Source organism: Celeribacter baekdonensis B30, from assembly GCF_000299875.1.
Classification (GTDB): Bacteria; Pseudomonadota; Alphaproteobacteria; order Rhodobacterales; family Rhodobacteraceae; genus Celeribacter; species Celeribacter baekdonensis_A.
Map to the genome: position 1 here is coordinate 575,249 of NZ_AMRK01000001.1, position 112,862 is coordinate 688,110.

113 protein-coding genes, 1 tRNA gene, 2 pseudogenes and 1 other annotated feature (2 of these 117 running past the window's edge) are annotated in these 112,862 nt (G+C 58.1%); of the genes and pseudogenes, 58 read left to right on the plus strand and 58 right to left on the minus strand.

Annotation, left to right across the window (positions count from 1 at the left end):
* On the minus strand, positions 1-211 hold the 5' portion of the coding sequence (locus B30_RS22100; protein ID WP_152003467.1) for a hypothetical protein. 119 nt of this gene lie to the left of the window's left edge; the window shows 211 of its 330 coding nt (coding positions 1-211); it begins with the start codon at positions 209-211; its stop codon lies beyond the left edge, outside the window.
* 279 nt (positions 212-490) lie between these two features.
* Here B30_RS22100 and tnpB point away from each other — a divergent pair, with 279 nt between their 5' ends.
* Entirely contained in the window at positions 491-664 is a 174-nt protein-coding gene (gene tnpB / locus B30_RS02730; protein WP_009570474.1) for an IS66 family insertion sequence element accessory protein TnpB, read from the plus strand.
* Between the two features lie 54 nt (positions 665-718).
* A pseudogene (locus tag B30_RS21635) lies at positions 719-907 on the plus strand (IS66 family transposase); the annotation flags it as partial.
* A 66-nt stretch (positions 908-973) separates the two neighbouring features.
* Here B30_RS21635 and B30_RS02735 read toward each other — a convergent pair.
* The 8 genes from B30_RS02735 to B30_RS02775 all read right to left on the minus strand — a co-directional run bounded on the left by B30_RS02735 (position 974) and on the right by B30_RS02775 (position 12,141).
* Positions 974-1,744 (minus strand): SDR family oxidoreductase, encoded by a 771-nt coding sequence (locus B30_RS02735; protein WP_009570475.1) that lies wholly within the window; start codon positions 1,742-1,744, stop codon positions 974-976.
* A gap of 193 nt (positions 1,745-1,937) precedes the next feature.
* On the minus strand, positions 1,938-4,334 hold the full coding sequence (gene ppsA / locus B30_RS02740) for a phosphoenolpyruvate synthase (protein WP_009570476.1): 2,397 nt from the start codon (positions 4,332-4,334) through the stop codon (positions 1,938-1,940).
* Positions 4,335-5,181: 847 nt separating this feature from the next.
* Positions 5,182-6,165, minus strand: coding sequence for a zinc-dependent alcohol dehydrogenase family protein (locus tag B30_RS02750; RefSeq protein WP_009570478.1), 984 nt, complete (start codon positions 6,163-6,165; stop codon positions 5,182-5,184).
* Positions 6,166-6,388: 223 nt separating this feature from the next.
* On the minus strand, positions 6,389-6,634 hold the full coding sequence (locus tag B30_RS02755) for an acyl carrier protein (protein WP_009570479.1): 246 nt from the start codon (positions 6,632-6,634) through the stop codon (positions 6,389-6,391).
* Positions 6,631-7,818, minus strand: coding sequence for a dihydrolipoamide acetyltransferase family protein (locus B30_RS02760; protein WP_009570480.1), 1,188 nt, complete (start codon positions 7,816-7,818; stop codon positions 6,631-6,633). The genes B30_RS02755 and B30_RS02760 overlap by 4 nt, the downstream gene beginning before the upstream one ends.
* A complete protein-coding gene (gene pdhA, locus B30_RS21640) occupies positions 7,818-9,815 on the minus strand; it encodes a pyruvate dehydrogenase (acetyl-transferring) E1 component subunit alpha (protein ID WP_081583654.1) in 1,998 nt (665 codons plus the stop codon). Before pdhA ends, B30_RS02760 begins: the two co-directional genes overlap by 1 nt.
* Positions 9,812-11,512 carry an acetate--CoA ligase gene (gene acsA / locus B30_RS02770; protein WP_009570482.1) on the minus strand — a complete coding sequence of 567 codons (1,701 nt, stop codon included), beginning with the start codon at positions 11,510-11,512 and terminating at the stop codon, positions 9,812-9,814. The genes pdhA and acsA overlap by 4 nt, the downstream gene beginning before the upstream one ends.
* An 80-nt stretch (positions 11,513-11,592) precedes the next feature.
* Positions 11,593-12,141, minus strand: a complete 549-nt coding sequence (locus tag B30_RS02775; RefSeq protein WP_009570483.1) for a flavodoxin domain-containing protein — start codon at positions 12,139-12,141, stop codon at positions 11,593-11,595.
* Positions 12,142-12,487: 346 nt separating this feature from the next.
* Here B30_RS02775 and B30_RS02780 point away from each other — a divergent pair, with 346 nt between their 5' ends.
* The 4 genes from B30_RS02780 to B30_RS02795 all read left to right on the plus strand — a co-directional run bounded on the left by B30_RS02780 (position 12,488) and on the right by B30_RS02795 (position 19,104).
* Complete coding sequence (locus B30_RS02780; protein ID WP_040401741.1) at positions 12,488-15,145, plus strand: cation-translocating P-type ATPase; 2,658 nt, start codon at positions 12,488-12,490, stop codon at positions 15,143-15,145.
* A gap of 804 nt (positions 15,146-15,949) precedes the next feature.
* Positions 15,950-17,194 carry an efflux RND transporter periplasmic adaptor subunit gene (locus B30_RS02785; RefSeq protein ID WP_009570486.1) on the plus strand — a complete coding sequence of 415 codons (1,245 nt, stop codon included), beginning with the start codon at positions 15,950-15,952 and terminating at the stop codon, positions 17,192-17,194.
* Entirely contained in the window at positions 17,187-17,891 is a 705-nt protein-coding gene (locus B30_RS02790) for an ABC transporter ATP-binding protein (RefSeq protein ID WP_009570487.1), read from the plus strand. The genes B30_RS02785 and B30_RS02790 overlap by 8 nt, the downstream gene beginning before the upstream one ends.
* Positions 17,848-19,104, plus strand: a complete 1,257-nt coding sequence (locus tag B30_RS02795; protein WP_226946392.1) for an ABC transporter permease — start codon at positions 17,848-17,850, stop codon at positions 19,102-19,104. Before B30_RS02790 ends, B30_RS02795 begins: the two co-directional genes overlap by 44 nt.
* 868 nt (positions 19,105-19,972) lie before the next feature.
* Here the strand turns inward: B30_RS02795 and B30_RS02800 are convergent.
* The 3 genes from B30_RS02800 to B30_RS02810 all read right to left on the minus strand — a co-directional run bounded on the left by B30_RS02800 (position 19,973) and on the right by B30_RS02810 (position 25,264).
* Positions 19,973-22,021 carry a DEAD/DEAH box helicase gene (locus B30_RS02800; protein ID WP_040401842.1) on the minus strand — a complete coding sequence of 683 codons (2,049 nt, stop codon included), beginning with the start codon at positions 22,019-22,021 and terminating at the stop codon, positions 19,973-19,975.
* A gap of 234 nt (positions 22,022-22,255) precedes the next feature.
* On the minus strand, positions 22,256-24,091 hold the full coding sequence (ilvD, locus tag B30_RS02805) for a dihydroxy-acid dehydratase (protein ID WP_009570490.1): 1,836 nt from the start codon (positions 24,089-24,091) through the stop codon (positions 22,256-22,258).
* Positions 24,092-24,205: 114 nt separating this feature from the next.
* Positions 24,206-25,264, minus strand: coding sequence for a LacI family DNA-binding transcriptional regulator (locus B30_RS02810; protein WP_009570491.1), 1,059 nt, complete (start codon positions 25,262-25,264; stop codon positions 24,206-24,208).
* Between the two features lie 363 nt (positions 25,265-25,627).
* Between B30_RS02810 and B30_RS02815 the strand changes: the two genes are divergently transcribed.
* Positions 25,628-25,704 (plus strand) — tRNA-Arg (locus B30_RS02815).
* A 584-nt stretch (positions 25,705-26,288) separates the two neighbouring features.
* Here the strand turns inward: B30_RS02815 and B30_RS21995 are convergent.
* Positions 26,289-26,435: pseudogene (locus tag B30_RS21995) on the minus strand (IS3 family transposase); the annotation flags it as partial.
* 503 nt (positions 26,436-26,938) lie between these two features.
* On the opposite strand from B30_RS21995, the gene B30_RS02825 reads away from it, so the two are divergent.
* From B30_RS02825 to B30_RS02885, 12 genes are all read left to right on the plus strand, one after another.
* The gene (locus tag B30_RS02825) at positions 26,939-27,613 is read left to right on the plus strand and encodes a helix-turn-helix domain-containing protein (RefSeq protein WP_152003496.1); all 675 of its coding nucleotides are present in this window, start codon (positions 26,939-26,941) and stop codon (positions 27,611-27,613) included.
* Positions 27,614-28,311: 698 nt separating this feature from the next.
* On the plus strand, positions 28,312-29,487 hold the full coding sequence (locus B30_RS02835) for a substrate-binding domain-containing protein (protein WP_009570495.1): 1,176 nt from the start codon (positions 28,312-28,314) through the stop codon (positions 29,485-29,487).
* A gap of 76 nt (positions 29,488-29,563) precedes the next feature.
* Positions 29,564-30,328, plus strand: a complete 765-nt coding sequence (locus B30_RS02840) for an ABC transporter ATP-binding protein (protein WP_009570496.1) — start codon at positions 29,564-29,566, stop codon at positions 30,326-30,328.
* Complete coding sequence (locus tag B30_RS02845) at positions 30,321-31,043, plus strand: ABC transporter ATP-binding protein (RefSeq protein ID WP_009570497.1); 723 nt, start codon at positions 30,321-30,323, stop codon at positions 31,041-31,043. The genes B30_RS02840 and B30_RS02845 overlap by 8 nt, the downstream gene beginning before the upstream one ends.
* A gap of 1 nt (position 31,044) precedes the next feature.
* Positions 31,045-32,076: a branched-chain amino acid ABC transporter permease gene (locus B30_RS02850; RefSeq protein ID WP_009570498.1), complete on the plus strand. Its 1,032-nt coding sequence runs from the start codon at positions 31,045-31,047 to the stop codon at positions 32,074-32,076.
* A 1-nt stretch (position 32,077) separates the two neighbouring features.
* Entirely contained in the window at positions 32,078-33,136 is a 1,059-nt protein-coding gene (locus B30_RS02855; RefSeq protein ID WP_009570499.1) for a branched-chain amino acid ABC transporter permease, read from the plus strand.
* Positions 33,133-33,921 (plus strand): alpha/beta fold hydrolase, encoded by a 789-nt coding sequence (locus B30_RS02860; protein WP_269771036.1) that lies wholly within the window; start codon positions 33,133-33,135, stop codon positions 33,919-33,921. The genes B30_RS02855 and B30_RS02860 overlap by 4 nt, the downstream gene beginning before the upstream one ends.
* Complete coding sequence (locus tag B30_RS02865; RefSeq protein WP_009570501.1) at positions 33,918-34,514, plus strand: TetR/AcrR family transcriptional regulator; 597 nt, start codon at positions 33,918-33,920, stop codon at positions 34,512-34,514. Before B30_RS02860 ends, B30_RS02865 begins: the two co-directional genes overlap by 4 nt.
* Complete coding sequence (locus B30_RS02870; protein ID WP_009570502.1) at positions 34,511-35,278, plus strand: enoyl-CoA hydratase/isomerase family protein; 768 nt, start codon at positions 34,511-34,513, stop codon at positions 35,276-35,278. Before B30_RS02865 ends, B30_RS02870 begins: the two co-directional genes overlap by 4 nt.
* A gap of 5 nt (positions 35,279-35,283) precedes the next feature.
* Positions 35,284-36,774 carry an AMP-binding protein gene (locus tag B30_RS02875; protein WP_009570503.1) on the plus strand — a complete coding sequence of 497 codons (1,491 nt, stop codon included), beginning with the start codon at positions 35,284-35,286 and terminating at the stop codon, positions 36,772-36,774.
* Complete coding sequence (locus tag B30_RS02880) at positions 36,767-37,123, plus strand: MaoC family dehydratase (protein ID WP_009570504.1); 357 nt, start codon at positions 36,767-36,769, stop codon at positions 37,121-37,123. Before B30_RS02875 ends, B30_RS02880 begins: the two co-directional genes overlap by 8 nt.
* Entirely contained in the window at positions 37,090-37,482 is a 393-nt protein-coding gene (locus B30_RS02885; RefSeq protein ID WP_226946397.1) for a phosphate acetyltransferase, read from the plus strand. The genes B30_RS02880 and B30_RS02885 overlap by 34 nt, the downstream gene beginning before the upstream one ends.
* A 291-nt stretch (positions 37,483-37,773) precedes the next feature.
* On the opposite strand, the gene B30_RS02890 is transcribed toward B30_RS02885, so the two are convergent.
* Both B30_RS02890 and B30_RS02895 read right to left on the minus strand, forming a co-directional pair.
* Entirely contained in the window at positions 37,774-39,108 is a 1,335-nt protein-coding gene (locus B30_RS02890; RefSeq protein WP_009570506.1) for a TrkH family potassium uptake protein, read from the minus strand.
* Positions 39,109-39,111: 3 nt separating this feature from the next.
* Positions 39,112-39,876, minus strand: a complete 765-nt coding sequence (locus B30_RS02895) for a potassium channel family protein (protein WP_009570507.1) — start codon at positions 39,874-39,876, stop codon at positions 39,112-39,114.
* Positions 39,877-40,084: 208 nt separating this feature from the next.
* Positions 40,085-40,142: a sequence feature (sul1 is cis-regulatory element that is thought to sense ions involved in sulfur or methionine metabolism; They are found in Alphaproteobacteria), on the plus strand.
* 66 nt (positions 40,143-40,208) lie between these two features.
* Here B30_RS02895 and B30_RS02900 point away from each other — a divergent pair.
* The gene (locus B30_RS02900) at positions 40,209-41,699 is read left to right on the plus strand and encodes a SulP family inorganic anion transporter (RefSeq protein WP_009570508.1); all 1,491 of its coding nucleotides are present in this window, start codon (positions 40,209-40,211) and stop codon (positions 41,697-41,699) included.
* Between the two features lie 14 nt (positions 41,700-41,713).
* Positions 41,714-42,571, plus strand: coding sequence for a universal stress protein (locus B30_RS02905; RefSeq protein ID WP_009570509.1), 858 nt, complete (start codon positions 41,714-41,716; stop codon positions 42,569-42,571).
* 62 nt (positions 42,572-42,633) lie between these two features.
* Here the strand turns inward: B30_RS02905 and B30_RS02910 are convergent, their stop codons facing one another.
* The 3 genes from B30_RS02910 to B30_RS02920 form a co-directional block, all read right to left on the minus strand.
* The gene (locus B30_RS02910) at positions 42,634-44,127 is read right to left on the minus strand and encodes a multicopper oxidase family protein (protein ID WP_009570510.1); all 1,494 of its coding nucleotides are present in this window, start codon (positions 44,125-44,127) and stop codon (positions 42,634-42,636) included.
* A gap of 79 nt (positions 44,128-44,206) precedes the next feature.
* Entirely contained in the window at positions 44,207-44,605 is a 399-nt protein-coding gene (locus tag B30_RS02915; RefSeq protein WP_009570511.1) for a hypothetical protein, read from the minus strand.
* A 39-nt stretch (positions 44,606-44,644) separates the two neighbouring features.
* Positions 44,645-45,310, minus strand: a complete 666-nt coding sequence (locus tag B30_RS02920; protein ID WP_009570512.1) for an ArsR/SmtB family transcription factor — start codon at positions 45,308-45,310, stop codon at positions 44,645-44,647.
* A 95-nt stretch (positions 45,311-45,405) separates the two neighbouring features.
* Here B30_RS02920 and B30_RS02925 point away from each other — a divergent pair, with 95 nt between their 5' ends.
* From B30_RS02925 to B30_RS02935, 3 genes are all read left to right on the plus strand, one after another.
* The gene (locus B30_RS02925; protein ID WP_009570513.1) at positions 45,406-46,257 is read left to right on the plus strand and encodes a sterol desaturase family protein; all 852 of its coding nucleotides are present in this window, start codon (positions 45,406-45,408) and stop codon (positions 46,255-46,257) included.
* Positions 46,254-46,526 carry a hypothetical protein gene (locus B30_RS22310; RefSeq protein WP_009570514.1) on the plus strand — a complete coding sequence of 91 codons (273 nt, stop codon included), beginning with the start codon at positions 46,254-46,256 and terminating at the stop codon, positions 46,524-46,526. Before B30_RS02925 ends, B30_RS22310 begins: the two co-directional genes overlap by 4 nt.
* Before the next feature lie 258 nt (positions 46,527-46,784).
* Complete coding sequence (locus B30_RS02935; RefSeq protein ID WP_198430588.1) at positions 46,785-47,105, plus strand: rhodanese-like domain-containing protein; 321 nt, start codon at positions 46,785-46,787, stop codon at positions 47,103-47,105.
* 4 nt (positions 47,106-47,109) lie between these two features.
* Here B30_RS02935 and B30_RS02940 read toward each other — a convergent pair whose 3' ends face one another.
* Positions 47,110-47,430, minus strand: coding sequence for a YnfA family protein (locus B30_RS02940; protein ID WP_009570516.1), 321 nt, complete (start codon positions 47,428-47,430; stop codon positions 47,110-47,112).
* Positions 47,427-47,963 carry a Crp/Fnr family transcriptional regulator gene (locus B30_RS21655; RefSeq protein ID WP_157789778.1) on the minus strand — a complete coding sequence of 179 codons (537 nt, stop codon included), beginning with the start codon at positions 47,961-47,963 and terminating at the stop codon, positions 47,427-47,429. Before B30_RS21655 ends, B30_RS02940 begins: the two co-directional genes overlap by 4 nt.
* A 68-nt stretch (positions 47,964-48,031) precedes the next feature.
* Between B30_RS21655 and B30_RS02950 the strand changes: the two genes are divergently transcribed.
* Positions 48,032-48,586, plus strand: a complete 555-nt coding sequence (locus B30_RS02950; RefSeq protein ID WP_009570518.1) for a hypothetical protein — start codon at positions 48,032-48,034, stop codon at positions 48,584-48,586.
* Between the two features lie 58 nt (positions 48,587-48,644).
* Here B30_RS02950 and B30_RS02955 read toward each other — a convergent pair whose 3' ends face one another.
* The 6 genes from B30_RS02955 to fliF form a co-directional block, all read right to left on the minus strand.
* Positions 48,645-49,964, minus strand: a complete 1,320-nt coding sequence (locus B30_RS02955) for an MFS transporter (protein ID WP_009570519.1) — start codon at positions 49,962-49,964, stop codon at positions 48,645-48,647.
* Positions 49,965-49,973: 9 nt separating this feature from the next.
* A complete protein-coding gene (locus B30_RS02960; protein WP_040401744.1) occupies positions 49,974-50,231 on the minus strand; it encodes a metal-sensing transcriptional repressor in 258 nt (85 codons plus the stop codon).
* Positions 50,232-50,615: 384 nt separating this feature from the next.
* Positions 50,616-51,350 (minus strand): flagellar type III secretion system pore protein FliP, encoded by a 735-nt coding sequence (fliP, locus tag B30_RS02965; protein WP_009570521.1) that lies wholly within the window; start codon positions 51,348-51,350, stop codon positions 50,616-50,618.
* A 5-nt stretch (positions 51,351-51,355) separates the two neighbouring features.
* Positions 51,356-51,634, minus strand: a complete 279-nt coding sequence (locus B30_RS02970; protein ID WP_009570522.1) for a FliM/FliN family flagellar motor switch protein — start codon at positions 51,632-51,634, stop codon at positions 51,356-51,358.
* Positions 51,627-52,262, minus strand: coding sequence for a FliH/SctL family protein (locus B30_RS02975; RefSeq protein ID WP_009570523.1), 636 nt, complete (start codon positions 52,260-52,262; stop codon positions 51,627-51,629). The genes B30_RS02970 and B30_RS02975 overlap by 8 nt, the downstream gene beginning before the upstream one ends.
* The gene (fliF, locus tag B30_RS02980) at positions 52,262-53,905 is read right to left on the minus strand and encodes a flagellar basal-body MS-ring/collar protein FliF (RefSeq protein ID WP_009570524.1); all 1,644 of its coding nucleotides are present in this window, start codon (positions 53,903-53,905) and stop codon (positions 52,262-52,264) included. The genes B30_RS02975 and fliF overlap by 1 nt, the downstream gene beginning before the upstream one ends.
* Positions 53,906-54,032: 127 nt before the next feature.
* On the opposite strand from fliF, the gene B30_RS02985 reads away from it, so the two are divergent.
* The 9 genes from B30_RS02985 (at position 54,033) to B30_RS03025 (ending at position 63,505) form a co-directional block, all read left to right on the plus strand.
* Positions 54,033-54,533, plus strand: coding sequence for a flagellar basal body-associated FliL family protein (locus B30_RS02985; RefSeq protein WP_009570525.1), 501 nt, complete (start codon positions 54,033-54,035; stop codon positions 54,531-54,533).
* Between the two features lie 10 nt (positions 54,534-54,543).
* The gene (locus B30_RS02990; RefSeq protein ID WP_009570526.1) at positions 54,544-54,951 is read left to right on the plus strand and encodes a hypothetical protein; all 408 of its coding nucleotides are present in this window, start codon (positions 54,544-54,546) and stop codon (positions 54,949-54,951) included.
* Positions 54,948-55,577: a MotE family protein gene (locus tag B30_RS02995; RefSeq protein ID WP_009570527.1), complete on the plus strand. Its 630-nt coding sequence runs from the start codon at positions 54,948-54,950 to the stop codon at positions 55,575-55,577. Before B30_RS02990 ends, B30_RS02995 begins: the two co-directional genes overlap by 4 nt.
* A gap of 76 nt (positions 55,578-55,653) precedes the next feature.
* On the plus strand, positions 55,654-56,523 hold the full coding sequence (gene motA / locus B30_RS03000; RefSeq protein ID WP_009570528.1) for a flagellar motor stator protein MotA: 870 nt from the start codon (positions 55,654-55,656) through the stop codon (positions 56,521-56,523).
* Positions 56,520-58,943 (plus strand): hypothetical protein, encoded by a 2,424-nt coding sequence (locus B30_RS03005; protein WP_009570529.1) that lies wholly within the window; start codon positions 56,520-56,522, stop codon positions 58,941-58,943. The genes motA and B30_RS03005 overlap by 4 nt, the downstream gene beginning before the upstream one ends.
* A gap of 236 nt (positions 58,944-59,179) precedes the next feature.
* Positions 59,180-61,270, plus strand: coding sequence for a flagellar biosynthesis protein FlhA (gene flhA, locus B30_RS03010; protein WP_009570530.1), 2,091 nt, complete (start codon positions 59,180-59,182; stop codon positions 61,268-61,270).
* Positions 61,267-62,043 carry a flagellar biosynthetic protein FliR gene (locus tag B30_RS03015; protein ID WP_009570531.1) on the plus strand — a complete coding sequence of 259 codons (777 nt, stop codon included), beginning with the start codon at positions 61,267-61,269 and terminating at the stop codon, positions 62,041-62,043. Before flhA ends, B30_RS03015 begins: the two co-directional genes overlap by 4 nt.
* Positions 62,043-63,137: an EscU/YscU/HrcU family type III secretion system export apparatus switch protein gene (locus tag B30_RS03020; protein ID WP_009570532.1), complete on the plus strand. Its 1,095-nt coding sequence runs from the start codon at positions 62,043-62,045 to the stop codon at positions 63,135-63,137. The genes B30_RS03015 and B30_RS03020 overlap by 1 nt, the downstream gene beginning before the upstream one ends.
* Entirely contained in the window at positions 63,137-63,505 is a 369-nt protein-coding gene (locus tag B30_RS03025; RefSeq protein WP_152003511.1) for a hypothetical protein, read from the plus strand. Before B30_RS03020 ends, B30_RS03025 begins: the two co-directional genes overlap by 1 nt.
* A gap of 15 nt (positions 63,506-63,520) precedes the next feature.
* On the opposite strand, the gene B30_RS03030 is transcribed toward B30_RS03025, so the two are convergent.
* From B30_RS03030 to B30_RS03070, 9 genes are read right to left on the minus strand one after another with little or no spacing between them, the layout of a single operon-like run.
* Entirely contained in the window at positions 63,521-64,030 is a 510-nt protein-coding gene (locus B30_RS03030) for a flagellar basal body-associated FliL family protein (protein ID WP_009570534.1), read from the minus strand.
* Positions 64,031-64,041: 11 nt separating this feature from the next.
* Positions 64,042-64,761 (minus strand): flagellar basal body L-ring protein FlgH, encoded by a 720-nt coding sequence (gene flgH, locus B30_RS03035; protein ID WP_040401848.1) that lies wholly within the window; start codon positions 64,759-64,761, stop codon positions 64,042-64,044.
* A gap of 19 nt (positions 64,762-64,780) precedes the next feature.
* Complete coding sequence (gene flgA / locus B30_RS03040; protein ID WP_009570536.1) at positions 64,781-65,218, minus strand: flagellar basal body P-ring formation chaperone FlgA; 438 nt, start codon at positions 65,216-65,218, stop codon at positions 64,781-64,783.
* A complete protein-coding gene (gene flgG, locus B30_RS03045) occupies positions 65,215-66,000 on the minus strand; it encodes a flagellar basal-body rod protein FlgG (RefSeq protein WP_009570537.1) in 786 nt (261 codons plus the stop codon). The genes flgA and flgG overlap by 4 nt, the downstream gene beginning before the upstream one ends.
* Positions 66,001-66,014: 14 nt before the next feature.
* Positions 66,015-66,731 (minus strand): flagellar hook-basal body complex protein, encoded by a 717-nt coding sequence (locus B30_RS03050; protein WP_040401745.1) that lies wholly within the window; start codon positions 66,729-66,731, stop codon positions 66,015-66,017.
* The gene (gene fliQ, locus B30_RS03055; protein WP_009570539.1) at positions 66,731-66,997 is read right to left on the minus strand and encodes a flagellar biosynthesis protein FliQ; all 267 of its coding nucleotides are present in this window, start codon (positions 66,995-66,997) and stop codon (positions 66,731-66,733) included. The genes B30_RS03050 and fliQ overlap by 1 nt, the downstream gene beginning before the upstream one ends.
* 3 nt (positions 66,998-67,000) lie before the next feature.
* A complete protein-coding gene (gene fliE, locus B30_RS03060) occupies positions 67,001-67,297 on the minus strand; it encodes a flagellar hook-basal body complex protein FliE (protein WP_009570540.1) in 297 nt (98 codons plus the stop codon).
* A gap of 29 nt (positions 67,298-67,326) precedes the next feature.
* On the minus strand, positions 67,327-67,719 hold the full coding sequence (gene flgC / locus B30_RS03065; protein ID WP_009570541.1) for a flagellar basal body rod protein FlgC: 393 nt from the start codon (positions 67,717-67,719) through the stop codon (positions 67,327-67,329).
* Between the two features lie 12 nt (positions 67,720-67,731).
* Entirely contained in the window at positions 67,732-68,124 is a 393-nt protein-coding gene (locus B30_RS03070) for a FlgB family protein (RefSeq protein ID WP_009570542.1), read from the minus strand.
* 80 nt (positions 68,125-68,204) lie between these two features.
* On the opposite strand from B30_RS03070, the gene B30_RS03075 reads away from it, so the two are divergent.
* Positions 68,205-69,533 carry a FliI/YscN family ATPase gene (locus B30_RS03075; protein ID WP_009570543.1) on the plus strand — a complete coding sequence of 443 codons (1,329 nt, stop codon included), beginning with the start codon at positions 68,205-68,207 and terminating at the stop codon, positions 69,531-69,533.
* Here the strand turns inward: B30_RS03075 and B30_RS03080 are convergent.
* On the minus strand, positions 69,530-70,228 hold the full coding sequence (locus B30_RS03080; protein WP_009570544.1) for a winged helix-turn-helix domain-containing protein: 699 nt from the start codon (positions 70,226-70,228) through the stop codon (positions 69,530-69,532). The genes B30_RS03075 and B30_RS03080 overlap by 4 nt on opposite strands.
* Positions 70,200-70,490, minus strand: a complete 291-nt coding sequence (locus tag B30_RS03085) for a hypothetical protein (protein WP_009570545.1) — start codon at positions 70,488-70,490, stop codon at positions 70,200-70,202. The genes B30_RS03080 and B30_RS03085 overlap by 29 nt, the downstream gene beginning before the upstream one ends.
* A 198-nt stretch (positions 70,491-70,688) precedes the next feature.
* Here B30_RS03085 and B30_RS03090 point away from each other — a divergent pair, with 198 nt between their 5' ends.
* From B30_RS03090 to B30_RS03100, 3 genes are all read left to right on the plus strand, one after another.
* A complete protein-coding gene (locus B30_RS03090; protein ID WP_009570546.1) occupies positions 70,689-71,201 on the plus strand; it encodes a hypothetical protein in 513 nt (170 codons plus the stop codon).
* A 121-nt stretch (positions 71,202-71,322) separates the two neighbouring features.
* Complete coding sequence (locus B30_RS03095; protein ID WP_009570547.1) at positions 71,323-71,952, plus strand: ribonuclease HII; 630 nt, start codon at positions 71,323-71,325, stop codon at positions 71,950-71,952.
* Between the two features lie 119 nt (positions 71,953-72,071).
* Entirely contained in the window at positions 72,072-73,172 is a 1,101-nt protein-coding gene (locus B30_RS03100) for a site-specific DNA-methyltransferase (protein WP_009570548.1), read from the plus strand.
* Positions 73,173-73,272: 100 nt separating this feature from the next.
* Here B30_RS03100 and B30_RS03105 read toward each other — a convergent pair whose 3' ends face one another.
* Both B30_RS03105 and mutY read right to left on the minus strand, forming a co-directional pair.
* Positions 73,273-74,412: an alkane 1-monooxygenase gene (locus B30_RS03105; RefSeq protein ID WP_009570549.1), complete on the minus strand. Its 1,140-nt coding sequence runs from the start codon at positions 74,410-74,412 to the stop codon at positions 73,273-73,275.
* Positions 74,413-74,415: 3 nt separating this feature from the next.
* A complete protein-coding gene (mutY, locus tag B30_RS03110; protein ID WP_009570550.1) occupies positions 74,416-75,498 on the minus strand; it encodes an A/G-specific adenine glycosylase in 1,083 nt (360 codons plus the stop codon).
* 165 nt (positions 75,499-75,663) lie between these two features.
* Between mutY and B30_RS03115 the strand changes: the two genes are divergently transcribed.
* Positions 75,664-76,137 carry a DUF721 domain-containing protein gene (locus B30_RS03115; RefSeq protein ID WP_009570551.1) on the plus strand — a complete coding sequence of 158 codons (474 nt, stop codon included), beginning with the start codon at positions 75,664-75,666 and terminating at the stop codon, positions 76,135-76,137.
* The gene (locus tag B30_RS03120; RefSeq protein ID WP_009570552.1) at positions 76,134-76,805 is read left to right on the plus strand and encodes a DsbA family protein; all 672 of its coding nucleotides are present in this window, start codon (positions 76,134-76,136) and stop codon (positions 76,803-76,805) included. The genes B30_RS03115 and B30_RS03120 overlap by 4 nt, the downstream gene beginning before the upstream one ends.
* A gap of 4 nt (positions 76,806-76,809) precedes the next feature.
* On the opposite strand, the gene lpxK is transcribed toward B30_RS03120, so the two are convergent.
* From lpxK to B30_RS03135, 3 genes are read right to left on the minus strand one after another with little or no spacing between them, the layout of a single operon-like run.
* Positions 76,810-77,802: a tetraacyldisaccharide 4'-kinase gene (gene lpxK / locus B30_RS03125; RefSeq protein WP_009570553.1), complete on the minus strand. Its 993-nt coding sequence runs from the start codon at positions 77,800-77,802 to the stop codon at positions 76,810-76,812.
* The gene (locus tag B30_RS03130) at positions 77,799-79,085 is read right to left on the minus strand and encodes a 3-deoxy-D-manno-octulosonic acid transferase (RefSeq protein ID WP_009570554.1); all 1,287 of its coding nucleotides are present in this window, start codon (positions 79,083-79,085) and stop codon (positions 77,799-77,801) included. The genes lpxK and B30_RS03130 overlap by 4 nt, the downstream gene beginning before the upstream one ends.
* Before the next feature lie 12 nt (positions 79,086-79,097).
* Complete coding sequence (locus tag B30_RS03135; protein ID WP_009570555.1) at positions 79,098-79,343, minus strand: DUF4170 domain-containing protein; 246 nt, start codon at positions 79,341-79,343, stop codon at positions 79,098-79,100.
* 158 nt (positions 79,344-79,501) lie between these two features.
* Here B30_RS03135 and B30_RS03140 point away from each other — a divergent pair, with 158 nt between their 5' ends.
* Both B30_RS03140 and B30_RS03145 read left to right on the plus strand, forming a co-directional pair.
* Positions 79,502-80,308, plus strand: coding sequence for an HAD-IIB family hydrolase (locus tag B30_RS03140; protein ID WP_009570556.1), 807 nt, complete (start codon positions 79,502-79,504; stop codon positions 80,306-80,308).
* A 3-nt stretch (positions 80,309-80,311) separates the two neighbouring features.
* On the plus strand, positions 80,312-81,532 hold the full coding sequence (locus B30_RS03145; protein WP_009570557.1) for a glycosyl transferase: 1,221 nt from the start codon (positions 80,312-80,314) through the stop codon (positions 81,530-81,532).
* Positions 81,533-81,594: 62 nt separating this feature from the next.
* On the opposite strand, the gene B30_RS03150 is transcribed toward B30_RS03145, so the two are convergent.
* The 3 genes from B30_RS03150 to B30_RS03160 all read right to left on the minus strand — a co-directional run bounded on the left by B30_RS03150 (position 81,595) and on the right by B30_RS03160 (position 85,360).
* A complete protein-coding gene (locus B30_RS03150; RefSeq protein WP_009570558.1) occupies positions 81,595-82,374 on the minus strand; it encodes an inositol monophosphatase family protein in 780 nt (259 codons plus the stop codon).
* A complete protein-coding gene (locus tag B30_RS03155; protein WP_009570559.1) occupies positions 82,361-83,707 on the minus strand; it encodes a TldD/PmbA family protein in 1,347 nt (448 codons plus the stop codon). Before B30_RS03155 ends, B30_RS03150 begins: the two co-directional genes overlap by 14 nt.
* A 120-nt stretch (positions 83,708-83,827) precedes the next feature.
* The gene (locus B30_RS03160) at positions 83,828-85,360 is read right to left on the minus strand and encodes a hypothetical protein (protein WP_009570560.1); all 1,533 of its coding nucleotides are present in this window, start codon (positions 85,358-85,360) and stop codon (positions 83,828-83,830) included.
* Positions 85,361-85,472: 112 nt separating this feature from the next.
* Between B30_RS03160 and B30_RS03165 the strand changes: the two genes are divergently transcribed.
* From B30_RS03165 to B30_RS03175, 3 genes are read left to right on the plus strand one after another with little or no spacing between them, the layout of a single operon-like run.
* The gene (locus B30_RS03165) at positions 85,473-86,228 is read left to right on the plus strand and encodes an SDR family oxidoreductase (RefSeq protein ID WP_009570561.1); all 756 of its coding nucleotides are present in this window, start codon (positions 85,473-85,475) and stop codon (positions 86,226-86,228) included.
* Positions 86,225-86,839 (plus strand): enoyl-CoA hydratase/isomerase family protein, encoded by a 615-nt coding sequence (locus tag B30_RS03170; RefSeq protein WP_009570562.1) that lies wholly within the window; start codon positions 86,225-86,227, stop codon positions 86,837-86,839. Before B30_RS03165 ends, B30_RS03170 begins: the two co-directional genes overlap by 4 nt.
* Positions 86,836-88,011: a TIGR03862 family flavoprotein gene (locus B30_RS03175; protein WP_009570563.1), complete on the plus strand. Its 1,176-nt coding sequence runs from the start codon at positions 86,836-86,838 to the stop codon at positions 88,009-88,011. The genes B30_RS03170 and B30_RS03175 overlap by 4 nt, the downstream gene beginning before the upstream one ends.
* On the opposite strand, the gene B30_RS03180 is transcribed toward B30_RS03175, so the two are convergent.
* The 6 genes from B30_RS03180 to B30_RS03205 all read right to left on the minus strand — a co-directional run bounded on the left by B30_RS03180 (position 87,995) and on the right by B30_RS03205 (position 95,191).
* A complete protein-coding gene (locus tag B30_RS03180; protein ID WP_009570564.1) occupies positions 87,995-88,993 on the minus strand; it encodes an LLM class flavin-dependent oxidoreductase in 999 nt (332 codons plus the stop codon). The two genes, B30_RS03175 and B30_RS03180, sit on opposite strands and share 17 nt — an antisense overlap.
* A gap of 71 nt (positions 88,994-89,064) precedes the next feature.
* Positions 89,065-90,090, minus strand: a complete 1,026-nt coding sequence (gene holA / locus B30_RS03185) for a DNA polymerase III subunit delta (RefSeq protein ID WP_009570566.1) — start codon at positions 90,088-90,090, stop codon at positions 89,065-89,067.
* The gene (lptE, locus tag B30_RS03190) at positions 90,087-90,584 is read right to left on the minus strand and encodes an LPS assembly lipoprotein LptE (RefSeq protein ID WP_009570568.1); all 498 of its coding nucleotides are present in this window, start codon (positions 90,582-90,584) and stop codon (positions 90,087-90,089) included. The genes holA and lptE overlap by 4 nt, the downstream gene beginning before the upstream one ends.
* Entirely contained in the window at positions 90,571-93,132 is a 2,562-nt protein-coding gene (leuS, locus tag B30_RS03195; RefSeq protein ID WP_009570570.1) for a leucine--tRNA ligase, read from the minus strand. The genes lptE and leuS overlap by 14 nt, the downstream gene beginning before the upstream one ends.
* A gap of 133 nt (positions 93,133-93,265) precedes the next feature.
* Positions 93,266-93,835 (minus strand): DUF3576 domain-containing protein, encoded by a 570-nt coding sequence (locus B30_RS03200; protein ID WP_009570572.1) that lies wholly within the window; start codon positions 93,833-93,835, stop codon positions 93,266-93,268.
* Between the two features lie 141 nt (positions 93,836-93,976).
* Entirely contained in the window at positions 93,977-95,191 is a 1,215-nt protein-coding gene (locus B30_RS03205; protein WP_009570573.1) for a porin, read from the minus strand.
* Between the two features lie 219 nt (positions 95,192-95,410).
* On the opposite strand from B30_RS03205, the gene B30_RS03210 reads away from it, so the two are divergent.
* A complete protein-coding gene (locus B30_RS03210) occupies positions 95,411-96,067 on the plus strand; it encodes a YggS family pyridoxal phosphate-dependent enzyme (protein WP_009570574.1) in 657 nt (218 codons plus the stop codon).
* A gap of 33 nt (positions 96,068-96,100) precedes the next feature.
* Here B30_RS03210 and B30_RS03215 read toward each other — a convergent pair whose 3' ends face one another.
* On the minus strand, positions 96,101-96,595 hold the full coding sequence (locus tag B30_RS03215) for a L,D-transpeptidase family protein (protein ID WP_009570575.1): 495 nt from the start codon (positions 96,593-96,595) through the stop codon (positions 96,101-96,103).
* A complete protein-coding gene (gene ribA / locus B30_RS03220) occupies positions 96,592-97,680 on the minus strand; it encodes a GTP cyclohydrolase II (protein WP_009570576.1) in 1,089 nt (362 codons plus the stop codon). The genes B30_RS03215 and ribA overlap by 4 nt, the downstream gene beginning before the upstream one ends.
* 169 nt (positions 97,681-97,849) lie before the next feature.
* On the opposite strand from ribA, the gene B30_RS03225 reads away from it, so the two are divergent.
* From B30_RS03225 to B30_RS03245, 5 genes are all read left to right on the plus strand, one after another.
* Positions 97,850-98,536 carry a response regulator transcription factor gene (locus B30_RS03225; protein ID WP_009570577.1) on the plus strand — a complete coding sequence of 229 codons (687 nt, stop codon included), beginning with the start codon at positions 97,850-97,852 and terminating at the stop codon, positions 98,534-98,536.
* A 175-nt stretch (positions 98,537-98,711) separates the two neighbouring features.
* Complete coding sequence (locus B30_RS03230) at positions 98,712-99,500, plus strand: exodeoxyribonuclease III (RefSeq protein WP_009570578.1); 789 nt, start codon at positions 98,712-98,714, stop codon at positions 99,498-99,500.
* 53 nt (positions 99,501-99,553) lie between these two features.
* Positions 99,554-100,471, plus strand: coding sequence for a thioredoxin (gene trxA / locus B30_RS03235; protein WP_009570579.1), 918 nt, complete (start codon positions 99,554-99,556; stop codon positions 100,469-100,471).
* Positions 100,472-100,497: 26 nt separating this feature from the next.
* The gene (locus B30_RS03240; RefSeq protein ID WP_009570580.1) at positions 100,498-101,133 is read left to right on the plus strand and encodes an LON peptidase substrate-binding domain-containing protein; all 636 of its coding nucleotides are present in this window, start codon (positions 100,498-100,500) and stop codon (positions 101,131-101,133) included.
* Entirely contained in the window at positions 101,133-101,333 is a 201-nt protein-coding gene (locus B30_RS03245; RefSeq protein WP_009570581.1) for a Trm112 family protein, read from the plus strand. Before B30_RS03240 ends, B30_RS03245 begins: the two co-directional genes overlap by 1 nt.
* Before the next feature lie 9 nt (positions 101,334-101,342).
* On the opposite strand, the gene B30_RS03250 is transcribed toward B30_RS03245, so the two are convergent.
* Positions 101,343-102,578 carry an FAD-dependent monooxygenase gene (locus B30_RS03250; protein WP_040401854.1) on the minus strand — a complete coding sequence of 412 codons (1,236 nt, stop codon included), beginning with the start codon at positions 102,576-102,578 and terminating at the stop codon, positions 101,343-101,345.
* A gap of 110 nt (positions 102,579-102,688) precedes the next feature.
* On the opposite strand from B30_RS03250, the gene B30_RS03255 reads away from it, so the two are divergent.
* From B30_RS03255 to B30_RS03270, 4 genes are all read left to right on the plus strand, one after another.
* Positions 102,689-104,017: an amidase gene (locus B30_RS03255; protein ID WP_009570583.1), complete on the plus strand. Its 1,329-nt coding sequence runs from the start codon at positions 102,689-102,691 to the stop codon at positions 104,015-104,017.
* A 127-nt stretch (positions 104,018-104,144) separates the two neighbouring features.
* Positions 104,145-105,326, plus strand: coding sequence for an aminotransferase class I/II-fold pyridoxal phosphate-dependent enzyme (locus B30_RS03260; RefSeq protein ID WP_009570584.1), 1,182 nt, complete (start codon positions 104,145-104,147; stop codon positions 105,324-105,326).
* Positions 105,327-105,336: 10 nt separating this feature from the next.
* A complete protein-coding gene (locus B30_RS03265; RefSeq protein WP_009570585.1) occupies positions 105,337-108,297 on the plus strand; it encodes a DNA translocase FtsK in 2,961 nt (986 codons plus the stop codon).
* An 81-nt stretch (positions 108,298-108,378) separates the two neighbouring features.
* Positions 108,379-108,993, plus strand: a complete 615-nt coding sequence (locus B30_RS03270; RefSeq protein ID WP_009570586.1) for a LolA family protein — start codon at positions 108,379-108,381, stop codon at positions 108,991-108,993.
* 4 nt (positions 108,994-108,997) lie between these two features.
* On the opposite strand, the gene B30_RS03275 is transcribed toward B30_RS03270, so the two are convergent.
* A complete protein-coding gene (locus B30_RS03275; RefSeq protein WP_009570587.1) occupies positions 108,998-109,582 on the minus strand; it encodes a transglycosylase SLT domain-containing protein in 585 nt (194 codons plus the stop codon).
* A gap of 106 nt (positions 109,583-109,688) precedes the next feature.
* Positions 109,689-110,570, minus strand: a complete 882-nt coding sequence (locus tag B30_RS03280) for an AEC family transporter (RefSeq protein ID WP_009570588.1) — start codon at positions 110,568-110,570, stop codon at positions 109,689-109,691.
* Positions 110,571-110,655: 85 nt separating this feature from the next.
* Here B30_RS03280 and hspQ point away from each other — a divergent pair, with 85 nt between their 5' ends.
* Positions 110,656-110,982 (plus strand): heat shock protein HspQ, encoded by a 327-nt coding sequence (gene hspQ, locus B30_RS03285; protein WP_009570589.1) that lies wholly within the window; start codon positions 110,656-110,658, stop codon positions 110,980-110,982.
* Between the two features lie 24 nt (positions 110,983-111,006).
* Here the strand turns inward: hspQ and B30_RS03290 are convergent, their stop codons facing one another.
* Positions 111,007-111,429 carry an ATP-binding protein gene (locus B30_RS03290; RefSeq protein WP_157789779.1) on the minus strand — a complete coding sequence of 141 codons (423 nt, stop codon included), beginning with the start codon at positions 111,427-111,429 and terminating at the stop codon, positions 111,007-111,009.
* A 58-nt stretch (positions 111,430-111,487) separates the two neighbouring features.
* Positions 111,488-111,832, minus strand: a complete 345-nt coding sequence (locus B30_RS03295) for an STAS domain-containing protein (protein WP_009570591.1) — start codon at positions 111,830-111,832, stop codon at positions 111,488-111,490.
* A gap of 90 nt (positions 111,833-111,922) precedes the next feature.
* On the opposite strand from B30_RS03295, the gene B30_RS03300 reads away from it, so the two are divergent.
* The gene (locus B30_RS03300; protein WP_009570592.1) at positions 111,923-112,375 is read left to right on the plus strand and encodes a GAF domain-containing protein; all 453 of its coding nucleotides are present in this window, start codon (positions 111,923-111,925) and stop codon (positions 112,373-112,375) included.
* Between the two features lie 18 nt (positions 112,376-112,393).
* On the plus strand, positions 112,394-112,862 hold the 5' portion of the coding sequence (locus tag B30_RS03305) for an RluA family pseudouridine synthase (RefSeq protein ID WP_009570593.1). 179 nt of this gene lie beyond the right edge of the window; the window shows 469 of its 648 coding nt (coding positions 1-469); its start codon is at positions 112,394-112,396; its stop codon lies off the right edge, out of view.

A 112,862-nucleotide genomic window follows, 5' to 3' on the forward strand; every position in this document is an offset into this window, starting at 1 on the left:
CCAACCAGCGGCACCTGAAATTTACCGCGACATGTTGCCGGTAACCCAAAGCGACGCGAGCCTTGCCCTGAACGGTGATGGTCCGGTCGTCGATTGGGTTCTGCGGATGTGGCGTTTCCCGGCGGAATACGAACTGGAGCGCGTTGCGGAACGTGGCGCCCTCGATGATCGCCTCGCCACCGCATTCGGGGAGGCGAGTGCGGACTATCACGCAGCGGCACCCGTGTGTAGCGCTCAGGCCACAGTCTCATTGCGGATATTCTGGCGGAGTTGGGCCGTGTCTTTGCGAAGTTCCTCGGTGCAGCGGGAACCGCCCGGGTCGCGGAATGGACCTGTGCCACCGATTTTCGCAGGCAGGGATGCGGGGTGCCTGACCCACAAGCGTTAGCGCTTCGCCGATCACCTCCTGCCGAGATGAGACAGGATTGGACGGCTCTTTGGATGGCGTCGTCTTCCGCCCGCGGTCAGGGAACGACGAGGACAAGCCGACATGGATGGTCCGTGCGATCCGGGTGGCGGCGCGATGATCTCACTGGCGGGTGGACTGCGCGTATATGCGGCCACACGCCCGACGGATTTCCGGAAGGATATCGACAGGCTGGCGCTGCTGGTGCAGGAGACGATGGGCGTCGATCCGTTCAGCGGCGCGGCTTTCGTGTTCTGAGCCAAGCGGGCAGACAGGGTCAAGGTTCTGGTCTGGGACCAGACCGGCATCCCGCTGGCGCTGGACACCAACCCGGTCGAGAACCAGATTAGAAAAATCGCTCTTACGCGAAAGAATGCCCGCTTTGCCGGGCACGACGCCGGAGCCGAGAACTGGGCGCTGTTCGACGGACATCCAAAAAGCCGCATCGACGACCTCATGCCCAGCCTCTGCGCACCCGTGGTGTCAAACCTCGCCACCTAGGGCACCGGCTGAGCGTATACTCACAAGCAGGGCAGGGTGCTTTGTATGTCGCCGGGATGCGATATGCTATTGAGCTACAAATCCACCATCGACGGGTACATTGGCACCGCTCATGAAACCGGCACGGTCCGAACACAGCCAGACGATCAGTTCCGCAACTTCCTCGGGCGTGCCGATCCGCCCGATCGGATGCAGGGGGTCCATCATCTCCCGCGTGGACTGTGCGCCGCCTGTGCTCTGCTCAGCAAGCGAGTCGAGCATGCGGGTGTCAATTCCTCCGGGGCAAACCGAGTTCACCCGTATCCCCAGTTTCCCATATTCAAGTGCTGCGTTCTTTGTCAGGCCGTTCACCGCATGTTTCGATGCGGTATAGGGTGAAAGCCCGGGGAAACCGACGAGACCGGCGACCGAGGCCAAGTTGACGATGGCGCCGCCTCTGTTCCTTAGCATCTGCCGGATCTCGGCTCGAAGACAGAGAAACGTGCCGCGCAGGTTGACACCCAATATCGCGTCGAAGTTCTCAGTTGTCTGATCCGCCAGCGGAGCGATCTTCCCTTCGATACCGGCATTGTTGCATGCGCAGTCGAGGCGTCCGTAGGACCTGACCGTTTCATCAATCAGTCTTTCGACGTCTTCGGGTCTGGAAACGTCCGCCCTGACGAACACGGCATCGCGGCCATGATTCTTGATCAGCGATACGGTTTCTTCGCCTCCCGGCTGATCTATGTCGGACACCACGACCTTGGCACCCTCCTCGGCAAATTTCTGTGCCGTTGCACGACCGATCCCAGCTGCCGCGCCGGTGACTAATGCAACTTTTCCTAAAACCATGGCCATCGGACCCTCCACTCTTGCTTTGGTGACATATTGCGCCGAGGTCGTCGCCTCGCATTGACTTCCGTCAACGACCTATTGACCGAAAGGCATGCCGTCTCCGAATTGGAATGGAGTATGACAGCCGGGGCCGCTGCGCGACTTGGAGCGGGTTTTCCATCCAGTCCCTGAAATGGAGGCGGCCTTCAGAGTACTATCAAGCCTGACCCTCGCTGAGGTCATCCTTCTCGGCCTGTGCCACATTGCGTTTGACGTTCAAAAAGCTGTCCGGCGTCACGGAGATCGTGTCGATCCCGGCGCTTACCAGCAGGCGTGCGAAATCCGGATCATTGCTGGGCGCCTGACCACAGAGCCCGATCTTCCGTCCGGCCTCGTGTGCGCGCAGAATGGCGGTCTCGATCATCCAGAGCACCGCCGGGTCGCGCTCGCGGAACACATCGGCCAGCGCTTCGCTATCGCGATCGACGCCCAGCGTGAGTTGGGTCAGATCATTTGATCCGATGGAAAAGCCGTCAAACCGCTCGGAGAATTCCTTGGCCCTGATCACGTTCGATGGAATCTCGGTCATCACATAGACTTCGAGACCATTCTCTCCGCGTCGGAGGCCATTCGCGTCCATTACCTCCAGCACCTTGTCCGCCTCTTCGGGGGAGCGACAGAAGGGCACCATAGCGATGACATTGGTAAAGCCCATCTCGTCCCTCAGCCGCTTCAGTGCGGCGCATTCCAGCGCGAAGGCATCGCGGTAGAAAGCCGAATAGTAGCGCGCTGCGCCTCTGAGGCCGATCATCGGGTTTTCTTCCGATGGTTCAAAGTGACGGCCGCCGAGAAGGTCGGCGTACTCATTCGACTTGAAATCACTCAGTCGGACAATCACCGGTTTCGGATACCAGACGGAGGCAATCCGCGCCAGACCCATAGCCAGCCGCTGTGTGAAATAGGTGGGTCCGTCCTGGTATCCCTTTATCAGTTCGGTAATGGCGCGAAGCTCCGTCGCGTCCTTCACCTGGTCAGGGTTTAGCAGGGCCAGCGGATGTACCTTGATTTCGTTGCTGATCAGGAATTCCATCCGTGCCAATCCGACGCCGTCCACCGGGAGCCGCCACCAACGGACTGCGGCCGAAGGGTTGGCGATATTCAGCATCACGCCGGTTCGTGTCTGAGGCACGTCGTCAAGTGAGATGTCGCTGACCTCGATGTGTCCCAGCCCATCATAGACCGCTCCGGTTTCACCTTCGGCGCAGGAGACGGTAACGTCCTGACCTTCGTGCAAGATATGGGTTGCGCTACCAGTGCCGATGACTGCCGGAAGTCCCAGTTCTCGGCTGACGATGGCAGCGTGCGATGTTCGTCCGCCGTGGTCGGTGACGACGGCGGCGGCACGTTTCATGATCGGCACCCAGTCGGGGTCGGTGGTCGAGGTGACGAGCACCGAGCCATCGACGAAGCGGTCGATCTCATGCGCTGAGCGGATCAGGCAAACCCGGCCCGCAGCCGCTGCATTCCCGACACTCAGGCCCTGTACCATCAGCTTGCCTGACGGTGTGACGTTGAATGACTGGAACACTGCCCCAGACTTGCGTGACTGTACAGTTTCAGGGCGCGCCTGAACGATGAACAACTCACCGGTCTTGCCGTCTTTTGCCCATTCCATGTCCATGGCGACGCCGTAATGCGCCTCGATGGTCTTCGCATATCGGGCCAGTTCCACGGCCTCTTCATCGCTCAATGTGAAGCGCTCGCGTTCAGCCACCGAGGTCGGCACGTTGCGCGTCGCCGCTTCACCAGCCTGGCCATAGATCATCTTGATCTCTTTCGTGCCCAGTGTCTTGGAAACGATTGGCAGCCGGCCGGTATCGTCCAGGAAGGGTTTGAAGACCTGAAATTCGTCTGGGTTCACCGCGCCTTGCACAACGTTCTCCCCCAACCCCCACGCACCGTTTATCAGCACGAAACGGTCACACCCGCTCTCTGTGTCTATCGAAAACATGACGCCTGAGCTGCCGATGTCAGAGCGGACCATGAGCTGAATGCCAACCGATAAGGCGACGTCCGTCCGACCGAATCCCAGAATTTGACGGTAGCTAATTGCCCGGTCGGTATAGAGCGACGCATAGCATCGGCGGCATGCATCGAGCAGCGCCGCCTCTCCGGTGATGTTGAGAAAGGTCTCTTGCTGCCCAGCGAAACTCGCATCTGGCAAGTCCTCGGCCGTGGCGGAAGATCGGACGGCAATCGATGGCTCTTTTTGGCCACTGCGTTTCGCGAGGTCTCGATAGGCGGCGCATATCGCTTCCGCTGTTTCCCTAGGCCATTCGCCGGCGGTTATTGCGGTCCGAATGGCCGCACCGGCCTCGTGCAGCGTCGTGCGTCCGGCATCAAGCGCATCAATCCGCTCGGTGATGAGTTGTTTCAGACCGTTGGCCGCGATGAAGCCGCGATAAGCTTCGGCTGTCGTGGCAAAGCCGTCTGGCACGCGAATGTTCTTGGCGGTGAGGGTTGAAATCATCTCGCCCAACGAGGCATTCTTGCCGCCCACGACTGCGACATCGCCACGCCGCAGGTCTTCGTACCAGATCAGATATTTGTCCAAATCCCGTTCTCCTCAGTCAGTCTTGCAACAAACTGTGACACGCGGGCCGCGCCGTCATTGATGGCGGTCAATGCGCACGAGATCAGGAGCATGGCATCTTCTCGCACGGCGATGCGAAACTGTGGAAAGGGCCCCCTGCAAACAGAAAATTGCGGGCTGTGGCGGTGTGGATTGAGGCGATGAAGGATGCAGAGGTATGCCCGGTCGAGAAACGGCTACACTTCGTAGACTGCATGGTGCCGGGCGGGAGCATGTGTCGCGGGACAGCGACGACTGTATCGGGGTAGGCAAGGTGGCTTGCCTTTCATCCGCTCTTCTGGTGGCGACCCAGCGCGTTGTCGATTATCAGGCGCACCAATGACACAGTCTATTCTCACTGGCCAGTTTATCATGAGATTTAGCGGATCAGGATGCTCAAATGAGCCGCATCGGATATTGGGTTCCGATCCGATAGCTTGAGCAATCAAGAGATTTGTTGATCGTCACACAACACCAGTGATCCTAACAATTCTCCAATCGGCATTGGGGCAACAAGGCTTTGGTTTCGCAGGGGCCGCAAAACGTGGCCGCTTCGGGGCCAACTGTAGCGGCAGCACCTGCAATGCCCCATTTGAGGTCCTGTTCAGCCCATCGCCACGAGAAAGCGAGAGACAGGGTAAAGGCACCTGCTAAAGCATCGCCTGCACCGATTTTGCGGTGCAGGGGGACTTTTGGGGCGTGGCAGAAAAATCCCTGATGTCCGGCAACCATCAGTGACTCCTCTGCGCCGTGACCTGTCACAAAAATCCTCGCAGCCCCGGCCGCGCGAGCTGTTCGGTATACGCCAGATTGTCGGAAATCGGCCGCATCAGGGAACCAGAACGGCGGCCCCGGTGAAGCGCCCGGAGCGAAGGTCATCCAGCGCAAGATTGGCCTGTTCAAGGCGATAGATCGTGGTTTCGGTCTCTATGCCGGCCTCAATGGCCAGCGGCAGGAACTCCTCGCCATCGCTGCGCGTCAGGTTTGCAACCGAACGGATGACCCGTTCATGCCAAAGATCGGCGTAGGGAAAGGTAGGAATGTCGCTCATGTGGATGCCGCCCGACACGACACAGCCGCCCTTGCGCACCGCCTTCAGCGCCTTCGGAACAAGCGCGCCGACTGGCGCAAAAATCAATGCGGCGTCCAGTGGTTCGGGCGGGCTGTCGTCGGACGACCCTGCCCAGACCGCGCCCAGACGACGGGCGAAGGCCTGCGCCGACTGGTCGCCGGGCCGGGTGAAGGCATAAACCATTTTGCCCTGCCAGACGCAGAGCTGGCACAGGATATGCGCCGCCGCCCCGAACCCATAAAACCCGATACGCTCGGCGGAACCGGCGAGTTTCAACGTGCGGTACCCGATCAGCCCCGCGCAAAGCAGCGGTGCCAGTCGCACCGGGTCCGCATCGTCGGGCAGAGGAAAGACATATCCGGCGTCGACCACACAGAGTTCGGCATATCCACCGTTTCGGTCGTAGCCAGTGAATTCAGGTGCGTCGCAGAGGTTCTCGCGATGTGCGCGGCAATGCGGACATGTCCCGCATGTGCGGCCAAGCCAAGGCACCCCGGCCCGCTGGCCCAGTGTCAGACCGTCGACACCCGCGCCAAGCGCGTCGACGCGCCCGACGATCTCGTGTCCCAGTATCAGTGGGAGGTTGGGATGGGAGAGCTCGCCATCGAGAATATGCAAATCGGTGCGGCAGACGCCGCAGGCTTCCACCTTGAGCCGCACTTCGCCCGGTCCCGGGGCGGGGTCCGGCAGATCGCGGAAGACCAGCGGGGCGTTCTGTTTTTCCAAGACCATCGCGCGCATGGGTGTCTTTCCCTAGGTTGGCGGCTCACATGGCCGCATCAGTCATGGGTCCCTCTCAAGAGGGCTGAGGTGATGAGAGATCACGCGGAGAATGTGTTAGCGTAAGTGGTCGGGTCGTTCCTTTGGGGTCTTGAAGCCGCCATTCGACTGTCCCGGTGAAAGATCCGCCCCGCATTGACGACGATCAAATTGCGACACAATCCGGGTAAGCCTTTGGCGTCGATCACGTCACACGGGCGGTCAGATAAGACACCGCAAGCGCCAATGTGGCGATCTGCGGATAATCCGTTTCCGGGATGTCGACATTCAGCCTCCGATGCAGCGCGGTCACCAGGTTCAGGACATCCATAGAGTCGAGTTCAAGATCGTCCTGCAGGTGATCGTCCTCGCCCAAGGTGTCCGGGTCGATGTCGGGGGCGATGTCGAGCAGCTCTTCGATGAAAGCGGTGCGAATGTCTTCCTTGGTCATAGTGTCTCCGGCGAAGCGATATGAGATTGGAACTCCGCGATGAAACGCGCGGCCTGTCGGCCGTCGCTCACGCGGTGATCGACGGACAGGGTCAGGGTGACAACTGTTCGTGGCTCGACCGCGCCCTCCACGATCCAGGGGCGCAGCTTGGGCGCCCCCAGACCGACCAGCGCGACCTGCGGCGGAAAAATCACGCCGGCCATCGCCTCTGCTCCGACTGCACCGAGGCTGGAGATCGTGATCGTACCTTCGGTCACTTCCGAGGATCGGAGCCTCCCGGCCCGCGCGCGGAAGACCAGGTCACGCATGCCTGACATCGTCTCGTCGACGGACATCGCGCCCGCATCGATCAGCGCCGGCGCGACCAGGCCGCCCCCCCGCAAGGCCACAGCGACCCCGATATTCACCCGGTCGGTCGGGCGCAGGGCGCCATCGACAAACTGGCCGTTCACCGATGGCACCTTGGCGGCAGCCAGCGCCGTGGCCCGCACGAACAGCGCGCCCAGAAGCAGCCGGTCCGAGGGCGGCCGATCGGCGTTTCGGGCTTCCACCCACTCGAGCGCGGGTTGTACGTCGATGGTCTCTGACAGGTAGAAATGCGGGATCGTCTGCTTGGATCGCGCCATCGCAGCAGCGATGGCCTTGCGCATTTCCAGCATCGGAGAGGCGGTCTGTACTATCGCCGCGGACGGCTTTCGTACCTCCAGATCCTTCAGCAGGACAGCACCCGCCGGTCCACTTCCTGTGACCGTCGCCAGGTCGATGCCAAGTTCACTGGCCCGGGCACGCGCGGCGGGCGAGGCAGCGGTGGCACCGTGGGGCAGTGGGGTCGCAACCGCTGGATCGGGTGCGACTTCGGGGGTGTCGGCAAGGGCTTGGGCGGGCACAGCTTCGGGCTTGGTGTCAGCAGCCGGCGCTTCGGGTTCCTTTGGTTCTGGCGCAACCTCGCCGGGACCAAGGATCAGCGCCAGAGGCGCGCCCACGGGCAGGGTCGCACCCAGGTCGGCCTGCAATTCCAGCACTCTGCCGTCTCCGAAACATTCGATTTCGATGGCGCCCTTCTGGGTCTCGACCACTGCGAGCACATCGCCTCGATGCACCTCGTCACCCGGTTTCACCAGCCACTCGACAAGTGTGCCCGCCTCCATGTCGGCCCCGAGCGATGGCATGGTGAAGATACCCATCAGGCCCGCCCCATCATGGCCTTTGCGGCCGCGACGATACCGGGCACTTGCGGGATCGCGGCGTCTTCCAGGTGTTTGGGATAGGGGATCGGGACTTCTGCCGAACAGACGCGTTCCACCGGCCCATCGAGCGACCAGAAGGCTTGTTCCATGATCCGGGCCGAGACCTCGGCGGCCAATGATCCGCTGCGCCAACCCTCGTCCACGATCAGCGCGCGGTGCGTCCTGGCAACGGAGGTCATAATCGTCGCGTCATCCAGCGGGCGAAGGCTGCGCAGGTCGATCACATCGGCCTCGATGCCGTCACCCGCCAGATCCTCCGCCGCCTGCAACGTCTTGAACAGCGACCCGCCATAGGTGATGAGGGTCAGATCGCGCCCCTTACGCCGCAACGCGGCTTTCGAGATGTCGACCGCACCGGCGTTGCTGTCGATCTTGCCCGTCATGTTGTAGAGCATGACGTTCTCGAAGATCAGCACAGGGTCAGGGTCCTGAAGTGCTGTCCAGAGCATGCCGCGCGCGTCCTCCAGCGTGGCGGGGGCCAGAACCTTCAGCCCCGGAATATGGGCATACCATCCCTCCAGGCTGTGCGAATGCTGCGCCGCGAGCTGTTTGCCCGCCCCGGTTGCCATACGGATCACCAGCGGGACGCCGAATTGCCCGCCCGACATGTGCCGGATCGTCGCCGCAGTGTTCATGATCTGGTCGAGGGCCAACAGCGAGAAATTGACGGTCATCAGTTCGACGATCGGCCTCATCCCGGCTGCCGCCGCGCCGATGCCCGCGCCCGTGAACCCGCTTTCCGATAGCGGCGTGTCGCGGATGCGCTCCTCTCCGAATTCCGCCATCAAGCCTTTCGAGACCGCATAGCAGCCGCCATAGGCCCCCACATCCTCGCCCATCAGGAAGACCCTGTCGTCACGGATCATCGCGTCGCGAATCGCCTGCTTCACCGCCTCGCGGTAGGTGATTTCCACAAGCTCGCCCGAGGGCTTCGTTGGCTCCGGGGGGGCGGGCGCGGGGCCAAGCACATGCTGCGACAGCCGTTCGACCGGCTCCCATGTTCCGTCCTCGGCAAAAGCCACGGCGCTGGCGATCTCGGCATCGACGTCCGTTTCGATCTGGGTCACGTCTTTCTCGTGGATCAGGTGGTTCTCCAGCAGCCAGCCCTGAAAGCGGACGATCGGGCCGTGCTTGCGCCACTCCTCGATCTCGGCTTTATCACGGTAGAGCTGCGCGTCGAACATGGAATGCGCACGGAACCGGTAGGTCTTGCACTCGAGGAAAATCGGTTTGCCGGTCTCGCGGATCTTGCCGATCGCCTTGCGCGCGGCCGCCTCCACCGCGACGACATCCATGCCATCGATCTGGCGCGCCTCCAGCCCGTAGGAGGCTGCCTTCTCATGGATATCGGTTTCTGCCTCGGTCCGGGCCAGCGCCGAACCCATCGCATAGCCGTTGTTCTCGCAGACGAAAAGAACCGGCAGGGACCAGAGTGCAGCCAGGTTCATCGCCTCGTGAAATTCGCCTTCCGCAACGGCGCCCTCGCCAAAGAAACAGGTCGTCACCTTGTCCGCACCCTGCATCCTGTCCGCCAGCGCGAGGCCCGTCGCCAGCGGCAGGCCGCCGCCCACAATCGCGTTGCCGCCGTAGAAATTGGTGTCGGTATCGAAAACATGCATCGAACCACCGCGCCCGCCCGAGCAGCCTTCGGCCTTGCCATACATCTCGGCCATGATTTTTGTCATGGGCACACCGCGTACCAGCGCGTGCCCGTGCTCGCGATAGGTGGCGACAACCCGGTCCCGCGGTCCGAGAACCGGGATGACCCCGGCGGAAATTGCCTCTTCCCCGTCATAGAGATGCAGGAAGCCGCGGATTTTCTCTTGGGTGTAGAGTTCGGCACACTTGTCCTCGAAACGGCGGACACGGATCATGTCGCGGAGCAGCGCAAGAACATGGTTTCGGTCAAGTTTGGGTTTGTCGGGCGCTCTCATTTCTCATCGGTCTCCAGAGTGGAAATGTCACCTTCCGGCAGGCCCAGTTCCCGCGCCTTGAGCAGCCGCCGCATGATCTTGCCAGAACGGGTCTTGGGCAGGTTTTCGCGGAACACCACCACGCGCGGAGAAACGGCCGGGCCAAGCCTTTTGCGAGCATGGCCGCGCAATGCGCGCTCCAGCGCCACGTCGGCCGTGAAACCTGGGTTCAGCGTGACATAGGCCTTCACGATCTCGCCTGCGGTTTCGTCCGGCAGGCCGATAACACCTGCTTCGGCCACCGCCGGGTGCTCGATCAACACGCTTTCCACCTCGAAGGGCCCAACCAGGTGACCGGAGGTCTTGATCAGGTCGTCGGCCCGTCCGACGAACCAGAAATACCCGTCCTCGTCCCGCGTGGCAAGGTCGCCCGACAGATACCAGCCGTCCACGAAGCACTTGTCGTAGCGCGCCTGTTCGTTCAGGTAGGCCCGCATCATCGACGGCCAGCCGGGCCGGAGCGCCAGTTCGCCGATTTCGCCGGTGCCGAGTTCCTTTAGCGTATTACCCTCGCGTTCGACGATGCCGGCCTCGATCCCCGGCATCGGCTTGCCCATCGAGCCGGGCTTGACCGTCATACCGGGCAGGTTGGCGATCATGATCCCGCCGGTCTCGGTCTGCCACCAATTGTCGTGAAACGACTGGCCGAACACGTTTTCCGACCAGACGACCGCCTCGGGGTTCAACGGCTCTCCCACGCTGGCGAGGAACCTCAGCGAGGAAAAGTCATACGGCTTTGCCACATCAGCGCCAGAGCGCATCATCATCCGGATCGCAGTTGGTGCGGAATACCAGACTTCGATCTTTTCCCGCTCGATCGTGCTATACCAGCGCTCCAGGTCGAATTCCGCCTCGTCCACGATCATCTTCACCCTCTGAACCAGCGGCGCGATGATCCCGTAGGACGTGCCGGTGACCCAGCCGGGATCGGCGGTGCACCAATAGGTCGTCTCAGGCGTCAGATCCAGTGCGCACTGCCCTGAGAAGGCGTGGTAGAGTACCGCCTCGTGGACATGGACCGCGCCTTTCGGCCGCCCCGTCGTGCCGGACGTGAAATGGATCAGCGCCGGATCCTCGGGCCGGGTCGGGGCGGTATCGAAATCGGGCGATGCAGTGGCCATCACAGGACCGAGAGCGACGCAGCCCTCATCGGCATCCTCATCAATGACACCGATGACAAGGACCAGCTTTAGCGTCCCGATCTCGTCGCGCCAGGCCGCGATCTTGCGCTTGTAGAGGTCCGGCGTTGTGACCAGCACCTTCGCGGCGCCGATCTCCATCCGGGTGCGGATGGGGTCCGGCCCGAAGGCGGAGAAGAGCGGTGTGAAAACCATGCCCGCCTTCAGCGTACCGAGCGCGGCTATGTAGAGCTCGGGAACACGACCCAGCAGCGCGAAGACGCTGTCGCCAGACGCAAGCCCATGGGCGGCAAGGACGTTGGCGAAACGCGAGGATTGTCGGGCCATGTCGGCATAGCTCAGTTCTTGCCGATCTCCGCCTTTGCCGAGCCAGAGCATTGCAGTCTCATCCCCGTGCCCGTGCATCACATGCCGGTCCACCGCCTCATAGGCGATGTTCAGCATCCCGCCGGGCATGTCGAGCATCGCACGGGCTTCGGCCCAAGGGTCCGCATCATAGTCGATTGCGCGGTTGGTCATCAACGAAAGCTCCTCCTCATTGACCAGACTTGGGTGGGGGCGGGCGAGGCCGCATTGACGGCGATCAATGCTTCGCGGTGTCAATCCCCGTCGTCGGTCGCGAAGGACGCAGGCCAATCGGCCAGAACCGCTTTGAGCGCTGCCCAGTCGGTATATTCGATATCAGCGGAAAGATCCGCCGACGGATCCTTGATCGCAAGGATGCGGCGCATCACGAAACGGCGGAAAACATCGTATTCAGAGGGCTTGTAGGCCCCCGCCAACTGTTCGACCCGATCGGGGGTCCAGCCTGTGGCCGAGGTGAAATCGGCAAGAATCTTCTCCAGGCCCTGCCAGTCTTCGGCTTCGTGGCCTGCGGCGGCAAGCGAGACAGAGAGGAACAGGCTGGGCAAGGCAGACAGAGCGGCGGCACGATTGGCGCAGAACTCCGTCAGTGCTTTCTGATAGCGACCACCATGAACCGATGCAGCCAGTAACACCGCATCGAAGCGTGTCAGGTCGATGTCATCGGCATCGGCGAGCGGCAGGAGTTCGGCCATATGGCCTGCATCGACGAGCCAATCTGCTGCGACGCGGCAGATTTTGCGGGTTTGACCATCGGTCGAGGCATAGGCGACAAGAAGTTTCATAGTCCGACGCTAGACCGTTCCCGTTGCGTCGGCATTGACGGCTGTCAATCGGGTCGGAGACCGGTGTTGCGAGCGATCAATGCGTTATGTGGCCGCCACATTAGCATCCAAAGAGCAAATCCTTGCACGCCACCTGATACGTCTCGATCTGCCGGTTTCCGTCAATCGGTACTTGCGGTTTGTCGAAGTCACGGCACCATTCATTGATGGCTGTCAACGCCGGGCTGGTCGTAATTCAGAAAATGATCAGTAGGAGAAGCTGCTGGGAAATGCGGGAGAACCCACTTTGTCGAGAAAGGACCAGAGATTTGGGCTGCGAACGATCAAGACTCCGGGGTTGGACCAGATGGGACAGCCGGTGAACCCGACGCTCTCCGATCCGCCGCATGCGCTCTCGTCACGCAAGGTTGCTCAATTGCTGGCTGTGTCGCCAGAAACAGGGCTGTCTCATGGCGAGGCTATGCAACGGCTCAGGTCTCACGGTCCGAATCGCCTGCACCGCCAGAAGCCAAGAAGTGCGATGGTGATCCTTTTTCACCAGTTTCGGAGCGTGATCGTCTGGTTGCTTGCAGCGGCCGCAGTTATCTCGCTGATCATTGGTGACATTGCAGAGGGCGGTGCCATAGTCATTGTGCTCTTGCTCAACGGCGCGATCGGTTTTGTCACCGAGCTGCGGGCTGCCCGTTCGATGGAAGCATTGTTCCGCATCGCCGAGGTCCGTACCCGTGTTCGCCGGGGCGGTCGCGTCCAGATGATCGACGCACGCGAGATGGTCCCCGGCGATGTTGTGGTTCTCGAAGGCGGCGACGTGGTGACAGCGGACCTGCGTCTGAACGAGGCGTCTTCCCTTCAGGCCGACGAATCCATTCTGACCGGCGAGGCGGCTCCGGTGGCCAAATCCCCGGAACCTGTTGCCGAGGATGCGATCCTGGCCGAACGAACATCTATGGTTTTCAAGGGCACCGCGATAACGAGAGGGGCCGGTGAGGCTATCGTCACCGCAACGGGCATGGCCACCGAACTGGGGCGAATCAGCCAACTGGCCGAAGCGGCGAAAGCAGACTCCTCGCCGTTGGAGGTTCGGCTGGAACGGCTGGGTCGTACCCTGATCTGGTTGACCTTGATCCTTGCTTCGGGCACTGCCCTGACGGGTATCCTGCGCGGACAGGAATTGGCCATCATGATACAGACCGCGGTCGCCTTGGCCGTGGCGGCGATCCCGGAAGGATTGCCGGTGGTTGCGACCATGTCACTGGCGCGCGGCATGTGGCGAATGGCCCGTCGCAATGCACTCATTCGCCGCCTGTCGGCTGTCGAAACGCTGGGGGCGACGACCTTAATTCTGACGGACAAGACCGGCACACTCACGGAAAATCGAATGTCCGTCGTCCGTTTTGTGCTGGAGCATGGCGAATTCGAACCCGATTCAAGCGATCCGTCTGTGGAACTCGCGTTGCGAGCCGGCGCGGCCTGCACAACTGCGGAGTTGGGGCAGGGGAATCAGAAGGGGACGGGTGATCCAATGGAACTCGCGCTGCTTGAAGCCGCTGACCGTGTTGGTGTGGCGCTTCCGGAAAGGCGGCTCGAACAGCACGCTTTTGATCCGGAGCAGCGCATGATGGCGACCGTCCATGCCGACTTCGATGGGGCCTTCTATGCGGTCAAGGGTGCCCCCGAGGCGGTTATCAACGCCTGTAGTCAAGTCCTCGACCGCGACGGGCCGCATGCACTTTCCGACGCGGCGAAGTTGGATTGGATTCGCCGCAACGCACGGGTGGCAGGCGAAGGATTGCGCACGCTTGGACTGGCGATGAAGAGCGAGGGCACCGCAGGAGCAGAGCCTTATGAGGGGCTGACACTGATCGGGCTGGTCTGTTTGGCTGATCCGCTTCGCGACGATATTCCGCCAGCCATCGCCGCGTGCCGCGCGGCCGGGGTCCGGGTCGTCATGATCACCGGCGACCATGCCGCCACAGCAGCGCGGATCGCATCCGATGCCGGGATTGGAAATGACGGTACGACAGTGATCGAGGGGCGCGAACTGGCGGGCCTCGATCTGGACCACACGGGGGAGGAGACACAAGGGAGATTGCGCGCGGCAGACGTTTTCGCCCGCGTCGCGCCCGAAACGAAACTGACGCTCGTCTCTTTCCATCAGCAGGACGGGCAGATCGTCGCGATGACAGGCGATGGCGTCAACGACGCCCCGGCGCTGAAACAGGCGGACATCGGGGTGGCAATGGGGCTGCGCGGCACGCAGGTGGCCCGAGAGGCCGCAGACATGGTGTTGAAAGACGACGATTTTGCCACGATTGTCGAGGCAGTTCGCCAAGGCAGGGTTATTTTCGGGAATATTCGCAAGTTCATCGTCTACTTGATGTCGTGCAACCTTTGCGAGGTGCTGGTCGTGACGCTGGCGGTGGGCGCCGACCTGCCCGCGCCGCTCCTGCCGCTGCAGATTCTCTATCTTAACCTTATCACGGATGTTTTCCCCGCCTTCGCATTGGGGTTGGGGCAAGGCGATGGGCGCGAGATGCACCGCCCGCCGAGGCACCCGTCCGAACCCATCATTGGCCGAACCGAGTGGCTGCGGATATCAGGTCTGGGCGCGGCGCAAACCATCGCGACGCTGGCGGCTTTCGTGCTGGCGCTGTTTCAGATGAATCTTTCGGTAGACCAGGCGGTGACTGTAGCTTTCCTTACACTGGCACTCGGGCAACTCTGGAACGTCTTTAACACCCGTGCCTCCGGCACACAGTTGATTGCCAACGACGTGACACGGAACCCATTCGTCTGGGGTGCGCTGGCGCTCTGTCTGGTCCTGATCGGCGCCGCGCTTTGGGTGCCGGGACTATCGGCAGTGCTGAACCTGGTCGCGCCCGGCAAGGACGGCTTGGTATTGGCGGCGAGCGCAAGCCTGATCCCGCTCTTTCTGGGACAGGCAGCATTGGCGATTACCGTTGTCTTCCGTCAATGGTTTGCTGATCAGGCAGTGGCACGATAGCTTTACATCCGGCGCAACCAAATCGGAGGCAAACCCTAGTTTGGGTAAGATTCTGACTGATTGCGCCCTGCTGGCGCAATGGAAACGGTGCGTGCTTTGGGGTCATTGCTGGTCCGGCAGAAGAAGACCCCAAGAGGCTGCAATATACATCTCCATCACAGCGGATGCGGCCAACTCTCAACCGTCTTTCAGCAACGGCCAACTCAAAACCACAAGCGCTTGCAGCCGCCGAAATCCTTGGTGGATTACCCCGGCAGGTTAATCCAACGCTTCGTAGTTCTGGCACTTTGAGGAACTGTTTCAACGCGCAACCGTATTTCAGCAACGAGGAATACCGCGTGAGGAGAGGAATGTCATTTTGCTCGGCACCCTTGGCAGTCTTGCTGCCGGCCCTGATGACTGTTGGCAGGATCATTCTTGGTGCCATGGCCATCTGGCTTCTGGACGAGCGGGTCCCTCACCAGCACTTCATCAAGCGCCTTGAGGGCCCAGCATGGGACACGCTTCGGAAGATCTGGTTGTTTGAAATTGCGATCACCTTGCACAACATTCCTGAGGGACTGGCGGTCGCGCCGGCGCTTCGTTCTGAATGCCCTGCTTTCGCGGTCGGTGCGATGATCTATGTGAACAGCGATGAAATCATACCGGGACCGCGCCGTCACGGACATCAAGATCGCCGGTTGGCGGGTATGTGCCTGTTGGAATCATTGCGCGGCACATGGTCATTGGCCGCCGTCAATGACCGATCGTCTTCATGTTTGGTATGTTGCTTTCATCAGCAGAAGACGGGGCACACGGGGCACCATGACAGACACACCGGATCAGATTGCCCGGACACTCGCGCAGACAACAGGGACGTGGCGCCCTTTGCTTCGGGTAGCCCTCGTCGTTGCCGGGATAGCTTTTGCAGTTCTGGGCTGGATGGTATTTCAGGGCATTGGAACGGGGCGGGGCGACAGCTACGTCACGACACCCGTCGTGCGTGCCGACTTTAAAGTGACCGTCACGGCAACGGGAACCGTCGAACCGACCAACCTCGTGGACGTCTCCAGTGAGCTTTCCGGTACGATTGAATCAGTTTACGTCGATTTCAACGACACCGTCGAGGTCGGCACCGTGCTTGCGGCATTGGACACGCGCAAGCTGAAGGCACAACTGGCGATTGCCCAGGCGGCATCGGATGCTGCCAGCGCCAGGGTTGTCGTCGCTCAGGCGGCATTGGACAAGGCGCGAGGCGACTACGATATCGCAAGGACACTGGAAAATCGCGGAGTGACCTCGCATCAGGCGTTCTCCGCCCAGAATGCCATGTTGCGTCAGGCAGAGGCAGAGTTGCAATCGGCTGAGGCCGATCAGGCACTTGCACTGGCGACGCTGGATCTTCACCGCGCGGATCTCGAAAATGCATGCATCTGTTCGCCGATCCAGGGCGTCGTTCTGCAACGTGCCATCGATCCAGGTCAGATCGTTGCCGCTTCGCTTACGGCTCCCGTTCTGTTTTCCATCGCCGAAGATCTGCGAGAGATGGAACTGCAGGTCGACATCGACGAGGCAGATATAGGTCGTGTTGCCGTGGGGAATGCGGCGACGTTCACCGTGGATGCCTATGAGGACAAGACGTTTCCGGCCACGATCTCGCAAATCCGCTTTGCGGCGGAAGTCGTCAGCAGCGTTGTCACCTACAAGGCCGTGCTCGACGTCGCCAATTCGGACATGCTGCTACGGCCCGGCATGACGGCGACTGCAGAAATCATAGTGGCAGAAGTTGCGAATGCGCTTGTCGTGCCGAACGGTGCGCTGCGCTATGCTCCCAGACAGACCGCAAATGCCCCGAGAGATGACGGTGGCAGCGGCCTGCTTGGCATGCTGATCCCCAGAACGCCCGAAACGCCGGCGGCAAGCTCCGGCAGGGCTGTCTGGATGCTTCGGGACAACCAACCGGTGCAGGTTGCGGTCCGGCCGGGGGATACGGACGGAGAGATAACCGAAATCCTTGAAGGGGTCCTGATCGAGGGCGACCTTGTTATCACGGGTGATACGAATGGATGACATCCCAGTCATAGAACTCAAGAAGATTTCGCGGATTTACGGCAAGGGCGATATCGCCGTCCGTGCACTCGACGGGGTAGACCTGCGGGTCGATGCTGGAGAGTTCATCGCGATCATGGGGCCAAGCGGGTCAGGCAAGTCGACGGCCATGAACGTGATAGGGTGCCTCGATTCCCCAACGTCGGGGCGTTACCGCTTTATGGGATACGAAGTTGCGGGTCTCTCCCGGGATCAGCGTGCCCTGCTCCGGCGTCACTATCTGGGTTTCATCTTTCAGGGGTACAACCTCCTCCCGCGGGCGTCGGCCCTGCACAACGTTGAATTGCCGCTGATCTATATGGGTCAGGCGCGCGCCGTCCGTCGGAAGGCAGCTCTGGACGCCCTACGAAAAGTCGGGCTGGAAGCGCGGGCGCATCACCAGCCGAATGAGCTGTCAGGCGGGCAACAGCAACGTGTTGCCATCGCAAGGGCCCTTGTGGGGAACCCGAAAGTCATTTTGGCAGACGAGCCGACGGGGAACCTCGACACAAAAAGCTCGGTCGAGATCATGGACATGTTGCGCGGGCTCAATCGCGACTCTGGCTTGACAATCGTCATGGTCACGCACGAACAAGACATGGCCAACTACGCGGACCGCTTGATCTGGATGGTGGATGGCCGCATCGACCGTGACGAACGCAAAGTGCGGGCGGCTTGAGATGCTTGGGGAAACCATCCGGCTTGCCATACAGGCGATCTTCAGAAACGCGCTGCGCTCCTTCCTGACAGTGCTCGGCATCGTCATCGGCGTCGGAAGCGTGATTGCCATGGTAACGGTCGGCCAGGGGTCGACGCAGCAGGTCGCCGCTGATGTTCAGAAACTGGGCACGAATATTGTGATCGTCGTTCCCGGTCAGGACGCGTTGCGCAGCGGTCCTAACAGCACGACCGCGTCGATGTTCACGCTTCGGATCAATGACATTCTGCAACAGCGAATTCCGGATGTCGTGCTCTCTGCGCCGATCAGCCAGACCCGAGAGCGGGTCATCTTCGGTACGGAAAACCGATTGACGGACATTGTCGGAACGGACAACCGCTACTTCCAGGCCGCGCGTTGGGATCTGGCAGCAGGGCGGCTCTTCGAACCCGGAGAGATCGCCTCGGGGCGCGCGGTCTGCGTGATCGGCAAAACCGTACACGAAAAGCTTTTCGGCAGCGGTGACCCTGTCGGCGCAAAAATACGGATCGGCGCACTGTCCTGCCGGATCATCGGACTTTTGCAATCCAAGGGCGCGTCCACATTCGGAAGCGACCAGGATGATTTCGTGATCATGCCGCTTGCCACATTTCAGCGCCGGATCGCGGGAAACACAGATGTACAAAGCTTGTATGTGTCGATCCGCGACGGTGCTTCGGTCGAGGGTGCGATGGTTGAAATCACCGACGTAATGCGCGAGTTGCGCCGTATCCGAACCGGCGAGGATGACGATTTCGAAGTGCTCGACATGAAACAATTCGCAACGATGTTGACTGGGATTACGGATATCCTGACCGGGTTACTTTCGGCTGTCGCGGCCGTCAGCCTTCTTGTCGGCGGAATAGGGATAATGAACATCATGCTGGTTTCCGTGACCGAACGCACCCGAGAGATCGGCATACGTCTCGCCATAGGAGCGCGCTCCCATGATGTGCTGATGCAGTTTCTTGTCGAGGCCATCCTGTTGTCACTCATGGGTGGCGTGATTGGAATCGTCGGCGGCCTGCTTCTTGCAGCCGCAGGCACGACCTGGTTGTCAGTGCCGTTTTCGCCAAGCTTAGGAATTGTTCTTGCGTCCTTTGCGTTCGCCGCCTTGATCGGGATCGTGTTCGGCTATTTCCCGGCGCGCCGTGCCGCACGCATGGACCCGATAGAAGCACTACGGCATGAGTGAAGCTCTGGCGGATACAGAGGCAAATCTGCAATTCTCTTCAACCCTTCGCGCCGCCTCCGAAGAGTTGCAACGCGTGCATTAATGTCGAGCGTCCCAACCTTGCCATGCCGGATCATTTCTCGCATCAAGCCGCCCGGGTTGCGGACAGGATATGTGGGATGATCTCGCCCAGCATCGACCAGAAGAAAGCAGAGCGCCGATCCGTGATCGCCAAGGGTGCCCTGTCCCTCAAACCAGACTGACGAATGGATATCGAGCATCGGCAATAACCGTCAGGCGGCCTCGACGATGTCGCGGTCTCTGAGGGGCCGGTTATGTTGTCGGCAGGTGTCAAGCATCATGCGCAGTCCGTCACCTGCAATGTCGTAAAGGTTCTCAGACATCAAAGTGGGTGACGCGAGGCCGGGAGGTAACGGCAGCGGCTCACTCTCTGCAAACGATATGCCGCGTGCTGAATTCACGTCAGCGGCATTTACGCATGGCTTAGAGAACCGTTAGGCCAGCGTGCGCTGAACGATGCGCGGCAGACAGAGTTGATCCGGCAGGCCTGAACCGACAGTGGTACAGTCTATGGCTATCGCAAGCTGACCGATATTATCTAAGTCAAGACCCACGAGGGCTGGCCGTATCTATCGGTCGCGATCGATCTGTTCTACAAACCGAAACGCAAGCACACCAACACGGTAGGCTCTCACCCGTTGACGATGAAATCAAACAACAGAGAATGGACGAGGCAGGCGTCTGGGATACTAGGGGCACCACATACCACCCTTATTTGATGAATTTGCTCCATAATGCCGTTTCGCCCGCCAAGCATGGCCTCTGTGATGTTCTCATCCCCGCTATGAGAGCTCCAAAATTTGCCTAGTTAACTTTTCTGCCGTTTCGGCGTGGCAAACCCGCCACCCTGCACAGCTTTCCCCTTGCCCGGTTTCGCGCCAGCCGTTTTGGGTTTACCTCCCGGCTTGCCAGTCTTAGCGGCATATTTGGCTGCGGGTTTGCCACCATAGGTTTTTCCAGATGTATCCCCCGCGCCCTTAGCCCGCTTGGGGGCTGCGCTCGGTTTTCCGGTCGGTTTCGGAGCGCGCTCCGTGCGGGGTTTGGCCGCCTGATGCGCTTCGTCCAATTCGCGGCGTGTCTTCGGAATGCCCGCATTCTTATGACGCGGCTTTTTGAACTCCCGAGGCGCATCGGAACCATAGGCGCCCTCTTTGCGTGGAGCGTCAAAATCCTTGCGGGGGGGGGTGTCGTAGTCACGACGCGGAGCAGTGTCCACATCCCGACGAGGCGGCTTCGCATCCGAACGCGGGCCGGAGTTGCTGCGCGGCGCGGTGGCGGAAAATGTCGGCGGGCCCGCGAGTTGACGGGCAACGACGCCTTCTTCAAGTTCACCACTGCCACCGAGAGTTGATAAAAATCCTGCGAGGCTGCTCTCTTTGATCTCGACAAAGCTTTCAGATTGCTGAATGCGGATCGCGCCAATGTCGTCTTTCGTCAGGTTGCCAGAGCGACACAACAGCGGCAAAAGCCAGCGCGGCTCGGCGCGATCATCGCGGCCAACCGAAACGGAAAACCAGACACTCGGACCAAACGGTTTGCGCTCGCGCGGATCAGGGCGCGCATCTGGCGGTGTCAGGTCCTCAGGCGCGGATTGACGCGCGCGGAACAGGCGCAAATAAGCGGCTGCAATCTGCTCTGGCGAATGCAACTCCAAGAGCTTGGCGGCAAAGGCGCTATGCTCCTCGGTCATCTCCTCAGACCAAACCGGATCCGCCAAAAGCCGCTCTTCGTCGCGCTGGTTGATGTCATCGGCGGACGGCGGCGTGGTCCAGTCGGCCTGAATTTTCGCAAATTTCAAAAGCTGTTCGGCTTTGCGGATCGAGCGTGGCGGAATGATCAGCGCAGAAATGCCCTTGCGACCGGCGCGACCTGTCCGGCCAGAACGGTGCAATAGCCCCTCGGCGTTGGTCGGCAAATCGGCATGAATCACCAAATCCAGACCCGGCAAGTCAATGCCGCGGGCCGCAACATCGGTGGCAACACAGACTTTCGCCCGCCCGTCCCGCATCGCCTGCAACGCATGGGTGCGCTCATTCTGGCTCAATTCGCCAGACAAGGTCACAACCGAAAAGCCACGGTTGGCAAGCCGCGCAGTCAGGTGATTGACGGCAACGCGGGTGTTGGCGAACACAATCGCGTTTTGCGCATCGTGAAAGCGCAGAAGGTTAAAAATCGCGTTTTCCGAGTCGCTTTGCGCCACACGCAGGGCTTGATAGCTGATGTCGGCGTGTTGGGTCGTGTTCGATTGGGTGCTGACGCGCACGGCATCGCGTTGAAATTGTTTCGCCAATTTGGCGATCATCGGCGGAACGGTGGCCGAGAACAACAGAGTGCGGCGGTCTGCAGGCGCTTCGCCCAACATGAATTCAAGATCTTCGCGGAAACCAAGATCAAGCATTTCATCGGCTTCGTCCAAAACGATGGCGCGCAGGCCCGTCATGTCCAAAGAGCCGCGTTGAATGTGATCGCGCAGACGGCCCGGCGTGCCGACGACGATATGGGCGCCACGTTCCAATTTGCGACGCTCATCGCGCATGTCCATGCCGCCCACACAAGACGCCATCCGCGCCCCGGCTTTGGCATAGAGCCATTCAAGTTCGCGCATGACCTGAAAGGCCAATTCGCGGGTCGGAGCCACAACCAATGCAAGCGGGGATGAGGCGGGTTCAAGGCGGTCACTGTCGCCCATCAGAGTGTGCGCAATCGCTAGGCCAAAGCCAACGGTTTTGCCCGAACCGGTCTGTGCAGACACCAAAAGGTCGGCGTCTTGAAGTTCGGGGGCGTTCACAGCCTCCTGGACCGCAGTCAGCGTGTCATAGCCGCGTTCCGCGAGTGCATCGGAAAGTGTTTTGATCATGTAATAAGGTCTATCCGTGAGGGGGTCATCGCGGCACATGCCGCTATCCTGCGTCTTTGACTACAGAAGTCGGCACCATTACCGACAGTTTGCCCGGATGTATACAGCCATTCCGGCGAAAAATCTCTAAAATAAGGGGAGCGGATGTGTTCAAGGCCTGTGCGGACCTCACATCTCGGCGTAAAAACGCCGCCCCAAAGGACGGCGTTTTCACATCTGATCGTTCGGCTTGGCTTACTCGGGCAAAATCCGAACGCCACCTTTGTCAGCCGCAGAGGCAAACAGGGCATAGGCTTTGAGCGCGGTGGAGACAGCACGCGGGCGCACCTCGGCAGGGCCCCAAGGCAGCGGGCCTTTGGCAACGCGACGCTTTTCGATCTCATCAGCGTCGACTTTCAACTCAATCGTGCGGTTCGGGATGTCGATCTCGATCACATCACCGGTTTCGACCAGACCGATCAAGCCGCCCTCTTCGGCTTCCGGGCTGACGTGGCCGATGGACAGGCCAGAGGTGCCGCCCGAGAAACGACCATCGGTCAACAAAGCGCATTTTTTGCCCAGACCTTTGGATTTCAAATAGGACGTCGGGTAGAGCATTTCCTGCATCCCCGGACCACCGCGCGGGCCTTCGTAGCGGATCACAACGATGTCACCAGCCTCAACCTGGCGGGTCAGAATGGCGTTGACCGAGTCGTCCTGGGAATCAAACACGCGGGCTTTGCCGGTGAATTTGAGGATGGAGTCATCGACCCCTGCCGTTTTCACGATACAGCCCCGTTCGGCGATATTGCCGAACAAAACGGCCAAGCCACCGTCTTTGGAAAACGCATGTTCGACGGAGCGGATCACGCCGTTTTCGCGGTCGGTGTCGAGTTCTTTGTAGCGGTTCTCAGTAGAAAACGCCTGTGTCGTGCGCACACCACCCGGCGCCGCCTTGAACAGGCTTTCGGCTTCGGGATTGTTGGCAACAGAAATGTCCCATTTGGCAATGGCCGCGGCCATCGTGTCGGAATGCACGGTGCGCGCATCGCCATGCAGCAAGCCGCCACGGTACATCTGACCGAGGATGGAGAAGATGCCGCCAGCGCGATGGACGTCTTCCATATGCACGTTCGGCACGGAGGGCGCGACTTTGCACAGCACCGGCACCTTGCGGGACAAGCGGTCAATGTCGTCCATCGTGAAGTTCACGCCGCCCTCATAGGCGATGGCCAACAGGTGTAGAACGGTGTTGGTCGATCCGCCCATGGCGATGTCGAGGGACATGGCGTTTTCAAAGGCTTCAAAGGTCGCGATGTCACGCGGTAGCAGGCCCGGAACCTCGTCCTCGTAATGCTTTTTGGTGATCTCAACGATCTTGCGACCGGCTTCCAAAAAGAGGTGTTTGCGATCCGCATGTGTCGCCAAAGTCGACCCGTTGCCCGGCAGTGCCAAACCCAGAGCCTCGGCCAGACAGTTCATCGAGTTGGCGGTGAACATGCCAGAACACGACCCGCAGGTCGGACAGGCGGCGCGTTCAATCGCATCAACCTGTTCGTCGGTGTATTTGTCATCGGCCGCCGACACCATCGCATCCACGAGGTCGAGCTTTTGCACGATGTCACCATCTTGCACTTTGCCCGCTTCCATCGGGCCACCGGAAACGAAAATCACCGGGATGTTAAGGCGCATTGCGGCCATCATCATACCGGGGGTGATTTTATCGCAGTTGGAGATACAGACCATCGCATCGGCACAATGGGCGTTGACCATATATTCGACCGAATCCGCGATCAGTTCACGCGAAGGCAGGGAATAAAGCATCCCGTCATGGCCCATGGCGATGCCGTCGTCGACCGCAATGGTGTTGAATTCTTTCGCCACGCCGCCCGCATTTTCAATCTCGCGCGCCACCATTTGACCAAGGTCTTTGAGGTGAACGTGACCCGGTACGAACTGGGTAAACGAGTTCACCACGGCGATGATCGGCTTGCCGAAATCGCTATCGGTCATGCCAGTTGCGCGCCAGAGGCCGCGGGCGCCGGCCATGTTCCGGCCATGTGTGGAGCGGCGGGATTTATAATGGGGCATAGTGTTGGTTCTCAATCTGTGACGTCGGTTTAGTCCGCAAAAAGCGGCGGGTCTGATGCTCCATACGGCTTTCGGAGCCTCATTTCCAGTCTGGATGATGTGGCGCTTACGGGTTTAAAGCGGCTTTTTCTTGCGTTTCAACGTGTCGCCAAACTCAAGAGAGGGCTCAAGCGTGATGATTTCGCCGCCCGGTGCATCGGGATTTTCGACACGTTTGGCGATAATTTCCGCCGCCGCACGCCCGACCTCAACACGGCACGCATCCATCGTCGCCAGTTTGCGCGGCAAACCATCGAGGAACTCAATGCCATTAAAGCCCGCCAGCCCAATCTCGCCCGGCACATCAATGCCGTTGTCGAGGCAATACAAAAGCCCGCCTGCGCCAATCATGTCATTGGAATAATAGAGGAAATCCAAAGGCTCTTCTTGGTTGCGCTGCAACATCGCCTCGGTCATTTCGCGGCCTTTGGCCAAGGCCGAGCCGCCAGAATAAAACTCGCTATCGGCAATTTCCAACCCGGCTTTCGCCAAGATTTCGGTGAACCCTTCAAACCGTTTGCGCGCCCGGTGATCGAGCGGCATTTTGGTCCCCAGAAAGCCGATCCGTTTGTACCCGGCATCAATGATCGCCTGCGCCATTTTGCGGCCCGCGCGGCGGTGCGAAATGCCCACGGCGGAATCAATCGGTTCGCCATCCGTGTCCATGATCTCGACAATCGGGATGCCAGCGGCCCCCATCATTGCTTTCGCCGCTTCGGTGTGTTCAAGCCCTGCGATGATCACGCCCGAAGGCCGCCAAGACAGCATCTGATACAGCACCGTCTCTTCGCGTTCGGGTTTGTAATTCGTCACGCCCACAACCGGCTGCAATTCGGTGTCATCCAAGATCTGTGAAATGCCGGTCATCACCTCGGGAAACACCATGTTTGACATCGACGGGATGATCACAGCCACGAGGTTCACGCGGGAAGACGCCAAAGCGCCGGCGATTTTATTGGGCACATAGCCAAGCGCGCGTGCAGCCTCCAATACTTTGCTGCGTGTGGCTTCCGACACATCGCCGCGGTTGCGCAAAACCCGGCTGACGGTCATCTCGGAAACCCCGGAAGCTTCTGACACGTCGCGCAACGTCAGCGGTCTCTTGGAAGGTGTTTTCCCTGAACCCTGCGACATAATCTTAGCCTCCTGTAAAATTTTAAATTTCCACCACTCTACAATATAAATCGCCCTTGTCCACGCGTTGCAACATGTATATGTTAACGCTAACAGATTTGCCCAACACAGTGATACTTCTGCTGAAGTGTCACGAAAATTTGGCAAAACACATCCGAATTGCCCTGCATGCTCTCTAACTGTCAGTGCTGTTTCGGATTTCAAAGGGGGGAGTGGTGGGCCAAATTCGCTTCCCCCTTTTTTCATGTTCCCAGCAAGACATTCGCACCACTACAGGCCATAACTCCAGCCGATCATCCTCGACAAAACCCGAGCTTCGCTCTTGTGCCACAGACCCCTCACCCGCTACACACCTAGTCGTGTGGTCCCGTGGCTCAACTGGATAGAGCAGCCCCCTCCTAAGGGGCAGGTTGCAGGTTCGAATCCTGCCGGGGTCGCCATTTTTCCACGTTCATTGATTTTTTCATTTTTATTCAGTTGGTTGCGAATTTGGGTCCCATTTTTTGGGTTCGTGTGTCCCAGATTACGCGCCCTGTATGATGAGTCTGACAATCTGCTCTCGGTCGGCAGCGCGAGTATAGCGCTCTACCTCAGTCAATGTCACATGACCCGCCATAGCTGCGATTTGGTGCACAGTCTTACCTTGCTCGGCCCAGTAAACACAGAACGCTTTGCGCAACGGAAATATCGAGGTCAAGCTGACGGACCACGACGACCTGCCATATGTCGTGGGATTGGTGCGGCAAGCACTGGACCGTCAACTCGGAGCGGATGAGCCAGCATGACGCAATTCGTTTTCTTGACCGAAACGCTCACTCCAGAGCCGCGTCCGTACCCATACGAAATCCTCGGCCTGCAACCGGGCGATCCTCTGGACGATGTTCTGGCCGTCTACGCAGAACGCAGCGACGCTGCCCCAACAAGCGAGAGCGAAGTTCTACGGGTGCAATCGCCGGATGGGGCTGTGTTCGAGTTCACCTATCAGCTTTTCACCCGGATCGGGGATGTCGGCATCAATGGGCGGCTCCCAGACACGCTTGATCTCGGGGCGCAGCTCCGTATCCCGTTGATGCCGGGCCGAAGCTTTGGCAGGATCGGCTTGGCACGCCGATCGGTGATAATATATCGACGGCGCGATCGGCAGACCCCTGCAGATCGACTCGACGCGCCGATGTATCCGTCGAAACTGAGCCGCGCCGAACTGGCGCGCGCTGCAGAGGCTGGGTACCAGGCAATCGCTGGTGGGCCGGATGCTCTTACGGCGTCGTTTGGGAGAATCAAGGCTGCGTCCAGCAGTCCGACACCCGGTTTCCAAGCCGATTTTGGCGCTTTGGCAAGGCGGATAGAACGGATGGATCATGGTTCCCCACGGTTCGCCAGTTTCATCGACCAACTCAGGGAATTTGCGTTCCAAAATTACCCATACGGCAAGGGGGACGTTCTCTTCGGTCGAACATGTCCCGAGCGACGCGTACACAATCTCGCGTCTGCTGCATCGGCGCATGGCTGAATTATTCAAGGATGTGCCGCATTGCCGTAGGTTTGGGACTGGGCACAACGGATCAGGCAGAATGCATAGAGTTTTCGGCTGAGGTGCATGATGCCCAGATCGCGAACTATGCCTCCTGTTTGTCGCCGAAACGATCTGCGGGCTACCTAGGGATCCGGGGAGAAATGCTGAACCGCTTGGTCAGCGTGGGTTTGATTGGTCTTCGGTTTGATCTTCCCAGGCTCAATCCGATCTACCATCCGGATGACCTGAAACTGCTGGTCGAGCCGCTGGTTGGTCAAGCCGCGTTTATGGATCATCTGCCTTCGGGATACGCCAGCCTAATCAGCATCGGAGGCCATGCGAAATGTCGTTTCGAAACGGTGATGCGCTTGGCTTGTGATGGCAAGCTTGCCACGCTGAGCAGGCTGGACGCAATTCCAAAGCTGGATGGCCTGTTCGTGAGTCTGGATGATCTGCGGGATCAGCTTGAAGTTCCGGCTCCATCAGGGATTACACGTGTCGAAGCCAAGCGCTTGCTACGCATCAACTCCTCGACGGTCGCGTGGCTCATTCGTCAAGGTTGGCTGCCAGCGAAAACGGTGAAGCATCACCGATATCGGCGTCCAGTCACCCTAATCAGCCGCGAGGCGCTAGAGGAATTTCTCAACAGTTATGCCACGCTTGGCATGATGGCAGCGGACGGACATACGCAAGCGATGCATGTTGCCCGCAAGTTGGAAAAAGTAGGCATATTTCCATTGGATTTGGATTGCCGCCTCAGCAAACTTTACCCGCGGACACCGCAGCCGGAGAGGTTGTTCGATCCAGGCCGGATGCCCGAGCCCACCCCCTCATAACTCTCTGAATTTACGTCGCCGTTTGCGCCGTCGCCTTGTGGGCGACGGTTTTTTCATGTTCGGCGGAGATCACTGAACACTCATAAAAATCCTGCTTCAGTCCTTCCGACAGACGCCAAACTAAGTGTCGAAAATCGCCGATTTATTGTCGTCCCCGGAACTATGAATTGCAATAAACAATGGCTTGCATAGCATCCAAGTGCCAAACCATGTGTTGTTCGACATCAATTGAAAAACGACAGTAGGTTTGGCGTTTTTGACAATGCCTCTTCGCATCCTCGCAGTCTTGCAAACCCAGAGGGTCAGATGCGCGGCTCAGGACGTTTTCGTTGATCTGGATTGACGGCACACATTCTATCAGGTCTTCCACCATCCAGTTGAGTGCGACATCGCTCAGGCGGGACTCGGCTTCGGGATACCCGATGATCACTTGGAACCACGCACCCCCCCAATCCCTACAATTCTTCGGCCACGTTCATAACAATTGGCGCGGCTCACGAAACAGCGTGAATGTCGGGTTGATGTTCGGCCCGTCGACATCACAGAGCTTTGTGCGGTTTCACAGGCCGATGCTTCAAATACGGTCGGTCACATGAGCAACACAGCACACGGTCTTTACCTGCTGGAGGTGCGAGATTGACATGAATCATGATTCATGTTTCATATTAGTTAGAGGAGAAATCAGGGAGGAGACCCTAATGCTGCGCTTGTTTGCGTTGACGGCTACTGGTGTGTTGATGTCATCGACAGCCTTTGCCGAAATCCGGATTGCCCATGTCTATGGCAAAACCGGTTCGCTGGAGGCCTATGCCGCCCAGTCGCACAATGGTCTGATGTTGGGGCTGGAATATGCCACCAACGGCACCATGGAGATCAACGGCGAGAAGATCGTCTTGATCGAGAAGGACACCCAGCTGAAGCCGGATATCGGGCGCGCGCTGCTCGAAGAGGCCTATGGCGACGACGATGCACATATCGCCGTGGGTCCGGTCAGCTCGGGCGTGGCGTTGGCCATGCTGCCGGTGGCCGAAGAATACGAGCGTGTGCTGATCGTCGAGCCCGCGGTGGCGGATTCGATCACCGGCGAGAACTGGAATCCCTATATCTTCCGTACCGGTCGCAACTCCTCGCAGGACGCGATTTCCAACGCGGTCGCTCTAGGTGGCGAGGGGGTGGTCGTGGCGACGCTGGCGCAGGATTATGCCTTCGGTCGTGACGGGGTCGCGGCCTTCCGCGAGGCGCTGGAAGAGACCGGCGCCACCATCGCCCACGAGGAATACGTGCCCACCGATACCACGGATTTCACTGCGGCGGCGGAGCGTATCTTCACCAACATGGCCGACTTGGAAGGGGAGAAGAAGCTCTTCATCATCTGGGCCGGGGGCGGCAATCCCATGGGCAAGATCAATGCCATGGAGCCTGAGCGATTTGGCATTGAGATCGCCAGCGGCGGTAACATCCTTGCGGCGCTGAAAGCCCACAAGGAAATCCCAGGCATGGAGGGCGCAACCTACTACTACTACGAGATTCCGCAGAACCCGATCAACGAATGGCTGGTGAAGACCCATTTCGAGCGCTTCGACAGCCCGCCGGACTTCTTCACCGCCGGTGGTATGGCGGCGGGGTTGGCGATCGTTGAAGCGATCAAGCGGGCCGGTGGTGCCGAGGATACCGATGCGCTGATCGAGGCCATGGAGGGGATGACCTGGGAGACGCCGAAGGGCCCGATGCAGTTCCGCGTCGAGGACCACCAGGCGATGCAGTCCATGTATCACTTCCGGACCGAGATCCAGGACGGCAAGGACTATGGTGTGCCGGTTCTCGTGCGTGAGATCGGTATGGATGAAATGAATATCCCGGTCCGCAACCAGTAACACGCGACGCGTGCCCTTCACTTGTGCCACCCCGGGCGGCCGATGCGGCGGCTCGGGGTACAAGGAAAAGAGACCCATGACCCAGACACTTCTTGAGACCGATGCACTGACCGTGCGTTTCGGTGGCCATGTGGCTGTCGACGCGGTGTCGTCCAGCTTCCGCGCGGGCGAGTTGACCGCCATCGTTGGCCCGAACGGCGCGGGCAAGACCACCTATTTCAACCTGATCTCGGGGCAGATCCCCGCCAGTTCGGGGCGCGTGAAACTGCTGGGCGAGGACATCACCCGGCTTGGCGTGGCGGACCGTTGTCGCCGCGGGCTTGGCCGTGCCTTCCAATTGACCAACCTGTTTCCCAGTCTGAGCGTGCTGGAGAACGTGCGCCTGGTCATCCAGTCCAAGCAGCACAAGGGGTTCGGCCTGTTCTCTATGGCCGATAGCCACCAGGAGCTGACCGTTGCCGCTATGGCGATCCTGGAGCGGGTACGGCTGGACATCCAAAAGGGCCAGCTTGTCTCGGAGCTGTCACACGGGGACCAGCGTAAGCTGGAGGTTGCCCTGCTGATCGGCCTCGACCCGATGGTCTACATGTTCGACGAACCGACCGCCGGGATGAGCGTGGACGAGGCGCCGGTGATCCTTGACCTCATCGCGGAAATCAAGGCGGACCGCGCGCGCACGGTATTGCTGGTCGAGCACAAGCTCGACGTGATCCGCAGCCTCGCCGACCGCATCATCGTCCTGCACAACGGGGCGCTGGCCGCCGATGGACCGCCTGCCGAGGTCATGGCCTCCGCCGTGGTGCAGGAGGCCTATCTGGGCAAGGAGCTGGACCATGTCTGAGCCGATCCTTTCACTGCGCGGGTTGCACACCGACATCGCGCAATATCACATCCTCCAGGGCGTTGACCTCGAGGTGCCGCGCGGCCAGGTGACCATGCTGCTGGGGCGCAACGGCGTGGGCAAGACCACGACGCTGAAATCGATTATGGGGCAGTGGAGCGCCAAGTCCGGCCAGATCCTCTATGATGGTCAGGACATAACCCGGCTGCCCGTCTCGGCGCGCGCCCGCGCTGGAATCGGTTTCGTGCCGGAGGACATGGGCATTTTCCGCGACCTGACGGTTGAGGAGAACATGGTGCTGGGCTGCACCACAGGGCCGCTCGACCCCGCGCGCAAGGACTGGCTGTTGAGCGCCTTTCCGGCCCTAGGCACCTTCTGGCACAGCGAGGCGGGCAACCTCTCCGGCGGCCAGAAGCAGATGCTGTCCATCGCGCGTGCCATGGTAGAAGAGCGCAAGCTCTACCTGATCGACGAGCCGACCAAGGGACTTGCTCCCGCCATCGTCTCGACCATGGCCCAGGCGCTGCGGGAGCTGAAGGCGCAGGGTGCCTCCATCCTGTTGGTGGAACAGAATTTCTCGGTCGCCCGTGCCTTGGGCGACAGTGCCGCGGTCATGGACGACGGTCGGGTGATCTGGACCGGCGAAATGGCAGAACTTGCCGCAAACAAGGACCTGCAGGAGCGCCTGATGGGTTTGAGCATGGAGACGCACTGACATGACCCTTGCCCCTGACCACAAGCCGACCTTCGCCAATCTCAGCCTCACCGACCGGCTGGGCAAGGCCATGCCGGTCATACTTGTTCCGATCCTGATCGTGCTCGGCTTCGTTGCCATCGGTGCGCCCTCGTCCTGGCTGACGTTGACGGTGTCCGGCCTGGCAATGGGCATGATGATCTTCATCATGGCCTCCGGCCTGACGCTGGTCTTCGGCCTCATGGACGTGATCAACTTTGGCCATGGCGCCTTCATCTCTGTCGGTGCTTTCGTCGGCGTGTCTGTGCTGATCGCCTTGGGCGACTGGACCGGTGCCGCCTCTCTCCTGCTGAACATGGCGGCGATCCTGCTGGCCGTGGTGGCGGCCATGGCCGTGACTGGTGCTCTCGGCTGGGGCTTCGAGAGGGTCATCGTGAAGCCGGTCTACGGTGCCCATCTCAAGCAGATTCTGGTGACGGTCGGCGGGCTGATCGTCATTGAGCAGCTGATCTATGTGATCTGGGGGCCGGATGAGATCTTCATCAACCGTCCGGAAATGCTGAAAGGAGCGGTGACTTTCGCCGGGGCGGCGATGGAGAAATACCGCCTGCTGGCGGTGGGGATCGGCCTTGTGCTCTTCATCGCGATGCGCATGGTTCTCCGCCGCACCAAGATCGGCCTGATTGTCCGCGCCGGGGTCGAGAACGGCCCCATGGTTGAGGCGCTGGGGTACCGCCTGCGCATTGTCTTCGTCGGCGTGTTCATCGCAGGCTCGGCCCTGGCGGGTCTGGGTGGCGTGATGTGGGGGCTCTACCAGGAGGTGATCACCGCCGGGATGGGCGAGGAGATGATGGTTCTGGTCTTCATCGTGGCAATCATCGGTGGGCTGGGCTCTGTCGAGGGGGCCTTCATCGGCGCGCTGCTGGTGGGGCTGCTCCAGAACTACGTTGCCTTTCTGGAACCGAAACTGGCGCTGGTGTCGAACATCGCGCTGATGACCACAATCCTGATGTGGCGGCCGCAAGGCATGCTGCCTGTCGTGAAGGCAAAATGAGATGATCGTTAAACTTCTTTCCGGGGATCAGCCGCGCTCTGTCCTCCTGACCCTGCTGCTTCTGGTGACCCTGGTCTGTCTGGCTGGCGCGCCCTTCCTTTTTGACGGCGTGCGCGCGCTGGACACGGCGGCGCGGATCTGCATCTTCATCGTTCTGGCGGCGAGCTACGATCTGTTGTTGGGCTATGGCGGCATCGTCAGCTTTGCCCATACCATGTTCTTCGGTCTCGGCGCCTACGGGGTGGCACTGGCGTCGTCGCATATGGGGCGCGGCTTTGATGCGCTGCTGGTTGGCTCCGTGTCCGGCACCGTGGCTGCGATCATCCTGGCGCTGCTGATCGGGCTCTTCAGCCTGCGGGTGCGGGCGATCTTTTTCGCGATGATCACCTTGGCTGTGGCCTCGGCTCTGGCGGTGCTGGTCTCGCAGTTCTCCGGTCTGACCGGTGGCGAGGACGGGCTGACCTACAAGATTCCGCGCGCCCTGACCTCGGCCAACCGGATGGGCGAATTCATGGGCACGCAGATCAGCGGCAAAATTCTGAACTACTATCTGGTGTTCACCGCTGCGCTGATCCTGTTCCTACTGCTGCTGCGCATCGTGAACTCACCTTTCGGGCGGGTGCTGCAGGCGATCCGCGAGAACGACTTCCGCGCCGAGGCCATCGGGTACCGGGTGATCTGGTATCGCACCATGGCCACCTGCCTCTCGGCAGCGGTTGCTGCCCTGGCCGGGAGCCTCTTTGCGATCTGGCTGCGCTATGTCGGGCCGGACACCACGCTGAGCTTCGAGATCATGCTGGACATCCTGTTGATGGTGGTGATCGGCGGGATGGGCACCATGTACGGTGCGGTGATCGGGGCGACGCTGTTCATCCTAGCGCAGACCTATCTGCAGAATCTGATGGGAAGTGCCTCTGAGGCCACCTCGGCCCTGCCACTGGTGCCTGATTTGCTGAACCCGGACCGCTGGTTGATGTGGCTGGGAGTGCTGTTCATTCTCAGCGTCTATTTCTTCCCTACGGGCATCGTGGGCCGGCTGCGCGAGCGCCGTGCATCGTGACGGTTCCGGTTCTCTTCCTGCATGGCTGGGCCATGAATGGCGCGCTCTTTGACGATATTGCCGGGCGGCTGGGCACGGACTTCGATTGCCATGCGCCCGACCTGCCGGGCCATGGCAGCCGGGCCGCGGCAGAGCCCAGCCTCGACAATTGTGCGGCGGTAGCCCGGCAGTGGATCGAGCGGCTCGATCGGCCGCTCCTGGTCGGCTGGTCCATGGGGGCAGCGGTCGCCTGGCGCCACCTGTCCCGGTACGGCACCGGTGGGGTGCGCGGGCTGGTCACCATCGACATGAGCCCACGCATGCTGCCGGACGCGAACTGGGATCTGGGGCTGATCGGCCAGAGCTCCGCGGCGATCCTGACGACCTCCGAGAAGATCGTGCCGCGCTGGTCCGTCATGGCCGAGCGCATTGCCTGCAACATGTACGCGCGCGACAGCGAGCCGACGGTCAGCCGCGAGACGATCCGGGACCTGCTTCTGGCGCAGGACCCCGAACGCCTGCGCGCGCTCTGGGACGATTTGACCGCCATGGACGAGCGCCGAACGATGGCCGGGATCAACATCCCTTATCTCGTTTGCACTGGCGCCCGGAGCCGCCTTTACAGCCAGAAGGTGGCGCATTGGATCGCGGCACAGGCGGGGCGGGCGCGGGTCGCACGCTTTGACCACTCCGGCCATTCGCCGCACCTAGAAGAGCCCGAGGCCTTCAGCGATGCCCTCCGGTGCTTCGTGGCACGGGAGGGGCTGGCACAAATGGTCCAAGAGCAGGAGGGCAACACCCCATGACCAGACAGACAGGGGCCAGACCCAAGACAAAACGCGGCATCGAGCGGCGCGCCAAGATTCTCGCCGCCGCCGAGCAAGTGATCGGGGAAAAAGGGTTCAACGCCGCCTCCATCGCCGACATCACCCGTGCGGCGGGGACCGCGTTGGGGACCTTCTACATCTATTTCTCCGGTAAGGACGTGCTGTTCCGCGAGCTGGTGCAGGACATGGGGCGCGCCACCCGGTCGCAGGCAGCGGAACGCATTGCGGGTGCGGCCAACCGGCTGGAAGCGGAGCGCGCCGGTCTGGAGGCCTATCTGACCGTCGTGCGCGACCGTCCAATGCAATACCGCATCGTCGAGGAGGCCCGTTTCGTCGATCCCGACGCTTACCGCGACTACTACATGGCCTTCGGTAAGGTCTACGCCGAGCAACTGGAGAAGGCCGAGCGCCGGGGCGAGATCTCGGCCGGTGACGCCGAGGTGCGCGCCTGGGCGCTGATGGGCATTGCCAAGGCCCTGGGCGAGCGTTTCGTGCTCTGGGAAGAGGAGGTCGATATCGAACGCGTGGTGACGGAGACGCATGCCTTCATCTGCAAGGGGCTGGCACCATGACCGATCTGATTTCCTGCGAAATCCTTGACCTTCCCGGTGGGGAGGCCTGCTTTCGGATCACCATGACGGCCCCGCGCGCCAATGCACTGGAACCGGGCTTGCTGGCGGCGCTGCATGCTGCGTTCGATGCACTGGAACGCTCCGGCGCGCAGAAGGCGCTGATCTGCGGCGGACGAAATTTTTCCACCGGCGGCGACGTGGGCAGGTTCTTAGAGGCGGTACAAGAGGGCCGCGCAGAGGACTACGCCCGGGCGGTGGTGCCGGTCCTGCAGGACCTGATTGCCCGCATGATCGCCATGCCCGTGGTCATCGCGACCGCCCTGTGCGGCGCTGCGACCGGCGGCTCGGCGGGCCTGCTCTTTGGCTCCGATCTCACCGTGGCGGCACCCGGCGCCTTTGTGCAACCCTATTACGGCACCATGGGTTTCGCGCCTGATGGTGGCTGGACTGTTGTCCTGCCGGAGCTGATTGGCACCGCACAGGCGCGGGGCTGGCTGATGGCCAACCACCGGCACGAGGTAGAGGAACTGCTGCGCCTGGGGTTGGTGCAGGCCGTGGATGAGGCGCCCGAGACCCGGGCGCTGGCCCTGCTGGGCGCGATCGAGACGGGCTCTGCGCTGGCGACCAAGGCGATCCTCTGGAACGCCCCTCGACGGGCAGCCCTGCGCGCCGGGCTGGATGCGGAAACCTCGGCCTTTCTCGACCTGATCGGGCGACAGGCGACTCTGTCGCGCATGAAACAGTTTCTTCAACCGAGTGGATGATTGCGATGTTTGATCTGATTCCGGATATGGCTGCGAAACGGGCGGAGTTGACACCCGAAGCCCTTGCCTTTCACGACACCACGACGGGCCGCGACTGGAGCTTTGCCCGGATCAACGAAGCAGCCAATGCGGTTGCCGACGGGTTCTTGGCACGCGGCTTGGCCGAGGGCGATCGCGTTGCCATCCTTTGCCAAAACCGGGCGGAGTTCTTTATCACGCTCTTCGCCTGTCAGAAGACCGGTATCATTCTCTGCCCGCTGAACTGGCGCCAGCCGGTGAGAGAGCTGGCGCAGACCCTCGCGCCGGTGGGCGTGTCGCTGATGCTGACTGATGCGGCCTTCGTCGCCACGGCTCGCGACACAGCCGAGGCGCTCGGCGTATCGGTTCTGACACTGGAAGAGGACCTCGCCAGATGGATCGAGGTGGGCGGCCCAGCGCTGACGGCACCTGTCCCGTCAGAGCGGCCCTGGTATCTGCTCTTCACCTCCGGCACCACAGGGCTGCCGAAATCTGTGATCCAGACCGCGCGCATGGCTTGGGTCAATACGGTCAATATCGGGCAGGCCATCAACATCGCCTCCACCGACCGGGCGGTCTGCTACCTGCCGCTCTTCCACACCGCCGGCATCAATCTTTATACGCTGCCGATCTTCCTGAGCGGCGGCAGCTCCACCATCCTGCCGAAGTTCGAGGTCGGTGTGGTGCGGCACCTGCTGGCATCGGGGCAGATCAACCAGTTTTTTGGCGTGCCCGCGATCTATCAGGAGCTCTCGCTGATGGCGGATATCGGTGCGATGGACTGGGCGTCGATCCGTTGCGGCTGTGGCGGGGCACCACTGTCGGAGCCGCTGATCCGCTTTTTCGCGGAGAAGGGTGCCAAGGTCCTGAACGGCATGGGCATGACGGAGACCGGTCCGACCGTCTTCCTGATGGACCCGGTCCAAGCCGATCGGAAAATCGGCTCTGTCGGGAAGCCGCAAAGCCTGGTGGAGGTGCGCTTGGCCGGTGTCCCCGACGGGGCCGAGGGTGTGGGCGAGTTGCAGCTGCGCGGGCCGGGCATCACGCCGGGCTACTTCGGCAACCCCGAGGCCACGCGCAAGACCTTCACCTCGGACGGCTGGCTGGCGACGGGGGACGTCGCGCGACGGGATGCGGATGGCTACTACTTCATCGTTGATCGCATCAAGGACATGTTCATCTCTGGCGGCGAAAATATTTACCCCGCCGAGGTCGAGCGCGTGCTGAACCAACACCCTGCCATCCTTGAAGTGGCGATCGTGGGCGTGGCGGACCAGAAATGGGGGGAGGTCGGCGCGGCCTTCGTCATGCTGAGGCCCGGCCAGAGCCTCGATCCGACCACGCTGCGGCCCTGGTGCCGGGAACGGCTGGCCGGATACAAGGTGCCCGCGCATGTGCGGATCGTCGCGGATTTTCCGCGCACGGCGGCGGGCAAGATATGCAAACCCAAGCTGCATGAGGGTCTCGAGAATGATTGATTTGCAAGAGCGGTGGTCGCCGACGCAGGCGGATTTCGACGCCTTCGCCGCCGTGTCGGGGGATGACAACGCGATCCATGTCGACCCGGCTTTCTGCGCCGAAACCACCTTCGGACGCACGGTCAGCCACGGCATGCTTCTTTACGCAAAGCTCAGTGGGATGTTGAAACGGCATGACGCGGGACTGGCTCAGGTCAGCCAGACGCTGATGTTCCCGAACCCGGCCTTCACGGGTGAGGAGTTGATCCTGAACATCAAGGAGGATGCCCCAGGGCACCTGCGGATGCAGGTCACCCGCGCGCAGGACGGTGCCGAATGCCTTACGGGGGAGGCGGTGGTGACATGTTGATGGTTGGACAGACGGCGCAGATCACACGCAGCTACAGCAAGGACGACCTGGCGGCCTATGCCGCGCTGAGCGGCGCTGGTAGCTCCGATCATGTGCCCGAGCCGCTGATCGCGGCGCTCTTTTCCTACCTGCTGGGTGTGGAGTTGCCGGGTGCAGGCACCAACTACCTCAAGCAAGAGCTGAGTTTCAAAACTGACGCACCGCTTGCCGGGCCGCTTGTGGCTAAGGTCGAAATCATACGCCTACGGCCTGAAAAACACCTCGTAGACCTTTGGGCCAGCTGCAGTGGCCCCGATGGCACTGTCATCTGTGAAGGCCGCAGTTTGGTAAAGGCAAAGGATGTGGCTGGCGCATTCTAGCTGTAGCCTTCCGCCTCAATTCTCTGACAGCCGCCAAACCAAGCGTCGAAAAACGCTGGATTGATATCGAACGCCATCCTGTGAGTCGCGAAAAACAATGGCTTGCGTCACCTTGAGGTGCCAAACTAGGTGTCGTCTGACATCCATTTCGGACGCGGAAATGGCTTCGTGATCTTTGATCCTCGGGGCTGCTGCGCGTGGATGATTTTCCTCAACATGCGGCGCGTTTGGCCCCAATGTAGTACCGGGCTGCCGCGTACAAATGATTTCTGGCACGGTCTCCAAAGTCGCTCATCCCAGATAGACCGTACCAGACGGATAGGAAATCCGCTTTGGTTTACGCGTCGCAAGCAGGAAACCCAGCGTCAGAGGCCCCACGCGTCCAACAAACATGATGAACATGATGACAATGCGGCCGGTTGTGTCGAGGTCACCGGTCACCCCACGCGACAGCCCGACGGTCCCAAATGCCGAGACGGTCTCAAAGGCAACATCGAGAAATTCGCCCTCATGAAAGACGAGCATGACGAAAAGGGCAAAAAGGATCAGCAGGACACTCACCATTGCGAGGGCAAGGACCTTCATCACCTGATCGGCGCCCAGTCTGCGCCGGAAAACGTCAAGATGCTGGTGTCGTTTGAAAAAAGCATAGGTTGCAAGAAGCAGTACGATAAATGTCGTGACCTTTATGCCGCCCCCCGTCGAGGTGCTGCCTGCGCCGATGACCATCAGCGTCATGAACATGAGGGTCGTGCCATCGGTCAGACTGCCGATATCAACCGTATTGAAACCTGCTGTGCGTGTCGAGGCGGCTTGAAACCAACTGGCCCAAAGACGGGGCGCCCAATCGAGTTGCCCCAATGTGGCAGGATTATTCCATTCCATCACCGCAAAGGCCGTTGTGGACCAGATGAGGAGTGATGCGGTTCCCACAAGCATCAGCTTGGTATGCAGTGCGAAACGATGCCATTTCCGGGTTCGCCAGATATCAGTGGCAACCGTGAAGCCGAGACCTCCGAAGATAAAGAGCACGGGGACCACGATATTGATCACTGGATTGCCCACCCATTGGCTCAAACTGTCGGGAAAGAGAGCAAAGCCGGCATTGTTGAAGGCAGAGATCGAGTGAAAGAGTGAGTGCCAAATCCCCATACGCCAGCCGAACTCAGGAATGAAGACCAACGCGAGCAGAGCCGCGCCGATCAATTCACAGAGCAGGACGACACGGAGGATCATTTTGGTCAATTCGAGAAGGTCGGTCGCAGAAGTCTGGTTCAGATCTTCACGCAGATACAGATGATGGGTAAACCCCACCGGCATCCCGAGCATGGACAGGATCAGCACGGCGAACGTCATCAAGCCAAGTCCACCAAGCTGGATTAGAAAAGCGATCACGGCTTGACCGAAGATGGTGAAATTGCTTCCGGTGTCGAGCACAGCAAGACCCGTGACAGTCACAGCCGAAGTTGCCGTGAACACCGCATCGGACCAGGTGATCGGAGCGGCGGTAGAAAACGGTAGCATCAGCGCCACCGCGCCGAGTGCGATGAAGGCTGCGTAGATCAGCACAAGAACGAGTGGCGGAGGAAGGTGCGAGACCTTCCGTTTTGCGACAGGGCGCGACATTGATCAGCTCCCGTAGCGGAGATCATCCCCGAAGTGACGGAGGTCAACGCGCTTGCCGAGCAACAGGAGTTTGTCGCCTTCCTTGAGTTTCAGATCACCGCTTTCGCAAGAGAGGAACTGGTTCTCGCGCATGGCGCCAAGCGGTCGCAGATCGTATTTTGAGAAGATGGCGGGATCGTTCACGGGCTTGCCGTCAAGCCGCGCAGGAACTTTGAAGTCGACAACATGGTATCCGTTGCCAAGGCTGACATAATCCCGCACCAGAGGGTTGTGCAGCATCTGGGCGATATGCTGACCAACCTCTTGTTCGGGCAGGATCACCCGATCCGCGCCGAGTTTGGTCAAGATGCGGTGATGTGTCCGGTTCAGGGCTTTGACCCAGATCGTCTCAAGGCCGAGCAGTTTGACATTCATGGTGCACAGGATGTTCGCCTCGAGGTCTTCACCGATTGCCACAATGGCAACATCGTAATTCCCCACACCAGCTTCCTTGAGGGCCGCTTCGTCCTTGCCATCCGCAATGATCGCTTCGGTCAGTGTATTGGCCAACCGCGTGACATGCCGTTCATCGGTATCAATCCCGAGCACAGGGTTGCCAAAGCGGGCAAGTTCACTGGCAACTGTGCTACCAAAGGTTCCAAGGCCGATCACGGCAAAGCTTCTGGTTTTCAAAGGTCGGGCCTTCCGGCTGTTAATGCTGTCCGCATGTAACGCGTTTTTTAAAGGAAATGGCAAGGTGATGGCCCAAATAAGCAACCAACGGTCCATGACATTCTGCGTGGCGGCTCGAAATTTGATACGGCGCGCTGTTGCCCTCGCTTTTTACGGCGCTGCTATCGTCATATTTTCGCTCCGCGGCCCGACCTCAAACTGTGCAAGTCTTGCATTAAATGCATCCGTTGCTGAGATTTGCCTTGTTGATTGTCATAGAGGCGTTGGACATTTGCGTGAACTCTGATACTCGGCTTCCAACGAACATGGAGCCGGGTGAAATTCCCGGCTGGCTCCTCCGGCCGCCTATCCGCCGGATAACCCATCAACAGATGACATTAACAAAGACCGCTGGAATTGGCTGGCGGCCTATGGATACAGAACTGTTCATGATCTCTCTTTCTCAATACAAGCGTCAGTGGACGCATAACATTCGCGGTGATCTTCTCTCTGGACTCGTGGTGGCTCTTGCCCTCATCCCCGAAGCGATCGCCTTTTCCATCATCGCGGGCGTGGACCCCAAAATTGGCTTATACGCCTCATTCTCCATCGCGGTGATCGTTGCGATCACTGGCGGGCGGCCGGGTATGATTTCGGCCGCGACCGCTGCGACGGCCGTTCTCATGGTGACGCTTGTGCGTGATTATGGGCTGGAATACCTGCTCGCGGCCACTGTGCTGGCGGGGCTTTTGCAAATCGGCGCGGGGGTGTTGAAGCTGGGCTATGTCATGCGTTTCGTGTCGAAATCCGTCATGACGGGTTTTGTGAATGCCTTGGCCATCCTGATTTTCATGGCGCAATTGCCGGAACTTGACCCGGCGAAAGTGCCGATGCTGACCTATGCGTTGGTGGCTGGCGGCCTTGCCATTATCTATCTGTTCCCGCGGATCACCAAGGCCATTCCCTCGCCGTTGGTCACCATCGTGGTGCTGACGATTTTGACCCTTGTGATGGGCTGGGATGTGCGCACTGTCGGTGACATGGGTGCGCTGCCCGACACGCTGCCGGTGTTCCTGATCCCGGATATTCCGCTCACTTTCGAGACGCTGTCGATCATCTTTCCCTACTCCGTCGCGGTCGCTATTGTCGGGCTTCTGGAAAGTCTGATGACACAGCAGATCGTCGATGATTTGACCGACACACCCTCGGATCGCAATCAGGAGTGCATCGGGCAGGGCATCGCCAACACCGCCACCGGCTTTATCGGCGGCATGGCGGGCTGTGCCATGATCGGCCAGTCGGTCATCAACGTGAAATCCGGCGGTCGCGGGCGGCTTTCGGCCTTTGCCGCGGGTGTCTTCCTTTTGATCATGGTTGTGGCGCTTGGCGATATCGTGGCGATGATCCCGATGGCAGCCCTTGTTGCCATCATGATCATGGTCTCAATCGGGACGTTCTCATGGTCGTCTATCAAGAACCTGAGCGAGCATCCGAAATCCTCGTCCATCGTGATGCTGGCAACGGTGTTTTTCGTGGTTTACACTCATAACCTCGCCATCGGTGTTCTTGTGGGCGTTCTGCTTTCGGGCATCTTCTTTGCCTGGAAAATTGCGCAACTGTTCCGCGTCCGCAGCGAGGTCACACCGGACGGCAGCCACCGCACCTATACCATCGAGGGCCAACTGTTCTTTGCGTCCTCTGAGGATTTCATGAAGGCCTTCGATTTCAAGGAAGCGCCGGAGAAGGTGACGATCGACGTGAGCCGTGCCCATATCTGGGATATTTCCTCGGTGGCGGCCCTGGACATGGCCGTGCTCAAATTCCGCCGGGAGGGTGCAGAGGTCGAAATCATTGGCCTCAATGAGGCATCCGAGACCATCGTCGACAAGCTTGCCGTCCATGACAAGCCGGGCGCGATGGATCAATTGATGGGCCATTGAGGGAGAACCAGACCATGACAACGAAAACACTGATCGCCCTTGTCGACGGCTCTGCCTATTCAGAGAGCGTTTGTCGTCACGCGGCATGGATTGCGGACAAGACCAAGTGGAAGGTCAAACTCTATCACGTGATGAATCGGCGCGATGACGTCGAAAAGCAGGACCTGTCCGGGGCAATCCGGCTGGGCGCACGCAGCGAACTTCTTGCGCAACTCTCCGAACTCGATGCGGCGCGGGCAAAGCTCTCTCATGCGCATGGCCGTGCCATTCTCGAAGATGCCAAGGCGCTCATTGCGGGCGATGGTGTTATCGAGGTGGAAACCCGTCTGCGCCAGGGTGATCTGGTTGAGACGGTGACAGCCAAGGACGAAACCGGCGACATGATCGTGGTGGGCAAACGCGGCGAGACCGCAGGCCTTGCTCTGGAGCATATCGGTTCCAATCTCGAACGCATCGTGCGCGCAAGCCACAAGCCGGTGTTCATCGCCAATCGGGCCTTCAAACAGATCGAAAAGGTGCTGGTGGCCTTTGATGGCGCAAGTTCCTCGCTCAAGGCGGTGGATTTTATCGCGCGAAGCCCGCTCTTTGTGGGGCTGAAGGTTGCGCTTGTGTTCGCGGGAAAGGACACGCCGGAGATGACGAAAGCGCTGGACAGCGCTGTCTCAACGCTCAAGGCGGGAGGCATTGAAGCCGAAACGATCATTCAAAGCGGCGAACCCGAAAAAGTTCTGTCGCAACTGACGGCGCATGAGGGGTATGATCTTCTGGTCATGGGGGCTTATGGCCACAGCCGCATTCGGTCTCTCCTTATTGGGTCGACCACGACGGAAATGATCCGCTTGTGCCATGTGCCTGTGTTGATCATGCGATGACCTGATCGCCATTGACCGAGACCGCGGGGCGCTCGATCCGAACGCCCCGCCGCAGTTCAGATCTACGCCGAAACGGTAAATTCTGTCATCATACCCGTCGCCAGATGCGGCATATGATGGCAATGCAGCATCCAGCGCGCGGCCTCGCCTGCATCGAGTGCGACATCAATCATCGACATCGGTGGTACGTAGACAGTATCCCGTAACGCACCCGTATGTGCGCGTCCATTCAAGCCGATGACTTGAAACACGTGGCCATGCAAATGCATCGGGTGGCCCATCATCGACATATTATGGAACGACAGCATGACACGGTCCCCGGTGCGCGCAGTGACCGGCCTGTGTTGGCCCCAGACGGTGCCGTTGATCGTCCAGACATAGGGCTGCATCGCACCGCCGAGCATCAGCATATGAGTGCGATCCACGGCCCGGTCCGGCAGGGCGTCCAGCGCGATCAGGTGCGATTCCTGTACCAGATCGGTGTCGAAGGCGGGCGCATCGGACTCTGCGACAGAGTCAAGTTGCCGGATTTCCGCCCCCTGCGTGGCGAGGATCAGGCCGGTGCGTTCTCGGGCACCTTCGCGTTGGGCAAGGATCGGCCACATGCCGCCGCCAGCGGGCAGGTCAATCTCAACGTCCAGCCGCTGACCCATGGCCAGCCCGAACCGTGTACCCGAGACCGGCTGGATAGCGTGCCCGTCCACCGCGACAAGTCGCGCCTGCTCAGCACCCGTTTCGATCCAGAACACCGTGGCCGCAGAAGCGTTGATGACCCGGAGGCGGATGCGACCGTTCCGCTCGACCTGCACCACGTCCGGGTCCGACAGCGTCCGGTCGTTGGCAAGATAAGCGTCCCAGTTATAATCGTTCAGGTCCATGGCCATATCGCCCATGCCCATCATCCCGCCCATGCCCGGCATGTTGACGATTGCGTGATGATCCATGCCCTGCATCGGCATACCTTGCGTGGGGGACGGGTTGGCATCGACACCATGTCCTGTGTCGTGTCCACCCGCATGGCCGCGGCTGATTTCCGCGAGAACCTCTTCAGGTGTCTTAAACGAGAAGTCATGGAGGAACATCACAACCTCTTGCCGGTCGATGGTCAGGTCCTCGGGCGAGCGGACAATCAGTGGTGCGGCGAGCAGTTGCATTTCTTGTGTGGGCACATGGCTGTGCATCCAGTGTGTGCCCGGTCGTGCGTCGAAGTCATAGGACCGGGTCTCGCCCGGTGCGAGCAGGGGCATGGGCATGTGTGGCACACCGTCCTGTACGTTGGGCGGGATCTGGCCGTGCCAGTGAATGATCGTGCCAACGCCAAGAGTGTTGGTCAGATCGACCCGGAACCTTTGTCCGGGGTTGAGCGTCAGCCCTTGACCTCCGGGACCGGCAAGACCCAAGACGGTCGCCGCTTGCCCGTCAATGTCAAGTGTGCGGGTGGTGGCGGACAATTTGAAAGGCACCAGAGACTGCGCGATGGCAGAATGGGGCATCTGTACAGCGGCAATTGCCGAAGCACTTGCGGCAAGAAAACCGCGTCGTGAAAAGGTGTTCATGGTCGTCTCCTTGGGACATGCCGTCCCGTTCTGAATGCCGATAGGACGCCGCAGGCTTCGGCCTGGACGCACTTAGACGTTAGAAGAGACGGAGCTGAGGAGGACGTTCGTTCAATCCTGGTACATTCACGATGTGGTTCGCATCAGAGGGGACGGCATGGGTGGCAGCGCTGTAAGGGTGTGTGGCCACCGTTCCATTCGGAATCAGAAAGGCCGACAGGCCCGTGCAAACCATATTGCACATTGCCTTGTCCGCAGATCCGCAGTTGTGCTTTTCGCCACAGGCAGGCTGCCCAATGTCAGTCGAATGGATCATCTCACTCAGATGCGATGCGTGATCCGGACCAGTGGTCAGATTCATGCGCGCCGCATGTGCCGAGGCCACCATCGTGACCACGGCGATCAAAACTATGGAAAAAAGGGTCACAAGACGGGCTGACATGCGAGAAAGATAGGCATTGCTCAGGCGAATGTCCATGGCCGCGCCGCTTGTCGGCGTTAGTCCCCGATGACAAGTTTAGTCTCCGTTGACACGCACCTTTCGCCCATCTTCGCGCCATTCCGGTAGCCCGCCTTCAAGGCGCCGGGCATTGAAGCCATGCTTGCGCAGGGCGGTGACCGCCTGATGGGCATAGACACAATAGGGTCCGCGGCAATAGGCCACGATTTCGGTGCTTGGGTCGAGCATCGATAGGTGTCGCTCCAATTCTGCAAGCATCATGTTGCGTGCCCCCGGAATATGGCCCGCAGCGAATTCGTCGGCGGGCCGGACGTCCAGTACAGTCACAGACCCCTCGGCAAGCCGTCTGGCCAGATCCTCTCTGGTGATCGGTTCGGGTGCGTCCTGCCCATCCGACAGTCCCCGCAAAATCTGATCGACCTGTGTGAGGTTGCGCTCGGCGACGACGCGCAGAAGGTCCATCAGGTCCAGTGTCTTCGTATCTGTCAGCCGATAGATCACGGCCTTGCCCTCGCGGCGGCTCGTCACCAGCGCCGCCCGCCGGAGCTGCTGCAGATGCTGTGAACAGTTAGCGAGTGTGAGGCCAGTCTTTTCTGCAAGCGCCTCTACCCCACGCTCTCCCTGCGCCAGTTGTTCGAGCAGCATCAGCCGCGCCGGGGCGGAGAGGGTGCGCGCAACGAGAGCGTATTCTTCGAGAAGGGCAATTTTCGGGCTGGTTGACACAAGTCGCATCCTGACGTTAGATCAATCAATCAATCAATCAATCAATTGAATAATAGTGAATCCATCGCCCTGTGCAACCCTGGAGGCCCGTGCTGATGCCCCAGTCTATCCTCAGTGCCGAACCAACCATTCGTCTTGCGGTCTTTCTGGGCGTTTTGGTGGCGATGGTGCTATGGGAAGTCGCCGCACCGCGCAGGCGGCGGGACATCCCGCGCGTCATCCGCTGGACCAACAACCTTGCGCTGGTGGTGGTCGACACGATCCTTCTGCGGCTCAGTTTCCCGATCCTCGCGGTTGGCCTTGCCGCGATGGCGCAGGATCGCGGTTGGGGGCTCTTGAACAACGTCGATGTGCCTGTCTGGGTCTCGGTTGGTGTCTCGATGCTTCTGCTCGACTTGGCGATCTACCTCCAACATGTCATGTTCCATGCCGTCCTTGGACTTTGGCGGCTGCACCGGATGCACCATGCCGACCTGGATTTCGACGCGACGACGGGTCTGCGCTTTCACCCGGTGGAAATCCTGATTTCCATGGGGATCAAGCTGGCGGTGGTCGCCGCCCTTGGCCCGCCTGCCGTGGCGGTGCTGTTGTTCGAAGTGATCCTGAACGCAACGGCTCTGTTCAATCATGCCAATATCGACTTGCCGTGTCCGGTGGACAGGGTGCTGCGTCTTATCGTGGTGACGCCTGACATGCACCGCGTCCACCATTCCGTTGATCCGCGCGAGACCAACTCGAACTATGGCTTCAGCCTGCCATGGTGGGACCGCCTGCTGGGCACCTATGTCGCGCAGCCCGCGAAAGGGCATGAAGAGATGAAGATCGGCATCGAGCAGTTCCGCACGCGTCGCGACCTCTGGCTCGACCGGATGCTGATCCAGCCCGTCCGCGGCCCGGCTTCGGGCCCTGCGCTCGATCCACTCATCTCCGTGAAGGACGCTGAATGACATATACCCATGGTATCTGCGAGAACCTGCGCCCGTCTCTGGAAAAGCTTTTGCAGGTGTTTTTCGTCGGCCTGACCATCGGCGTCCAACGCACTGTCATCCCGGCACTTGCCGAAACCGAATTCGGCGTTGTTCAGGGGTCAATCACCACGATCTTTGCCCTCGTCACATGGCGTAACCACACCCGTCCTGACGCGGCTCGGCGCTTGGCGTCTATCGTTTCTGGCGGGATTCTGGCTATGCCATCGGGGCGCTCGCCATGGGGCTGATTGTGGATGCGTCGGGGATGCTCGAAGCCGGGTTCTGGCTGATCATCGGGATGGAGGAAACCCATCCGCGCAAACGTCCCTGATCGGTATCGCTACCGGAACCAGACCAAAGAACCCGCTCCCTATTTTTAATCGGTTAAGAGGAGAAACCGGATGAAGTTGCAGCACCTACTCTTGGCGACGACTGTCGCATTTGGCCTTAACGCGGCACCTGCCCTAGCACAGGATACGGCCATAGACGCTATGGAGGAATACTTGATGTTCTCGGATTACGAAGCCGGCATTATCCTGCCCCAGCAGCTCGATCAAACCGTCTTTGAGACTGCGCTCTTCGTTGACACCCGCGATGCGGGCCAGTTCGAGGAAGACACGATCCCCGGTGCCGTCAACATTGAGTGGCGAGAAGTGCTTGACCGGATCGAGGAAATCCCCGAGGACCGCATGACCATCCTCTTCTGCAATACCGGTAGCCTGTCGGCGCAGGCCGCCTTTGCGCTGCGGGTGGCGGGGCGGTCGAACGTCGTGGTGATGCAGACCGGCTTTACTGGCTGGCAGCAGGACGCGGCTTATAAACCCTAACCGCTTACCCGCGGTGAGGCAGCAGGATCAGCGCGCTCCCGACCAGACAGAAAGCCAATCCAGCCAGATCCCAGCGGTCTGGCCGGTTCCCTTCTACCAGCCACATCCAGATCATAGATGCAGCGATATAGATCCCACCATAAGCCGCATAGGTGCGCCCAGCGATGTCACTCTCGGTGCGGGTCAGTGCCCAGGCAAAGAAAGCCAGACTTGCGAGACCTGGCATCAGCCAGAGCGCGGATTTGTCGAGTCGCACCCAAGCCCAGACAGCGAAACACCCCGCGATCTCAGCTATGGCTGCCACTATGAACCAGACATAGGTCATTCTTTCGCCCCTTTCCGGCGTCGGGCCAGTTCCCGGTAGAGTGCTTCGCGGGTCACGCTCAATTCATGCGCCACATCCTGCCATCGGCCTTTTGGGGGCAGATGGTTTCCGGCACCAAGCCAGGCGTCCAGCCGGTCGGCCACTTTCGGCAACGATCGGATTTCTGACCTGAACCGTGCAGCCTGAACCCCTCGGGCCAGCGTGGCGGCCCAGGTCGCGGCAAGGTCGGAGTCCGCTGCCAAAGCAGACAGAAAAACAGACTTGGGCAATGTCTGAACGATGCTGTCTGCCGCCGCAATCGCATCACAATGGTAGCTGTCTGAATAGGCCGACGCCTCAGCCAAGACCATTCCCGGCATGGCTCTTTGCAGAACCATTTTCGTACCATGCACCGTATGGCGGCACAGATGAATGTGCCCCGCATTCACCATAAACATCTCGGATACTGGTGCGCCGCTGCGAAATAGAACCTGTCCAACGGCGAGGTAAACGGATCGTGATCCGGTGAACAAGGGTTCCAAGTTCTTCAACATGACTATGATCATATGAAGGATATGACAGGCCTGCAATAAAGGAGGCAACTGGAAAGGCGGAACATCCCATGAAATTGATCCCACTGGCCCTTATAGCTTTAACCTTGCCCGGCTTTGCTCTTGCGCAGGACGAAATGGACACCAACCATGCGCGCCATTTCATCCATCAGGACACCCCACAGTTGAATGAAGGCGGACAATCTGCCTTTGCCGCTATTCAAGAAATCACGGCCGCGCTAATGGCCAATCCCGCGACAAACTGGAGTACGGTGGATGTCGAGGCTCTGCGCCGTCACCTGATCGACATGGACAACGTCACGTTGCGTGCTGATGTTGCGACAGAAGAGATCGACCGTGGGGCGCGGTTTGTCGTGACCTCCACCGATCTGGGCACCGTGGCCTCGATCCGCGCGATGGTGCCCGCGCATGTGGCCACAATGAACGGTGTGGAAGGATGGGCCATGCAGGCGGAAGAGGTCGAAGGTGGCGCGATTATGACCGTCACCGGATCGGACACAGCCCGCATTCGGGGCCTTGGCTTTATCGGATTGATGACCGTGGGTATGCACCATCAAGCCCATCACATGGCACTGGCATCGGGCCAGAACCCCCACGATCACTGACGTTTCCCATTAAGGTTATTGTCCATCTGGCCGGTGCGTTGTTCCGTCTCGTCTACTCTCAGAACTGTGACCCCCACCGGGGATGTGCGTCGTCGATGACAAGGGGGTGGGCGTGATGCCGATGCCCCTGAAGATGCGGGTGATCGAGTGGCAGGTTGTCGTGGGTGTGTGCAATAATCTCCGGGTCCTCGACTTGCCAAAGTCGAAGTGCTGTCACCATTCCAACTGACGCCACCGCTGCCAGCGCCACGAGTGCAGGCACCGTCCCGAAAGCCGTCATCAGCCAGCCGGACAGTGGGTAGGTCACCAGCCAGCAGGCATGTGACAGGGCGAATTGCGCGGCGAAGACCGCTGGTCGGTCCTCTGCATGGGCTGAGCGGCGCAGCAATCGGCCCGAGGGGGTCTGGACGGTGGAATAGCCAAGGCCGATGACCAGCCAGATACCCAACAAAAGTGGCAAGCTAAGGCCAACTGACATGATCGCTAGTGCGAGGAAAACAAGCGCTCCAACCATGGCCCAGGCTCCGGCAACCATCACGGGCCTGTCCGCCAAGCGATCCAGCGCACGCGGCAACAGCAGTGCGGCGATCATGCTGCCGGCACCGAAGGCAAACATCGTCCAGGCCAGCGCGCTTTCACTTCGCCCCAACTGCCCCCGGACAAGAATCACCGAGTTCACCAACACCATTGCCCCGGCACTGGACACCGCGAGGTTCAGCCCCAAAAGCCCGCGCAGGCGCGGCGTGGCCAGGTAGATGCGGATGCCCCGCGTCGTGCGGTCGTAGATGCCGCGTGGCTCGGACGCTTTGGGACTGGGCAGAAGGACGGAAACGACCAGCAGGGCAGAGGCCGTAAACCCGACCACGGTGCCAAAGAAGAGGCTGTTGTAGCTCATCACTGCCAGAAGAAGCGCGGCAAGCGTCGGGCTGACGATGTTTTCCAGATCATAGGCCAGCCGAGACAGAGACAGCGCGCGGGTATAGCGCGCGTCCTCGGGCAAGACATCGGGGATCGTGGCCTGAAACGTCGGCGTAAAGGCGGCCGAGGCCGATTGCAGCAGGAAGATGAGGACATAGACCTGCCAGATCTCGGTCACGAAGGGCAGGCAAAGCGCTGTCGCTCCACGCACCAGATCAAGTGCGACCAGAAGGGCACGGCGGTTCACACGGTCCGCGAAGGCCCCGGCAATAGGCGCGATGCCGACATAGGCCACCATCTTGATGGTGAACACTGTGCCCAGCACCATCGCCGCCCCGTCGCCCGCCAGATCATAGGCCAAAAGCCCAAGCGCGACCGTGGCCAGTCCCGTGCCCAAAAGCGCCACCACCTGTGCAAGGAACAGGTGGCGATAGGTGCGGTCGGACAGGATGTCGAACATCTGAAACCTCTAGAGATAACGGGAAATAGCTTTGAGTTCCGTCCGGTCCTGGCTGTCATCCGCGTCCAGACAGTGATCCATGTGATCATGGATCAACGCTTGCTTGGCGTTTCGGATCGCGCTTTCCACGGCCTGCAACTGTTGCGCCACATCCAGACAGGGCCGCCCGTCTTCGATCATTGAAATGACCGAACGCAAATGCCCTTCGGCACGTTTCAGCCGGGATACGACCTTAGGGTGGCTTGTATGGGTGTGAGAGTTTGTCATGTGCAAGGAATAACCTCCCCGGGGGGATGGCGCAAGACGCCGAACACCCGACATGAACAGCAAGGGACAGGCAGACCCATGTGAACTGGCGAAGCGAGATCGCGCTTGATACGCCGGAGCTTGTTGCCCTGCCGATACAGTGGCCTATTGTCGGAAGGATTGCCGTATCAAATCGGGCAATCGTCAAAAGGTCATGGGGCTGGCCGCGCCCAATTTCATCAAACGTATTGCTTAGGCTTTGCCAATGCCGAGCACACTTAAACCATTTGCCGAAGAAAGCGGCTACTTTGGGACTATGTGGCAAATCGCGGATGACGGCAGGCGTTTCCGAAACGGTGGTCGAGTTCCGCCTGAGCGTGCAGTCGAGGTGGCGCATTCCATCTGCTAGAAATAGCTGCGCACCAATGCGCTTGAAATCAGGGCCCATCCGTCTGAGACGACGAAAAACGCCAGTTTAAAGGGCAAGGAGACGATGGCAGGCGGCACCATCATCATCCCCATCGACATCAAAATTGCCGAGACAACGAGGTCGATGATCAGGAAGGGTAGAAAGATTAAAAACCCGATTTGAAAGGCGCGTTCTATTTCTGACAAAAGGAAAGACGGGACCAAGAGCGACAAGGGGGCGTCGCGGGAGACGCCGTCGATTTCCCCCAAATCCATGCGCAACTCTTGAAGTTGCGAGAAAGTATCTGGGTCGATCCGGTTTGACATAAAGCCGCGAAACGGATCGACGGAAAGGGCGAAGGCCTGTTCCAGTTCGACTTGGCCATTCACAAAAGGTTCGACCCCGTTGGTCCAGCTTTCCATGAACACCGGCTCCATCACGAAATAGGTCAAAAACATCGCGAGGCTGACCATCAACATGTTTGGGGGTGATTGCTGTAGGCCAATCGCCTGACGCAGGATGGACAAAACGGTGACGATGAACGGGAAACAGGTCAACGTCACGGCAATGCCGGGCACAATGCTCAGCACTGTGACCAAGAGCATGATTTGGATGGACCGCGTGGCAAGGGATCCATCCTCGCCAAGGTTGAGGGTGATGTCCTGTGCAACCGCCGTATCTGCATAAAGCGCCAAGCCAAGAATGAGCGCGGGCAGTAGAAAACGCCGCATGAGCCTCACAGCCCGTTCTTGAGATCGGCCACTTCGGTCAAGCGGACCGCAAGTTGGCCTGCTTGATCACCATCGAGTTCTTGCAACTCACCACGGGCGATCAACTTGTCGCCGACATAAAGTTCGACGGGGTCGTCCACAGTGCGGTCCAGCGCCAGAATACTGTCGCTTTGAAGTTTGAGCAAATCCTTGACCAAAGGCCGCGCCTTTCCGACGGAGATCATGATTTCAATCGGCACCTGTGAAAACGGGTGCGCATTGGTGTCGTCGCTGTCGTCAACCATGTTTCATGGCCTCCTCGTTCAATGCATAGACCGCGTTGATGGCTTGGCCGATCTTGTCGACCGCCGCATCCATATCGATCCTTTTTTCCAGCTCTCCCATGCGCAGATAGACCTGCCCGTCTGCGAGGCTGGGTTCTTCAATGATTTCCAATGGAATGGTTAACGACTCGTCAATGAGGCGCTGAATTGCCGGACGTGATGCGGGAGAGATCACAATTTGAATCGGTGCATCCGAGGCCTCTTCGGCCATTGGGAGGAGATGTTCCAAAATTGTTTGACCTAAAGTTTCCGTCACCAATTGCGGCAAAACCTTCGCCACCATTTCGGACAAAAGCGGTTCCAAAGCCTTCATGATGTGCGATCGCGCCTCGTGAAATGTGAAGCCTAAGTCCTGAAGATTACGGGCAAATTCCGCACCGATGCGACCCTGATCTTCGGCTTCTGCCGTTGCGGCGTCATCCCATCCTGCCTTATAGCCTTGCTCGTAGGCGGCCATCCGGTTGGTTTCGATTTCCTCGGGAGTGGGTCCGACAGGGGGAGCCGCAGGTGCAGGCGTTTGCGCGGTCTGCCGGGTCGGGGCTTTTTTAGGCGTAGCACCGAAATCTTCCAGCGGGAAAAGAGATTTCATCAGGCGTTCTCCTCCGTGTCTTCCATCCAGCCACGCAGGATTTCAACCGTTTCGTCCTGACGGTCTTCGATCAGTCTTTTCAGGCGCTTCACCGGATCATTGGAAATGCCAAATTCTTCGTCGCCAAAGTCGAAATCTGAAACCACACCAAGGGTTGGTAATTCAAAGCCGCCATCAATTTCCCCATTGAGCGCGGGCACATTGGAGCGCGGCATCTCCGGCATGGGAATCGTTGCCAGCATATTGTCCATTCCGCTTCGCTCAGCGGAGTCCGTTGGGGCCGGAAGGGCAGAAGCAGTGGGTTTGGACAGGATCGGACGCAGCACAAATAGACCCAAAACCAGCGAAACAACCGCCAAAACCGCAAGTTGGATGATCGACATCAGATCAACGTTGATCCCGGAAATCAGTGAACTCTGCGCCTCTGTTCCTGCAATGAGGAGGGGTTCGAACTCCATCGTTTTGATCGTGATCTGATCGCCACGAGCCTCATCCAATCCGATGGCGGAGGTCACAAGGGCGCTCAACGCGGCCAATTCCTCCTCGCTGCGCGGGGTCCATATGGTTTCCTCCGTATTTGGATCAACTGTTCGGATTCCATCAACCAAGACAGCAACCGTCAGTCTTTTGATCGCGCCTGGACCACGTTGAACTTCACGGCGGGTTTCCGAGACCTCATAGTTCACGCGCTCACGCGTTTCGCTGTTGTTTGAACTCGAATCACCGCCTGCGGCACTGGTCCCATTGGGCAGGTTGGAGGCGACTGTCACAGATCCATTGCCAGAATCCTGCGAAGAATTGGAACGCTCTTCGGTTTCCGAGCTGATGGCCACGCGGCCTTCCGGGTCGAATCGATGTTCGAAAATGGATTCTTGATCGGTCACCGTTTCGAGCGACACTTCAACCACGGCTTTGCCCACGCCCACGCGCGCCTCTAGCAAGCGCTGAACATTCTGGCGCAGTTCATCGGCGCGGTCTGTGCTGGACGATGCCCCTGCTGTGGCGTCATCGCTTGATACGACCACGCCGGAGCGACCATCAATCACCGACACGTCCTCAGGGGCCAGGCCGGAGACCGCAGAGGCGACGAGATAACGAAACGCCTTGGCTTGATCCGTGGAGAGGGCGCCGCTGGTGGTGATGATTGTGACGGAGGCCGAGGCCGCGATTTGGCGTTTGAAGGGCTGCGAGGAGGGATTGGCGATCAGCACTCTTGCAGAGCGAATTTGTGGCGATGAGACAATCGTGCGCGCGATTTCGCCCTCTTTTGCACGCCAATATGCCGCGTCGAACATCTGTGACGTGGTGCCAAAGCCCGACAGGGAATCAAGCAATTCATATCCGCTGGTTGAATTCGCAGGCAGCCCTTCGGAGGCAAGCGTCATGCGCAACTCATCTCGGGCATTCGTGGGGACAAAGATTGCGCCGCCGCGAATCTCATAGGCCACGCCTTGCGCCTCAAGCGATTGCACAACCTCGCCGGCCGCACTCGATTCGAGCCCGGAATACAAAAGCGCCATGGAAGGTTTGGTCACCATCCGAGACAGCCCGAGAATCGCGGCGAACATTAGCACAGTTGCGCCAATGACAACCACCCGGCGTTTCGGGTCGAGGTTGGACCAAACAGAGAGGATCTGTTGCAAGACGTCACTCCTTAGATGTGCGGGCTTCTGCCCCCGTCTGTTTTAAGGAATGTCTGATGAGCCTTAACAATCGGTTAGCTAACTTCAGGATAAAACGGATTCGAGAAAGAAATTTTTGGATGGACCCATGGCTGACGCTGAACAGCTCGACGAAGAACCAAAGAAAAAATCGAAACTCCCCCTGATCCTGGGGGTTGTCCTGATGTTGGTTTTGGGCGGCGGGGGATTTTTCGCCGTCTATTCAGGCATGTTGTTCGGCGCTGCAGGGGGGCATGAAGAAGAGCAATTGAGCGCATTGGAGGGGGAACCACTTGCGCTTTTGCCAAGCGTCGCCTTCGTGTCTGTTGAGCCTTTGATCGTCAATCTCATTGATACCTCCGGGCGCGGTCGCCACCTGCGGTTTCAGGCGCAATTGGAAGTGCCTTTGCAGTACGAGCAAGAGGTGATCACCCTTCTCCCCCGCGTTGTCGATATTTTGAACGGCTATCTTCGTGCGGTTGAAGTGTCAGAACTTGAAAATCCCTCTGCCTTGGTGCGGTTGCGGTCGCAGATCTTGCGGCGGGTGCAGATTGTTGCGGGTGAAGGACGGATCAAGGACGTTCTCATCATGGAATTCGTGGTAAATTGAGGAGCCCGATATGGAACTGATTGCTGATATCTTGATGATCGCCGGGACCTTCGCCGTGGGTGTGTATTGCGCGGTTCTTGCTCGCCGGCTCAGTCGGTTTACCGATCTTGAAAAAGGTGTTGGTGGCGCGATTGCCGTCTTGTCCGCTCAGGTGGATGATATGACCAAAACATTGATTAAAGCACAAAAAACAGCGGCGGGGTCTGCGGTGAAACTCGAAGACCTCACATCGCGCGCTGAGGATGTGTCGCGTCGTCTCGAACTGTTGATCGCCTCCATGCATGATTTGCCCGAAGCCCCGAAAGCTGGTCCAACCGTGGTTTCGTCCGTTGCTCCGCGGCCTGGTTCGGCAGATGGCAACATTGAAGGCGAAACCTTGTTTTTGAGTCAAAGAACACGCGTGGAGGCCGCAGAATGAAAGCGCCCAAAACAAAGGCGAAAGGCAAGACGCCCAAACGCAAAATTCGCTCAGGGCGTGGGGCTCTTTGGATCATCGCGTTGGTTTTTTTGACCTCCGCTGTGGTGCGTTTGGCGTCGGGCACCGGGGCTGCAATTGCACGGGAGGTTTCGGATCTAGCGCATGATGTGGGAACAGAATCGCATGGGGCGGCTGCTCCGGTTGCTTGTCAAACCGATGAGGAAACTCAGGCGCTGATTGCGGTACTTCTAAAGCGTGAAAAGAGTGTTAAGGAAAAAGAGCTATTGGTCGCTCAAAAAATGAAAGAAATCGATGTCGCGAAAGCTGAAGTTCTGGAAAGCATGGGCGTTTTAGAACAAGCGGAAGCGCGTCTTGAAGCGACCATGGTCCGATCACAATCTGCGGCTGAGGATGACTTGGCAAAGCTCACAACCGTCTACGAATCGATGAAACCCAAAGAAGCGGCAGCGTTGTTTGAGGCGATGTCGCCCGATTTTGCTGCGGGTTTCTTGGGGCGTATGCGTCCAGACGCGGCCGGTGCCGTGATGGCGGGGCTTAAGCCGGAAACAGCCTACACAATTTCTGTCATTTTGGCGGGCAGAAATGCCAATGCCCCAAGTGAATAAGATGCATTTGACAGACTTTTTTAAGAGGTTTGTGACAGGGTTATCTCACCTGGATTCTAGACTAAGGACATAAAATATGATCGGTATTGTTGGAATTTTGCTGATCTTTATCATGGTGTTCGGCGGCTATATTGCCGCGGGCGGCAAGCTTGGCATTATTCTCAAATCGTTGCCCTTTGAGTTCATGATGATCGGTGGTGCCGCTGCGGGGGCTTTTGTGATTTCCAATGACATATCCGGCATCAAACATACGCTGAAGGATATGGGGAAAGTTTTCAAAGGTCCAAAGTGGAAGCATGAAGATTACAAAGACCTGCTGTGTCTCTTGTTCGAATTGATCCGGCTGGCAAGACAGAACCCGGTCGGGCTTGAGGAACATATCGAAGCGCCTGAAAACTCTTCGATATTTACGAAATACCCCAAAATTTTGAGTGACAAAGAAGCGGTCGCTCTGATCTGCGACACTTTGCGCTCGGCCTCCATGAACTATGATGATCCGCATCAAGTTGAGGAGGTACTTGAAAAGCGTCTTGAGGCGAATTTGCATCACGCCCTTCATTCGTCCCACGCGATGGCGGCGATCGGTGACGGGCTTCCCGCGCTTGGGATCGTCGCCGCCGTGCTTGGCGTTATCAAAACGATGGCGTCCATTGACCAGCCGCCAGAAATCTTGGGCAAAATGATTGGCGGGGCCCTCGTTGGAACATTCCTGGGGGTGTTTCTGGCCTATGGTCTGGTTGGGCCCTTCTCGGCAAAAATGAAGGATGTCATCGAGGAAGACGGACATTTTTACCAACTCATCAGAGAAGTGCTTGTTGCGAACCTTCACAACCATGCCACGAATATCTGTATCGAGGTTGGACGCCAAAATACACCTGGCCATTGCCGACCAAGTTTTGCCGAGTTGGAAGAAGCCCTAAAAGAGGTCAAATCGGACGCCGCATGATCCGCGTTTTTACCGTCATTCTTGCGATTTTCTTTTTCCCGCTGACATTGCGGGCGGAGTCGGTTGTTCTCCTGTCTGGAGAGCACGCCGATTTTTCGCGCATTGTTCTGCAGTTTCCGACTGTTGCGGATTGGGAATTTGGACGAAAGGGCGACGATTATGAGTTTCGCGTCTCTGCGCAAGGCATCGAATTCGATGCGAAAGCTGTTTTCGACAAGATTCCCAGAACCAGAATAACAGCCATTTCAACTGAGCCATCCAGCTTTGTCATTCGGGTTTCGGGTGCTGTACATGCCGATGCTTTTGAACTTCGGGAAGGGCGTATTGTCATCGACATTAAAGATGGTGCGCCGAGTTCCGAGTCAAAATTTGAGCGACCTATTCCAGCCGTTGAGACAAATCAAGTCATGGAGAATGACAGTGCTTTTCCTTCTCCTCCTGGGGCCGAAACCGATGAAACATTGCAAACACTTATGCCCAGTGTGGCGGAGGTTAATGTCGCTGAGTCTATGCTGATTTCTGGCGATGGCCGCGATGATCTTGGGGGTGTGCAAGAGGATACGGTGGGTCAGGAAATTGGCCAAGACGGTTTGGAGTTCCCGATTGTGTTTGGCAACGATCAAGCCGGTGACAATCATTTTGAGCCACCACCATTATCAACCATGGGAGATTACGAAAGGGACGCGGAAAAGCGCAATCAACGCGTGGACGAACTTCAGTTGCAGTTGCTTGAACAGGTCGGGCGGGCCGTGTCTCAAGGATTGCTGGATGCGGATGTTACCCCGACTGAAACCATTGTCGAAGAGGCCCAATCCCATACACTGAATGAAGAGGACAAGACTCAGAAAACGACCCCGGAGGCCGAAGTCGAGTTCCCAAAAGCTGATCGTAGCCACGTTCGCATTCAGTCTTCAATTGATCGTGAGCAATTGCGGTCTGCCGAGTCTGAGCGTCGCGATGAATACGACAACATCTGTCTTGAGAATACTCTGGTGGCCATTGAGGATTGGGGCGATCCATTGGATCAAGGGCTACAACTTTCAATGTTTCGTGCGGGCGCGATTGGAGAATTCGACAATCCTGATCCCGAAGGGGTCAAACGTCTGGCGAGATATTATCTTTTCCTCACATTTGGTGTTGAGGCGAAGTCGGTTTTAACCAATTTTGGAGTGACGGTTGAAGGGCACGATGTGCTTTGGGCTATCGCTGACATTATGGATCATGGATACGCATCCAACGCAGGGCGTCTGGACCAACAATTTCGATGTGATGGGGAAGTAGCCTTTTGGGCTGTTATGTCCAAAGAGCACCTGAATGCTTGGGACGATTACAACAAAGACAGTATTTTGGCGACGTTTTCCGCCCTGCCACTGCATATTCGTCGCCACCTCGGACCTGTTCTCTCAGAGCGATTTCTTGAGATCAACGATGAGACGAGCGCGAAATACATTCAAAATGCGATTGCTCGCGCCGAAGGTGAACATGGCGATGCATTCGACCTGCTCGACGCTGAATTACAACTCGCAAATGGCGGGACCGCAAAGGCCATTTCAACATTTGAAGATATTGTCGGTCAAGACGGCCCCATGGCGGCTGACGCTTTGGTGCGCTTGATTGAAACTAAGGCGATATCTGGTGAAACCATTGACCGAAAGTTTGCGGAGAATGCCGAAGCCATGGCCGTAGAGTATCGTGGCAGCGCGGAAGGCCTTGCACTCCAAAACGCGGCAATCCTGGCGCGCATTCATTCTGGTGACGCGGACATTGCGCTTCGGCGCGCCCTTGATAGAGACAGGGAGACCGACACTGACAAGGAGGCTATTGACAGCTTGATGTCCGCGGCTTTGGAACAAGTGACCTCAAGCAAAAATGACATGGTTTTTTCCAAGGTCGTGATCGGAAATCTCCCAAAAATTTCCAGTGCGGCTCTCACAGATTCGGCACGTCTCAAAACAGCACAACGTCTCGTAGGTATGGGCTTTTTCGATTCTACGTTGGAGATGATGACTCTCTACTCGGGTGAGAGTGAAGACGAGGCAAAGCTGATATTGGCCAAGGCTTTTTTAGGTGTTGGAGAGTTCGACGCGGCTCTTCGATATGCCACCCAACTTTCGGGGGAAGAGGCGCGGCATGTCGCGGCAAAGGCATATTTTTATATGAATGCGCCCGAAAAGGCGCTTCAAACACTTGAAGGATTTGGCGATAGTTCTGATAAGGACACATTTGCAATTGTGGCAGAAGACTGGAATAGCCTCGAAGGTTCTCAAAAACCTGCAATGGCTCAGTTCGCAGCATCCGTGCTGGCAACGCCGCAAATTTCTGAGAGCAACGCTACAGGAGCGCCGAGCCTTTCGTCTGTCCAAGACATCCTTTCTTTAAGTCGCAACAAGCGCAGTGTTCTTGAGGCTGTTCTTGACTGAAAACATGAAACGTTTGGCTCGCGTACACTCTTTGTAAACCACGTTCACCATAGTCTCGTCGAAACAGTAGCAAGAATTGCAGCAGACAATGAGAGTATGGTTTATTTCCAAAGCGCCTGATTTTCTTTCAGACCAGAGTGTCGCAGACAGCGCTCAATCACGACGCTTCAAACCACACCTCCCAAATCGTGCAACCCAATTTCTTCGACTGGATTTTACTTTTTTGAGGCAGCGCGATGACCTTTAACCTCAAAGAAATATTTAAACCCACAATTTTATTGGCGCTGGCGCTCATGGTGGTCATCGTCATGATGGTCTTGCCAGTGCCGTCATGGATTCTCGACCTTGGGCTCGCCACAAGCTTCGCGCTGGCCATCCTGATTTTTACCGTCACGCTTTTTATTGAACGACCGCTGGATTTTTCGGCTTTTCCCACTGTTCTTTTGGCGAGTCTGATGTTGCGCTTGTCACTCAATGTGTCCTCCACAAAGCTCATCATTGGCCAGGGCCATACCGGTACAAATGCTGCCGGAAATGTCATCGAAGGGTTTGCAAGCTTTGTGATGAGCGGTTCGGTCTTGCTTGGCTTGGTTGTCTTTACGGTCTTGTTGATTGTGAACTTTATGGTGATCACCAAAGGTGCTGGCCGGATGGCGGAGGTGGGCGCTCGGTTTGCACTGGACGGCATGCCCGGACGTCAACTTGCCATTGATGCCGATCTTTCCGCCGGCGCGATCACCCATGAACAAGCCAAACTCCGCCGCGAGTTGGAACTGGCTGAAACCACCTTTTTTGGTTCATTGGATGGGGCTTCGAAATTTGTGAAGGGCGATGCGGTTGCGGGCCTTTTGATCACCCTTATGAATATCATTATGGGATTGGTCATTGGCGTGGTCGTGCATGGTATGCCGATTGGGAAAGCCTTTGAAACCTATGCGATTTTGACAATTGGAGATGGGTTGGTCAGTCAGATCCCTTCGGTTATCATTTCTATTGCCGCCGCACTTCTTCTCGCAAAGGGAGGGACAAGCGGCGCTGCCGATCTTGCGCTCTTCCGTCAACTGGGTAAATATCCGCCCGCGCTCTATACCGTTGCAGTGTTGATGACTCTCTTTGCGTTTGTTCCTGGCCTGCCTTTTGTGCCTTTCATCGGCGGGGCTGCGATCTTGGCTGGAAGCGCTTATTATATGGCGCGCAAGAATGACAAAGAGGCAAAAGAGCAGACGAAACAGGAGGTCAAGGCAAGCGCAGAGGCAGAAAAGCCAGAGTCCATGGGCGATATTCTGGATCTTGATGACATCCATGTTGAGTTTGCCCCAGATCTTGTCGCGATGGTTCTTGATCAACAGACAGGACTTGATGCCCGTATCGTGAACATGCGCAATCATGTTGCTACCGTGTTTGGTCTCATTCTGCCTGAAATTCGTTTGACCGATGATCCGACCCTGCCAGCGGGCACATATGTTGTTCGAATCCAGGGGGTGGAACAGGCCCGTGACCGCTTGCGCAAAGATCAGGCTTTGGCCCTTGTCTACGGTGACGCAAATGGATTGCCTCTTGGTGAAGACGTGTCTGAGCCGGTATATGGTGCGCCTGCGCGTTGGATTGATCCGTCCAAAAAAGAAGACGCCGCATTGATGGGATGCACGGTTGTGAGTGCGACCGAAGTCTTGGCCACGCATCTCCTCGAAGTGATCAAGCGCAATTTCCCACGTCTCTTGACGATGAAATCTCTGCGCAGATTGCTGGATGAAATGAGTAACCTGTCAGACACAAGGCGGGCTGAGGCCAACCAAAAGCTGCTCAATGACATGATCCCAGAGCGGGTTCCGATGGATTTGTTGCTCTCCGTGCTTCGGCTGTTGCTTGAGGAGCGGGTGTCCATTCGAAACATGGCGCTGATTCTCGAGTCGGTTTCCGAAGCTCGCGGTGCCCATTCCACTGCGGAATCTATCTGTGAGCACGTTCGTCAACGCCTTGGATTTCAACTGATTTCTGAGATCAAGCGCGAAGATGGGACCCTGCCACTTTTGCAGCTCGCGCCAGAATGGGAAGATCGGTTCACGACCTACCAAATCGAGGGAGAGCGCGGGAGTACCGATGTTGCATTGCCACCAGCAGAGTTTAACAAACTTGCCAAAACCATGGCGGATAAAATCGCCAAAGCTGGTGAAACGGGAATTTATCCGGGTATCGTGACTTCGACGCGCCGTCGGCGGTTCCTGCGCACAGTTTTGTCTGCGCAAGGCATCCACAACCCGGTTTATTCGTTTGAGGAAATCGGAACGGATGCCAAGCCCTCCCTCGTCGGATTGGTGCCCGCATGACGGTAGAGCTTGGCGATCTGATTGGATTGAGCCAGGCAGGGTTCGCCGTTGCATTTCTGGTGTTTCTACGCGTTGGTGCGGTCATGGCCGTTCTTCCCGCCTTTGGCGAACGCTCCATCCCGGAGCGTGTGCGTCTGGTTCTGGCCATTTGTTTTACGGTGATCGTTTTCCCGGCCGTTGCGCCACAACTTCAAACCTTGGCGTTGATGCCATCGGGCCTGGCAAAAGGTGTCATGACCGAAGTGATTTCAGGGCTTTTGCTTGGTTTGGCGCTCAGGATATTTGTGATGGCGCTTCAGATCGCAGGAACGATGGTGGCGCAATCTACATCCTTGTCGCAGATTTTCGGAGGCGGTTCCGTGGAGGCCCAGCCCGCCATCGGGCATCTGCTGTCAGTGTCTGGACTGGCGCTGGCGGTGATGCTTGGCCTGCATGTGCGCGTGGCCGAAGTGTTGATCCTGTCCTACGACTATTTCCCCCCCGGCCTTTTCGTCGCGCCTCAGGATGTGATGGTCTGGGGGGTGGGGCATGTCTCGAAAGCCTTCTCGATCTCTTTCACGCTCGCCGCCCCGTTTGTCGTTGGATCGCTGATCTATAACGTCGCGCTGGGCGTGATTAACCGCGCGATGCCGCAATTGATGGTCGCTTTTGTCGGTGCGCCAGCGATCACACTTGGCGGTCTTTTGTTGCTGTTCGCCACGGCACCGATCCTACTTGAAACGTGGCGCTCAGGTTTTGCGCAACTGCTCATTGATCCGTTCGGAGGGCCATGATGGCAGAGGGCGATGATGACAGCGATAAACAATATGAACCGTCACAAAAGCGGCTCAATGATGCGCGCAAAAAGGGTGAGGTTCCCCGCTCAAACGACCTGACCACGGCCGCCGCCTATTTCGGATTTATTATTGCCGCGATGGGGCTTGGCGCGGGCAGTCTTCAAGGCATGGGCACCACGTTACAATCGCTACTGGCAAATGCCGATCTGAATGCACAGGCGTGGTTTGACGGGTCGGGGCGCCCCTGGACGCTGGGCCTGATGACCTCTATCGGAGGAAACATGCTACCATGGTTTGCCATTCCGGCGGTTTTGGCTCTGACAACAGTTTTTGCCACCAGGGCGATGATTTTTGCACCCAGCAAGCTTGAGCCGAAGCTCTCAAAAATCTCACCCATTTCGAATGCCAAAAACAAATTTGGACGCTCTGGTCTGTTTGAGTTTGCCAAAAGCTTTTTCAAATTGCTGATCTACTCGATCGTGCTTGGGTTTTATCTCTATTCAAAACTTCCAGAAATCTTGGCGACGGTTTCACTGAGCCCCGGCATGGTGACGACCACATTGGTCAAGCTGGTGATTGGGTTCATGACCATTGTTTTGGTGATTTCTGCTTTGATCGGCGGCGTGGATTTTCTGTTTCAATACACCGAACATATTCGCAAACACCGCATGTCGCGCAAAGAAATGACGGATGAATCAAAGGATCAAGAGGGCGATCCGCATTTCAAACAGAAGCGGCGCCAAAAAGGCTATGACATCGTGATGAACCAAATGCTCGCGGATGTGCCCAAAGCGGATGTGATCGTTGTGAACCCGACTCACTATGCGGTGGCATTGAAATGGGATCGTCTGGCAGGTGGTGCGCCTGTTTGCGTGGCTAAGGGTGTGGATGACATTGCTGCGCGCATTCGCGAAGTGGCCAACGAGAACGCGATTCCGATTCACAGCGATCCGCCAACGGCGCGCGCCTTGTATGCGACGGTGGAAATTGGCGACCAGATTCTGCCCGAACATTATCGTGCGGTTGCGGCCTCAATCCGCTTTGCCGAGGCGATGCGCAAAAAGATGAAAACCCAATTTGGCGGTAAATGATGTCCAAAGACCTTAAAAAACTAAAAAGCCTCAAAGATATTGCAGAGTTGTCCTTGACTGCAGAGCTGGCCAAACTTGCCGCGATCAAGCGCGAAGAAGAGGGGCCGAAGGCGAAGTTGCGAGAGATCGCAGCGGCCCGTGCGCAGCGCGTTCACCATGTTGGAACGTCTGAGGGGTTTGACATGGCGAGCCTGATGGGGGCCGATTCTGCCTGGTATCGGTGGGCTGAAAAGGAAAAGCGCCAAGCCTTGAGGGACTTGGCGCAAATTGCCGAACGGCGTGAGACTCAGCTTGGAAAAACGCGGACAGCTTTCGGTAAAAAGGATGCCCTGGATCGGCTCACCGAGCGTCACGCCGGAAAGACGTGACGCCAACCTGCGTGTTTAGCCAATGTCTTGGCGTACAATATCGATCACCAAAACATCGTTGATCTGCGGCCCAATGGTTTTTTGAGCCACTTCAACCAAAGCGCGCCGCAGGGCGTTCATCGTGCTGCTGTCGGTAAACGCGCCTTTAAATCCACCCGTATTGGCATGATCAAACAGCACTTGAAGGAACGCATCACGCAATTTGGGTTCGCGGGCATAGATCGCTTCGCGACTGCCCGTTGTGGCCTCAAGGCTTAGCGAGAGCACAACCATCGCAGTCACACGCCCTCCGTCAAGATCGGGGATCACGAATTGGTTGTTCAGTTTCACATACTCAAATGCAGTGTTTTCAGGGGGCACCTCTTCGTCACCACCATGCTCTGCGTCATGGAGTGCGGCGGCCTCAGTGTCGCCACAAGGATCAATGGCAACAATTTCCGGGTCCGGGCGTAGCATCAGCCCGCCGCCAACACCCGCGCCAAGCCCAACGAGAGCCAGCAGAATGGGGAGTAGTTTTTTGATCACGGGGCTCTCCTTTAGAACGGCAAAACGATGTCCGCAATTTGTTGCCCATAGCGGGGTTGTTGCACCTGAGAGATTTGGCCCCGACCGCCATAAGAAATGCGGGCAGAGGCGATTTTGTCATAGGTGATTTCGTTTTGGCGCGTGATGTCTTCGGGACGCACATAGCCTTCGACCAAAAGCTCACGAATTTCAAAATTCACACGCACTTCTTGCGAACCTTTGATGTGCAAAACGCCATTGGGCAACACATCGACAATCGTCGCTGCAACAAGAAGTTTGAGCTTCTCATTGCGCTTGACGCTGCCATTGCCCGAAGAGGCGGAGGTGGAATTGGTTGAGACGGCGGACCCCATTGTCGCGCCATCGGGCAATTGTGAATTGATGCGTTCGGGGATGCCAAAAAGAGAAGGAACCCCCATGGATTCAGAGCCGGAACGCCCCCGATTGCTGGTGTTTGACATCTCGGCACTGTCGTCGATCTCAACCACCACGGTCATAATGTCGCCGCGTTCAATTGCGCGGCGATCTCCCAAAAGTGAGCCACGGGAGGCATTCCAAAGCGATGCGGCATCCGACGGGCTGCGGATCTCGACTTTTTCCGGTAGGGGCGGATTGAGCATCGCGGACGTTTCGGCGGAGGTTTCAACGGGGGAAAACGAGGGAAGCCGGCCGACCTCTCCGAGATTGCTGCAGGCGGTGAGGGTCAAAACTGTGGGAAGGATACGGGACATACGCATGTGAAAATCCTGATTATTGAGAGATGGACCCGCCGACGCGGACGGTGCCATCCGGCGCAACAACGCCTGAGACGGTGGTTTTGGAGGAAAGGTTCATGACGCGGAGCATGTCGCCGGGGCCAGCACGACCAAGGGCACGGGCATCCGCATAGATGGAGAGACCGCCACGGCTATAGACGAGCGAGACAATTTGATTGCGCTCGATGATGGCCGCCGGCCCGATGTCAGAAGCAGCAATCGGGCGCCCAGTGTAAAGCATCACATGCGCTTCCAGACCTACGGCGTCTTCGATCGCAGTAATGGCGCCCGGGACATCGCCTTCGATCACGGTCAGATCGTCCGGCAATAGCAACGTTTGCGCCCGGATGGTGCGGGTGGCAACCACGGTGTCGGCGGCGCTCGGCGTTGTCAAGATTGACAAGGTGAGGGGTATGAGGAGGCGTTTGATCATCGGATTTGCGTCGTCGCAGAGAGCATCTGGTCGGCGGCGGTGATGACCTTGGCGTTCAATTCATAGCCGCGCTGGGCTTCGATCAGCTCGGTGACTTCACGGACGGCATCGACGGAACTGTCCTCAAGATAACCTTGGCGCAAAGTGCCTAGCCCGTTCACACCCGGCGATGCGACAAGTGCCGGGCCTGAGGCGGTTGTTTCGAGAAAGAGGTTGGACCCAATGGCCTCAAGCCCTTTGGCATTGGTAAAGCCCGCAAGGGAGAATTGCCCCAGAAGTTGCGGATCAATCACGTCGTTGAAATAGGCGTAGACCTCGCCCTCGGCGTTGATCGAAATGGAGCGCGCATCGTCAGGGATGGTGATGCCTGGCACCACCTCATAGCCGTCTGAATTCACGATCAACCCATCGGCAGAGCGTTTGAGCGCGCCGTCACGGGTATAGGCGGATTGGCCAGAGGGCAGGGTGACTTCGATATAGCCTTGCCCTTCGATGGCCAGATCAAGATCGCCGCCGGTCTGCGACAACGACCCCTGGGCCAATTGCACCGTCACCGAAGAAGGCCGCACACCAAGGCCAAGTTGGACCCCGGTGGGCAGGATTGTGCCATCGGCGGAGTTGATTGTGCCGGGGCGGGCCATTTGTTGGTAATGTAGATCGGCGAATTCGGCACGCCGGGCGTTGTAACCCGTGGTGTTCATGTTCGCGAGGTTCTGCGAAATGGTTTCCACCCGCATCTGCTGGGCGCTCATCCCCGTGGCTGCAATTTTGAGAGCACGCATGTCTGGCTCCTTCCTTAACGACCGAGCGTCGAGATGACGGATTGGATCCGTTCATGCTCTTGCTCCATAAATTTTTGACCCATGGTGTAGGCGTGTTGGACCTCAATCATCCGCGCGACCTCTGTGATCGCATTGACGTTCGAGTTTTCGACGTAACCCTGTAGAATGACCGCATTTTCTTGCGGAATGATCGGGCCGGTGGTCATGAACCGAACGCCGTTTGTGCGCGTCAGCGTGTTGGGGTCTTCTGGCATGTAGAGGCCGATTTGCGACAGCGGCAGACCATCAGCGGAGAGCGTACCGTCCGAGGACACCGCAACCGTACCGGCATCCGGCGGAATGAAAATTGCCGCGCCGCCATTGTCGAGCAAGCGATAGCCATCATGGGTGGTCAATTCGCCCTGATCATTGGTGGTAAACGCCCCAGCGCGCGTGAGGGCCTGACCATCGGGGGTGTCGATCATGAAAAAACCATCACCTTCGATGGCAAAATCATAGGCCCCGCCGGTGGGGGTCAAGGGCCCCTGACTGTCATTGGTCAGACGCACATTGCCCTCTGCCATCGACAGGCTGTCTTCTCCCTGTTCCAGATCGGAAATATATTCGGAAAAGATAAGCCCCTCTTTGCGAAACCCGGTGGTGGACACGTTGGCGATGTTATTCGCAATCGCCTGCATTTCGCGGTTCAAACCAACCATGCGAGTCAGGGATGTATATCCTGCGCTATCCATTACAGGCCTCCGATCAACGGGATGATGCGGTCGTGGAAAAAACTGGTGAGGGCTTCGGTCATGAAGCCCATCGACATCCAAAAGACGACGAGAATGGCGACCAGTTTTGGCACAAAGGTGAGGGTCATTTCCTGAATGCTGGTCAGGGCCTGAAACAGACCAACGACCAGACCCGCCACCAAGGCGACGACAAGAATTGGCGTTGAAATGATCACCGCAATCCAAAGCGCCTGTCGCAGCGTGTCATAAAAGACCATCTCATCCATGACTTACACCGGCATCCGCAGGATTTCTTGATAGGCCTCAACGACCTTATCGCGCACGGTCACGGCGGCCTCGACCGCCAGTTCTGTCTGAGCCAGCGCCTGAACCAAAGATTGACTGTCGGCTTTGCCAGACATCGCCGCCTGAGCCACCTCGTCGCCTTGGCGTAAGGTGTCGGCAAAACTGGCGGCCGCCTGACCAAAGGCGTTTTGGGTGGATTGCCCTTCGACCCCCGGTTTTGGTGCGGTGGCTGGGCGTGTCGAGGCGTAGCCTTGGGCGGCAAATGCTGAGCGGATGTCCATTCTGGTCTCCTAAGGTTGTGCGCGGCGTTCTACCGGCGCAGCAGTTCAAGTAGTGACGACGACATTTGTCGGGCCTGATCGAACATCTTAAGGTTCGCCTCATAGCTGCGTTGTGCCTCACGGGCGTCCGCAATTTCGATCATCAGCTCGACATTGGAGCCGTCATAAAATCCATCTTCACCAGCCATCGGATGGCCGGGGTCGTAGACGCGGGTCAGCTCGGTTTGATCAAGCTGAACATCCCCGGTGTTCACCGCGCCGGTCTTAGCCCCTTGCTCGACAACTTCTTCGAAAGAAACGGTTTTTCTATGGTATCCGGGGGTGTCCGCGTTGGCGATGTTCTCCGACACATGGCGGAGGCGATTGGCCTGTGCCTTCATCCCGGAGGCGGAAAGATTAAGAATATTTTGTAGATCTGACATGTTCGGCCTCCGTTACCTGCGCCCGATTGAGGTGCGCAGAATGTTCATTGAGGTTTTGTAGACAGAGAGCGCCAGATCATGTTCGTGCCGCACCTGAGAGGACTTCATCATTTCGGTTTCGAGCGAAACGGTGTTGCCATTGGGCGAACTTGGGCCGGGCGCATCAAAAAGCCGAAACCCATTTGTTTCCTGAGAAGACGCAGACACCATATGGCCCTCACGCGTCGTACGCATGGCCGTCCCGGCTTGGTTGCCCTCATAGGCCTCTTCAAAAGACGCAACATCTTGGGCCCGATACCCGGGGGTATCGGCGTTCGCGATGTTTTTCGCGACGGCTTCTTGACGTGTGACGGCGTGACGGGCCAACCCGCTTGCCATCTTGAAAATATCCAAATTCTCGAACATCGGGGCTTCTCCTCCGAGTTATCTCAACCAAGGCTTAACCTTGATTCCTTTAGAAAGGGTTTCAGAACACGGAGGGCGCCATGAACAGTATTGGGTTTGAAATGCTTCTCTCGGAGATTGCATCGGTGAAACCGGTTCACTCCGTTGGGAGGGTTATCGAAGTGTCGCGCGGGGTTTTGACCGTATCGGGCCTCAGTGACATTGCGGCGCTGGGCGATCTGGTCGAGATTGGACACGGGACACAGATTCGTCGCGGCGAAGTCCTTCAGCTCGACAAAACGAGCGTGACGGTCCTGCCGGATGGCGGACCAGATGGTTTGTCGATTGGTGATCCCGTGGCCCATATCGGTAAAAACCATATTTCCCCGGATGATATGTGGATTGGCCGGGTGATAGATCCCTTTGGCCAACCTCTTGATGGCAAACCTATTTTACAGGGCAACAAACCGCGCGCCCTGCGTGGGAAACCGATGAATCCAACGGAAAGGCGTGCCTTGGGCAAACGTTTGGAAACGGGTTTGGCCGTGTTCAACACGCTCTTGCCGATTGTGCGCGGGCAACGCATCGGTCTTTTTGCCGGCTCGGGTGTGGGGAAATCCACGCTTTTGGCTAAACTTGCCACCGGACTTGAGGCCGATGTGGTCGTCATCGCCATGGTCGGCGAGCGCGGGCGCGAGGTGCGCGAATTTATTGACCGGGTTCTCGGACCTGCGGGGATGAAACGCTCGGTGATTGTCGCCGCGACGTCGGACCAATCGCCGATGGTGCGGCGGCGGTGTGCCTGGACCGCCATGTCGGTGGCGGAACATTTTCGCGACAAAGGCAAACAGGTTCTGTTTCTGGCCGATTCTGTCACCCGATTTGCGGAATCGCATCGCGAAGTGGCACTGGCCACGGGAGAATCCAGCTCGCTCAGGGGGTTTCCCCCCTCCACGTCGCATCTGATTACTTCGCTGTGTGAGCGCGCAGGGCCGGGGATCGGCGACGCGGGCGATATTACGGCGGTGTTTTCCGTGCTTGTGGCCGGATCCGATATGGAGGAACCGATTGCCGACATTTTGCGTGGGGTTTTGGACGGTCACATTGTTCTGGATCGCCAAATTGCTGAACGCGGGCGATTCCCGGCGATTGATCTTTTGCGCTCCGTGTCGCGCGCGCTGCCTCATGCCGCCTCAGACAAGGAGAATGAGTTGATTGCGCGGGCGCGGCGTCTTTTGGGGGTGTTTGATCGATCTGAAATGATGATTCAGGCGGGGCTATACACCTCAGGCACCGATCCGATGATTGATGAATCAATTGAGACCTGGCCGCATTTGGATCACTTTTTGGCGCAGTCAGAACCCAATGGCGTTCAGGCCAGTTTTGAGGGTTTGGAGGCCTGTTTCACCCCGGTCAAAGCCGCGCGCTAAACCATCTTGATCACATCGGGCGGACAGCTCAGCATGTAGCCTTTGCGCGCGATATTTTTGACCAAAAGTTCGCTGACCATTTGGTTGCCCAACGTGTCTCGCAGCCGTTTGATCCGCGTTGCCCCCGCCGCCTCGTCGCAATCGACAGAGGGACGGCCCGAGATCACGCCTTCGATTTCCGCCCCTGACATCACCTCATCATCAAGGCGCGCTTCGGCCAAAACCGAGAGGGTTTCAATCGCCGCAGGTGTCAATTTGAATTCCATATTGTTGAGATAGACCGTGTGCTCAGCTCGCGAAATCATCAGGGACGACACTTCAATCCCGCGTTTTTCAATCTCAGACATGCGGCGGTTCAGCGCGATGATCGTGACCAAAAACACCAAAGCCGCGATGAGCAAGGCGGTGGCAAAGATCAACAGCACAAAGATCACCATCCGGTAGGAGGTCAACGTGTCGGAAAAGGATGTGCCCGACTGGGCGAGGATTTCCAACAGTTTGATCTCGGCCACTGAGGTCAGATCGTTTTCAACGAAAATCTGTTCGACCCGCGCATTGAACGCATTGGCGTCCGGCAGGTTCAGGAACAAAAACACAGCGGCAATTAACAGGATGGCGACAATCGCCCCCATGCCAAAGATGACAACGCGCGAGACCTTGCGACTGTCAGTATCGGAGGAAATAGTTGCCAGCACTGTCTTTCACCTCGCCAAGTTTATCCTCCGGGATCATCGCGACGATCGTCAGAAGAATCCAGCCGTCTTTTGCCAAACGGGGTTGGAGCGCCTTGGCGGCGGCGTCTTTGGAACATTGCGCATCGCTGAGTTCGGCCACGCCGAAATGCAGCTTAAGCGGATTGTCCTGTTTGGCTTTATAGCTGGCGTAACAGGCGGCCTGTGCCAGCCCCGGCAAGAGGGCAAGCGCGAGGGCAAGGGCTGGGAGGAGATATGGTTTCATGGCTCTCACTTTCATGCCTGCGACCTTGGGTGAAAGGGCGGTGTTATTCAATATCAAAGCCCGAAGACGCCTGCGCTATCCAATGACATTTGACTGATATTGAGCGATGTTCGCCATTCCCGGCATCTCTGTCCCATCACCTCTCCCGCCCCGGCCACATTGGCCATGAACGGGCAACAGGATTTGAAAGGACGACCGATGAAACTCACGAAATTCACCGCCGGGCTGTTGGCACTCTCAATCGGCACTGCCGGAATCGCCGCCGTTCCCGCACGGGCCTCTGATCAAGATGTTGCCATGGCTCTGGGGGGGCTTTTGACGTTGTTTGTGATCGGCAAAGCCATCGACAACAAAGGTGACAACAAAGTGGCCGTCGAAACCTCGCGCGGTAATCCGGACATCTGGCGTGATGGAAATCGGGGCGATGCTTTCCTCATTCCAAACAAGTGTGTTCTCAGCGTTGCCTCCTCGCGTGATGGTCACCAGTACAAATATGGTCGCGAAAACCGGACACGTCTTGTCGCCCTTGAGCGCTGTGTGGATCAAAACCGCAAGGCCCGAGCGCCGCTGCCGCGTGCCTGTGAAACGCGGGTTTCGACCAAACGCGGCCGGGTTGATGCCTATGATGTCGGGTGTCTGAGCAACTTCGGGTTCCGGGTGGCGGGTTCTCGCGGGGACCACGGCCATGGCAAAGGCAACGACCACTGGTAAGTCGATCCAATCAGAATACGCGGTTTTTCGTCCCGATGGGCCGCGTCACTTGGCGGGTGGTTCATGCGTTCCACCCGTCTTTTTACCTTGCGTGCCGGGCGGGCATCGGCTTCACAAGAGTATGACAAAAACTGTTCCTGATTACACGTTTGAAGAGGCCGCCGGCTTGCGTGGATATACGCGCATTGTCGGTGTGGATGAGGTGGGGCGTGGCCCTTTGGCCGGACCTGTCGTGGCCGCTGCGGTCTGGCTTGATCCCGCGCGCATTCCCACGGGTCTCAATGATTCCAAAGTCCTAAGCGCCAAACGCCGCGAGGCACTTTATGACGAAATCCTCTCCGTGGCCGATGTGTCCATTGCCTCCTGTTCGGTGGAGGAGATTGACGAGATCAACATTCTCCAAGCCTCATTGCGGGCGATGGAACGGGCCGTGGCTGGGCTCAAAATCCCTGCTGATTATGTGCTGGTCGATGGCAATAAAATTCCCGCGGCTTTCGGTCTTGATGCTGAGGCGATTATCAAAGGCGATGCGCGTTCGGTGTCGATTTCTGCGGCTTCAATTGTGGCGAAAACCTGGCGCGACAAATTGATGGTGGATTTAGCGCAACAGCATCCCGGTTATGCATGGGAGAAAAACGCCGGATATGGCACCAAAGCGCATTTGGAGGGGCTCCAAAATCTTGGTGTGACCCCTCACCATAGACGTTCGTTCAAACCTATACACAACATCTTGTATCAAGGAAAAACCTAAGTATCTGATTCGAAAAAGAAATTGACTGCGAATCAGCAATGACTCATCTTTGTCCTCATAAAACGACGCCAAAAATGGTGCGTAATTGACGTCCCTCAGGGGCGCATATGAGGCAGAAAATGAAAACCAAAACCCGCTCGAGTGCGGCATCGCTCCCGCTTAACCAAATTTTGGCTGGCGACAGTATTGATGTCATGAACAGTCTTCCCGAAGGCTCCGTCGATCTTATTTTTGCCGATCCGCCGTACAATCTACAGCTTCGCGGCGACCTTCACCGTCCGGACAATTCCAAAGTGGATGCGGTGGATGATGCTTGGGATCAATTCGACAGTTTCAAAGTCTATGACGATTTTACCCGCGAATGGCTCAAAGCCGCGCGTCGGTTGTTGAAACCGAACGGTGCGATCTGGGCGATTGGCTCGTATCACAATGTGTACCGTATGGGCGCTGAGTTGCAGAACCTTGGGTTTTGGATTCTCAACGATGTGGTATGGCGCAAGTCGAACCCGATGCCGAATTTCCGGGGCAAACGCTTTACCAACGCCCATGAGACGCTGATCTGGGCGTCGAAAAATGAGGCCGCCAAATACACGTTCAATTACGAGGCGCTGAAATCCCTGAATGAGGGGATTCAAATGCGCTCCGATTGGGTGCTGCCAATTTGCAACGGCGGCGAGCGCTTGAAAAACGAGGATGGCGACAAAGCCCATCCGACGCAAAAACCCGAAAGCCTGTTGCATCGCATTTTGGTCGGCACGACCAATCCAGGCGATGTGGTGCTTGATCCGTTCTTTGGCACCGGGACGACCGGGGCCGTGGCCAAAATGCTGGGCCGGGAATTCATCGGTATTGAGCGCGAAGAAAAATACCGCAAAGTTGCTGAAAAACGCATCGCCGCCGTGCGTAAATTTGACAAAGACGCGTTGCATGTCTCCACCTCAAAACGCGCCGAGCCGCGTGTGCCGTTTGGCCAGTTGGTCGAACGTGGCATGTTGCGTCCGGGGGAGGAATTGTATTCCATGAACGGTCGCAAAAAGGCGAAAGTGCGTGCCGATGGCACCTTGGTGTCCAATGACGTCAAAGGCTCGATCCACCAAGTGGGGGCGCATCTTGAAGGCGCGCCAAGCTGCAATGGTTGGACCTACTGGACCTTTAAGCGCGATGGCAAAAACGTCCCTATCGACGTATTGCGCCAACAAATCCGCGCGGAGATGCAGTAAGTCTCTCATCCCAAAATTCAAAAGTTACCGCCTGGTGCCTGCGGCCTGACATCGCGGCACCACCTTGGCCCCGTCTGCGTGACGGGGCCCTTTTTATGTTTTAGAGACGTGGAAGCGGGTTGGTGCCGTCTTTATAAGGTTCCCAATCCTCAAAGGTCGTAAGGTCGGGATAATAGCGTTTGCGCCAGGCTTTGACCTTTGGGTTCATCATGCGTCGCCACACGGGCGGGATCACCGCGGCAACCCCCATCAGCGTATAGCCATAGGGCAATTGCGGCGCCTCATCCTCGTCGTAGTTCTGCAAAAGCGGAAATCGGCGATCCGGTTTGTAATGGTGATCCGAATGGCGTTGCAGATTGATCAACAGCCAATTCGTCGCCATATGTGCGGCGTTCCAACTGTGATGCGGCATGACATGTTCGTATTTACCATCCCCAAGATGCCGACGGGTCAGCCCGTAATGTTCAACATAATTGGTCAATTCCAACTGCCAAATCGCCACAAGCGCCTGCCACATGAACAGGAAAAGTCCGGGCACGCCGCCAATCAAAACCGCGAGGATCAGCATGATGATCTGAAGTGTCCAATAGCGGAAATGCGGGTTGCGCGGATGCCATGGTGACAGTCCTTTGCGCGCCAACAATGCCTTTTCCGCCGCCCACGCCGACCGTGGGCATTCATGAATCACCCGTGCGAAATAGTGATGGAACCCTTCATTATACAGCGCCGTGACCGCATCGCGGCGAGTGCCGACATGTTTGTGATGCACCAAAAGATGCTCGGTGCGGAAATGCGAATAGAGCACACTCGACAGCAGCAAATCCCCCAGCCAGCGCTCCAGCGTGTTCCTTTGGTGAAACAACTCATGTGCATAGACAATGCCGATGGAGCCAGAAGAGACGCCAAGGCCAAAGAACAACACGATGGTTTCAAAGGTTGAAAGATGAGCGGTGTGGGTGACAAACCAGATCAGCCCAAAGATGTTCGCGAACTGAATCGGAAACCAGATCATCGTGATCAACCGATACCAAAACAGTTCACTTTCGGCTGTGTTCGGGTCTGGATTGGCGGTGTTGAGCCCCAGAACCGCATCCAATGCGCCGATCAAATACCATGCGCAAAGCGGCACCAGAACCAAGGTCCAGCCACCGACAAAAGCGCTCAGCCAAAGCAGGGGCACAACCCCAAGTGAAAGCCAAAAGGGCAGGGCGTTGCGGGTGCTGATTTCACTTAAATTCATCTTTTAGGCTTCCTGATTTGCATCAGACGCTACAGGGTCAGTGGTAAATGTAGAATGAGCGAGGTCAAATGCCTTTCGCATCACGGTCGGTAAATCCGAGGCGCGAAAGGCGTTTTGGCCTCTGAGCGCATAGACCTCCAGCGCGCCCTCGACCTGATCCGCGCGATGAACGGTGAGAATCAGGTGGAAATGGGTAAAGGTGTGACGCACCTCACCCACCTCTATCCAGGCGCCCTCAAATGGCGCGGCCTTTGGATGCGCCTCGCGCCAATCAGTGCCCGGCCAGCCCAACATGCCGCCCAACAGCCCCTTTTCAGGCCGTGTTTCCAACACCCATTCGCCACGCGTCGTGCGCGCGACATAGGCATGTCCATGGCGCGTGGGTTTGGGCTTTTTCGGAGTTTTCAGAGGGAATCGAGCCTGATCTCCGACTTTGCACGCCGCACAAAACGCCATCCAAGGGCAAATCCCACAGGCCGGAGATTTCGGTGAACAGATCGTCGCGCCAAGGTCCATGATTGCCTGAGCATAATCGCCCGGACGCTCATTTGGGGTCAGCGTTTGTGCCAAAGCGGTCAGTTCCGGTTTCGCGGCGGGCAGGGGTGTTTCGAGGCGAAACAGCCGCGATGTGACCCGCTCCACATTGCCGTCCACCACTGTTTCCGGCAGGTCAAAAGCGATCGACGCAATCGCAGCCGCCGTGTAGGGTCCAACGCCCGGCAGAGATAAAAGGCCCTCTCGGGTTTTGGGAAACACCCCGCCATGCTCATCGCGAATGACCCGCGCACATTTCAAAAGGTTGCGCGCACGGGCATAATATCCAAGCCCGGCCCATTCGCCCAAGACCCGTTCATCTTCGGCATTGGCAAGCGCTGTGACCGTCGGCCAAAGCGCAGTAAACCGTTCAAAATAGGATTTCACCGCCGCAACCGTCGTTTGTTGCAACATGATTTCAGACATCCAGATCTGGTACGGATCGGGGCTGATGCCAGCTTTACGATCCTGCGGGGAGACGCGCCACGGCAAGTCGCGTGCATGGCGATCATACCAATCCAAAAGCGTGTCGGCCATTTCCAGTTGTTTCATTCCGTCACGCAATCTTTAGCTCGTGTCATCGGGTTTGTTGTGGCGCGTTTCGCCTGTGGCTCTACAATAGGGCAGACAATCAGATAGACCAGTCGGGAAACCATGGCAGACGTTCAGACACGTGCAAAACGACGCAAACGGGGGTTCGAGAGAACCTCTGGTCTGTTGCAATCGAGGATTCGCGAGGCAACGGAAGCGCGTGGGTTTTCTGAGACCCGGCTTTTGACCCATTGGGAAGACATCGTGGGGGCACAAACCGCCGGTATGTCTCGCCCGATCAAAGTGTCTTACGCCAAAGGCGGATTTGGCGCGACGCTTACGCTTTTGACCACAGGGGCCTTTGCGCCGATGGTTCAGTCCGAAGTGCCGAAAATTCGCGAACGGGTGAATGCGGTCTATGGCTACAACGCGATCAGCCGCATTCATGTGACGCAAACCGCGCCTACGGGATTTTCGGAAGGGCGTGTGGCCTTTTCGATGCCGAAACAGGATCATCGACTGGTGATCACAGAGGATGCGGCGGAAGAGGCCAAATCCATGTCAGAGGGTGCGCAAGACGCCGGTCTGCGTCGCGCCTTGGAGAAATTCGCGAGCACATTCTTGAGCCGCCAAAGCACGCAAACGAAGGAAGACAAATGAACCGACGCATTTTTATGATCACGACCGCCATGGCGGCCCTCGGTGTTGGAGGGGCTTTCTTGTTGAAACCATCCTCTTCGGTGACGAATTTCGTTGTGACGCCGGCCAACGCTCAGGACGTGGCAGAGGTCGATACCTCGGCCATCTCTGATTTGGTGATTGGCAGTTCTGATGCGCCGATTGAGATGATCGAATACGCGTCCTACACTTGCCCGCATTGCGCCAATTTTCATAAGGCTGTGTTTGAGCCTTTGAAAAAAGACTACATCGACACCGGCAAGGTGCGTTTCACCTACCGCGAAGTCTATTTCGACAAATTCGGCCTGTGGGCGTCCATGGTGGCGCGGTGTGGCGGGGAAATGCGATATTTTGGCGTTCAGAAAATCCTTTACGATGAGCAAAAGGATTGGATTGCGGGCGGCAAAGACACGATGGAAATCGTTGAGAACCTGCGCAAAATCGGCAAGCGCGCGGGGCTAACCGACGAGGACCTTGATGCCTGTCTCAATGACGGCGAAATGGCCGAAAAGCTTTTTGCCAAATTCACCAAAGAAATGGCCGAATACGATATCGACGCAACGCCGAGCTTGGTGATTGATGGGGTGAAGCACAGCAACATGAGCTATGCCGATCTCAAGGAGATTCTGGACGCAAAGCTGGCCGAATAATCGTCTAATCCAGCCCCAGACGGGACAAATGCCCGTCAATCTCTGCCCAGTCCGCAAGCTCCAATCGCACAGGCAAAGTGACCACTTTCAACCGAAAGGCGCGGGGCAAACGCACCGCGTCTTTTTCTGTGGTCACAAGTTGCGCATTCAAGGCCAGCGCCTCAACCTCAAGCCGTTTCATCAGTGCCAGTGACAGCGGTTGATGGTCTTTCAGCGCCTCAGCCCGCAACAGATCCACGCCCAACTCCCGCAGGGTTTGAAAGAACTTTTCGGGATGGCCAATGCCCGCAAAGGCCAAGGCGCGCAGGCCCTGCCAGTCCATGCCGGTCGGCAGGGGGACGAGTTGCGCCAAAGCGCGTGGAATCGACACTGATCCAGCCCAATCGCTTGAAAACCGGTCCTGTGCGCGGGTGTCGCCGATGGAAATCAAAACATCCCCTCGCGCCATCCCGGCAGCAACGGGTTCTCGCAACGGACCACCTGGAATCACGCGACCATTGCCAAATCCACGCCAGGCATCGACCACGATCAAGGTCATGTCTTTTTTCACCGACGGGTTTTGCATCCCGTCGTCCAAAATTACCACATTCGCCCCCGCAGCCTCAGCGGCTTGGACGCCTGCGGCGCGATCTTTCGCAACCCAAGTTGAGGTGAAAGCGGCACTCAAAAGCGGCTCATCACCTACATCATCGGCACGGTGTTTACGTTCGTCCACGCGCACCGGCCCCTCCAGTTTGCCACCATATCCACGTGACACCACATGAGGTGCATACCCGCGCGCGATCAGCCGTTGCACGAGCGCGATAGTGGTTGGGGTTTTGCCCGTGCCGCCTGCGTTGATATTGCCAACGCAGATCACAGGAATGCGCGCACGATAGCCGGATTGTGCCACCCGCCGCGCCGTCGCACGGGCGTAAAGCGCGGAAAGGGGGGCCAAAAGCAGCGCTTGCCATCCGGGAGTATTTTGCGGGTTGGACCAAAACAATGGCGGCTTCATGCGCTGATCCTTTCGCGCAGATCGAGAAAATCCTGAACCAAATCCGCCACGCGATCCGTAACTTCGGCGCCAGAGGACGCCACATCCCATGCCGCTTGCGCCATTAACGCGGCCTGATCAGGCGACAAAAGCCGCTCGACCTCTTCGCCCAAAGCGTAGCCGTCGCGAACTTTACGGGCGGCTTTGCCGGTAGATAGGGTGTCATAGGCAGCTTTGAAGTGACTTACATAGGGTCCATGGAGAATGGCAGATCCCATAGCGGCCGCGCCATAGGGGTCAATCCCGCCCAGTTGTGTGAGAGACTGTCCAAGAAAACTGACCGGGGCGGTGCGATACCAAATTCCGCCACTGGAGTGGGGCACGATGATGACTTGCGCGATTTCGGAGATCGCTTTCTCTGGGGTGAGGAGACATACGGTGAGGCCGGCCTTTTCCAACTGCGCAATGACCTGTGTTTCGCTGGCGGAATCGGACAAAGACAGGATGAGTAAAAGTCTGTGCGCGCGTCGCAACGCCCGCTTGTGTGCCCGGATCACTTCGCCCATTTCTGCGGCGTCTACATGTGCGGCAAACCACACAGAGCGGGTGCCGATTTCGGCCACACGCCGGGTCAATTCGGCCTCATCATAAGAGGGTGCAATTCCGCCTTCTTCAAGCAGACCCAGCGCTTCGATTTGATCGGGGTCAACCCCGGCTCGTCGCCAAGCAAGCGTGGCCGCAGCGTTGGCTGTGATGACATGGTCAAAACAGGACAGCACAGCCCCGCGTAAACCGGGGACGTGTCGGTGAATTTCTAGAGTGGGTGTGCTTTTGACGGCGTCGATGGACAGGCACTCGACGCCTCTTTCTTGTGCCGCTTGGATCAAAGCGGGCCTGAACTTGCCCCCGATCCAAATCAAACAATCCGGGTCCCAATGGGCCATGAAGCGGCGAATGATGCCTGCGCCTTCTTCGGGCGTCGCGGTGATCGTACATCCGTCTGGGAGCGGTCCGGTCGGTGGCATCACGTCAGCTCCCAAAGTGATCAAGCTGGCGGTGTCCGGGCGGTCTTCGGCCAGGCGGGCATAGAGTTCCATGGCCGGACGCAGAGCCGCTTGGGTGCCGGCGTGGAACCAAACCAGTTCCCCCTTGGCGCGCGGCGGTAGATTGTGTGCAAGTCTTTGATTAAAATCAGTTTCTGACAGAACATTTGTTGCTTGAAGTCGCGACAAACGTTCGGTGATCCGGCGTTCGGATCGCCCCATCAGGGTCCTGTAAAGGAGAAAGGAAAGGGCTTTGGCCATGCGGCCTGAACCTCACTCTCCGAGTTCTTCCGTGGCCGAAGCCACGACGTCTTCGTCACGCAGACGATGTAGATGGGCAATGAAATACCGCATATGCGCGTTGTCTACGGTGCGCTGCGCTTCGGATTTCCAGGCGTTATGCGCGGTTTCGTAATTTGGAAAAATTCCGACGATGTGAATATCATCGACATTGCGGAAGACCGTTTTTGACGGATCGACAAGCTCGCCGCCGAACACAAGATGAAGTCTTTGAACCATGGTCTCTCTCCGTTTTGCTTGGCCGCACCCTAGCCCAATGGCGGGGAGGGTCAAGCGGCGCAGAAGTATTGCCCAAATCTTAGGCGCGGGATCGCCAATTTGGATATTGTAGCGGGGCTTCTGTTCCCCTTCTGCGGGCTGGGTGCCATGATGGACGTATGTTGAAAGACCCAAAGATTGCCCCGCGTCTGATCGTGTTTTCCGATCTTGATGGCACTTTGCTGGATCATGAGAGCTATTCATGGGATCTGGCCCGTCCTGCCTTGGATCAGATGCGCGCTCTGGGGATTCCGCTTGTTTTGGCCAGTTCCAAAACCGCCGCTGAAATAGCTGACTTGCGTTCTAATCTGGGGTTCGAAGACGCGCCAGCCATTGTCGAAAACGGCGCGGGCGTGTTGGAACCGGGCGGTGACGCGACAGCGGATCGAAGCGCACATAGTGCGATTTGCGCGGCACTTTCCGATCTCGACCCCGATTTGCGTCGGTGTTTCACGGGCTTTTCCGACTGGACAATACACGAACTTGCACAGCAGACGGGCCTGGCTTTGGATCAGGCCAAATCCGCCGCGCGACGACATTTTTCTGAACCGGGGCTCTGGCGGGGAACGCCGGAGCAGCGCGCCATATTCGAGACAAATCTGGCGCAAAACGGCATCTTTGCCCGGCAAGGTGGGCGGTATCTTACCCTCTCAATGGGGGCGATCAAAGCCGACCGCATGGCCGAGATTGTGGCGCGGTTTGACCCGAAACCCGTCACCATGGCGTTGGGGGATGCGCCCAATGACGTTGAAATGATCCGTGCCGCGGATCACGGCGTTGTCGTGATGAATTCACACGGGCCGGGTCTACCAGCGCTTGAGGGCGAGGCCACGGGTCGGATTACACGGACGGTAGAACCGGGTCCAAAAGGCTGGAACACTGCGGTGCTGGATCGCATCGCACAGCTCTACACAGAGAGAGGATGACAGATGGCTGATTTTCATCAGGGCGGGCGTGTCGCAACGCTTCACAATCTCCGGCTGAACACCGCAGAAGACCTCAACCGCGAACTCAATGCGTTTGCCACCTCACGCAAGATCACCCTCATCCTACCGTCCCTGTTTTCTGAACTCGAAGGCGACGCGCTTCCCAACATCATCGACGAGCTCAACAAGGTCGATTTCATCCACCGCATCGTGATCGGGTTGGATCGCGCCACCGAAGAGCAATACCGCTACGCCCGCCAGTTCTTTGCCAAACTCAAAGCCGATCATGTGGTGCTGTGGAATGATGGCCCGCGTTTGTCTGCCGTCGATGCGCGGCTTCAGGCGCTTGATCTCTCCCCGTCCGAACCTGGCAAAGGGCGCAATGTGTGGTTTTGCCTTGGCTACACCATCGCGCGGGCCGACAGTGCCGTGATCGCGGTACATGATTGCGATGTTGTGACCTATACGGCGGAAATGTTGGCGCGGCTGGTCTATCCGGTGGTCAATCCGACCTTCCCCTATCAAATGTCCAAGGGTTTCTACCCGCGTGTTGCCGATGGCAAACTCAATGGTCGCGTCACTCGCCTTTTGGTCACGCCGATGATCCATGCTTTGGCCAAGGTGCTCGGCCCCCGCGAGTATCTCGATTTCCTCGCCGATTTCCGCTACCCACTGGCGGGCGAATTTGCCATGCGCACGTCTATTTTGCCGGATATGCGTATCCCGTCGGATTGGGGGCTTGAGATCGGGCTGTTGTCCGAAGCCTGGCGCAATCTCAGCCCGCGTGCCGTCTGTCAGGTCGAAATCTCCGATCGCTATGATCACAAACATCAGGATCTGAGTGAAGAGGATGCTCAAAACGGATTGTCGCGGATGTCCGTCGATATTTGCAAGGCGCTTTACCGCAAACTCGCCGCCGATGGCACGGTGTTCTCAGAGGAAATCTTTCGCTCGATCAAGGCCACCTATTATCGCGGCGCGCTTGATCTGATCGAGACCTATTTCAACGATGCGCGGATGAACGGGCTGCATGTGGATCGCCATATCGAAGAGAAAGCGGTCGAGCTTTTCGCCAACAACATCATTCATGCAGGCAACGTGTTTCTCGATAATCCAATGGAAACGCCGTTCATCCCGAATTGGTCGCGTGTCCATGCCGCCGATCCCGACATCATCGCGTCGATGACCCGCGCCGTAGCGGAGGATATGGAAGAGTATAAATAAGGCGTTTCGGGACAAACACGCGAGCCATGTTTGTCGTGAACCGCTTTAAGCCAAGTTTGGGTCTATTTCAGGCGGGAAAGAATGCCATTGGCCAAGGCCGGACAGCCCGCCACAATCCCATCGAGTTTCGGCGTAGGTTGATTGAACAGGGGAGTTTTGCCGCGCTGGTCGGTGACTTGCCCGCCAGCCTCGGACACGATCAAACTGCCCGCCGCCACGTCCCATTCCCATGTGCCTCTGAGTGAAAACATCGCATCATATCGACCCTGTGCCACCAGGGAGAGGCGATAGGCCAAGGAGGGGCGGAATTTGTGAACAAACTTTGGTGCGCCGCCGATCCAGTGTTCGTCCCTGAGGTGTTGCCCCGTGGCCAAAACCCGCGCACCGTCCAGATCACAACGCTGGCCCGTGCGCAGAGGTTCGTCATTGAGCCAAGCACCATCGCCCTTGATCGCGGTGAAAAGACGGTCGCGCAGCGGCAAATAGACCGCCGCGGCAATGACCTCCCCCTCTTCGGCAATCGCCAAAGAATGCGCCCAATTGTCATCGCCATGAATGAAACTGCGGGTGCCATCAATCGGATCGACAATGAACACCCGTTCCTTGCCAAGACGTTCCGAGGTGGTGTCCACCGTTTCCTCGGACAACCAGCCATAGTCGGGGCGCTCAGACAACAGATACTCATGCAACATCCGGTCCACGGCCAAATCGGCCTCGGTCACCGGACCTTGCCCGTCGCCCTTGTCCCAAACCTCGGGGTTGGCCTTCCAATAGGGCCGGGCGATCTCTCCCGCATTGCGCGCCGCCTCGATCAAAAGTTCAAGGTCGTCAATCGCCAGCAAGTGTCATCCCTTCCACCAAAAGCGACGGCACGACGCGGCTCAGATGCAGGCGCGCGTCATTGGCCGGGATCAATGTGCCCAACATCTCGCGCAGGTTGCCCGCGATGGTGCATTCGTTGACCGGATAGGCAATCTCGCCGTTCTCAACCCAAAACCCACTGGCCCCGCGCGAATAATCGCCCGTGGTCGGGTTGATCGAAGAACCGATCATATTGGTGACCAAAAGCCCGGTGCCCATGTCGCGGATCAAATCGGCGCGGCTTTGGCTGCCTTGGGTCAGGGCGATGTTGGAGGGCGATGGCGACGGGACTGAGGACACGCCACGCGCCGCGTTGCCGGTGCTTTCCAAGCCCAGTTTGCGTGCTGTTGCCAAGTCCAAAATCCAGGACGCCAAGCGCCCGTTTTCCACCAAGGCGCGCTTTTGTGTGGCCAAGCCTTCAGCGTCAAACAGGCGGGAGGCCGAGGTGCGCGCCCGATGTGGGTCTTCGATCACCGAGAGCGTGGGCGGCAAAACATATTCGCCCATCGCATCGCGTAGCCAGCTTGAGCCGCGTGCCACCGAACTGCCATTGATTGCGGATAAAAGGTGCCCGATCAGCGAAGCGGCGACGCGTTCGTCATAGAGCACGGGGTAGGCACCGGTTTTCGGTTTGCGCGGTCCCATTCGGTCCAAAGTACGCTCTGCCGCAATCCGCCCGATCTCTTCGGGGCTGGGCAGGTCCGCGCCAAAAATCCGACCCTCGCCGCAATAATCGCGTTCCATCCCGGTGCCTGTTCCGGCAATGGCGACACAGGAAATCATCCGATCCGTGCGGCTATAGCCGCCGCTAAACCCGTTGGTTGCGGCCATATGGATGCGGCGCTTGCCGTAGGCTGCGGCGGCGGCGTCAATTTGGGTAATGCCCTCGACGGCCAGCGCCGCGGCCTCGGCGCGCAGGGCATCGTCTTTCAATTGTTCGGGATTTGGGTCGTCAGATGGATCATAAAGCTCCAATGCGGAGGCATCGGTAAGGTCGGTGATTTGCGACGGATCGGCTAGGCCTGCGGTGGGGTCTTCGGGGGCGAGGCGGGCCATTTTGACCGCCCGTTCTGCCATGGTCACAAGCGTCTCCGGGCGCGTATCAGAGGCTGACACACTGGCCTGACGTCGCCCGATCAACACCCTGAGGCCAATGTCCACACCCTCAGATCGTTCCGCATGTTCAAGTGCACCTTGCCGGACATTGATCGACACCGACGTGCCATCAATCGCCATCGCATCGGCGGCGTCCGCGCCTGCGGCTTTGGCCGCCTGTAAAAGCGCCTGCGTCAGATCGGAAAGGTCTTGGGCCATGGGAGTTCCTTTGCTGTCCCTGCGTTTGTTTTGGCGCGCGGGTCTGTCGTCTTTATCATGAGTTAGGCCGCCCGCACTCAAAGCGCAAGCGGCCCATAGATTACGTCGCCTAAAGATAACTCAGAACGGCAGGGGTTGACCGTTGGCCAAGATCGCACCGTCTTCCGTCATCTCAAGATCAGAGACCAATTCACCCTCTTTCTCGCCCGGAAGGGTGAACATGCCAAGCATCATCTGCGCCATCGTGGATTCTTCTTGCGGCAAAATCCCCGAGGCTGTGAGCTTATTGATCAGGTCTGTCACCCCTTTGAGGTTCAGCGACATCGTACCCGCAAATGGTGGCATGCCACCGGGCATGGCGGGTTCCTTATCAAGAAATTTGCCAGCCCCAGTGCCCGCAATCGTGGCCCCTGCGAGCGAGAGGAAAATCTCGGGAATTTCGACGGTGTTGACCGCCATACGCGGGGGGCTGTCCGGCTCCATATTTTCGAGGGCGTTGAAGTCAAACAAATCCATTTTGTTGGTCAAAGTGCCGGCAAAATGTAGTTTCAGCGTCGCCGGATCATGCGGCAACTGGCCAGTCGGGTCTGCGATCATCCATGCAAGCTCTGGCAGCGCAAGTTCCTCAAGTCCAATTTCAAGTTCATAGGCCTGCGGCGCGTCCCCGGCTTTGAGCGGAAACAAAACCCCGGCTGTCATGGAGCCAAGGCCAAATTGAATCTGTTGTCCGGGGATCTGTGCGCCGGCCACGGACACCAACATGTCTTTTGCGTGTGCCGTGTAGCCAACAGCGCCATCGTTCAAAGCGAAGTTCAACGTGCTTGACCCGCTGGTCGATGTCAGTTCCATGTCATCGCCCGCCTCCTCGTCCAACACCCGGATCATTGCCGTGCTCGCACCGGACGACAGATCAATGTCCATGGTCGATCCGCCGATTATAGTTGCAAACGCATCGGCACCTTTTGCGCCGGACAAGGACATTGTGCCAGAACCGCGCAAATCGGTTGCGCTGGTGGCCATTTCGACCGTCGTGCCCTCGGTTTCAAACGGCTCAAACCCATAGGTCATCCGGGCCGCGGTAAAATCCATATCCGATGACAAAGCATCGCCATTGCGCAGCATGGTGTAGCTCCCAACGATCCCTTCGATCGACATGTCAACGCTGGGTTGGAGTGTCACGCCTTCCACCACCGCAGGCGCGCTTTTCATCGTCATGGAGCCGCCATCCATGGTATAGCGCATGTCGTTTTTCACGCCCGACACTTCGGTGACGCCGCCAAAGGTCATGTCGACGCGGGTTTCATAGCCGGGCATGTCCAACATCGGGTTGGCGGGGACGCGGCTGATCGAGGTGATTGGCGCGGTGTATTCGATACCGACCTTGCCACCAGACAGCGCCTGAAAGCGGATTTCACGCGCCGTTGAGATCGTTGAGACTGCCCCGGCCGGGTTGGGGATGTCCATCCCATACACCATGTTGCGCACCACCAAAGTGTCGCCCTCGCGGCTTTCTTCGGCGGTGATGTCCATGCCCATTGCGGCCATCATGGATTGGTAATTCTCCCACACCTCTTCGGGCGTGACATCGGCAAATGCTGGGACCCCAATCAAACAGGTCGAGCTGAGAAAAGTTGCAAAAAGTGTGGAACGCATCAGAAGACTCCTAACAGATGCGCGCACAGTTTCGTGATTTGTCGGCAGGGTCAAGACTGGAACCTTGCGCATCAGCGCCCTAAAGTCGCCCGCGAACATAGGAGAGCAGGTCATGTTGGATTTAACCGGAAAAATCGCGCTTGTGACAGGCGCGAGCCGCGGCATCGGCGAAGCCACCGCGCGGCTTTTTGCCGATGCAGGCGCTAAAGTTGCCCTGCTGGCACGCTCAGAGACCGACATTTGTCGCATCGCGGATGAGATCGGAGAGGCGGCCCTCGCCGTGCCTTGCGATGTCGCGTCTTATAAGGATGTTGACGCTGCGTTGAACAAGGTCGAGGGCACCCTCGGTCCCGTCGACATTCTGATCAACAACGCGGGGGTGATTGACCCGATCGCGCATCTGAGTGAGGCCGATCCAATCGCCTGGGGACAGGTGATCGACATCAATGTCAAAGGCGTGTTTCACATGATGCGCCGCGTTGTCCCGTCGATGGTGGCGCGTGGTGGCGGGACGGTTCTGACCATCTCGTCGGGTGCGGCCCATAATCCGGTCGAGGCCTGGAGCGCCTATTGCACCTCCAAAGCCGGTGCGGCCATGCTCACATCCATGCTCGATCACGAAGAACGCGTTCATGGTATTCGGGCCATGGGCCTGTCGCCCGGCACCGTTGCGACCCAAATGCAGCGGGACATTAAAGCCTCGGGTGTGAACCCGGTCAGTCAACTCGACTGGTCGGTCCATATCCCGGCTGATTGGCCCGCGCGTGCTTTGCTTTGGATGTGTGGACCAGAGGCGGATCTTCACTTGGGACAGGAACTGAGCCTGCGCGATGACGCGTTTCGGCGCATATTAGGATTGATCACATGATAGACCTGAAGCAAGACGGCGCGTTTTGGGTTGTGACCCTAAACCGGCCTGAAAAGGCCAATTCTCTCACTTCTGAGATGTTGTCACGTCTGATTAACATTGCCGATGAGGCACAGGGAGCTGCCAAGGTTTTGGTCCTCACCGGTGCGGGCAAAGTGTTTTCTGCCGGGGCCGATTTGGATGAGGCGCGTGCGGGTCTTGCGACCTCGCCGTTGTGGGAAGAGTTGTCTGGCCGCATCGCCGCGTTGCCCTGTCTCACCATTGCCGCGTTGAACGGCACACTGGCGGGTGGGGCCTTTGGCATGGCTCTGGCCTGTGACATGCGAATTGCGGACCCGGCGGCGAAATTCTTTTACCCGGTGATGAAACTGGGCTTTTTGCCACAACCGTCTGATCCAAAACGCTTGGCCAATTTGATTGGGCCTGCTCGGTCGAAAATGATCCTGATGGCCGGGCAAAAAATCACCTCTGAGGCGGCGCTGTCTTGGGGGCTTGTGGATCGTCTGATCCCCGCCGCCGATCAAGCTGAGGCCATCGTCGCCCTTTCAGAGGCGGCGCTGGCCGCCACATCTGATCATATCGCAGGTATCAAAGGTTTGATCCCGGCGTGACGACGCACACCCAAATCGACGCGCTGGTTGTGGGCGCCGGCCCGGCGGGGCTGATGGCCGCAGAGGTGATCTCTGCGGCGGGATTTTCCGTGTGTGTGGCGGAGGCCAAGCCGTCTCCGGCGCGCAAATTTCTCATGGCAGGGAAATCGGGTCTGAACCTGACCAAAAACGAACCGCTGGCGCCCTTCCTTGCCGCCTATGATCCCATCCCCGACAGGCTGCGCGATGCGTTAACTGCGTTCGGACCTGACCAGGTGATCACATGGGCCGAGGGGCTTGGCCAAGAGATGTTCACCGGCTCCTCGGGTCGGGTGTTCCCGAAGGTGATGAAGGCTTCGCCCCTTTTGCGTGCATGGCTGTCGCGGCTGGATGCTCAGGGCGTCGAGCTGCGTCGAAACTGGCGCATGACCGCCCTCGGTGATGAGGTGTGCTTTGACACGCCGCAAGGCGCGGAACAGGTCAATGCGAAAGCTGTCGTTTTGGCGCTTGGTGGGGCGAGTTGGGCCAGATTAGGGTCGAATGGCGCTTGGACGGATTTCGTGTCTCCCTATGTTGCACTGGCTCCTTTCATGGCCTCCAATGTCGGGATTTTGCGCGGTTGGAGCCTGCATATGACCCGCTATTTTGGCGCACCACTCAAAGGTGTAAGCCTGACCTCTGGGGAGTATTCGACACGCGGCGAATGCGTAATTTCGGCGCAAGGGCTTGAGGGCGGCGGCATTTATGCGATCACGCGCGGGTTGCGCGCAGGCGCGCCTTTGCGGATTGATCTCTTGCCGGACTGGTCGGAAGATCGGGTAAAACAGACCCTAATCCAGCGCAAAACAAAGGAAACCCTCACCACATTCCTCAAACGCGCCTTCCGCCTTCCGCCAGAAAAGGTTGCTTTGATGATGGAATGCGCCGGGCCAAAACCCAGCGATCTTTACGCGGCTCTCAAACATTTTGAGATCACCGACATTCGCCTGCGGTTGATGGACGAGGCGATTTCCACCGCAGGCGGCGTGCGGTTTGACAGTCTCACCGATGACCTCGCGGCCAAGTCCCGCCCGGACTTGTTTTTCGCGGGCGAGATGTTGGATTGGGATGCGCCAACGGGCGGCTATCTTTTGACCGCATGTTTGGCGACGGGCCGCCGCGCGGGGCTTGGTGTGCTCAGAGCTCTTTCATAACCTCGGCGGCGATCTCAAAGGACTTGAGCCGTGCTGTGTGATCGTGAATATTGCCGGCGATGATGATTTCATCCGGTTTATAGCGCGCGATCATCGCCGCCAATTGATCCCGTACCATCGGCTTTGTTCCCGTGGCGGAGACGGCAAAAATTGCCTCAAGCTGTGGCAAAAACTGACGCGGTACGACGCTTGCCACATCTTTGACCGGGCGGGGCAATTTGCCCGGTTTGCCCATGCGCAGATTGGCGAACGTCTGCATCATCGACGAGCGGATAAACAGTGCCTCCTCCGCCGTTTCAGCGGCAAACACATTGGTCGCCAACATGAAATGTGGCTTTTCGAGATGTTCGGAAGGCTGGAACATCCCGCGATAAATCTCAATCGCCTGTTCCAGCGCGGCCGGAGCAAAATGCGAGGCAAAAGCATAGGGTAGGCCCAAAATGGCGGCCAATTCTGCGCCATAGGTCGACGAGCCCAGCATCCAAACCGGCACATGGGTGCCCGTGCCCGGAAAGGCGCGCACCGCCGCCGTCTCCGGCATATCTCCGAGATAGGCGATCACCTCCTGAACATCCTGCGGGAAGGTTTCGCCATTAGCATGTCCAGGCGTCAGGTTGCGCCGAAGTGCCCGTGCGGTGGGCATATCCGTGCCGGGCGCACGCCCCAGGCCCAGATCAATCCGATCGCCATAGAGGGCTTGTAACGTGCCAAAGGCCTCCGCCACTTGCAAGGGCGCGTGGTTCGGCAACATGATCCCACCGGAGCCGATCCGCATGGTTTTGGTGGCGTTTGCGATATGGCCGATCACCACCGCCGTCGCGGCAGAGGCAATCCCCGGCATGTTGTGATGTTCAGCCAACCAATAGCGGTTGTAGCCCCAGCCTTCGGCGTGTTGCGCCAGATCGACACTGTTCTTCAATGCGTCAGAGGTGGGTGTGCCATCGGGCACGGGGGCGAGGTCGAGAAGGGAATAGGGGATCATGTGCGGCTCCTTTGCTCACCATGTGGGGCGTTTCGAGCCGGTTCCAAGCGTCTCAGCCTGACCGATTTCGCTCACCGCCGTTGCGCCAGCATGGCAAGACGGATCAAGGCCCGTTCCATCACCGCCATGGTCGGGGCGCGTGAAGACGAGCGCAGGGTCAGATCGGTATCGGTCAAAATACCCAAGGCAGTCTCAAGTTTATACACACCCCAGCCCTGTGCCTGCCGGGTCATACGCTCGCGGCGTGGGCCAAAAATCGGCGGACGGGCGCGGGCAATGCCGGAGGCCGCACCGCCGGGATCAGACGCCGCCGCATGAAGCGCGCGAAAATGGCGCATGGTGAAAATCGAGAGGGCGACCGGATCAATGCCCTGTCCCTCGATCTTGATCATCAACGGGCCAAGCTCGGGCGTGCGCCCCTCAGCGACGATATTCAAAACATCATCCACCTCCGCCTCAGAGGTCGCGGGGGCGCAATTTTGCACATCCTCGCTGGACACGGGGGACGGGTCACTGAGCTTATAAAGTGACAGTTTCTCAAGCGTTTGACGGAAATCTCCGGGGTCGATGCTGCGCGACAAGGCCTCGATGTCGACCATCGCCTCGCGGGAAATGTCCTGTACACCTGCCTTTTTCAACGTCGCTTCGATCTCTGCGCGCGACGGAGGGTCGGCATAAATCGCAACGCAATAGGCGCTTGGATGGCCTTCAAACAATTTGCGCAGTTTCGACGTGGCTTTCAGGCTCCCGGCTGTGACAATCACCTGTGCATCGCCTTCGCGCCAATCAAACAGCGCCTCTTTCATCGCATCGGCCACTTGGTCGGTTGCGTCTTCGACAAAGGCGACACGGGGGCCGGGGAAAAACCCTTGGGCCTTCATCGCATCCATCAACATGGCTTTGTCTTTACGCATCTCCGCACCCGACATCCGGGTCAGGCGCATTTCCTCTTCGCCTTGTGGGCCGATGAGGGCTTCAATCACTTCTTGCCGACGCAGCGCGATCCGCATCGCATCCGGCCCATAGAGCAAAAGCCCGGCCTTTTTCGGGTCGGGCTTGGCAAAATATCCAATCGCATCGCGGGGCGAGAGTTTCATTTCTGCATCTCGACGGTGGTGATGAGTTTGCTGACCATTTGATCCGCCAAGATCACCATCAGCCGCTCATAAGCATCGCGGGGGGCGGTGATCGCATCGACGGTCGAGCCGGTGGCGGAATAGGCGGTGAAGCTGGACACGTCGCTTTTGGTCAAGACGCGTTCGGTTTGAATTTCGGTCAGGGTAAAGCTGACTTTGCCTTCAATGTGATAGCGGGTGATTTCCTGATCGCGGGTCAGGCCAATGGCATGTTCCGTGGTCGAGATGTCATAGCTCAATCGATACAGCGGCGCGGTTGTCGGGCCAAATACGGTGCTAAGACGATTGACCAGAGCATAGCTTTCACGATCCGATGGCGCGTCCACATCGACCTGACCACGCAGCGCAGCCGCAGTGCCGCCGGGCGCATAGGCGGGGGAAAATCCGCATCCGGCCACCGCCCCCAAAGAGGCGATGGCGGAGATCAGGAAAGTGCGGCGATCAAACAACGACATTGACGATGCGGCCCGGGACAACAATGAGTTTTTTCGGAGACCCTCCATTGAGCGCCTTTTTCACAGCATCGTTTTCCAAGACCAGCTTTTCAACCTCTTCTTTCGGCATATCCTTCGGAACGGTGATTTCGTCACGCCGTTTGCCGTTGATTTGAATCGGCAGGGTCACGTTGTCCTCGACCAACATCGCCTCATCGGGGATCGGCCAAGGGGCCTTGGTCACCAAACCTTCGCCGCCCAAAAGCGCCCACATTTCCTCGGCCACATGCGGTGTCATTGGCGACATCAGTTGGGCCAGGGTTTTGAGGGCAAAGCGTTTCGCTTCGCGCCCGGCTTTGGATTTGGCAATGGTGTTGGTGAAACCATAGAGTTTGGCGATGGAGGCGTTAAAGCCAAAGGACTCGATGCCTTGGGTGACCTCCAACATGGCTTTATGTGCGCTCCGGATCAGATCCTCGTTGCCTTGGCCCTGTTCCGGGGTTTCACCCAATTCCGCCGCCAAGCGATAGACCCGCGCGAGGTGTTTGGACGACGCCTCCGCTCCTGATGCGGTCCATTCCACGTCCCGTTCGGGAGGTGAGTCGGACAACACAAACCAACGCGCCGTGTCGGCCCCGTATTGTTTGATGATCTCGACCGGATCGACCACGTTGTTTTTCGATTTCGACATTTTGGCGGAAGGGATCACATTGACCCGCTCGCCTGTCTCTTTGACAAACACGCCGCCGTCGCGCTCTTCGACCTCTTCGGGGTAGTGATAGATCGTACGATCATGCGGGCCTTTGCGTTCGGCATTCTCGTAGATCGCGTGGGTCACCATGCCTTGGGTGAACAGCGCGTTGAACGGTTCGCGCGACTTGTCCGGCAAATGTCCGGTCTCGTTCATCGCGCGGGCGAAAAACCGCGAATACAACAGGTGCAAAATCGCGTGTTCAATCCCGCCGATATACTGATCGACATTCATCCAATACTCCGCATCCTCGGCCACGGTTGGCGTGGTGGCGCGCGGCGCGGTGAAGCGGGCGTAATACCAGGAACTGTCGACAAACGTGTCCATCGTGTCGGTCTCGCGCAACGCATCTGCACCGCATTTCGGACAGGCGCAGTTGCGCCATGTCGGGTGGCGATCCAGCGGATTGCCCGGTTTGTCAAAACTGACATCGTCGGGCAGCTCAATCGGCAGGTTCTCTTTTTTCTCCGGCACAACACCGCAGGCCTCGCAATGCACGACGGGGATCGGACAGCCCCAATAGCGTTGCCGCGACAGGCCCCAATCGCGCAGGCGGTACTTGGTCACGCCATGACCGACGCCATTGGCTTCACAGAACGCGATGGCCGTGTTCACGCCCTCGTCGCCGGTTTGAACCGCGTCCCCTGCAAAGCCGCGCAGATAGCGCACAGTGTCGGATTTCAGCGGCGTGTAGGCCTCCGAGGTGTTCAACTCGTCTTTAACCGGTTCAAACACATAATGGATCGGTAGGTCGTATTTGGTGGCAAATTCAAAGTCGCGTTGATCATGCGCCGGACAGCCAAAAATTGCGCCTGTGCCGTAATCCATCAAGATGAAGTTGGCGATATAGACCGGCAATTCCACCGCGGTATCAAACGGATGGCGCACGGTCAGTCCGGTGTTAAAACCAAGTTTCTCAGCCGTTTCAATCGCCTCTTCGGTGGTGCCGCCTTTGCGGCATTCTTCGCAAAACGCGGCGATCTCTGGATTGGTGTCAGAGAGGTGTTTCGCCAGCGGATGATCGGCGGAGATGCCCACGAAGGACGCGCCCAGCAACGTGTCGGGGCGGGTGGTGTAGACTTCGATGCGATCATGAGTGTCCGGGCCATCCACCAGAGAGAAGGCAAATTGCAGTCCGCGCGATTTGCCGATCCAGTTTTTCTGCATGGTTTTGACCTTGTCCGGCCACTGATCCAGATGGTCAATCGCCTGCAACAGGTCTTCGGAATAATCGGAGATTTTAAAGAACCACTGGGTCAATTCGCGCCGCTCGACCAACGCACCAGACCGCCAACCGCGCCCGTCCTCGACCTGCTCGTTCGCCAAAACCGTCATATCCACCGGGTCCCAGTTGACCACCGCGTTTTTGCGGTAAACCAGACCCTTGGCCAGCATGTCGATGAACATCGCCTGCTGTTGGCCGTAATATTCCGGGTCACAGGTGGCAAACATCCGGGTCCAGTCGATTGACAGGCCCAGCGGTTTCATCTGATCGACCATCGTGTCGATATTGGCGTAGGTCCATGTTTTCGGATGCCCGCCCGACGCCATCGCGGCATTTTCCGCCGGCATGCCAAAAGCGTCAAACCCCATCGGGTGCAACACATTGTGCCCGGTCGAGGATTTGTAACGCGCCACAACATCACCCATCGTGTAATTGCGCACGTGACCGATATGAATGCGCCCCGATGGGTAGGGGAACATCTCAAGCACATAGTATTTCGGCCGGGTCTCATCGCGCGTGGCGAGAAACACCTCGGCCTCATCCCAGGCCTGTTGCCATTTCGGTTCGATCTCACTTGGCGCGTAGCGGCTCATGCGGGTGTCCTTTGGATGGTCAGTCAAACGCCGAGCCATTCAGGCCCGGCGTGGTCGCAAATGTCATAAAACGTTGGTGGCTTGGGGTCCAGAGGCGATCAAATCACATGGACCTGCAACATGGATCTGTTGGTCATTTGCCAGAGCGCAACTGACGCGCGCGGGTCAGAATGGCGTCTTCGACGGCGTGAATGGTTTCTTGGCTGACCGCGCCGCCCTTGGTGTAAAGCGATATGTTCAGCGTGCGCGCGTCAAGCGCCGGATCGGTGACATGGATCACCGCACGGTAAGCGCGTCCGCCACCCGGAGGGGTGCCATAGCCGGTGATGATCACACCGGTGAACGGATCGGCCTCTTGCACGGGCAAAAAGGACAAAACATCCAAAGCGGCGTTCCAGATGTATTTGTTGACCTGAACTTTGTCTTCAACCGACCCACGCCCGCCGCCAAAAATGGTGCGGCGTTTGGATTGTTCGATGACAATGGTCTCGCCGTTGAGGATTTCGACAGCCTGACCTGTGGATTTGGTGTCGATGACCTCACCCTCATCCGAGGTGGTCACTTTCGGCCCGCCCGAAAACGGACCGGACCCAATGGAGCCCGCGCTGCCACCAAAAGAGCCAAAGCTGTCAAACCCGCCACAGCCCGCAAGCGTCAGAGTTGCGGCACAGGCGGTGATCAAAACAAAGGTACGGCGAAACATCAAAGGCTCCTCTTAAGGTATCGCGGCAACCGTATCGCTCGCCGGGAAAAGGAACAAGGCCTTCAATGTGTAAAAGCGATGAGACAAAAGGAAAGGGCCGCCCCGAAGGGCGGCCCTTAAGAATTTCAATTCCGTCAGAAATTAGAACTTGAAGGACAGAGCCAGAGTGGCGCCGGAGTTCAGCTCGTAGCCGCCAACACCAGTGTCGATGTCATCGGTGGATTCTGCAGCAACCGAGTTCGCATCAGCATAAGAGGCGAGGAAAGATGCGCCGCCGCCGAGGTCGTATTCAGCCACGACGTAGGCTGCGAAGTCGTTGTCGTTACCGAAGGCGCCAGTGGAACCATCGTCGTCGCCGTCAATGTAACCAGCGGTCACAACCAGACCGGAACCGAAGTCGTATGCGCCTTCGATGGCGTACTCAGCTTCGCCGAGAACTTCTTCGTAGTAAGCGGCAACGGTGATCGGGCCGTCGGAGTAGTCCACGGACACGCCGTAAGCATCGTCTTCGGTCACGGTCGAGTCGTCAAAGTCGTAGGAGACGTAGTAAGCGCCGAGGGTTACCGGGCCAACCGGATAGGACACGTCGATACCAAAGCCGGTGGCAACGTCAGAGTAATCCATGTAGGTCAGGTTGAAGTCAGCGCCTGCAAAGATCGCGCCGAGGTTCAGCGCAATCATGTCTTCTTCGGTGGCGGTTACAGCAGCTGCGGATGCGATGCCACTAGCGTCAAAAGCAACGTCTTCTGCGTAAAGCAAGCCAGCGTTGAACATGCCGAAGTCGTAGCCCAAAGCGACTTGGCTGTAGTGGAACTCGCCGTTGGTTTTGTCGGTGGCGGGGGTAACAGTGCCATCAAACACGTCTTGATCGACGAGAATGGAAGACGCAGCGATGGACAGGCCAGCATATTCTGCGGTTACCAAGAGGCCACCAGTAGCGTCTGCGCCACCGGAGAAGTAACCTTCGTAATCGTCAGCGGCGTCGGCCGGAGCGAAAAGGTCGTTGTCATACAGAGTCGACACACCTTTGAAGGAGGCATATGCGGTGTCAACGTCGCCGAAGGACAGGGTGAACATGTCATTGGACAGCGACAGAACCCAGTCAGAGGAGTCAACAGTGCCCATGCTGAAAGTGTCGTCATCACCGCTTTCCAGGTCGATGTCGAGTTTAGCAGAAGCGGTCCAGCCGTTGTTCAGCTCTTGAGAGAGGTTCACATAGAGGCCGGCATCGTAGTAGAAGCCGTCTTCAAAATCGTCGTTGTAGCCGATTTCTGCGTCACCAGACCAGGTGACTTCAGCGGAAGCGGCGCCTGCGAGCAGAGCGATCGCTGCGGAGGAGAGAAGAATCTTTTTCATTTTTTGCCCTCGTGGAATTTTTGAGTATCAGGCATGCCGGCTAACCCGACACATGGGCATTGAAATGCGCCGAGATGGGTTTTGGGTCAAGCAAACGCACTCTTGGTTGGTCAGCTCTGCCAAAAATGATGCAACTTCGCCACACACCTGTTGCATGGGGGGTGAGACCCGCCTTATGAAACCCAATGAGAGTGGGTGGTTACGCCGAAGGGGACAGATATGGGATTGGCCGAAATCAAACAGCGGATTGTCGACGAAGCCACGCGCTGTGGCCGCAATCCGCAGGATGTGTGTCTGATTGCTGTGTCGAAAGTCCAGCCGGATGACCGAGTCGTCGCGGTGTTGGAACAGGGGCATCGGGTTTTTGGTGAAAACAAGGTGCAGGAGGCGGCGGGCAAATGGCCGGGTTTTAAGGAACGTTTTGCCGGAGTGGAGTTGCATCTGATCGGTCCGTTGCAAACCAACAAGGCGCGGCAAGCGATGGAGCTTTTTGATGTGATCCAGACGTTGGATCGCCTGAAATTGGCCAAAACCATTGCGCGTCTGGCGGAGGAGACCGGTGCCTGTCCGCGACTTTATATACAGGTGAACACCGGGGCCGAGCCGCAAAAGGCGGGTGTGTTGCCCGAAGAGGCTGATGCGTTTATCAAAGAGTGTCGCGATTTGGGCCTGTCAATTGAGGGGCTGATGTGCATCCCGCCCGCCGATGAAGAACCGTCTTTGAACTTTGCTTTGCTGGCCAAAATCGCCAAGCGCAACGGGATCAAAGGTCTGTCGATGGGCATGTCCGGGGATTTCGAAACCGCGATTGCCCAAGGGGCGACGCATGTGCGGGTTGGCTCCGCGATCTTTGGCGAGCGGGCCTATGAGGTCTGACTGTTGTGTATTTAGGCTGCAATGAAGGCAGGCTTAGCGGACAATCAACCGGGTCGCGGGACTGATCCGCTCTGCGATCCATCGCAGATGATCGGCGCGAAAGGCAACGCAGCCCTCGGTTGGATGGCGCGGTTTGCGCCAACGGTGGATGAAAATCGCCGAGCCTTTGCCGGGGGTTGCCTCTGGCCAATTCCAATTTGTGGTGAGCACCAGATCATACAAACGGTCGCCCCGGCGCATTTTTTCATGGCTGGCTTTGAACGGCGCGCGCACCAAATGATTGTAGCGGGGGTGATCCGTGGCATCGCACCACAGGTCGCCGATGCGGATTTCGGTGCCATTCAGCGCGGGCACCCGGTCCGCTCTATAATAGAGTTCCGCGATCTCATGGGGGCCAATCGGCGTGCCGCCGTCGCCTTCGCGCTTGTTGGCAACAATGCCTCCCTTGCCGATGGAACAGGGGAACCGGCGTCCCATGAACCGCGCACCCCACCGGGTGATGACCAGATCGCGTGGGGTTGGCTTCATAGTAAATGCCCGGATTTTTTCGCCTTGGTGGCCAGATAGGCGGTGTTGAACCGGTTTTCACCCACCATAAGCGGCACGCGTTCGGCCACGGTGATCCCCTGTTCCTCCATGCGCGCGACCTTGGCGGGGTTGTTGGTCAAAAGGCGAACGGTGGAAAATCCCATCTCTTTGAGGATCGCGGCGCCAATACGGAAATCGCGTTCGTCATCCTCGAAGCCAAGCCGGTGGTTGGCCTGTACCGTATCAAATCCTTGGTCCTGCAATGAGTAGGCACGCATTTTGTTGGCGTGACCAATGCCGCGGCCCTCTTGGTTGAGGTAGAGCAACACACCCGCGCCGACCTCGCCCATTTGTGCCAGAGCCGTGTTCAATTGCGGTCCGCAATCGCATTTGAGCGACCCAAACAGGTCGCCGGTGAAACAGGCCGAATGCAGTCTCGCCAAAACGGGTTGGCCGCGATCCGGGCGGCCAATTTCGACGGCAAAATGTTCCTCGCCGCCGTCATCTGGGCGAAACACATGCACACGTCCGGCCTCCGAGGCGACCAGTGGCACGCGGGCATGAACCACGTCATGCAGGGGCGCAAGATCGGCCATGAACGGCATGGCTTGGCCCACCGGGATCACAGTCAGGCCGTTCTGGGCCGCGAGGTCCAAGGCGTTTTCGACCTCGACCAAGATCGCGGCGGGCAAGAGGCGTGCCGATTTGGCCAAAGCAATCGCGGCCCGCGCCGCCGTTGCATCGCCGCCGCGCGCTGATTGAAACGGGCCTTTCATCGGATGGGTCAGATCGTCGGCAGGGTCTGCGACTGCCTCAATCCAAGTCACATCTACGTCTTTCGGTAGGATCAGCCGTGCCAGATCGCCATCGTAAGCGCGCGCATTTAATGTTTCGGCCCGTCGTGCCGTGATCGCCAAATGCGCCGTGCCAAGCGAGGCGAGATCCGCAAGCCGCGCAGCCGAGACCCCTTCGGCGGCCACGGCAAGTGCTGCACCAGAGGTGGTTTGCAAGACCACAGGTACGCCCATCCGCAAATCCGCGCGGGCGCGGGCGACACGTTCGGCAAGGGAGGGGGCTAGGCTCATCGGGGCAATCCAGAGTGATTTCAGACCCTTCATGTAGCGATCTTTGACATAAAGTGAAACATTTCCGGTGAATTTGACACGCTTGCGTGAGCACAGTGTTGCAAATCTTGTCGAAGCGGACAGGCGAGCGCACATCACAGTCAAGACACAAACAAAGGAGGTCACTGTGATGGCCACTCTCAAAAAGATTCTGCTTGTTGATGATGATGACGATCTGCGCGAAGCGCTGAGCGAACAGCTTGTCATGACTGAAGATTTCGATGTGTTCGAAGCCGACAGTGGTGCTTCCGCCATGGAGCGCGCCAAGGAGGGGCATTATGACCTCATCATGTTGGATGTTGGCCTGCCGGACACGGATGGGCGCGAGCTGTGCAAACGCCTGCGCAAATCCGGGGTGAAAGCGCCGATCCTGATGCTCACCGGCCATGACACCGACGCCGACACCATTCTGGGCCTTGATTCCGGCGCCAATGATTATGTGACCAAACCGTTCAAATTTCCGGTGCTTTTGGCTCGTATCCGCGCCCAATTGCGCACCCATGAACAATCTGAGGCGGCTGTGTTCCAGCTTGGGCCATATACGTTCAAACCAGCGCAAAAGATGCTTGTCACCGAAGATGACAAGAAAATCCGTCTGACGGAAAAAGAGACCAACATCCTCAAATTCCTCTATCGGGCCACCGAAGGCGTCGTTGCCCGCGATGTGTTGTTGCATGAGGTTTGGGGCTACAACGCCGGGGTGACCACGCACACGCTGGAAACCCATATTTACCGGCTGCGGCAGAAAATCGAACCCGATCCCTCGAATGCGCGGTTGTTGGTGACCGAATCCGGTGGCTACCGCTTGGCGTCCTAACCCGACGAAGCGAAAGCCCCACATCAAGCCCCTGCGCATCGGGGATCGGATGCGCGTTCCCTCTCCCTCGTTCCTCTGGCCCGGCTGATCTCAGTCGGGCCTTTTTGCACGTCTTTCGGGTGGCGTCCGGCGGTTCTGCGCTTTAGCTTTGGGCAAACCCAACGAGGACCCCGATATGCCGTTCACCCTTGCCACCTGGAACATCAACTCCGTCCGCCTGCGCGAATCCATCGTCTGTAAGCTTCTCGAAGAGGAAGCGCCCGATGTGCTTTGTTTGCAAGAATGCAAATCCCCGGTCGATAAAATCCCGATGGATCAGTTTCGCGCCCTTGGATACACCCACATGGTTGCGCGCGGACAAAAGGGCTATAACGGTGTTGCGATCCTCTCGAAGCTGCCGCTGGTGGATGCGGGGGGCGAAGACTACGCCAGCTTAGGCCACGCTCGCCATGTTGCCGCCACGTTGGAAAACGGTGTGACGATCCACAATTTCTATGTGCCTGCAGGGGGCGATGTGCCGGATCGCGAGGTCAACGAAAAATTCGGGCAAAAGCTCGATTACCTCACCGAGGTGCGCGATGCGTTTCACGCCAATCGGCCGGAAAAATCCATTCTCGTTGGCGATTTGAACATCGCGCCGCGTGAGGATGATGTGTGGAACCACAAGAACCTGTTGAAAATCGTGTCGCACACGCCGATCGAGGTCAAACATTTGGCGGAAACACAGGAGTCTGGCAAGTGGGTCGACATCACCCGCCAAGATATTCCCGAAGGCCTTTTGTATAGCTGGTGGTCCTATCGCGCCAAGGATTGGGATGAGGCCGATAAAGGCCGTCGTCTGGATCACGTCTGGGCCACGTCGGATATTGCCAATGCCGGGCATGGGTCGCGTGTGCTGCGCGCCGCGCGGGGATGGGAGAAACCATCGGATCATGCGCCCGTATTCGCCACCTTCGACCTTTAATTTTCAGCACATAAAGCGCATATAGGGTCAAGCAAGCAGATAAGGGAGACCACATGATGGATCTGGGTCTAACAAACACCACCGCGACCACCCCGGATGCGGGCAGCTATGTCAAAGACGTCACAGAGGCCGATTTCATGGCCGAGGTGATCGACGCCTCGCAAGAGGTCCCTGTGATCGTGGATTTTTGGGCACCTTGGTGCGGTCCGTGCAAAACGCTTGGTCCGGCTTTGGAGGCGGCTGTGAACGCCGCCGGTGGCAAGGTCAAAATGGCCAAGGTCAACGTCGATGAAAACCAAATGATCGCGGGTCAGATGCGTGTGCAATCCATTCCCACCGTCTATGCCTTTTTCAAAGGTCAGCCGGTTGATGGCTTTCAAGGCGCGTTGCCTCCGTCGCAAATCGCTGAGTTTGTAAAGAAAACCGCCGATCTTGCGGGAGATGGCGGGCTGGCCGATGCCGTGGCTGCCGCTGACGAGATGTTTGATCTCGGCGAGATTGACGATGCGGCGCAAACCTACGCGGCCATCCTTGAAGAAGACCCAAACCTCGCCGCCGCCTTCGCCGGTCTCGCCAAATGTCATATCGCCAAAGGCGAGATTGATGAGGCCGAGGCGGTGCTTAACGGGATGCCCGCAGAGCTTGCCCACACGGCCGTGATTGAGGGCGTTCATGCCCAGATCGCACTGGCGCGTGAGGCCGAAAATGCCGGTCCTGTCGCCGAATTGACCGCAAAAGTCGAAGCCGATCCCACGGATATGCAGGCGCGTTTGGACCTTGCTGTTGCTTTGCACGCCAATGGCCAAATTGAAGAATCTGTCGATACGTTGTTGGCCGCGTTCAAATTGGATCGCGACTGGAACGAGGGCGCGGTCAAAGAACAATTGTTCAAGATTTTCGACAGTCTCAAACCAAACGATCCCATTGTTTTGGCCGGGCGTCGTAAATTGTCCTCGATCATATTTGCCTGATCGGTTTGGTGCTCTAGGTTAGAGCCATGATAACAGCCGCCGATCTTCCCAAAACCATTGCGATTTTCCCGCTGACCGGGGCGCTTTTGCTGCCCCGGTCTCGGCTGCCGCTACATATCTTTGAGCCGCGGTATTTGCAGATGATCGAAGATTGCATGAAAACTCCGACCCGTTTGATCGGCATGGTCCAGCCCCGCAGCGGGGCAGGGGAGGGCAAGCTCAATTCCATCGGTTGCGCTGGCCGGCTCACCGGGTTTTCCGAAACCGAAGATGGTCGCTACATGATCACCCTGTCCGGTATCTCGCGCTTTCGTTTGGGCCAAGAGAGCACCGGGTTTTCGCCCTACCGGAAGTTCGATGTCCATTGGGCGGATTTTGCCGCCGATCTTGGCCCTGCCGAACATGATCCCTGTCTGGATCGTCGGCATTTTATTTCCCTGCTGCGTCGGTATTTTGACGAAGAGGATTTGCGCACCGATTGGGAAAATCTGGGCCGCGCCGAAGATGAGTTGTTGATCAATTCCCTGTCCATGCTCTGTCCCTTTGGCTGTGAGGACAAACAGGCGCTTTTAGAGGCACCGTCTCTTTCCACCCGGCGTGAAACTCTGATAACCTTGATTGAATTCGCTCTCAGAGGCGGCAACAACGAGGATATGATGTAATGGACGCCCCATCCGAACCGCAAACGCCGCTGTTTGATCGCCGCATGTTGGAGGCGCTTGTCTGTCCACAGACCCATGCGACGCTGATCTATGATGCGGAGGCGCAGGAATTGATTTCCAAAACTGCAGGTCTTGCCTATCCGATCCGCAACGGCATCCCGATCATGCTGGTCTCGGAAGCGCGCAAAATCGACGCCTGAGCGGAGTGTTTAAAGCGCGCGCCCCTGCAACAATTTCGGCAAATCACCATTCACCCCGGCGGCCTCGCGGATCGCGGCGCGGCGCAGGCCGGTGATCGAATTGACCACACCCATCCCCATATCGCGCGCGATGCGTAGGATTGGATTGTCGTTTGAGAACAGCTTGTTAAAGCTATCCGTCATCAAAGCCATGGTGGCAACGTCAAAGTGACGCCATTGGCTGTAGCGGGCCAAAACATCTTCGCGGCCAATGTCTTCGCCGCGCCGATGCGCGTCCACAATCACTTCGGTCAAGGCACCAACGTCTTTCAGACCCGCGTTCAAACCCTGGCCTGAAATCGGATGCATCCCATGCGCCGCATCGCCGACCAAGGCCACGCGCGGGGCGTAAAATTTGTTCGCCAAGGTGATGTTGAGCGGATAGGCGAAGCGATGGCCAACCAAAGAAATGTCACCGAGGAAATCGCCAAATCGCGGTCGTAAAACAGCCATGTAATCGGCGTCTGAGAGGGCCTGAATATCCCCGGCCATCTTATCCTTTTCGGTCCAGACAATCGAACTTTGATTGCCCGGCAAAGGCAGGATCGCCAAAGGCCCGGACGGCAAGAAAAACTGATGCGCACAGCCGTGATGCGGTAGCTCATGGGCAATCGCACAGACCAGCGCCGTTTGGCCATAGCCCCATCCGGTGCGGCCAATCCCGGCCCGCTCCGCCGTACCGGATTTGCGCCCATCACAGCCAACAATCAGCCGCCCAGACAGCTCCGTCCCATCGCTCAGCGTTACCTTTGCGCTATGGGCATCGACCTCTTGCGCCATGATCGTGCCTTCAATCTGGGTGATCTTGGCCTGACCGTTCAAGGCGCTCAAAAACGCTTGTCGGAGATACCGATCCTCGACCATGTAGCCCATCGGGCTTTCGTCAATTTCGCCGTCGCGAAATTCCAACATAAACGGCGCGGGACCTTCGCCCGGCTTGCCGTCCGTGACCTTCACGTCCAAAATCTCTTGCGCATGGGCGGCCACTTTGGGCCAAATTCCGATGGCCTTCAAAAGCCTTTGAGAGGACAAGGATAGAGCATAGCCGCGTCCGTCAAAGGCATCATTGGCGCGGGCCGCCTGCGGCAATGAGTCGATCAAAGTCACGCCCAACCCCGCATTCGCACAGGCCAGCGCCAAGGCCGGGCCATTGAGGCCGCCGCCGACGATGATCACATCGCTTGAAGGGGTGGAATTCTGGGTCATGACGATCTCCCGGGGGCCATTGCGGACTGGGCTAAATATGATGCACAAGACCGGATTGTCCATGCGCTCATCCGTCGCTAGGTTGGCCGAGAGTGCGAAAGGAAAACCAAATGGCCGATTTCAAAGACATGAGCATGTGTGATCTTGGGCGTGGCATTGGCGCGGGCGACATTGATCCGCGTGATCTGGCGGCTGATTTTTTGGATCGTGCGGCCTCCCACCCGCTCAGCTCCCGGATCTATGCCCGCATGATGGTGGATCGCGCGCTGGCCGAGGCTGAGGCCGCCGCCCTGCGCGCTCAAAACGGTGTGCGGCGTGGTCTTTTGGACGGTGTGCCGGTGTCGTGGAAAGACCATTTCGACACCGCTGGCGTGGCAACCGAAGCGGGCACCGCGCTGTTGAAAGATCGCATTCCCAGCCGTGACGCCGAAATGGTCCGCCGGGGCGCGCAGGCCGGGCTGGTCGCCTTGGGCAAAACCCATATGTCTGAATTGGCGTTCTCCGGTCTTGGCCTCAATCCAATCACCGCCACCCCGCCTTGCGTCAACGATATGGAGGCGGTTTCGGGCGGGTCGTCCTCTGGGGCTGCCGCCTCGGTGGCCTTTGGTCTCGCTCCTGGTGCGATTGGATCGGATACCGGCGGGTCTGTGCGTATTCCGTCTGCGTGGAACGATCTTGTGGGTCTGAAAACCACCGCCGGACGGCTGTCTTTGGAGGGGGTGGTGCCCCTTGCCGCCGCGTTTGACACAGTCGGGCCGCTGGTCAAAACCGTCGAAGATGCCGCTGCGCTGTTCGCCATTCTGGACGGCACATCTGCCCCCGATCTCAAAGGTGCGACGCTCAAAGGCAAACGGCTTTTGATCCTCGACTCCGTGGTGTTTGACGACATCCGCGATGCACCCCTTGCCGGGTTTGACGCCGCCGTGGCGAAATTCAAAGACGCCGGAGCCGAGATTCATCGCGCCCGCGTCTCCGCTGTTGAGGCGGCCATGGACCTGTCCGGCATTCTGTTCACCGTCGAAGCCTATGCGGAATGGCGCGAGTATATCGAAGCCAATCCCGGCGCGATGTTCCCGCGTATCTTGGAGAGATTTCGAGCGGGCCAGACCTTCAGTGGCGTGGATTTCGTGGCTGGTTGGAAAAGGCTTGCCCATCTGCGTGCGGAGTACCTCAAAGCCACGGTGGGCTATGATGCTGTCATCCTACCCACCGCGCCGATCCTGCCGCCCCATGCGGATCGGTTGATGACGGATGCGGAGTACTATGTGACTGAAAACCTTTTGGCTTTGCGCAACACGCGGGTCGGCAACCTGATGGGATTGGCAGCGCTGACTCTGCCCACGGGGGTGCCGTCTTGTGGGGTCATTCTGCAAACACCGCCTAATACCGAGGCGCAGTTGTTGCGGCTTGGAGCCGCGGCGGAGGCGGCGCTGGCCTAAAAGCCACAACTGCGACACGGCCCCTTCGGTGTCTGGCGTCTTTTGCTGGACCCGGAGGCCCACGCCCGCTATCCTGATCGCAATTACCCGGGCAAAAGATCCGGAAACACGAGGCAGTAGCAGTTTCATGACGTTTCCTGAGCGGTTTTCAAACCTGCCAGACTATGCGTTTCCGCGTTTGCGGAACCTTCTCGACGCTCATGCGCCGGGTGGTGAGGTGATGCATATGACCATTGGCGAGCCGCGCCATGCCATGCCCGATTTTATCGGCGAGGTTTTGGCCGAAAACATCGCGGGCTTTGCCAAATACCCGAACAACAACGGCTCGGATGCGTTGTTGAGCGCGATCTCAAACTGGATTGCGCGCCGCTTTGGCGTGACGGTTGATCCCGAGACCGAACTCATGGCGTTGAACGGCACCCGCGAAGGCCTGATGAACGCCTGTCTTGCGCTCTGCCCTGAGAAAAAACGTGGCAAACAGCCGGTCGTTTTGATCCCGAACCCGTTTTACCAAGTTTACGCCGTCGCCGCCGTGACCATTGGCGCCGAACCCGTATTTGTGCCCGCCACGCGGGACACCGGGTTCTTGCCCGATTACGCCAGTTTACCAACTGAGGTGCTCGACCGCACCGCCATCGCGTATATCTGTAGCCCGTCCAACCCGCAGGGGGCCGTGGCTTCGCGCGACTATCTGCGCGCTTTGATCACCTTGGCGGAAAAGCACGATTTCAAAGTGTTTGCCGATGAATGCTATTCCGAGATCTACCGGGGCGCGCCGCCCACAGGTGCGCTTGATGTCGCGCGCGAATTGGGGGCTGATCCCGAACGCGTGGTGATTTTTCATTCCCTGTCGAAACGCTCCAACCTTCCGGGGCTGCGGTCCGGGTTTGTCGCCTCTGGTCCGCAAAACATCCACCATATCCGCCGTTTGCGCGCCTATGCCGGCGCGCCGCTTCCCGGTCCGATCCAATCGGTGTCCGCGCGGGTTTGGGCCGATGAGGATCACGTCATCTCTTCGCGCGCGCTTTATGCCGAGAAATTCGACATGGCCGATGAGGTGTTTGCGGGCATCGACGGTGCCGCCGCCCCTGAGGCCGGGTTTTTCCTCTGGCTGCCCGTCAAGGATGGCGAAGAGGCGGCGATGAGGCTTTGGACGGAAACCGGCGTTCGGGTTTTGCCCGGCGCATATCTTTCGAGGGACGTGGATGGGGAAAACCCCGGCGCGTCATATATCAGGGTCGCGCTTGTGGCCCCAATCAACGAGACACGGCGCGGGCTGATCATGCTTCGCGACTGTTTGTACACATAAAGAGGCAGGCATGGCATCCTATCAGGCACGTGGTCGCGATCCGCTTTTCGACAGAAACACCCAAGCCGTTTTGGAACGGCGGGGGAAGGAACTTATTGGGCTTGGCCTGATCATCGCGGGAGTTTTGTTTGCCCTGATGCTCGGCTCCTATGTGCCCGAAGATCCAAGTTGGCTGTCCGCCACCGACGCGCCTGTGCGCAATGTTTTGGGTCGGTTCGGCGCCTCGATTGCCTCGCCTTTGATGATCATTGTGGGTGCCGCCTCCTGGGGATTCCCTCTGGCGTTTCTGGCGTGGGGGCTACGGTTTGTCCTGCATCGTGGGGCGGAGCGCGCGCTGACGCGGGCCGTGTTTGTGCCCATCGCCATTGCCGTGGCGGCGGTCTATGCCTCGACCCATGCCTCCACCGCGCCACAAAGTTTTGGCGGCCTGTTCGGGGATACGGTATTGGCCGCATTGATCCAAATTCTGCCCTTAGGACAGGGGTTTAGCCTTAAGGCTCTTTCTGTCCTGTCGTTTTTTGGCACGCTTGCCCTGATGCTGTTCGCCTTTGGGTTTGTTGTCCGCGAATTGCTGGCGGGTGGGCGGTTTTTGCTGATCGGTGTTGTGTCGCTCTATGCACTGGTGTTGCACCTCTTGGGGCGTAGCGCACGCGGGTCGGTGACGGTCGGGCAACGTTTGGCCCAAAATGCTGCGCAACGTCGCGATGAGCGCCGCCAAGCTGCCGCCGAACTTGCCGAATTTGACGCGGCTCAGGCCGTGCAGGCTCAGCCGCGACCGGGCCGCGTGTTGCGTGCGCCGATGCCGGAAACCGCACCACAGGCCGCTGCTCATCCCGCGGAATATGACGCCAAGCCCTCGCTGTTCGCCAAGATGCCGGGGCTGTTGAAACGCACCGCACCTGACGATTTGGAACCGGAATTGATCGAACGCGACGAGGCCCCGGATGTTTATGTTGCGCCGGGTCAGGACGATCGCATTCGCTCCAAAATCGCCAATGTGATCAGCGCCCGGTCGCGTGTTGGGTCGCGTGAGGCTCCGGCTGTGGCGGAGCGCATTGAGCCGCCGCTCACCGCCGCACAAAAGGCCGCTGCGAAATACAAAAAGGGTCCGAAGCCGATGATCTTGGCGCAAGCCGAGCGGCCGCAGCCGGTGGTTACCCCCTATGTGGAAACCTATGCGGAGGGCAGTTTTGAGAATGACGCTTATGCTGATCCCTTTGCCTCTGATGAGTATAACTATGAGGCCGCCGACAGCTTTGCTGGGGAGGCCTATCCCGAGGTCGAAGAGATTGAAACTCCGGAGTATCTGAGCGCGCAGCCGCAACGCTATGAACCGCCAAAACCCGCAGCCCCCGAGGCCAAGCGCGTGGTGCAACATCCGGTACGCAAACCTGTTGCCCAGTCGAAACAAGCGCAAGCCGAGGCCCAACCTGCGTTGAAATTCGACCCGAAAGAGGCGCAATACGAAGTGCCGCCGCTGTCCTTGTTGGACAACCCGGTCAATATCGTGCGTCACACGCTTTCGGATGAAGCGTTGGAAGAAAACGCGCGGATGTTGGAAAGCGTGTTGGACGATTACGGCGTCAAAGGGGAGATCGTTTCGGTGCGCCCCGGCCCGGTTGTCACCATGTATGAACTTGAACCCGCGCCGGGTCTCAAAGCCTCGCGGGTGATCGGCCTCTCCGACGACATCGCGCGCTCCATGTCGGCGCTCTCCGCGCGTGTGTCCACGGTGCCGGGGCGGTCGGTGATCGGGATCGAATTGCCCAATGATCACCGCGAAATGGTCAGCTTTCGCGAAATCCTGTCGACCCGCGATTATGGTGATGGCAAATTGTCCCTGCCTTTGGCATTGGGCAAAGACATCGGCGGCGATCCGGTTGTCACCAACCTTGCCAAAATGCCTCACCTTTTGATCGCTGGGACCACCGGCTCCGGGAAATCCGTGGCGATCAACACGATGATCCTCTCATTGCTCTATCGGCTCACGCCGGAGGAATGCCGCTTGATCATGATCGACCCGAAGATGTTGGAACTTTCCGTTTATGATGGCATTCCACACCTTCTGTCGCCGGTTGTGACCGATCCGAAAAAGGCCGTGGTCGCGCTCAAATGGGCCGTGGCGGAGATGGAAGATCGCTACCGCAAAATGTCCAAAATGGGCGTGCGTAACATCGACGGCTATAACGGTCGGGTCAAAGAAGCGCTGGCCAAAGGCGAGCTGTTTTCGCGCACCGTTCAAACCGGGTTTGACGATGAAACGGGCGACCCGATCTTTGAAACCGACGAGTTTCAGCCCGAAACCCTGCCCTATATCGTCGTCATCGTCGACGAGATGGCCGACCTGATGATGGTTGCGGGCAAAGAGATCGAAGCCTGTATTCAACGCCTTGCCCAGATGGCGCGGGCCTCTGGCATCCACTTGATCATGGCAACGCAGCGCCCGTCAGTCGACGTCATCACCGGCACGATCAAAGCCAACTTTCCGACCCGTATTTCGTTCCAGGTGACATCGAAAATCGACAGTCGCACGATTTTGGGGGAACAGGGGGCCGAGCAACTCCTTGGCATGGGCGACATGTTGTATATGGCGGGCGGCGGTAAAATCCAACGCTGCCACGCGCCGTTTGTCTCCGACGAAGAGGTCGAAAAAATCGTCTCTTATCTCAAAGCCTACGGCCCGCCTGATTACGTTGGCGGCGTGGTTGAGGGGCCGGATGCGGATAAGGAAAGCGACATTGACGCGGTGTTGGGCCTGTCCGGCGGTAATACCGACTCGGAAGATGCGCTGTATGACACGGCCGTGGCCATCGTCATCAAGGACCGCAAATGTTCGACCTCCTACATCCAGCGCAAACTGGCCATTGGCTATAACAAAGCGGCGCGTTTGGTGGAGCAAATGGAAGACGAAGGCGTGGTTTCCTCGGCCAACCATGTCGGGAAACGCGAAATTCTTGTTCCTGAACAATGACATATCACATCACGTCAAAATCCGCGTGATGTGATCTAAAGAGAGGTGAAAGGGCGTGCGCAAAGGCGTATATGTGAGGGCATGAAACGCTTTATCACCGCTCTTGCGCCCGCCGCCCTGATTGCTTTTTCCGTTGCTGCCCCGGCAATGGCGGAGAAATTGTCGCTTGGAACCCTGACGAACTACCTCAATGGCCTGTCCACGGTTCAGGCGGATTTTACCCAGACCAACGATGACGGATCACGCTCTTCCGGCAGTTTGACGCTCAAACGTCCGGGGCGGATGCGCCTGTCCTATGGCGGGGAAAATGATCCGCTTGTTTTGGGGGCGGGCGGCCAGGTTGCCATTTTTGATCCGGGTTCAAACGAACCGCCACAGCGCTTTCCCATGGCGCAGACGCCACTTTCGTTGATCCTGGCGCGCAATGTTGACCTGTCAAAGGCGCGGATGGTGGTGTCGCACACCGAGGTCAATGGTGACACGGTGGTGCGCGCCCAGGACCCGGATCACCCGGAATATGGCTCGATTGATTTGATTTTCAGTGCCACGCCCATCTTGAAAGCCTGGGTCATTCATGATCAGAACGGTGGCGAGACAACCGTTCAACTCACCAAGATGACGCTTGGTGGATCGGTGTCAGACAGCGCGTTCAACATCCGGTCCGAAGCCAAACGGCGCGGTACGCCGATCGACTAAAAGTTTAGAGCTTACGACAGGACATCAACTGTTGGCGATAGGTGGTGGATCGTGCGCCGACCTCGGTGGACACCCGCATCAACCATGGTTTCGCGCGGTAACTGCCACGGGCATAGCCGGTTCGGCCCTCGTGATACGCGAGGTATTGCGATGTGGCATCCTGCTTTGAAATGCCCAAAACCGATGTGGATTTATCCATGTACCAGCCCATGAAATCGGTCGCATCCTGGATGCGATCCCGTTTGGCCCCCCAGCGATTTTGTTCACGGCGGTACTCATCCCAAGTGGCATCCAGTGCCTGTGCATATCCGTAGGCTGAACTTTGACGCCCCATCGGGATCACGCCAAGCACGAACCGATAGGGGGTGCGGGCGTTGCCGATAAATTTGCTTTCTTGGTAGAACGTCGCCATTTGCACGTTCACCGGAATGCCCCATTTGCGTTCGGTGGCCTTCATCGCCCGAAGATAGGTGGGGCGTTGGGATACGATGGCGCAGGCGTTTTCGAGTTCCCGGGGGGCGGAGAAGTTGCCGCTGCCGCAAGCCGAGACCAATAAAAGTAATGCCACTGCGCGAAGACGTCTGCTCATGTCTGCCTCTCGCTTTTTTGTTTTGTGAGACAATAGCGGATTTGGGCGTGGTGTGAAATGTCTTTCCCGTGATCTTTGCGCCGAAAGGCGGGCATGGTGTCGCGAGTTAAATGACGATGGCCAACAGAATGGGCAAATACAGGACCGAGAGAAGCGTTGAGGCGACAACAAGCGCGGCCACCGCGTCAGAATCGGCACCGTATTTTTCCGCCAACATATAGGAGGTCACTGCGACGGGCGTGGCGATTTGGACCACGAGCACGGCAAATGCAATGGGGTCGAGGTGGAAATAGCGACCCGCCAGTGCCGCGATTCCGGCGCAGAGGATGACCTTGGCCACGGCGATGATGCCCGCTCGACCAAGCCCGTGTGGGTGCAATCGCGCCACGGCAACCCCAAGCGTGATCAACATGATCGGAATGGCGACTTGGCCCAAGAGTTCGAGTGTGTTCATCGCGAATTTGGGCAGGGTCCAGCCTTGCCACAAAAACAGCGCGCCAAGGGCGGTGGCCCAGACCAAAGGTTCCTTGAACGCTTTCGCAGGAGAGCCGCCACCCGCCGTCACATAGACGCCAAAGGTAAAGGACCACAACGCCATCACAGCGAACACCACCACAGCATAACTCAACCCCGTTTCACCAAAGGCGAAGAGGGCAAGCGGCAGGCCAAGGTTGCCGGTGTTGCCGAAAATCAGCGGGGCCAAGAATGTACGACTGTCGAGTTTGAACAGTTTTACCGCCAGATAGGCGGCCAACGTCACCCCCGCATAAGCGGCGACCGCAGCGAAAGACAGAGCGGTCAAAGCGGCGGGTTCAATATCGGCTTTGACCAAAGCGGTAAAGATCAGTGCCGGGACCGAGAGTGTCATTGTCAGCTTGGTCACGAATTCCAAACGGTATTCATGACCGGTCTTCACCCAGGTGAACCCGACCAGTGCCAAAAGGAAAACCGGCGACACGATTTCAAGCACTGTTAGAACGAGGTTCACAGACTGTTTCCCATTTCTTTGCCCGTCCCCCGTGGACAGTCGCCATTTTTACGGTCTACTAACCGTTTATGGGGGTTGCAACGTCATGATGACATCACGTGCCAAATATCATCTTGGGCAAGTTGTCTGCCACAAGCAACATCGCTTTCGGGGCGTGATCTTTGACGTGGATGCGATGTTCTCGAACACCCAAGAATGGTATGATGCCATTCCCGAAGACAGCAGGCCCCATAAAGACCAACCCTTTTATCATCTGCTCGCTGAAAATGACCAAAGCTATTATGTAGCCTATGTGTCTGAGCAGAATCTTGTTGCAGATTATTCCGGTGTTCCGGTTGAGCATCCCGATCTGTCAGATCTGTTCGGTCCGTTTGAGGACGGGTCCTACCCGCTGCATTTTCAGCTTAACTGAAGCATGTGGGTCAGGTGACAAGGCTTAGTTGAGGCGACCGATGGACATGCGAAAAGAGAGGCGATTTTGGCCTTCTTCATGTGTGTACTCCAAATCATGCGCCAATTCCCGGATCAAAAACCAACCAAACCCACCCTCAGGAAGATCGGCAACGTCGCAATTGAGGTCGCATTGCATCCCCAGTGGCGGTTCGCCATTTGGCATCATTGCCCCGGTGTCGATGACGGTACACCATAGCCCGGCTGTGGTTTGCGACAGTTGAATTTCAATGATGCCCGCCTCATTCCCACGATAGGCATGTTCGACGATATTATTGAGGATTTCTGCCAAAACGAGTTCAAGACTGGCAAGTTCGTCGGAGGAAAATCCGATCGGTCCAAGGCCATTTTTGATGCTTTTCAATCCGCGCCGAACGGCGTTTTCTCGTGCGGGAAGAATGATCCTCAACTCATTTTCTTTCGATTGCGGGGCGACACGCCGGACCACTTTGCTTTGTAGATTGCCCTCAGGACGCATTCGCGACGCCCTCCACCGCCGTGGAGACGCTGTCGTGAATGGTGAATACGGTGTCCATGCGAGTCAGGTGGAATACCCGTTGCACGGTTGGATGAAGAGCCGCGAGTTCCAGACGTTGCCCGTGGCGCACGGCTTTCAATGCAGCAACCACAGCACCAAGACCGGAACTGTCGAGGAATTCAACATTGCCGAGGTCCAAAATGATGCGAGAGGGACCAGCCTCACTCAATCCACGCATCTCATCCTTAAACTGGATCGCGCAGGCGGCATCAATCCGGTTTTCATCAACGCATACGACACGCACATCCTCAAAATCCTGATGGTTCAGTTTCATCTGCGATACCTTTGCTCTTCCGATGAGATGAAACTACGATCCAAATATTACCAATGAGTTTGCACAGACGCGAAAAATGGAGAAAATCACATGGATTATGCCGCTTTGTCGGATCGGATCAAAAGTCTCTGCGAAGGCGAAGAGGATATGGTCGCTTTGATGGCAACGTTTGCGTGCGAAGTGCACCTATCAGATGATCGATTCGATTGGACTGGATTTTACCGCGTTGTTTCCAAAGACCTTTTAAAGATCGGGCCTTATCAAGGCGGACATGGATGTCTTGTGATTCCGTTTTCTCGAGGCGTCTGTGGCGCCTGTGCGCGCACTGGCGAGGCCCAGTTGGTTGAAGACGTCGAGGCCTTTGAGGGCCATATCGCCTGTTCGTCCACAACGCGTTCTGAAATTGTCCTGCCTGTGCGAAATGCAAAAGGCACGCTTCTTGGCGTCTTTGATATCGACAGCAATCTGCCTGCCGCGTTCACGCAAGAGGATGTGATGGCACTGAGCGAAATCCTCGACGACACCTTTGCCTCTTGCGCATAGCCATGCTATCGCCGCGCCATGGATACCATCTACGCCCCGCCGCAAGATCCGCTTAAAATCATCCACATGGATCATGAAATCCTTGTGGTCGATAAGCCTGCGGGGCTCTTGTCGGTGCCAGGCAAGGGAGAACACCTTGCCGATTGCCTGATCGCGCGGATCAAGGCGGTGTTTCCGGAGGTTTTGCTGATCCATCGTTTGGACCGCGACACCTCTGGCGTGATGATCTTTGCGCTCACGCCTCATGCGCAACGTCACATTGGTTTGCAATTTGAGAAACGTCAGACCAAAAAGACCTATGTCGCCTGGGTTCAGGGCCATATTGCGGAGAAAACCGGCACGGTTGATCTGCCGCTGATCGTCGATTGGCCCAATCGTCCGCGTCAGATGGTGGATCATGAAAACGGTAAGCAGGCCATCACCGATTGGCGTGTGGTCCGCTATACTGAAGATCAAACACGCGTTCGCCTTATGCCCAAAACCGGAC

Excerpts from the sequence above, each read along its gene's own strand:
- tnpB (WP_009570474.1), top strand. The coding sequence starts at position 491 with ATGGATGGTCCGTGCGATCCGGGTGGCGGCGCGATGATCTCACTGGCG.
- B30_RS02735 (WP_009570475.1), bottom strand. The coding sequence starts at position 1,744 with ATGGCCATGGTTTTAGGAAAAGTTGCATTAGTCACCGGCGCGGCAGCT.
- B30_RS02750 (WP_009570478.1), bottom strand. The coding sequence starts at position 6,165 with ATGCGCGCGATGGTCTTGGAAAAACAGAACGCCCCGCTGGTCTTCCGC.
- B30_RS02755 (WP_009570479.1), bottom strand. The coding sequence starts at position 6,634 with ATGACCAAGGAAGACATTCGCACCGCTTTCATCGAAGAGCTGCTCGAC.
- B30_RS02760 (WP_009570480.1), bottom strand. The coding sequence starts at position 7,818 with ATGGGTATCTTCACCATGCCATCGCTCGGGGCCGACATGGAGGCGGGC.
- pdhA (WP_081583654.1), bottom strand. The coding sequence starts at position 9,815 with ATGAGAGCGCCCGACAAACCCAAACTTGACCGAAACCATGTTCTTGCG.
- acsA (WP_009570482.1), bottom strand. The coding sequence starts at position 11,512 with ATGACCAACCGCGCAATCGACTATGATGCGGACCCTTGGGCCGAAGCC.
- B30_RS02775 (WP_009570483.1), bottom strand. The coding sequence starts at position 12,141 with ATGAAACTTCTTGTCGCCTATGCCTCGACCGATGGTCAAACCCGCAAA.
- B30_RS02780 (WP_040401741.1), top strand. The coding sequence starts at position 12,488 with ATGGGACAGCCGGTGAACCCGACGCTCTCCGATCCGCCGCATGCGCTC.
- B30_RS02785 (WP_009570486.1), top strand. The coding sequence starts at position 15,950 with ATGACAGACACACCGGATCAGATTGCCCGGACACTCGCGCAGACAACA.
- B30_RS02790 (WP_009570487.1), top strand. The coding sequence starts at position 17,187 with ATGGATGACATCCCAGTCATAGAACTCAAGAAGATTTCGCGGATTTAC.
- B30_RS02795 (WP_226946392.1), top strand. The coding sequence starts at position 17,848 with ATGGCCGCATCGACCGTGACGAACGCAAAGTGCGGGCGGCTTGAGATG.
- B30_RS02800 (WP_040401842.1), bottom strand. The coding sequence starts at position 22,021 with ATGATCAAAACACTTTCCGATGCACTCGCGGAACGCGGCTATGACACG.
- ilvD (WP_009570490.1), bottom strand. The coding sequence starts at position 24,091 with ATGCCCCATTATAAATCCCGCCGCTCCACACATGGCCGGAACATGGCC.
- B30_RS02810 (WP_009570491.1), bottom strand. The coding sequence starts at position 25,264 with ATGTCGCAGGGTTCAGGGAAAACACCTTCCAAGAGACCGCTGACGTTG.
- B30_RS02825 (WP_152003496.1), top strand. The coding sequence starts at position 26,939 with ATGCTGAACCGCTTGGTCAGCGTGGGTTTGATTGGTCTTCGGTTTGAT.
- B30_RS02835 (WP_009570495.1), top strand. The coding sequence starts at position 28,312 with ATGCTGCGCTTGTTTGCGTTGACGGCTACTGGTGTGTTGATGTCATCG.
- B30_RS02840 (WP_009570496.1), top strand. The coding sequence starts at position 29,564 with ATGACCCAGACACTTCTTGAGACCGATGCACTGACCGTGCGTTTCGGT.
- B30_RS02845 (WP_009570497.1), top strand. The coding sequence starts at position 30,321 with ATGTCTGAGCCGATCCTTTCACTGCGCGGGTTGCACACCGACATCGCG.
- B30_RS02850 (WP_009570498.1), top strand. The coding sequence starts at position 31,045 with ATGACCCTTGCCCCTGACCACAAGCCGACCTTCGCCAATCTCAGCCTC.
- B30_RS02855 (WP_009570499.1), top strand. The coding sequence starts at position 32,078 with ATGATCGTTAAACTTCTTTCCGGGGATCAGCCGCGCTCTGTCCTCCTG.
- B30_RS02865 (WP_009570501.1), top strand. The coding sequence starts at position 33,918 with ATGACCAGACAGACAGGGGCCAGACCCAAGACAAAACGCGGCATCGAG.
- B30_RS02870 (WP_009570502.1), top strand. The coding sequence starts at position 34,511 with ATGACCGATCTGATTTCCTGCGAAATCCTTGACCTTCCCGGTGGGGAG.
- B30_RS02875 (WP_009570503.1), top strand. The coding sequence starts at position 35,284 with ATGTTTGATCTGATTCCGGATATGGCTGCGAAACGGGCGGAGTTGACA.
- B30_RS02880 (WP_009570504.1), top strand. The coding sequence starts at position 36,767 with ATGATTGATTTGCAAGAGCGGTGGTCGCCGACGCAGGCGGATTTCGAC.
- B30_RS02885 (WP_226946397.1), top strand. The coding sequence starts at position 37,090 with ATGCCTTACGGGGGAGGCGGTGGTGACATGTTGATGGTTGGACAGACG.
- B30_RS02890 (WP_009570506.1), bottom strand. The coding sequence starts at position 39,108 with ATGTCGCGCCCTGTCGCAAAACGGAAGGTCTCGCACCTTCCTCCGCCA.
- B30_RS02895 (WP_009570507.1), bottom strand. The coding sequence starts at position 39,876 with ATGGACCGTTGGTTGCTTATTTGGGCCATCACCTTGCCATTTCCTTTA.
- B30_RS02900 (WP_009570508.1), top strand. The coding sequence starts at position 40,209 with ATGATCTCTCTTTCTCAATACAAGCGTCAGTGGACGCATAACATTCGC.
- B30_RS02905 (WP_009570509.1), top strand. The coding sequence starts at position 41,714 with ATGACAACGAAAACACTGATCGCCCTTGTCGACGGCTCTGCCTATTCA.
- B30_RS02910 (WP_009570510.1), bottom strand. The coding sequence starts at position 44,127 with ATGAACACCTTTTCACGACGCGGTTTTCTTGCCGCAAGTGCTTCGGCA.
- B30_RS02915 (WP_009570511.1), bottom strand. The coding sequence starts at position 44,605 with ATGGACATTCGCCTGAGCAATGCCTATCTTTCTCGCATGTCAGCCCGT.
- B30_RS02925 (WP_009570513.1), top strand. The coding sequence starts at position 45,406 with ATGCCCCAGTCTATCCTCAGTGCCGAACCAACCATTCGTCTTGCGGTC.
- B30_RS22310 (WP_009570514.1), top strand. The coding sequence starts at position 46,254 with ATGACATATACCCATGGTATCTGCGAGAACCTGCGCCCGTCTCTGGAA.
- B30_RS02935 (WP_198430588.1), top strand. The coding sequence starts at position 46,785 with ATGTTCTCGGATTACGAAGCCGGCATTATCCTGCCCCAGCAGCTCGAT.
- B30_RS02940 (WP_009570516.1), bottom strand. The coding sequence starts at position 47,430 with ATGACCTATGTCTGGTTCATAGTGGCAGCCATAGCTGAGATCGCGGGG.
- B30_RS21655 (WP_157789778.1), bottom strand. The coding sequence starts at position 47,963 with ATGTTGAAGAACTTGGAACCCTTGTTCACCGGATCACGATCCGTTTAC.
- B30_RS02950 (WP_009570518.1), top strand. The coding sequence starts at position 48,032 with ATGAAATTGATCCCACTGGCCCTTATAGCTTTAACCTTGCCCGGCTTT.
- B30_RS02955 (WP_009570519.1), bottom strand. The coding sequence starts at position 49,964 with ATGTTCGACATCCTGTCCGACCGCACCTATCGCCACCTGTTCCTTGCA.
- B30_RS02960 (WP_040401744.1), bottom strand. The coding sequence starts at position 50,231 with ATGACAAACTCTCACACCCATACAAGCCACCCTAAGGTCGTATCCCGG.
- fliP (WP_009570521.1), bottom strand. The coding sequence starts at position 51,350 with ATGCGGCGTTTTCTACTGCCCGCGCTCATTCTTGGCTTGGCGCTTTAT.
- B30_RS02970 (WP_009570522.1), bottom strand. The coding sequence starts at position 51,634 with ATGGTTGACGACAGCGACGACACCAATGCGCACCCGTTTTCACAGGTG.
- B30_RS02975 (WP_009570523.1), bottom strand. The coding sequence starts at position 52,262 with ATGAAATCTCTTTTCCCGCTGGAAGATTTCGGTGCTACGCCTAAAAAA.
- B30_RS02985 (WP_009570525.1), top strand. The coding sequence starts at position 54,033 with ATGGCTGACGCTGAACAGCTCGACGAAGAACCAAAGAAAAAATCGAAA.
- B30_RS02990 (WP_009570526.1), top strand. The coding sequence starts at position 54,544 with ATGGAACTGATTGCTGATATCTTGATGATCGCCGGGACCTTCGCCGTG.
- B30_RS02995 (WP_009570527.1), top strand. The coding sequence starts at position 54,948 with ATGAAAGCGCCCAAAACAAAGGCGAAAGGCAAGACGCCCAAACGCAAA.
- motA (WP_009570528.1), top strand. The coding sequence starts at position 55,654 with ATGATCGGTATTGTTGGAATTTTGCTGATCTTTATCATGGTGTTCGGC.
- B30_RS03005 (WP_009570529.1), top strand. The coding sequence starts at position 56,520 with ATGATCCGCGTTTTTACCGTCATTCTTGCGATTTTCTTTTTCCCGCTG.
- flhA (WP_009570530.1), top strand. The coding sequence starts at position 59,180 with ATGACCTTTAACCTCAAAGAAATATTTAAACCCACAATTTTATTGGCG.
- B30_RS03015 (WP_009570531.1), top strand. The coding sequence starts at position 61,267 with ATGACGGTAGAGCTTGGCGATCTGATTGGATTGAGCCAGGCAGGGTTC.
- B30_RS03020 (WP_009570532.1), top strand. The coding sequence starts at position 62,043 with ATGGCAGAGGGCGATGATGACAGCGATAAACAATATGAACCGTCACAA.
- B30_RS03025 (WP_152003511.1), top strand. The coding sequence starts at position 63,137 with ATGTCCAAAGACCTTAAAAAACTAAAAAGCCTCAAAGATATTGCAGAG.
- flgH (WP_040401848.1), bottom strand. The coding sequence starts at position 64,761 with ATGTCCCGTATCCTTCCCACAGTTTTGACCCTCACCGCCTGCAGCAAT.
- flgA (WP_009570536.1), bottom strand. The coding sequence starts at position 65,218 with ATGATCAAACGCCTCCTCATACCCCTCACCTTGTCAATCTTGACAACG.
- flgG (WP_009570537.1), bottom strand. The coding sequence starts at position 66,000 with ATGCGTGCTCTCAAAATTGCAGCCACGGGGATGAGCGCCCAGCAGATG.
- B30_RS03050 (WP_040401745.1), bottom strand. The coding sequence starts at position 66,731 with ATGGATAGCGCAGGATATACATCCCTGACTCGCATGGTTGGTTTGAAC.
- fliQ (WP_009570539.1), bottom strand. The coding sequence starts at position 66,997 with ATGGATGAGATGGTCTTTTATGACACGCTGCGACAGGCGCTTTGGATT.
- fliE (WP_009570540.1), bottom strand. The coding sequence starts at position 67,297 with ATGGACATCCGCTCAGCATTTGCCGCCCAAGGCTACGCCTCGACACGC.
- flgC (WP_009570541.1), bottom strand. The coding sequence starts at position 67,719 with ATGTCAGATCTACAAAATATTCTTAATCTTTCCGCCTCCGGGATGAAG.
- B30_RS03070 (WP_009570542.1), bottom strand. The coding sequence starts at position 68,124 with ATGTTCGAGAATTTGGATATTTTCAAGATGGCAAGCGGGTTGGCCCGT.
- B30_RS03075 (WP_009570543.1), top strand. The coding sequence starts at position 68,205 with ATGAACAGTATTGGGTTTGAAATGCTTCTCTCGGAGATTGCATCGGTG.
- B30_RS03085 (WP_009570545.1), bottom strand. The coding sequence starts at position 70,490 with ATGAAACCATATCTCCTCCCAGCCCTTGCCCTCGCGCTTGCCCTCTTG.
- B30_RS03090 (WP_009570546.1), top strand. The coding sequence starts at position 70,689 with ATGAAACTCACGAAATTCACCGCCGGGCTGTTGGCACTCTCAATCGGC.
- B30_RS03095 (WP_009570547.1), top strand. The coding sequence starts at position 71,323 with ATGACAAAAACTGTTCCTGATTACACGTTTGAAGAGGCCGCCGGCTTG.
- B30_RS03100 (WP_009570548.1), top strand. The coding sequence starts at position 72,072 with ATGAAAACCAAAACCCGCTCGAGTGCGGCATCGCTCCCGCTTAACCAA.
- B30_RS03105 (WP_009570549.1), bottom strand. The coding sequence starts at position 74,412 with ATGAATTTAAGTGAAATCAGCACCCGCAACGCCCTGCCCTTTTGGCTT.
- mutY (WP_009570550.1), bottom strand. The coding sequence starts at position 75,498 with ATGAAACAACTGGAAATGGCCGACACGCTTTTGGATTGGTATGATCGC.
- B30_RS03120 (WP_009570552.1), top strand. The coding sequence starts at position 76,134 with ATGAACCGACGCATTTTTATGATCACGACCGCCATGGCGGCCCTCGGT.
- lpxK (WP_009570553.1), bottom strand. The coding sequence starts at position 77,802 with ATGAAGCCGCCATTGTTTTGGTCCAACCCGCAAAATACTCCCGGATGG.
- B30_RS03130 (WP_009570554.1), bottom strand. The coding sequence starts at position 79,085 with ATGGCCAAAGCCCTTTCCTTTCTCCTTTACAGGACCCTGATGGGGCGA.
- B30_RS03135 (WP_009570555.1), bottom strand. The coding sequence starts at position 79,343 with ATGGTTCAAAGACTTCATCTTGTGTTCGGCGGCGAGCTTGTCGATCCG.
- B30_RS03140 (WP_009570556.1), top strand. The coding sequence starts at position 79,502 with ATGTTGAAAGACCCAAAGATTGCCCCGCGTCTGATCGTGTTTTCCGAT.
- B30_RS03145 (WP_009570557.1), top strand. The coding sequence starts at position 80,312 with ATGGCTGATTTTCATCAGGGCGGGCGTGTCGCAACGCTTCACAATCTC.
- B30_RS03155 (WP_009570559.1), bottom strand. The coding sequence starts at position 83,707 with ATGGCCCAAGACCTTTCCGATCTGACGCAGGCGCTTTTACAGGCGGCC.
- B30_RS03160 (WP_009570560.1), bottom strand. The coding sequence starts at position 85,360 with ATGCGTTCCACACTTTTTGCAACTTTTCTCAGCTCGACCTGTTTGATT.
- B30_RS03165 (WP_009570561.1), top strand. The coding sequence starts at position 85,473 with ATGTTGGATTTAACCGGAAAAATCGCGCTTGTGACAGGCGCGAGCCGC.
- B30_RS03170 (WP_009570562.1), top strand. The coding sequence starts at position 86,225 with ATGATAGACCTGAAGCAAGACGGCGCGTTTTGGGTTGTGACCCTAAAC.
- B30_RS03180 (WP_009570564.1), bottom strand. The coding sequence starts at position 88,993 with ATGATCCCCTATTCCCTTCTCGACCTCGCCCCCGTGCCCGATGGCACA.
- holA (WP_009570566.1), bottom strand. The coding sequence starts at position 90,090 with ATGAAACTCTCGCCCCGCGATGCGATTGGATATTTTGCCAAGCCCGAC.
- lptE (WP_009570568.1), bottom strand. The coding sequence starts at position 90,584 with ATGTCGTTGTTTGATCGCCGCACTTTCCTGATCTCCGCCATCGCCTCT.
- leuS (WP_009570570.1), bottom strand. The coding sequence starts at position 93,132 with ATGAGCCGCTACGCGCCAAGTGAGATCGAACCGAAATGGCAACAGGCC.
- B30_RS03200 (WP_009570572.1), bottom strand. The coding sequence starts at position 93,835 with ATGTTTCGCCGTACCTTTGTTTTGATCACCGCCTGTGCCGCAACTCTG.
- B30_RS03205 (WP_009570573.1), bottom strand. The coding sequence starts at position 95,191 with ATGAAAAAGATTCTTCTCTCCTCCGCAGCGATCGCTCTGCTCGCAGGC.
- B30_RS03210 (WP_009570574.1), top strand. The coding sequence starts at position 95,411 with ATGGGATTGGCCGAAATCAAACAGCGGATTGTCGACGAAGCCACGCGC.
- B30_RS03215 (WP_009570575.1), bottom strand. The coding sequence starts at position 96,595 with ATGAAGCCAACCCCACGCGATCTGGTCATCACCCGGTGGGGTGCGCGG.
- ribA (WP_009570576.1), bottom strand. The coding sequence starts at position 97,680 with ATGAGCCTAGCCCCCTCCCTTGCCGAACGTGTCGCCCGCGCCCGCGCG.
- B30_RS03225 (WP_009570577.1), top strand. The coding sequence starts at position 97,850 with ATGGCCACTCTCAAAAAGATTCTGCTTGTTGATGATGATGACGATCTG.
- B30_RS03230 (WP_009570578.1), top strand. The coding sequence starts at position 98,712 with ATGCCGTTCACCCTTGCCACCTGGAACATCAACTCCGTCCGCCTGCGC.
- trxA (WP_009570579.1), top strand. The coding sequence starts at position 99,554 with ATGATGGATCTGGGTCTAACAAACACCACCGCGACCACCCCGGATGCG.
- B30_RS03240 (WP_009570580.1), top strand. The coding sequence starts at position 100,498 with ATGATAACAGCCGCCGATCTTCCCAAAACCATTGCGATTTTCCCGCTG.
- B30_RS03245 (WP_009570581.1), top strand. The coding sequence starts at position 101,133 with ATGGACGCCCCATCCGAACCGCAAACGCCGCTGTTTGATCGCCGCATG.
- B30_RS03250 (WP_040401854.1), bottom strand. The coding sequence starts at position 102,578 with ATGACCCAGAATTCCACCCCTTCAAGCGATGTGATCATCGTCGGCGGC.
- B30_RS03255 (WP_009570583.1), top strand. The coding sequence starts at position 102,689 with ATGGCCGATTTCAAAGACATGAGCATGTGTGATCTTGGGCGTGGCATT.
- B30_RS03260 (WP_009570584.1), top strand. The coding sequence starts at position 104,145 with ATGACGTTTCCTGAGCGGTTTTCAAACCTGCCAGACTATGCGTTTCCG.
- B30_RS03265 (WP_009570585.1), top strand. The coding sequence starts at position 105,337 with ATGGCATCCTATCAGGCACGTGGTCGCGATCCGCTTTTCGACAGAAAC.
- B30_RS03270 (WP_009570586.1), top strand. The coding sequence starts at position 108,379 with ATGAAACGCTTTATCACCGCTCTTGCGCCCGCCGCCCTGATTGCTTTT.
- B30_RS03275 (WP_009570587.1), bottom strand. The coding sequence starts at position 109,582 with ATGAGCAGACGTCTTCGCGCAGTGGCATTACTTTTATTGGTCTCGGCT.
- hspQ (WP_009570589.1), top strand. The coding sequence starts at position 110,656 with ATGATGACATCACGTGCCAAATATCATCTTGGGCAAGTTGTCTGCCAC.
- B30_RS03295 (WP_009570591.1), bottom strand. The coding sequence starts at position 111,832 with ATGAAACTGAACCATCAGGATTTTGAGGATGTGCGTGTCGTATGCGTT.
- B30_RS03300 (WP_009570592.1), top strand. The coding sequence starts at position 111,923 with ATGGATTATGCCGCTTTGTCGGATCGGATCAAAAGTCTCTGCGAAGGC.